This window comes from Azospirillum fermentarium, from assembly GCF_025961205.1.
In the GTDB taxonomy this organism is placed as follows: domain Bacteria; phylum Pseudomonadota; class Alphaproteobacteria; order Azospirillales; family Azospirillaceae; genus Azospirillum; species Azospirillum fermentarium.
Map to the genome: position 1 here is coordinate 1,088,552 of NZ_JAOQNH010000001.1, position 111,742 is coordinate 1,200,293.

110 protein-coding genes and 2 tRNA genes (2 of these 112 cut by a window edge) are annotated in these 111,742 nt (G+C 69.2%); 43 read left to right on the forward strand and 69 right to left on the reverse strand.

What is annotated here, in order from left to right; genetic code table 11:
• From M2352_RS05085 to M2352_RS05120, 8 genes are all read right to left on the reverse strand, one after another.
• On the reverse strand, positions 1–459 hold the beginning of the coding sequence (locus M2352_RS05085) for an ISAs1 family transposase (RefSeq protein WP_264663417.1). The gene continues 669 nt to the left of window position 1, outside the view; the window shows 459 of its 1,128 coding nt (coding positions 1–459); it begins with the start codon at positions 457–459; its stop codon lies beyond the left edge, outside the window.
• A 118-nt stretch (positions 460–577) separates the two neighbouring features.
• The gene (locus M2352_RS05090) at positions 578–1,603 is read right to left on the reverse strand and encodes an ABC transporter substrate-binding protein (RefSeq protein WP_264663418.1); all 1,026 of its coding nucleotides are present in this window, start codon (positions 1,601–1,603) and stop codon (positions 578–580) included.
• 35 nt (positions 1,604–1,638) lie between these two features.
• Positions 1,639–2,490: an ABC transporter permease gene (locus M2352_RS05095; RefSeq protein WP_264663419.1), complete on the reverse strand. Its 852-nt coding sequence runs from the start codon at positions 2,488–2,490 to the stop codon at positions 1,639–1,641.
• Complete coding sequence (locus M2352_RS05100; protein WP_264663420.1) at positions 2,471–3,265, reverse strand: ABC transporter ATP-binding protein; 795 nt, start codon at positions 3,263–3,265, stop codon at positions 2,471–2,473. The genes M2352_RS05095 and M2352_RS05100 overlap by 20 nt, the downstream gene beginning before the upstream one ends.
• 486 nt (positions 3,266–3,751) lie before the next feature.
• On the reverse strand, positions 3,752–5,197 hold the full coding sequence (gene pyk, locus M2352_RS05105; RefSeq protein WP_264663421.1) for a pyruvate kinase: 1,446 nt from the start codon (positions 5,195–5,197) through the stop codon (positions 3,752–3,754).
• 139 nt (positions 5,198–5,336) lie between these two features.
• On the reverse strand, positions 5,337–5,609 hold the full coding sequence (locus M2352_RS05110) for a hypothetical protein (RefSeq protein ID WP_264663422.1): 273 nt from the start codon (positions 5,607–5,609) through the stop codon (positions 5,337–5,339).
• 97 nt (positions 5,610–5,706) lie between these two features.
• The gene (locus tag M2352_RS05115) at positions 5,707–7,065 is read right to left on the reverse strand and encodes a sigma-54-dependent transcriptional regulator (RefSeq protein ID WP_264663423.1); all 1,359 of its coding nucleotides are present in this window, start codon (positions 7,063–7,065) and stop codon (positions 5,707–5,709) included.
• Positions 7,062–8,855 carry an ATP-binding protein gene (locus tag M2352_RS05120; RefSeq protein WP_264663424.1) on the reverse strand — a complete coding sequence of 598 codons (1,794 nt, stop codon included), beginning with the start codon at positions 8,853–8,855 and terminating at the stop codon, positions 7,062–7,064. The genes M2352_RS05115 and M2352_RS05120 overlap by 4 nt, the downstream gene beginning before the upstream one ends.
• Before the next feature lie 245 nt (positions 8,856–9,100).
• On the opposite strand from M2352_RS05120, the gene M2352_RS05125 reads away from it, so the two are divergent.
• Positions 9,101–10,405 (forward strand): dicarboxylate/amino acid:cation symporter, encoded by a 1,305-nt coding sequence (locus tag M2352_RS05125; RefSeq protein WP_319802018.1) that lies wholly within the window; start codon positions 9,101–9,103, stop codon positions 10,403–10,405.
• A gap of 327 nt (positions 10,406–10,732) precedes the next feature.
• Positions 10,733–13,045: an NADP-dependent malic enzyme gene (locus tag M2352_RS05130; RefSeq protein WP_264663425.1), complete on the forward strand. Its 2,313-nt coding sequence runs from the start codon at positions 10,733–10,735 to the stop codon at positions 13,043–13,045.
• 77 nt (positions 13,046–13,122) lie between these two features.
• On the opposite strand, the gene M2352_RS05135 is transcribed toward M2352_RS05130, so the two are convergent.
• Both M2352_RS05135 and M2352_RS05140 read right to left on the reverse strand, forming a co-directional pair.
• Positions 13,123–14,004, reverse strand: a complete 882-nt coding sequence (locus M2352_RS05135) for a hypothetical protein (RefSeq protein WP_264663426.1) — start codon at positions 14,002–14,004, stop codon at positions 13,123–13,125.
• A gap of 266 nt (positions 14,005–14,270) precedes the next feature.
• The gene (locus tag M2352_RS05140; RefSeq protein ID WP_319802019.1) at positions 14,271–14,675 is read right to left on the reverse strand and encodes a MarR family winged helix-turn-helix transcriptional regulator; all 405 of its coding nucleotides are present in this window, start codon (positions 14,673–14,675) and stop codon (positions 14,271–14,273) included.
• A gap of 150 nt (positions 14,676–14,825) precedes the next feature.
• On the opposite strand from M2352_RS05140, the gene M2352_RS05145 reads away from it, so the two are divergent.
• Together M2352_RS05145 and M2352_RS05150 are read left to right on the forward strand one after the other, a co-directional pair.
• The gene (locus tag M2352_RS05145) at positions 14,826–15,305 is read left to right on the forward strand and encodes a DUF1579 domain-containing protein (protein WP_264663428.1); all 480 of its coding nucleotides are present in this window, start codon (positions 14,826–14,828) and stop codon (positions 15,303–15,305) included.
• A 29-nt stretch (positions 15,306–15,334) separates the two neighbouring features.
• The gene (locus tag M2352_RS05150; RefSeq protein WP_264663429.1) at positions 15,335–16,120 is read left to right on the forward strand and encodes a VOC family protein; all 786 of its coding nucleotides are present in this window, start codon (positions 15,335–15,337) and stop codon (positions 16,118–16,120) included.
• A 7-nt stretch (positions 16,121–16,127) separates the two neighbouring features.
• Here the strand turns inward: M2352_RS05150 and M2352_RS05155 are convergent, their stop codons facing one another.
• The 5 genes from M2352_RS05155 to M2352_RS05175 all read right to left on the reverse strand — a co-directional run bounded on the left by M2352_RS05155 (position 16,128) and on the right by M2352_RS05175 (position 19,101).
• A complete protein-coding gene (locus M2352_RS05155; RefSeq protein ID WP_264663430.1) occupies positions 16,128–16,529 on the reverse strand; it encodes a DUF971 domain-containing protein in 402 nt (133 codons plus the stop codon).
• The gene (locus M2352_RS05160; protein WP_264663431.1) at positions 16,526–16,780 is read right to left on the reverse strand and encodes a Trm112 family protein; all 255 of its coding nucleotides are present in this window, start codon (positions 16,778–16,780) and stop codon (positions 16,526–16,528) included. The genes M2352_RS05155 and M2352_RS05160 overlap by 4 nt, the downstream gene beginning before the upstream one ends.
• Before the next feature lie 37 nt (positions 16,781–16,817).
• Positions 16,818–17,498 carry an LON peptidase substrate-binding domain-containing protein gene (locus M2352_RS05165; protein ID WP_264663432.1) on the reverse strand — a complete coding sequence of 227 codons (681 nt, stop codon included), beginning with the start codon at positions 17,496–17,498 and terminating at the stop codon, positions 16,818–16,820.
• Between the two features lie 25 nt (positions 17,499–17,523).
• Positions 17,524–18,465, reverse strand: a complete 942-nt coding sequence (locus tag M2352_RS05170; protein WP_264663433.1) for a thioredoxin family protein — start codon at positions 18,463–18,465, stop codon at positions 17,524–17,526.
• A 93-nt stretch (positions 18,466–18,558) separates the two neighbouring features.
• The gene (locus tag M2352_RS05175; RefSeq protein ID WP_264663434.1) at positions 18,559–19,101 is read right to left on the reverse strand and encodes a prolyl-tRNA synthetase associated domain-containing protein; all 543 of its coding nucleotides are present in this window, start codon (positions 19,099–19,101) and stop codon (positions 18,559–18,561) included.
• 204 nt (positions 19,102–19,305) lie between these two features.
• On the opposite strand from M2352_RS05175, the gene M2352_RS05180 reads away from it, so the two are divergent.
• From M2352_RS05180 to M2352_RS05195, 4 genes are all read left to right on the forward strand, one after another.
• A tRNA-Gly gene (locus M2352_RS05180) sits at positions 19,306–19,380 on the forward strand.
• A gap of 60 nt (positions 19,381–19,440) precedes the next feature.
• Positions 19,441–19,515: transfer RNA gene (locus M2352_RS05185), tRNA-Gly, on the forward strand.
• Between the two features lie 157 nt (positions 19,516–19,672).
• The gene (locus M2352_RS05190) at positions 19,673–20,326 is read left to right on the forward strand and encodes a DUF433 domain-containing protein (RefSeq protein WP_264663435.1); all 654 of its coding nucleotides are present in this window, start codon (positions 19,673–19,675) and stop codon (positions 20,324–20,326) included.
• Positions 20,323–20,739 (forward strand): DUF5615 family PIN-like protein, encoded by a 417-nt coding sequence (locus M2352_RS05195; RefSeq protein ID WP_264663436.1) that lies wholly within the window; start codon positions 20,323–20,325, stop codon positions 20,737–20,739. Before M2352_RS05190 ends, M2352_RS05195 begins: the two co-directional genes overlap by 4 nt.
• Here M2352_RS05195 and phhA read toward each other — a convergent pair.
• On the reverse strand, positions 20,715–21,608 hold the full coding sequence (gene phhA / locus M2352_RS05200; protein WP_264663437.1) for a phenylalanine 4-monooxygenase: 894 nt from the start codon (positions 21,606–21,608) through the stop codon (positions 20,715–20,717). The two genes, M2352_RS05195 and phhA, sit on opposite strands and share 25 nt — an antisense overlap.
• A gap of 114 nt (positions 21,609–21,722) precedes the next feature.
• Here phhA and bluB point away from each other — a divergent pair, with 114 nt between their 5' ends.
• Positions 21,723–22,400: a 5,6-dimethylbenzimidazole synthase gene (gene bluB / locus M2352_RS05205; protein ID WP_264663438.1), complete on the forward strand. Its 678-nt coding sequence runs from the start codon at positions 21,723–21,725 to the stop codon at positions 22,398–22,400.
• A 12-nt stretch (positions 22,401–22,412) separates the two neighbouring features.
• On the opposite strand, the gene M2352_RS05210 is transcribed toward bluB, so the two are convergent.
• The 4 genes from M2352_RS05210 to M2352_RS05225 form a co-directional block, all read right to left on the reverse strand.
• On the reverse strand, positions 22,413–23,075 hold the full coding sequence (locus M2352_RS05210; RefSeq protein ID WP_264663439.1) for a class II aldolase/adducin family protein: 663 nt from the start codon (positions 23,073–23,075) through the stop codon (positions 22,413–22,415).
• A 97-nt stretch (positions 23,076–23,172) separates the two neighbouring features.
• Positions 23,173–24,186, reverse strand: a complete 1,014-nt coding sequence (locus tag M2352_RS05215) for a hypothetical protein (RefSeq protein ID WP_264663440.1) — start codon at positions 24,184–24,186, stop codon at positions 23,173–23,175.
• 250 nt (positions 24,187–24,436) lie between these two features.
• A complete protein-coding gene (locus tag M2352_RS05220) occupies positions 24,437–25,324 on the reverse strand; it encodes a DUF1848 domain-containing protein (protein ID WP_264663441.1) in 888 nt (295 codons plus the stop codon).
• Positions 25,321–26,247: a LysR family transcriptional regulator gene (locus tag M2352_RS05225; RefSeq protein WP_264663442.1), complete on the reverse strand. Its 927-nt coding sequence runs from the start codon at positions 26,245–26,247 to the stop codon at positions 25,321–25,323. The genes M2352_RS05220 and M2352_RS05225 overlap by 4 nt, the downstream gene beginning before the upstream one ends.
• A 128-nt stretch (positions 26,248–26,375) precedes the next feature.
• Between M2352_RS05225 and M2352_RS05230 the strand changes: the two genes are divergently transcribed.
• From M2352_RS05230 to M2352_RS05265, 8 genes are all read left to right on the forward strand, one after another.
• The gene (locus M2352_RS05230) at positions 26,376–27,545 is read left to right on the forward strand and encodes an acyl-CoA dehydrogenase (protein WP_406567266.1); all 1,170 of its coding nucleotides are present in this window, start codon (positions 26,376–26,378) and stop codon (positions 27,543–27,545) included.
• Positions 27,546–27,867: 322 nt separating this feature from the next.
• The gene (locus M2352_RS05235) at positions 27,868–29,037 is read left to right on the forward strand and encodes a CaiB/BaiF CoA transferase family protein (RefSeq protein WP_264663444.1); all 1,170 of its coding nucleotides are present in this window, start codon (positions 27,868–27,870) and stop codon (positions 29,035–29,037) included.
• Positions 29,038–29,331: 294 nt separating this feature from the next.
• Positions 29,332–31,365 carry a hydrogenase 4 subunit B gene (gene hyfB / locus M2352_RS05240; protein WP_264663445.1) on the forward strand — a complete coding sequence of 678 codons (2,034 nt, stop codon included), beginning with the start codon at positions 29,332–29,334 and terminating at the stop codon, positions 31,363–31,365.
• 166 nt (positions 31,366–31,531) lie between these two features.
• Entirely contained in the window at positions 31,532–32,491 is a 960-nt protein-coding gene (locus M2352_RS05245) for a respiratory chain complex I subunit 1 family protein (protein ID WP_264663446.1), read from the forward strand.
• Positions 32,492–32,493: 2 nt separating this feature from the next.
• Entirely contained in the window at positions 32,494–33,156 is a 663-nt protein-coding gene (locus M2352_RS05250; protein WP_264663447.1) for a hydrogenase-4 component E, read from the forward strand.
• Positions 33,153–34,586 carry a hydrogenase 4 subunit F gene (locus M2352_RS05255; protein WP_264663448.1) on the forward strand — a complete coding sequence of 478 codons (1,434 nt, stop codon included), beginning with the start codon at positions 33,153–33,155 and terminating at the stop codon, positions 34,584–34,586. The genes M2352_RS05250 and M2352_RS05255 overlap by 4 nt, the downstream gene beginning before the upstream one ends.
• Before the next feature lie 58 nt (positions 34,587–34,644).
• Positions 34,645–36,198: a hydrogenase large subunit gene (locus tag M2352_RS05260; RefSeq protein ID WP_264663449.1), complete on the forward strand. Its 1,554-nt coding sequence runs from the start codon at positions 34,645–34,647 to the stop codon at positions 36,196–36,198.
• A 13-nt stretch (positions 36,199–36,211) separates the two neighbouring features.
• Entirely contained in the window at positions 36,212–36,796 is a 585-nt protein-coding gene (locus M2352_RS05265) for an NADH-quinone oxidoreductase subunit B family protein (RefSeq protein WP_264663450.1), read from the forward strand.
• Here M2352_RS05265 and M2352_RS05270 read toward each other — a convergent pair.
• On the reverse strand, positions 36,775–38,364 hold the full coding sequence (locus tag M2352_RS05270) for a hypothetical protein (protein ID WP_264663451.1): 1,590 nt from the start codon (positions 38,362–38,364) through the stop codon (positions 36,775–36,777). The genes M2352_RS05265 and M2352_RS05270 overlap by 22 nt on opposite strands.
• Positions 38,365–38,589: 225 nt before the next feature.
• Here M2352_RS05270 and M2352_RS05275 point away from each other — a divergent pair, with 225 nt between their 5' ends.
• Positions 38,590–39,510: an ROK family protein gene (locus M2352_RS05275; RefSeq protein ID WP_264663452.1), complete on the forward strand. Its 921-nt coding sequence runs from the start codon at positions 38,590–38,592 to the stop codon at positions 39,508–39,510.
• A gap of 72 nt (positions 39,511–39,582) precedes the next feature.
• Here M2352_RS05275 and hemW read toward each other — a convergent pair whose 3' ends face one another.
• Complete coding sequence (gene hemW / locus M2352_RS05280) at positions 39,583–40,731, reverse strand: radical SAM family heme chaperone HemW (protein ID WP_264663453.1); 1,149 nt, start codon at positions 40,729–40,731, stop codon at positions 39,583–39,585.
• 117 nt (positions 40,732–40,848) lie between these two features.
• On the opposite strand from hemW, the gene M2352_RS05285 reads away from it, so the two are divergent.
• On the forward strand, positions 40,849–41,217 hold the full coding sequence (locus M2352_RS05285) for a hypothetical protein (RefSeq protein ID WP_264663454.1): 369 nt from the start codon (positions 40,849–40,851) through the stop codon (positions 41,215–41,217).
• 83 nt (positions 41,218–41,300) lie between these two features.
• On the opposite strand, the gene rdgB is transcribed toward M2352_RS05285, so the two are convergent.
• Both rdgB and rph read right to left on the reverse strand, forming a co-directional pair.
• Positions 41,301–41,903 carry an RdgB/HAM1 family non-canonical purine NTP pyrophosphatase gene (gene rdgB / locus M2352_RS05290; protein WP_264663455.1) on the reverse strand — a complete coding sequence of 201 codons (603 nt, stop codon included), beginning with the start codon at positions 41,901–41,903 and terminating at the stop codon, positions 41,301–41,303.
• Between the two features lie 12 nt (positions 41,904–41,915).
• Positions 41,916–42,632, reverse strand: coding sequence for a ribonuclease PH (gene rph, locus M2352_RS05295; protein ID WP_264663456.1), 717 nt, complete (start codon positions 42,630–42,632; stop codon positions 41,916–41,918).
• 167 nt (positions 42,633–42,799) lie between these two features.
• Here rph and M2352_RS05300 point away from each other — a divergent pair, with 167 nt between their 5' ends.
• From M2352_RS05300 to M2352_RS05310, 3 genes are all read left to right on the forward strand, one after another.
• Positions 42,800–43,483 carry a PAS domain-containing transcriptional regulator gene (locus M2352_RS05300; protein WP_264663457.1) on the forward strand — a complete coding sequence of 228 codons (684 nt, stop codon included), beginning with the start codon at positions 42,800–42,802 and terminating at the stop codon, positions 43,481–43,483.
• A 145-nt stretch (positions 43,484–43,628) separates the two neighbouring features.
• A complete protein-coding gene (cowN, locus tag M2352_RS05305) occupies positions 43,629–43,934 on the forward strand; it encodes a N(2)-fixation sustaining protein CowN (protein ID WP_264663458.1) in 306 nt (101 codons plus the stop codon).
• Between the two features lie 114 nt (positions 43,935–44,048).
• Positions 44,049–45,170, forward strand: coding sequence for a Tim44 domain-containing protein (locus M2352_RS05310; protein WP_264663459.1), 1,122 nt, complete (start codon positions 44,049–44,051; stop codon positions 45,168–45,170).
• 18 nt (positions 45,171–45,188) lie between these two features.
• Here the strand turns inward: M2352_RS05310 and M2352_RS05315 are convergent, their stop codons facing one another.
• Positions 45,189–45,485, reverse strand: coding sequence for a hypothetical protein (locus M2352_RS05315; RefSeq protein WP_264663460.1), 297 nt, complete (start codon positions 45,483–45,485; stop codon positions 45,189–45,191).
• Between the two features lie 227 nt (positions 45,486–45,712).
• Here M2352_RS05315 and M2352_RS05320 point away from each other — a divergent pair, with 227 nt between their 5' ends.
• A complete protein-coding gene (locus M2352_RS05320) occupies positions 45,713–46,609 on the forward strand; it encodes a ribose-phosphate diphosphokinase (RefSeq protein ID WP_264663461.1) in 897 nt (298 codons plus the stop codon).
• 54 nt (positions 46,610–46,663) lie between these two features.
• Here M2352_RS05320 and M2352_RS05325 read toward each other — a convergent pair whose 3' ends face one another.
• Positions 46,664–47,269, reverse strand: a complete 606-nt coding sequence (locus M2352_RS05325; RefSeq protein ID WP_264665307.1) for a chemotaxis protein — start codon at positions 47,267–47,269, stop codon at positions 46,664–46,666.
• Positions 47,270–47,274: 5 nt separating this feature from the next.
• Positions 47,275–47,640, reverse strand: a complete 366-nt coding sequence (locus M2352_RS05330; RefSeq protein WP_264663462.1) for a response regulator — start codon at positions 47,638–47,640, stop codon at positions 47,275–47,277.
• Between the two features lie 184 nt (positions 47,641–47,824).
• On the opposite strand from M2352_RS05330, the gene M2352_RS05335 reads away from it, so the two are divergent.
• Positions 47,825–48,307, forward strand: a complete 483-nt coding sequence (locus M2352_RS05335) for a putative toxin-antitoxin system toxin component, PIN family (protein WP_264663463.1) — start codon at positions 47,825–47,827, stop codon at positions 48,305–48,307.
• 144 nt (positions 48,308–48,451) lie between these two features.
• On the opposite strand, the gene M2352_RS05340 is transcribed toward M2352_RS05335, so the two are convergent.
• The 3 genes from M2352_RS05340 to M2352_RS05350 form a co-directional block, all read right to left on the reverse strand.
• Positions 48,452–48,952: a CarD family transcriptional regulator gene (locus tag M2352_RS05340; protein ID WP_264663464.1), complete on the reverse strand. Its 501-nt coding sequence runs from the start codon at positions 48,950–48,952 to the stop codon at positions 48,452–48,454.
• A gap of 428 nt (positions 48,953–49,380) precedes the next feature.
• Positions 49,381–49,719: a ferredoxin FdxA gene (gene fdxA, locus M2352_RS05345; RefSeq protein ID WP_264663465.1), complete on the reverse strand. Its 339-nt coding sequence runs from the start codon at positions 49,717–49,719 to the stop codon at positions 49,381–49,383.
• A gap of 139 nt (positions 49,720–49,858) precedes the next feature.
• Complete coding sequence (locus tag M2352_RS05350) at positions 49,859–50,830, reverse strand: LysR family transcriptional regulator (RefSeq protein WP_264663466.1); 972 nt, start codon at positions 50,828–50,830, stop codon at positions 49,859–49,861.
• A 127-nt stretch (positions 50,831–50,957) separates the two neighbouring features.
• Between M2352_RS05350 and M2352_RS05355 the strand changes: the two genes are divergently transcribed.
• Positions 50,958–52,154, forward strand: coding sequence for a YbfB/YjiJ family MFS transporter (locus M2352_RS05355; protein ID WP_264663467.1), 1,197 nt, complete (start codon positions 50,958–50,960; stop codon positions 52,152–52,154).
• The gene (locus M2352_RS05360) at positions 52,142–52,363 is read left to right on the forward strand and encodes a tautomerase family protein (protein WP_264663468.1); all 222 of its coding nucleotides are present in this window, start codon (positions 52,142–52,144) and stop codon (positions 52,361–52,363) included. Before M2352_RS05355 ends, M2352_RS05360 begins: the two co-directional genes overlap by 13 nt.
• A gap of 26 nt (positions 52,364–52,389) precedes the next feature.
• Here M2352_RS05360 and M2352_RS05365 read toward each other — a convergent pair whose 3' ends face one another.
• Positions 52,390–53,124: a TerC family protein gene (locus M2352_RS05365; protein ID WP_264663469.1), complete on the reverse strand. Its 735-nt coding sequence runs from the start codon at positions 53,122–53,124 to the stop codon at positions 52,390–52,392.
• Positions 53,125–53,215: 91 nt separating this feature from the next.
• On the reverse strand, positions 53,216–53,674 hold the full coding sequence (locus tag M2352_RS05370; protein WP_264663470.1) for an RNA-binding S4 domain-containing protein: 459 nt from the start codon (positions 53,672–53,674) through the stop codon (positions 53,216–53,218).
• 349 nt (positions 53,675–54,023) lie between these two features.
• On the opposite strand from M2352_RS05370, the gene M2352_RS05375 reads away from it, so the two are divergent.
• Positions 54,024–56,714: a sensor domain-containing diguanylate cyclase gene (locus M2352_RS05375; RefSeq protein ID WP_264663471.1), complete on the forward strand. Its 2,691-nt coding sequence runs from the start codon at positions 54,024–54,026 to the stop codon at positions 56,712–56,714.
• A 32-nt stretch (positions 56,715–56,746) separates the two neighbouring features.
• Here M2352_RS05375 and M2352_RS05380 read toward each other — a convergent pair whose 3' ends face one another.
• From M2352_RS05380 to M2352_RS05395, 4 genes are all read right to left on the reverse strand, one after another.
• Positions 56,747–57,376 carry an HAD family hydrolase gene (locus M2352_RS05380; protein WP_264663472.1) on the reverse strand — a complete coding sequence of 210 codons (630 nt, stop codon included), beginning with the start codon at positions 57,374–57,376 and terminating at the stop codon, positions 56,747–56,749.
• A gap of 84 nt (positions 57,377–57,460) precedes the next feature.
• Positions 57,461–58,696 carry an argininosuccinate synthase gene (locus M2352_RS05385; protein WP_264663473.1) on the reverse strand — a complete coding sequence of 412 codons (1,236 nt, stop codon included), beginning with the start codon at positions 58,694–58,696 and terminating at the stop codon, positions 57,461–57,463.
• Between the two features lie 61 nt (positions 58,697–58,757).
• Entirely contained in the window at positions 58,758–59,030 is a 273-nt protein-coding gene (locus M2352_RS05390) for a hypothetical protein (RefSeq protein WP_264663474.1), read from the reverse strand.
• A gap of 26 nt (positions 59,031–59,056) precedes the next feature.
• On the reverse strand, positions 59,057–59,287 hold the full coding sequence (locus M2352_RS05395) for a hypothetical protein (RefSeq protein WP_264663475.1): 231 nt from the start codon (positions 59,285–59,287) through the stop codon (positions 59,057–59,059).
• A gap of 166 nt (positions 59,288–59,453) precedes the next feature.
• Here M2352_RS05395 and M2352_RS05400 point away from each other — a divergent pair, with 166 nt between their 5' ends.
• Complete coding sequence (locus M2352_RS05400; RefSeq protein WP_264663476.1) at positions 59,454–62,009, forward strand: PAS domain S-box protein; 2,556 nt, start codon at positions 59,454–59,456, stop codon at positions 62,007–62,009.
• Here M2352_RS05400 and M2352_RS05405 read toward each other — a convergent pair.
• The 20 genes from M2352_RS05405 to M2352_RS05500 all read right to left on the reverse strand — a co-directional run bounded on the left by M2352_RS05405 (position 61,993) and on the right by M2352_RS05500 (position 85,432).
• Entirely contained in the window at positions 61,993–63,183 is a 1,191-nt protein-coding gene (locus M2352_RS05405) for a PP2C family protein-serine/threonine phosphatase (RefSeq protein ID WP_264663477.1), read from the reverse strand. The genes M2352_RS05400 and M2352_RS05405 overlap by 17 nt on opposite strands.
• Positions 63,180–64,400 (reverse strand): response regulator, encoded by a 1,221-nt coding sequence (locus M2352_RS05410; RefSeq protein WP_264663478.1) that lies wholly within the window; start codon positions 64,398–64,400, stop codon positions 63,180–63,182. The genes M2352_RS05405 and M2352_RS05410 overlap by 4 nt, the downstream gene beginning before the upstream one ends.
• Before the next feature lie 2 nt (positions 64,401–64,402).
• Positions 64,403–65,188, reverse strand: a complete 786-nt coding sequence (locus M2352_RS05415) for an ATP-binding protein (RefSeq protein ID WP_264663479.1) — start codon at positions 65,186–65,188, stop codon at positions 64,403–64,405.
• A 4-nt stretch (positions 65,189–65,192) separates the two neighbouring features.
• Positions 65,193–65,498 (reverse strand): STAS domain-containing protein, encoded by a 306-nt coding sequence (locus tag M2352_RS05420; RefSeq protein WP_264663480.1) that lies wholly within the window; start codon positions 65,496–65,498, stop codon positions 65,193–65,195.
• A gap of 88 nt (positions 65,499–65,586) precedes the next feature.
• Positions 65,587–66,768 (reverse strand): methyl-accepting chemotaxis protein, encoded by a 1,182-nt coding sequence (locus M2352_RS05425; protein ID WP_264663481.1) that lies wholly within the window; start codon positions 66,766–66,768, stop codon positions 65,587–65,589.
• A 76-nt stretch (positions 66,769–66,844) separates the two neighbouring features.
• Complete coding sequence (locus M2352_RS05430; protein ID WP_264663482.1) at positions 66,845–67,906, reverse strand: protein-glutamate methylesterase/protein-glutamine glutaminase; 1,062 nt, start codon at positions 67,904–67,906, stop codon at positions 66,845–66,847.
• Positions 67,907–67,909: 3 nt separating this feature from the next.
• The gene (locus tag M2352_RS05435) at positions 67,910–68,563 is read right to left on the reverse strand and encodes a chemotaxis protein (protein ID WP_264663483.1); all 654 of its coding nucleotides are present in this window, start codon (positions 68,561–68,563) and stop codon (positions 67,910–67,912) included.
• 3 nt (positions 68,564–68,566) lie between these two features.
• Positions 68,567–69,484 (reverse strand): CheR family methyltransferase, encoded by a 918-nt coding sequence (locus M2352_RS05440; protein ID WP_264663484.1) that lies wholly within the window; start codon positions 69,482–69,484, stop codon positions 68,567–68,569.
• 4 nt (positions 69,485–69,488) lie between these two features.
• A complete protein-coding gene (locus M2352_RS05445; protein ID WP_264663485.1) occupies positions 69,489–72,401 on the reverse strand; it encodes a methyl-accepting chemotaxis protein in 2,913 nt (970 codons plus the stop codon).
• 124 nt (positions 72,402–72,525) lie between these two features.
• Positions 72,526–73,050 carry a chemotaxis protein CheW gene (locus M2352_RS05450; RefSeq protein WP_264663486.1) on the reverse strand — a complete coding sequence of 175 codons (525 nt, stop codon included), beginning with the start codon at positions 73,048–73,050 and terminating at the stop codon, positions 72,526–72,528.
• 45 nt (positions 73,051–73,095) lie between these two features.
• A complete protein-coding gene (locus M2352_RS05455) occupies positions 73,096–75,351 on the reverse strand; it encodes a chemotaxis protein CheA (RefSeq protein ID WP_264663487.1) in 2,256 nt (751 codons plus the stop codon).
• Between the two features lie 59 nt (positions 75,352–75,410).
• Positions 75,411–75,788, reverse strand: coding sequence for a response regulator (locus M2352_RS05460; protein WP_319802020.1), 378 nt, complete (start codon positions 75,786–75,788; stop codon positions 75,411–75,413).
• Positions 75,773–76,084, reverse strand: coding sequence for an STAS domain-containing protein (locus M2352_RS05465; RefSeq protein ID WP_264663489.1), 312 nt, complete (start codon positions 76,082–76,084; stop codon positions 75,773–75,775). The genes M2352_RS05460 and M2352_RS05465 overlap by 16 nt, the downstream gene beginning before the upstream one ends.
• Positions 76,085–76,155: 71 nt before the next feature.
• Positions 76,156–78,951, reverse strand: coding sequence for a sensor histidine kinase (locus tag M2352_RS05470; protein ID WP_264663490.1), 2,796 nt, complete (start codon positions 78,949–78,951; stop codon positions 76,156–76,158).
• Positions 78,952–79,027: 76 nt separating this feature from the next.
• Positions 79,028–79,234, reverse strand: coding sequence for a hypothetical protein (locus M2352_RS05475; RefSeq protein WP_264663491.1), 207 nt, complete (start codon positions 79,232–79,234; stop codon positions 79,028–79,030).
• Positions 79,234–81,459: a 3'-5' exonuclease gene (locus tag M2352_RS05480; protein ID WP_264663492.1), complete on the reverse strand. Its 2,226-nt coding sequence runs from the start codon at positions 81,457–81,459 to the stop codon at positions 79,234–79,236. Before M2352_RS05480 ends, M2352_RS05475 begins: the two co-directional genes overlap by 1 nt.
• Positions 81,456–81,839 (reverse strand): response regulator transcription factor, encoded by a 384-nt coding sequence (locus tag M2352_RS05485; RefSeq protein ID WP_264663493.1) that lies wholly within the window; start codon positions 81,837–81,839, stop codon positions 81,456–81,458. Before M2352_RS05485 ends, M2352_RS05480 begins: the two co-directional genes overlap by 4 nt.
• A 216-nt stretch (positions 81,840–82,055) precedes the next feature.
• A complete protein-coding gene (locus M2352_RS05490) occupies positions 82,056–83,072 on the reverse strand; it encodes an SPOR domain-containing protein (protein WP_264663494.1) in 1,017 nt (338 codons plus the stop codon).
• Positions 83,073–83,285: 213 nt separating this feature from the next.
• A complete protein-coding gene (locus M2352_RS05495) occupies positions 83,286–84,371 on the reverse strand; it encodes a transporter substrate-binding domain-containing protein (protein ID WP_264663495.1) in 1,086 nt (361 codons plus the stop codon).
• A 17-nt stretch (positions 84,372–84,388) separates the two neighbouring features.
• Positions 84,389–85,432 carry an amino acid ABC transporter substrate-binding protein gene (locus M2352_RS05500; protein WP_264663496.1) on the reverse strand — a complete coding sequence of 348 codons (1,044 nt, stop codon included), beginning with the start codon at positions 85,430–85,432 and terminating at the stop codon, positions 84,389–84,391.
• Between the two features lie 191 nt (positions 85,433–85,623).
• On the opposite strand from M2352_RS05500, the gene upp reads away from it, so the two are divergent.
• The 3 genes from upp to M2352_RS05515 all read left to right on the forward strand — a co-directional run bounded on the left by upp (position 85,624) and on the right by M2352_RS05515 (position 87,983).
• Positions 85,624–86,274: a uracil phosphoribosyltransferase gene (gene upp, locus M2352_RS05505; protein ID WP_264663497.1), complete on the forward strand. Its 651-nt coding sequence runs from the start codon at positions 85,624–85,626 to the stop codon at positions 86,272–86,274.
• 87 nt (positions 86,275–86,361) lie between these two features.
• Entirely contained in the window at positions 86,362–87,399 is a 1,038-nt protein-coding gene (locus M2352_RS05510; protein WP_264663498.1) for an aldo/keto reductase, read from the forward strand.
• Positions 87,400–87,401: 2 nt separating this feature from the next.
• Positions 87,402–87,983, forward strand: a complete 582-nt coding sequence (locus M2352_RS05515) for a TetR family transcriptional regulator (RefSeq protein WP_264663499.1) — start codon at positions 87,402–87,404, stop codon at positions 87,981–87,983.
• Positions 87,984–88,067: 84 nt separating this feature from the next.
• Here the strand turns inward: M2352_RS05515 and cobT are convergent, their stop codons facing one another.
• From cobT to M2352_RS26480, 3 genes are all read right to left on the reverse strand, one after another.
• The gene (gene cobT, locus M2352_RS05520; protein ID WP_264663500.1) at positions 88,068–89,921 is read right to left on the reverse strand and encodes a cobaltochelatase subunit CobT; all 1,854 of its coding nucleotides are present in this window, start codon (positions 89,919–89,921) and stop codon (positions 88,068–88,070) included.
• Positions 89,922–90,075: 154 nt separating this feature from the next.
• The gene (gene cobS, locus M2352_RS05525) at positions 90,076–91,080 is read right to left on the reverse strand and encodes a cobaltochelatase subunit CobS (RefSeq protein ID WP_264663501.1); all 1,005 of its coding nucleotides are present in this window, start codon (positions 91,078–91,080) and stop codon (positions 90,076–90,078) included.
• 37 nt (positions 91,081–91,117) lie between these two features.
• Positions 91,118–91,702, reverse strand: coding sequence for a J domain-containing protein (locus tag M2352_RS26480; protein ID WP_319802021.1), 585 nt, complete (start codon positions 91,700–91,702; stop codon positions 91,118–91,120).
• 140 nt (positions 91,703–91,842) lie between these two features.
• Between M2352_RS26480 and M2352_RS05535 the strand changes: the two genes are divergently transcribed.
• Both M2352_RS05535 and M2352_RS05540 read left to right on the forward strand, forming a co-directional pair.
• Positions 91,843–92,121: a BolA family protein gene (locus M2352_RS05535; protein ID WP_264663502.1), complete on the forward strand. Its 279-nt coding sequence runs from the start codon at positions 91,843–91,845 to the stop codon at positions 92,119–92,121.
• A gap of 248 nt (positions 92,122–92,369) precedes the next feature.
• Entirely contained in the window at positions 92,370–92,831 is a 462-nt protein-coding gene (locus M2352_RS05540; RefSeq protein WP_264663503.1) for a ribbon-helix-helix domain-containing protein, read from the forward strand.
• Positions 92,832–92,959: 128 nt separating this feature from the next.
• On the opposite strand, the gene M2352_RS05545 is transcribed toward M2352_RS05540, so the two are convergent.
• From M2352_RS05545 to M2352_RS05570, 6 genes are all read right to left on the reverse strand, one after another.
• Entirely contained in the window at positions 92,960–94,639 is a 1,680-nt protein-coding gene (locus M2352_RS05545) for a methyl-accepting chemotaxis protein (protein WP_264663504.1), read from the reverse strand.
• Between the two features lie 359 nt (positions 94,640–94,998).
• Positions 94,999–96,678: a methyl-accepting chemotaxis protein gene (locus M2352_RS05550; RefSeq protein ID WP_264663505.1), complete on the reverse strand. Its 1,680-nt coding sequence runs from the start codon at positions 96,676–96,678 to the stop codon at positions 94,999–95,001.
• A 367-nt stretch (positions 96,679–97,045) separates the two neighbouring features.
• The gene (locus M2352_RS05555) at positions 97,046–97,672 is read right to left on the reverse strand and encodes a DUF2889 domain-containing protein (RefSeq protein ID WP_264663506.1); all 627 of its coding nucleotides are present in this window, start codon (positions 97,670–97,672) and stop codon (positions 97,046–97,048) included.
• Between the two features lie 127 nt (positions 97,673–97,799).
• On the reverse strand, positions 97,800–98,264 hold the full coding sequence (locus tag M2352_RS05560) for a CBS domain-containing protein (protein ID WP_264663507.1): 465 nt from the start codon (positions 98,262–98,264) through the stop codon (positions 97,800–97,802).
• A gap of 127 nt (positions 98,265–98,391) precedes the next feature.
• Positions 98,392–99,504, reverse strand: a complete 1,113-nt coding sequence (gene aroB / locus M2352_RS05565; RefSeq protein WP_264663508.1) for a 3-dehydroquinate synthase — start codon at positions 99,502–99,504, stop codon at positions 98,392–98,394.
• Positions 99,505–99,518: 14 nt separating this feature from the next.
• Positions 99,519–100,103: a shikimate kinase gene (locus M2352_RS05570; RefSeq protein WP_264663509.1), complete on the reverse strand. Its 585-nt coding sequence runs from the start codon at positions 100,101–100,103 to the stop codon at positions 99,519–99,521.
• Between the two features lie 264 nt (positions 100,104–100,367).
• Between M2352_RS05570 and M2352_RS05575 the strand changes: the two genes are divergently transcribed.
• Genes M2352_RS05575 through xerD form a run of 3 tightly spaced genes read left to right on the forward strand, consistent with a single transcriptional unit; the run spans position 100,368 to position 103,626 of the window.
• Positions 100,368–100,508, forward strand: a complete 141-nt coding sequence (locus M2352_RS05575) for a hypothetical protein (RefSeq protein ID WP_264663510.1) — start codon at positions 100,368–100,370, stop codon at positions 100,506–100,508.
• Positions 100,489–102,591, forward strand: coding sequence for a hypothetical protein (locus M2352_RS05580; protein ID WP_264663511.1), 2,103 nt, complete (start codon positions 100,489–100,491; stop codon positions 102,589–102,591). Before M2352_RS05575 ends, M2352_RS05580 begins: the two co-directional genes overlap by 20 nt.
• A 3-nt stretch (positions 102,592–102,594) precedes the next feature.
• Positions 102,595–103,626, forward strand: coding sequence for a site-specific tyrosine recombinase XerD (gene xerD / locus M2352_RS05585; protein ID WP_264663512.1), 1,032 nt, complete (start codon positions 102,595–102,597; stop codon positions 103,624–103,626).
• Between the two features lie 24 nt (positions 103,627–103,650).
• On the opposite strand, the gene M2352_RS05590 is transcribed toward xerD, so the two are convergent.
• Both M2352_RS05590 and M2352_RS05595 read right to left on the reverse strand, forming a co-directional pair.
• Positions 103,651–104,085, reverse strand: a complete 435-nt coding sequence (locus M2352_RS05590) for a type II toxin-antitoxin system VapC family toxin (protein WP_264663513.1) — start codon at positions 104,083–104,085, stop codon at positions 103,651–103,653.
• Complete coding sequence (locus M2352_RS05595) at positions 104,078–104,338, reverse strand: hypothetical protein (RefSeq protein WP_264663514.1); 261 nt, start codon at positions 104,336–104,338, stop codon at positions 104,078–104,080. The genes M2352_RS05590 and M2352_RS05595 overlap by 8 nt, the downstream gene beginning before the upstream one ends.
• 208 nt (positions 104,339–104,546) lie before the next feature.
• On the opposite strand from M2352_RS05595, the gene aceB reads away from it, so the two are divergent.
• Together aceB and M2352_RS05605 are read left to right on the forward strand one after the other, a co-directional pair.
• On the forward strand, positions 104,547–106,151 hold the full coding sequence (gene aceB, locus M2352_RS05600) for a malate synthase A (RefSeq protein ID WP_264663515.1): 1,605 nt from the start codon (positions 104,547–104,549) through the stop codon (positions 106,149–106,151).
• Positions 106,123–107,136, forward strand: a complete 1,014-nt coding sequence (locus tag M2352_RS05605; protein ID WP_264663516.1) for a L,D-transpeptidase family protein — start codon at positions 106,123–106,125, stop codon at positions 107,134–107,136. Before aceB ends, M2352_RS05605 begins: the two co-directional genes overlap by 29 nt.
• Before the next feature lie 82 nt (positions 107,137–107,218).
• On the opposite strand, the gene M2352_RS05610 is transcribed toward M2352_RS05605, so the two are convergent.
• Positions 107,219–107,464, reverse strand: a complete 246-nt coding sequence (locus tag M2352_RS05610; RefSeq protein ID WP_264663517.1) for an alanine-zipper protein — start codon at positions 107,462–107,464, stop codon at positions 107,219–107,221.
• A 285-nt stretch (positions 107,465–107,749) separates the two neighbouring features.
• Between M2352_RS05610 and panB the strand changes: the two genes are divergently transcribed.
• Genes panB through M2352_RS05635 form a run of 5 tightly spaced genes read left to right on the forward strand, consistent with a single transcriptional unit; the run spans position 107,750 to position 111,416 of the window.
• Positions 107,750–108,589 (forward strand): 3-methyl-2-oxobutanoate hydroxymethyltransferase, encoded by an 840-nt coding sequence (panB, locus tag M2352_RS05615; RefSeq protein ID WP_264663518.1) that lies wholly within the window; start codon positions 107,750–107,752, stop codon positions 108,587–108,589.
• Between the two features lie 5 nt (positions 108,590–108,594).
• Entirely contained in the window at positions 108,595–109,074 is a 480-nt protein-coding gene (gene panD / locus M2352_RS05620) for an aspartate 1-decarboxylase (RefSeq protein ID WP_319802022.1), read from the forward strand.
• A 6-nt stretch (positions 109,075–109,080) separates the two neighbouring features.
• Positions 109,081–110,118, forward strand: coding sequence for a zinc-dependent alcohol dehydrogenase family protein (locus M2352_RS05625; protein WP_264663519.1), 1,038 nt, complete (start codon positions 109,081–109,083; stop codon positions 110,116–110,118).
• 4 nt (positions 110,119–110,122) lie between these two features.
• Positions 110,123–110,797, forward strand: coding sequence for an energy-coupling factor ABC transporter ATP-binding protein (locus M2352_RS05630; RefSeq protein WP_264663520.1), 675 nt, complete (start codon positions 110,123–110,125; stop codon positions 110,795–110,797).
• A 1-nt stretch (position 110,798) separates the two neighbouring features.
• Complete coding sequence (locus tag M2352_RS05635; RefSeq protein WP_264663521.1) at positions 110,799–111,416, forward strand: energy-coupling factor transporter transmembrane component T family protein; 618 nt, start codon at positions 110,799–110,801, stop codon at positions 111,414–111,416.
• Positions 111,417–111,444: 28 nt separating this feature from the next.
• Here the strand turns inward: M2352_RS05635 and M2352_RS05640 are convergent, their stop codons facing one another.
• A protein-coding gene (locus M2352_RS05640) for a class I SAM-dependent methyltransferase (protein WP_264663522.1) crosses the window boundary here: on the reverse strand, positions 111,445–111,742 show its 3' portion. 533 nt of this gene lie beyond the right edge of the window; 298 of the gene's 831 nt are visible here — the last part of the coding sequence; its start codon lies beyond the right edge, outside the window; its stop codon occupies positions 111,445–111,447.

The following is a 111,742-nucleotide window of genomic DNA, read 5'->3' on the forward strand; positions in this document are numbered from 1 at the left end:
CGCCACGATCTCGCTGTCGCCCTCGGCCACCCGGAAGCTCTGCTGGCCCACCACCACGCGCGTGGCCGAGGCGAACGCCGTGACCACCGCCAGCGGGTTGGCGCGCGCCGCGTCGTCGAAGGAGCGGCGTAGCGTCTTGCCGTCGATGGCGAGCACGCCCGCGCCTGCCGCCCCCAGTTCGTCCAGAAACCGCCCGAAGCACGCCGCAAAGGCGGCCGGATCGAGAAGCCGGAAGATCCGCGAGAATGTATCGTGGCTCGGAATCCCGTTCTCCAGCCGCAAGAAGTCCCGGAACAAAGCCTCCCGATCCACCGCAAAATCGGCATAGTCCGAACAGCTCTCAGCCCCGCAGATCGACGCCGTCAGCGCGATCGCGAGAACCTCAAGGAGGTCGTGCCGCTTGGCGTTCCCAGTGCGAGGGTCTGGTAATGCGGCAAACACTTTGGCGTACCACGACATCGGGGGCTCCTCCTCTGACAGTCAGAGCTTCCCTACAGAATCCTTTTCAGAGCGCCGCGCTACCGTCTTTTCTCAAATGCGATTCCCCTGTTGGGGGGACACCAGCGTCCCGGCGGCGTTACGGGTGCTGTTTGGCCGCCTCTTCCGCAAAGCGGTTGGTGTAGGTTCGGGACAGGTCGATGGGGGCCTTGCCGATCTTCTCGTCGTACATGGACAGGACCGCCAGCGGTGTCTTCAAGGTTTCCGGGTCGAACAGCCCGGTTTGCGAGAACATCGGTTTCGAGGCCGTCACGATGTCGAGGTTGAGGGTGTGGTCGTCCACCTTGGAGGCGGCCGGCAAGGCAGCGACGATGCGTTCCGGCGGTTCCACGGCAAGCCAGCGCAGCGTGCGCAGGAAGGCGTTGGCCAGGCGCTGCACGGTCTCCGGGTTCTTCTCCAGAAAGGCCTTGGTCACATAAAGGCAGGCCGTGGGGTAGGCGCCGCCGAACGCAACCCTGGACCCGTCTTCGTTGCGGGTGTCGAACAGCGGCTTGCCGGTGCCCTTGCGGTCGAGCACGGTGGCGATGGGATCGAAGGTGATGAGCGCGTCCACGGTCTTCCCCTCCAGCGCCACCATGCCCGGCGCGCCGGTGCCGACCGCCAGGATGCTGACGTCGCGCGGCGTCAGGCCGTTGCGGCGCAGGTAGTAGCGCAGCACCATGTCGCTGGACGAACCCGGCGTCGTGATGCCGATCCTCATCCCTTTCAGATCCTTGCCGTCCTTGATTGTGCCGGCAAGGTCGGCGCGCACGTCGAAGACGATGCCCGGCGTGTCGGTCAGCAGGAATACGCCGACGATTTCCTTGCCCTGCGCCTGCATCTGGATCGTGTGGTCGTAGAAGCCGACCACTGCGTCCACCGAGCCGCCGATCAGCGCCTGCAGGGCCTTGCTGCCGCCGGCCTGGAAGTTCTCCACGGTGACGGTCAGCCCCTCCTGCTTGAAATGGCCCAGGTTCTGGGCCAGCGGCAGCGGCGCGTAGTTGAGGATCGACGAACCGACGCCGATGGACACGGCGGCCTTTTCCGGTTCGGCCGCAAGGGCCGGTACCACCACGAGCAGCACGGCCAGGGCGGCGGCCAAACGGTTGCCCAAGGTTCCGAGCATGGGCCTCTCCTTCAGAAAGGGGGATGCGGCGCGACTCACGCGTCCGGTTCGCCGGACGGCACGGGGCGCCAGACCAGCAGACGGGATTCCAGGCTGTCCACGAGCCGGTCCAGGGTGACCACGAAGGTTGACAGCAGAACCAGCCCGGCAAAGACGCCGGTGGCGTCCATCACGCCTTCGGCCTGGGCGATGATGTGCCCCAGGCCGGCGGACGAGCCGAGGTATTCGGCCACCACAGCGCCCATCACCGCCATGCCCACCGAGACGCGCAGGCTCGACACGATCCAGCTCGCCGCCGACGGCAGGTAGACGTGGCGCAGCAGGGCCATCCGGCTGGCCTTGAGCAGCCGGGCGTTGGCGAGCACCACCGGGTTCACCTCGCGCACACCCTGCAGCGTGTTGAAGAAAGCGATGAACAGCACGATGGTCACGCCCAGCGCCACCTTCGACGCCAGCCCCAGGCCGAACCACAGAACGAAGATCGGTCCCAGCAGAATGCGCGGGATGGCATTGAAGACCTTGACGAAGGGCTGGAGAACATCGGCGGCGAACGCGGACAGGCCGAGCCAGATGCCCAGTGCCGTGCCGGCGGCGATGCCGATGGTGAAGGACAGCACCGTCTCCAGCAGCGTGATGCCGACGTCGCCCCAGATCTCGCTGGTCGAGAACCACTCCGCCAGGCGCCCGGCGATGGCCGTGGGCAAGGGGAAGAAGAACGGGTCGATCCACGCCAGCCGTCCGGCCATTTCCCACGCGACCAGGAAGACCGCGACGATGCCGATCTGAGTCGCGCGGACCTTTCCCTTCCGGCTCCACGGCGCCCGCGGGGCGTCGGCCGGAACCTCGGAAGCGATCGTAACCGTCGGGCTAGTGTCGGGCTGCGGCATAACTCTTCTCCACCTCGGCACCGAGCAGCCCCCACACTTCGCGGTACAGGTGCAGGAATTCGTCGGTGGTCGCCAGCGCGCTCACGTTCCGTGGTCGCGGCAGGGGGATCGGCACCTCGCCGATGATCCGGCTGCCCGGACCGGCGGACATCACCAGCACGCGGTCGGCCAGCGTGATCGCCTCCTCCAGATCGTGGGTGATGAAGATCAGCGAACGCCGCTCCTCCTGCCACAGATCCAGCAGGATCCGGTGCATGAGGCGGCGGGTGTGCACGTCGAGCGCCGAGAAGGGCTCGTCCATCAGCACGATCTTCGGTCCCATGATCAGGGTCTGGGCCATGGCGACGCGCTTGCGCTGGCCGCCGGAAAGCTGGTGCGGATAGCGGGATTCGAAGCCGTCCAGCCCGACCTTCCTGAGCCAGGGAAGGGCGCGTTCGCGCGCCTGTGCGACCGGCATTCCCTGGAAGATCAGCCCCAGGCCGATGTTGTCGAGTGCCGTCTTCCAGGGCAGCAGCGCGTCCTGCTGGAGCATGTAGCCGGAATCGCCGTTCAGTCCGGTCAGCGGTTTGCCGAAGATCGCCACCGTGCCGGCGGCCGGGCGCAGCAGGCCGGTGATGATGTTGAGGAGCGTCGATTTCCCGCAGCCCGTCGGACCGACGACCGCCAGGAACTCGCCCGATTTGACGTGCAGGTCGGCGTCGGACACAGCCGTGAAGCGGCCGAACCGGACCGCCACGCCACTCAGCGTGACCGATGGAACGGACGGATCATCCATCGCCGCTCTCCTCTTCGAAATCATATACTACTATAGCGATAAGAGCACATTAGTTTTCGTTCTGTCAATTGGGTGAAGTCATTGGATTTTCGAAATAAAGTTTATATTATCGTCAAATTCCAAACGTTTTGGGCGAGTGCCGATGGACGGTTCCCGGCCATCGGTGCCCGGCACGGCGGCCGGGGCCCCGAACCTGGGTTCTCAGGGTTGAAATCTGTGGAGAAGCCCGGAATTTTCGGCATCGCCCCACCTGCCGCGCCGGCGACCGGATGCACGTGATGGGCGGGAATACAGACGTGAGCCGCGACCGGCGGCGGTATGAAGCCCTTGCGGCCTTGGAAACACCGTCTGGATCCCAGCCTTGGCTGGGATGACGATGAAAAGGAACCGGAATGCCGCAGGCCGCGCCGGGGCGGACGGAGGGCTGCCGGCACGCCACGGATGAGGCGTGCCGGAGACGTTCAAGCCAAGTGCCGTGGGCCGGTCTTACGCGTTCCCCTCGACCCAGGCGATGCGCAGGATGTTGGTGTTGCCGGGGGTGCCGAAGGGCACGCCGGCGGTGATGACCAGCCGCTGGCCCTCCGCCGCCAGGCGGTGGGCGAAGGCGGTGCGGGTGGCGGTCTGGACCATTTCGGAGAAGTTGGTGACGTCGGCGATCACCACCCCGTGGACCGCGAACACCATGGCCAGCCGCCGCGCCGTCTCCTGGCTGGAGGTCAGGCACAGGATCGGCACCTCGGGCCGTTCGCGCGCCGCCCGCAGCGTGGTCGAGCCGCTGGTGGTGTAGGTGACGATGGCCGCCGCCTGGATGGTGTGCGACACCTGATGCGCGGCACTGGTGATGGCATCGGCGGCGGTGTGCTCCGGCTCCGGCTGCTGGGCGTCCATGATGGCGCGGTAGAGCGGGTCACGCTCGATCTTGCCGGTGATGCGGTCCATGAACGACACCGCCTCCACGGGATAGGAGCCCGAGGCGGTTTCCGCCGACAGCATCACCGCATCCGCCCCGTCGAACACGGCGGTGGCCACGTCGGACGCCTCCGCCCGGGTGGGGGCGGGGGCGGAGACCATGGATTCCAGCATCTGGGTCGCCACGATCACCGGCTTGCCGGCGCGCCGCGCCTCCTGCACGATGCGCTTCTGGATGCTGGGCACGTCCTCGGGCGGCAGTTCCACGCCCAGGTCGCCGCGGGCCACCATCACCCCGTCGGACAGTTCGATGATGCTGTCCAGATGCTGGATGGCCTGGGGCTTTTCCAGCTTGGACAGCAGCGCCGCGCGCCCGGCGATCAGCCGGCGGGCCTCCGCCACGTCCTCGGGCCGCTGGACGAAGGACAGGGCGACCCAATCCACCCCCTGGTCCAGCGCAAAGACCAGATCCTCGCGGTCCTTCGCCGTCAGGGGCGACAAGGGCAGCATCACGCCCGGCACGTTCACGCCCTTGCGGTCCGACAGCCGGGTGCCGCTGACCACCACGGTGTCGGCGAACTCCGGCCCGCAATCCACCACGCGCAGCCGCACCCGCCCGTCGTCCAGCAGCAGGTCGGCGCCCGGCGCCATGGCCGCGAAGATTTCGGGATGGGGCAGGCCGACACGGGTGAGATCCCCCGGTTCCCGCGACAGGTCGAGCCGCAGCCGGTGGCCCGGCGTCAGCGTGATGGGGCCGTCGGCAAAGGTGGCGATGCGCAGCTTCGGCCCCTGGAGGTCCGCCATCACGCCGATGGGGCGGCCCAGCTCGGCTTCCACCGCGCGGATGGCGGCCAGCCGCTCGCCGTGGTCGGCGTGGGTTCCGTGAGAGAAATTCAGGCGGAACACGTCCACGCCGGCTTCGAACAGCGTGCGGATCATGGCCGGGGTGGACGAAGCCGGACCCAGCGTGGCGACGATCTTCGTCAGCCGGTTGCGCCGGATGGGGGTGGTCGGCGGTGTCATCGGAACCTGATCCTTCCCTGTCGTCACGTCAAAACCCTGTCGTCACGTCAAAAGCAGAACGGTGTGTGCGCCACCGTGCCCCGAATCGGAACCGTCGGTCCGACTCGGGGAATGGAGGGAGGGGCGCCGCGCCGTCCCGTCACTCCATATCGTCGCCGGCTTCCTCGCCCGCCAGCTCCTCGGCCAGATCGTCGGCCAGTTCGGCGAACAGATCGGCGTCGGCGGGGATGCCCTGCTCCTCGCAGATGCGCACGAAGATGCGGTAGGCATGCAGAATCGCCACGTCCAGGACCGCTTCGTCACCGTCCTCGCTGTTGCGGTCGGTGATCTCGCGCTCCTCCAGCGTTCCCACGATGTCCAGCTCCGCCGCCTGCAGAACCGCTTCCATGGCTTTCTTGTGAATGTTCGACATCGTGCCTTATCCTTGTCTGGCCGCCCGCGGACGGGGCGGTTCCCTGTCGTTCGGTTTCTAGCCTACAGATTCCCATCCGGGTGCCAAGGGCCGAAACTCATTCGATAAAATCATCCCGGCTCAGCCCGTGGCGCTTCAGCTTGTCGTAGAAGGTCTTCCGGGGGATGTTCAACGCCTCGATGGTGGCCTTCACGCTGCCCTTGTGGCGGGCCAGTTCGTCTTCGATCACCGATTTTTCGAACAGGTCCACCCGTTCGGCCAGCGACAGGCCGGGACCGGGCGGCTGGGGCGGGGCGGGAGCCAGGGGCGTTTCCGCGCCGTCGGCCAGTCCCAGCACGAAACGGTCGGCGGCGTTGCGCAGTTCGCGCACGTTGCCGGGCCAGCCGTGGGCCATCAGCCGGTGGGCGCGTTCGGGTGTCAGCGGCGGCGGCTCGCGGCCATAGCGCTGGGCGGCCTGGGCCATGAAATGCTGGAACAGCAGCGGGATGTCGTCGCGCCGCGCCCGCAACGGCGGGATCGCCACCACCACCACGTTCAGCCGGTAATAGAGATCCTCGCGGAAGGTGCCGCGGCTGGCCGCCTCGCGCAGGTCCACCTTGGTCGCCGCCACCACCCGCAGGTCCACCGCCACCTGATCGTTGGAGCCCAGCGGCTCCACCAGCCGCTCCTGAAGCACGCGCAGCATCTTGACCTGCAGCGCCAGGGGCATGCTCTCGATCTCGTCCAGGAACAGGGTGCCGCGGCTGGCGTGCTCGATGCGGCCCACCCGGCGCTTGGCCGCCCCGGTGAAGGCCCCGGCCTCGTGCCCGAACAGTTCGGATTCGAAGATGCTCTCCGGCATGGCGCCGCAGTTGAGCGCCACGAAGGGGTTGGTGCGCCGCCGGCTTTCGGCGTGCAGCGCGCGGGCCACCATCTCCTTGCCGCTGCCGGTCTCGCCCAGGATCAGCACGTCGGCGGCGGTGTCGGCCACGGCGGTGATGGTGGCGCGCAGCCGTTCGATGGCCGGCGTGCGCCCGATGATCGAGGCCACGCCCCCGGCCCCCGGCTTGCCCGCCAGCTGCCGGCGCAGGTGGCGGTTGTCCAGCACCAGCCGCCGCTTTTCCGCCGCGCGCCGCACCACCTCCACCAGCCGGTCGGAGGGGAAGGGCTTTTCCAGAAAATCATAGGCGCCGTCGCGGATGGCCTGCACCGCCATGGGCACGTCGCCGTGGCCGGTGATCAGAATCACCGGCAGGTCGGGGTCGAGCGCGCGCACCGCCGCCAGCAGCGCCAGCCCGTCCATGCCCGGCATCCGCACGTCGCTGACCACGCAGCCGGCGAAATCGCGGGTCAGCCCCTTCAGCGCCTTGTCCGCCGATTCCGCCGCCGTCACGTCGAACCCGGCCAGTTCCAGCGCCTGGGTTCCGGCCATGCGGATGGGCCGCTCGTCATCGACGAAAAGGACAGGCGCGCTCATGACAGCAGCTCCGACGCGGGGGGATCGGCGGGTTTCAGGCGGACGGTGAACAGCGCACCGCCGTCCGGGTGGTTGCCGGCGGTGACGGTGCCGCCGAAATCGGTGACGATGCCGTGGCTGATGGACAGCCCCAGCCCCAGCCCCTCGCCCGCCTCCTTGGTGGTGAAGAAGGGGACGAACATGCGGGGCAGGGCATCGGCGGCGATGCCGGCGCCGTTGTCGCGCACGGTCAGCACCACAGCCGCCGCCTCCTCTCCCGTCCCTGGGGCGGTCATCTGGATCTCCAGGGCCGGGGCGGGGCGGTCCTTGGCGGCGTCGGCGGCGTTGGCGAACAGGTTGACCAGGACCTGCTGCAGCCGCACATCCTCCCCCACCACCCACACCGGGGCGGCGGGCAGGTCCAGGGCCACCGTCACCCGGTGCCGGCGCAGCTTGGTTTCCAGCAGGGCCAGCGACTGGCGCACCGCGCGCCCCGCCTCCACCGGCCCCAGCGTGCCGCCGGCCCGGCGGGCGAAGCCCTTCAACTGGCGGGTGATGCTGGCCATGCGGTCGGTCAGGTCGGCGATTTCCGCCAGATTGTCGGCCACCGAGGCCGTCTTCCCCCGCTCCAGCAGCACGCGCGCGTTGTCGGCGAAGGTGCGCAGGGCGGCCAGCGGCTGGTTGATCTCGTGCGCGATGCCCGCCGACATCTGGCCCAGGGCCGCCAGCTTGGCCGCCTGCACCAGATCGTTTTCGCGGGCGCGCAGTTCGGCGGTGGCCTCCGCCACCCGCTGCTCGGCGGTGCGGCGGGCGTTCTCCTGCCACGCCATGCGCTCGCGCAGGCTGCGGCGGCGCTGGGCCAGCACCATGCCGGCCAGCCCGGCCAGCCCCACCGCCCCGCCCGCCAGCAGGGCCGCGGTGCGCGCCCGGTCCCGCACCGGGGCCAGCGGCGTCAGCACATGCAGCGACCAGTCGCCCCCCGGCACCGCCGCGGTCTGGAACAGATACCGGCGCCAGCGCCCATCCTCGCGCACCGACACGGTGCCGTCGTCGGCGGGCACCCAGGGCAGGGCCTCGTACCCCTCTTCCGGCGGGCGCTGGATGCCGGGCAGCAGGCGGTAACGCCAGGATTCCACCGTGGTGATGAACACCACCCCGTCGCGCCCCGACACCGCCACCCGCTCCGCCCCGGCGCGCCAACCGCTTTCCAGCCCGCCGAACCCCACCTTCAGCACCACCGCTCCCAGGGCCGCTCCCAGGGCCGCATCCGGAGGGGGCGCCGGTGTGCGGTTTTCCGCACGCACCCGGTGGGCGGTGTAGAAACCCGGCACCAGCGACGTGGTGCCCAGCGCGAAATGATGCCCCTCCCCCCGGTCCATGGCGTCGCGGAAATAGGGGCGGAAGGCGAAATTGCGTCCGATGAAGCTGTCCGCCGCGTCCCAGTTGGACGCCGCCACCGTCACCCCTTGCGCGTTCATCACATACAGGGCCGACGCCGACAGGGCGGTGGCGATGCCCTGAAGCTTGGCGTTCATGGCCGCCACCGCGCCCGCCGGGGCCGGGGCGGGGGCGGCCAGCAGCGCCGCCACATCGTCCGCCTGGGCCAGCGCCAGCGGCACGGCGGCGTGTTTTTCCAATTCCGTCCGTAGGTTCGCCTGATACAGCGCCACCCGCGCCCAGCCGGCATCGGTCAGGTCGGTCCGGGCCCGCGCATCCCCCCATGCCCAGCCCGCCGCACCGGCCAGCCCCGCGGCCAGCACAAGGCACAGCACCGCCGCCCGCCGCGGGTGGCGGCGAAGTGGTCCTACCACTTGGAATGAAAATGGCGTGGGTTGCCCCGTTTTCCTAATCAAACCACCGTCCCGGCGTTTTGCATCGCAACATAGAAACGCTCTGTGCGGATTTTCGCACATCTGAAAGCGAGGGGAAGTGCGGATTTCCACACACCAGCACCGCGGCGGCGGCGGAACCGCAGGGCTTTTTCCGTTGGCACGGCGTTTGCTTTCATTCGCAACAAAACGCCGCTTGGCCCACAATCATGCTTGAGGAGACGGCCGTGACCATCGACGGACAGCAGACCAAGAAGAAACCCATCTATACCAACCTGACGTTTCAGGTTCTGACGGCGATCACCATCGGCATTCTCCTGGGTCATTTCTATCCGTCCCTGGCGGTGGAGATGAAGCCGCTGGGTGACGTCTTCATCAAGATGATCAAGATGGTCATCGGCCCCATCGTGTTCCTGACCGTGGTCACCGGCATCTCGTCAATCGGCGACATGAAGAAGGTGGGCAAGGTCGGCGGCAAGGCCATCCTGTATTTCGAGGTGGTCACCACCTTCGCGCTCGCCATCGGGCTGATCGTGGTCAATCTGGTGAAGCCGGGCGCTGGCATGAACATCCACGCCGGGCAGCTCAAGTCCGACGCGGTGGCCAAGTACGCCAACGAGGCGCACGCCCAGAGCACGCTGGATTTCTTCATGAACATCGTGCCCGACAACGTGATCGGCGCGTTCGTGAAGGGCGACATGCTCCAGATCCTGTTCTTCGCCGTGGTGTTCGGCGTGGCCCTGTCGGCCATGGGCCAGAAGGGCAAGCCGGTGGAGGACATGTTCGAGAAGGTGGCGCACGCCCTGTTCGGCGTGATCGGCATCCTGATGCGGGTTGCCCCGCTGGGTGCGTTCGGCGCCATGTCGTTCACCATCGGCAAGTACGGCGTCGCCTCGCTGCTGTCGCTGGGCCAGCTGATGGCCGCGGTGTACCTCACCATGATCATCTTCATCTTCGGTGTGCTGGGCACCATCGCGCGGGCCTATGGCTTCAGCCTGTGGAACTTCATCCGCTACATCCGCCAGGAACTGCTGATCGTGCTCGGCACCTCCTCGTCGGAATCGGTGCTGCCGCGGATGATGGAAAAGATGCAGCGCTTCGGCTGCTCCAAGCATGTGGTCGGTCTGGTCATCCCGACGGGCTATTCCTTCAACCTGGACGGCACGTCGATCTACCTGTCCATGGCCGCCATCTTCATCGCCCAGGCGTTCAACATCGAGCTGAGCATCTGGCAGCAGCTCACCATCCTGGGCCTGCTGATGGTCACGTCCAAGGGGGCGGCGGCGGTGACCGGCGGCGGCTTCGTCACCCTGGCGGCCACCCTGTCGGCCACCGGCACCCTGCCGGTCGAAGGTCTGGCGCTGCTGCTGGGCGTTGACCGCTTCATGTCCGAGGCCCGCGCGCTGACCAACCTGATCGGCAACGGTGTCGCCACCGTGGTCGTCGCCAAGATGGAAAAGGAATTCGACGAGTCGAAGGCCGTCGAAGAGTACCAGGACCATTTCAAGGAACCGGCCATCGCCCGCATCTGACGGGACACTTGGTCAGGCGGCAATCCCTGTCCCCATCGGCACGCAGGGCCGGTGGGGCGGGCCGCCTCCGGCCTCTGCCGCCCTCTCCCTGAGAGGGCTTTTTGTTTGGTATTACCAATTTCGGCCTTGTCTGCCGTGTGGTCTTACCAATATTGCGGCGACACTTCGTTTTTGCCGATTTCCAACCGCCGTCATTGCACAAACACATCGCTCCCGTGCCGGGGTGCGGCTTTGCGGGGCGGGCCGATTGCGGTATAAGCCTTGTGCGAACAGCGGCGGGCAAACGCCTCAATTAACCCGATTCACGCTACTCTGGGAGGAGCCACCATGTCCGGGGATCTCGACGCACTGGCGCTCGAATACCACCGTCAACCGAAACCCGGTAAATTGGCCATCGTGGCCACCAAGCCCATGGCGAACCAGCGCGATCTGGCGCTGGCCTATTCGCCGGGCGTGGCCGCTCCCTGCAACGCCATCGTTGCCGACCCGTCCCAGGCCGCCGAGCTGACCGCGCGCGCCAATCTGGTGGCCGTCGTCACCAACGGCACCGCCGTGCTCGGTCTCGGCAACATCGGCCCGCTGGCCGCCAAGCCGGTGATGGAGGGCAAGGCGGTCCTGTTCAAGAAGTTCGCCGGCATCGACGTGTTCGACCTGGAACTGGCGGAAAACGACGTGGATGCGCTGGTGGACACCATCGTCCGCCTGGAGCCCACCTTCGGCGCCATCAACCTGGAAGACATCGCCGCCCCCGCCTGCTTCGAGGTGGAGCGCCGCTGCCGCGAGCGCATGAACATCCCCGTCTTCCACGACGACCAGCACGGCACCGCCATCGTGGTGGGTGCCGCCGTGCTCAACGGGCTGAAGCTGGTGGGCAAGAAGCCGGAAGACATCAAGGTGGTCTCCACCGGCGGCGGCGCCGCCGGGCTGGCCTGCCTCGACCTGCTGGTCAGCATCGGCATCCGCCGCGAAAACGTGTGGCTGGTGGACCATGTGGGCGTGGTCTACAAGGACCGCAACGAGGCGATGAACGACTACAAGGCGGCTTACGCCCAGGCGACATCGGCCCGCACGCTGGACGAGGTGATCGACGGCGCCGACCTGTTCCTCGGCCTGTCGGGGCCGAAGGTGCTGAAGCCCGAACTGCTGCCGCGCATGGCCGACCGCCCGCTGATCCTGGCGCTCGCCAACCCCGAGCCGGAGATCATGCCCGACCTGGCCCGGGCTGCCCGGCCCGACGCCATCATCGCCACCGGGCGCTCGGACTATCCCAATCAGGTCAACAACGTCCTGTGCTTCCCCTTCATCTTCCGCGGCGCGCTGGATGTGGGGGCGACCACCGTCAACGAGGCGATGAAGATCGCCGCCACCCACGCGGTGGCCAATCTGGCCCAGGCCGAACCGTCCGACGTGGCCGCCGCCGCGTATATGGGCGAAGACCTGCGCTTCGGCCCCAGCTACATCCTGCCCAAACCCTTCGACCCCCGCCTGATCATCGAGGTGTCGTCGGCGGTGGCCAGGGCCGCCATGGAATCGGGGGTCGCCACCCGCCCCATCACCGATTTCCACGCCTACCGCGAGCAATTGGCCCAGTACGTCTTCCGCTCCGGCCTTGCCATGAAGCCGGTGATGCAGCGCGCGAAGAAGGCGCCCAAGCGCGTGGTCTATGCCGAGGGCGAGGACGAGCGCATCCTGCGCGCCGCACAGATCGCGGTGGATGAAAAGATCGCCTTCCCCATCCTCATCGGACGGCGCGAAATCATCGAGCGCAACATCGCATCCCTGGGCCTGCGCCTGCGCCCCGACGTGGACGCGGAGGTGATCGAGGTCATCCGCGACCTGCGCACCCACAATTATTCCGAAATCTACCGTTCCATGCTGGCCCGCCGCGGCGTGTCGCCCAAGCATGCCCAGAACGTGGTGCGCACCCAGCCCGTCGTGTTCGGCGCCCTGATGGTCCGCCGGGGCGAGGCGGACGCCATGATCTGCGGCACCTCGGGCCGCTACAGCGAATACTACAACCACATCCTCGACATCATCGGCCTGAAGCCCGGCGTCAACAACGCCGCGGCCATGAACATGCTGATCCTGCCCAAGGGCAGCTTCTTCCTCTGCGACACCTATGTGAACCCCGATCCCACCGCCGAGCAGGTGGTGGAGATCACCCGCATGGCCGCCGAGGAGGTCCGCGGGTTCGGCATCGAACCCAAGGTGGCGCTGCTGTCCCACTCCAACTTCGGCAGCGCCGACACCCCCAGCGCCCGCAAGATGCGCCGGGCCTACCAACTGGCTTCCGAACAGCTTCCCGACCTGGAACTGGACGGCGAAATGCACGCCGACGCCGCCCTGTCGGAAGCCATCCGCAACCGCACCCTCCCCGATTCGCGCCTGAAGGGGGAGGCCAACATGCTGGTCATGCCCACGCTGGACGCCGCCAACATCGCCTTCAACATGCTGAAGGTGCTGGGCGATGCCCAGAACGTCGGTCCGATGCTGCTGGGCGTGGCCCGCCCCGCCCACATCGTCACGCCGTCGATCACCGTGCGCGGGCTGGTCAACATGACCGCCATCGCGGTGGTGGATGCGCAGAACGCCGCCCCCGTCAACGCCGCCCCGCGGCCCCCGGTGGTGGCGGCGGAGTAAGGGGAGGGGGGAGGGAAAGCGGGCTGCCGCCCGCACCCGCCCGGAGGGCCGGAAGGCCCTCCGGACCTCCCGTGGGGTTAGGCGACCGCCCCGGCGATGGCCTTGCCGTAGTCGGTCAGGGTATGGCCGTGATAGGGCAGGTTCGCCGTCGCCCACAGCGAACCACCCGCCGATTTCCAGCCCTGCAAGGCGGTGGCCGTCTGGGACGGCGTGCTGTCCGGCAGGGCGGTCGTGTCGCAGGATACGATCGGCCAGATGAACGATGCCGGGTCCGCGACGCCGGTGTCCGCCGCGTTGGTCAGGTCCGTCGTCCAGGCCGACGGGTCGTTGTACCGCCCGCCGGCATAGGTCTGCAGATTGATCCCGGCGACGGGCTGGACACCAAGCGCGGCGTAGACCGCCTGAAGCGCCGCGATCCATGGTCCATCCGCCTGATATGGGCAGAAGGTGAGCGGGCATTGGAACTGGGTGTAAAGCGTGACCGCCGTCATCGTCACCAGTGCGGTCAGATTTCCGCTCTGCTGTTCGTAATCCAGGTCGAACCCGACCGACTCGACCCCGTCGATGGCGGTGATCTGGTTGAAGATGGCGGAGAAATTCGCCATCAGGACCGTTGCCAGATCGCCGTTCTGACTGCCGTCCGCGGTCAAGATGGCCTCGATGTTCGAGAAGGCGTCGGATCCCCACCCGCCCAGGGAAAGCCACACCCGCTTGCAGGCGCCGGACGAGACGCCCTCCGCCACCACCTTGACCAGAAGGTCGGTGGTGGCCTGGGTGGCCGCCGAGTCCGAGGCCAGGACGGGGCCGGTCAGCCCGAAGTTGATGTCGGCGCTGGTGCCGCTCGCCACGTTCAGGCTGAACAGGATGTAGTCGGTGGTCTTGCTTCCCGGAATCTGGGCCAGCGCCGTTTTCAGGCCCTTCTGGTCCAGGTTGTTGAAATAGGCGCCGTTCATCGTCATCGCTGGCTCTCCCCGGTTCAGGACGGGGGCAGTGCGTCACCGCTTCCCCCCGGCGGTCCATTCTGATGAAGATAATTGCGGCGAGGAACGCTCGGATAAAGATGAATTGTGACGGGTGTCAAAGGAAAATTTGATTAATTCTTGCCGTACCCTAGGAAATGGGCGTAAAAATTCACTGAATTATTCTCTCGGATAATCATATGGGCAGATGGTTTCCTTGGTGTGCTCCGGGGGACTGGGCATTGCCGGCTGGGCAAAACATCCCATTACACGGCCCCCAAGGCCAGAAGCCCCGCCCGCAAACCATCAGCATCGCCGGCCATGGCCTCGATCTCCCCATGAACCCGGCGCCAGATGGGCACCGCGTCGGCCAGCACCTCTCGGCCTGCGTCGGTCAGGGACAGGAGCCGGTTGCGCCGGTCCTCGGGATCGTGGGCCACCCGCACCAGCCCCCGCCGTTGCAGCGGCTTCAGCGCCGCCGTCAGGGTGGTGCGGTCCAGGCCCAGCAGTTCCGCCACCGGGCGCATCCGCGCCGGCTCCGGGCGGTTCAGCGCCATCAGCAGCGAAAACTGGCTGTTGGTCAGCCCCACCGGGCGCAGCGCCTCGTCGAAACGCCGCGCCAGCGCGCGCGCCGCCCGCTGAACGGACAGGCACAGGCACGAGTCCCGCACCTCATGCGTTACCTCGAACGGAACAAGAACAGTGTTTGACTCCATGGCAAAGAGTTGATATCAACTCAACTGGAAACTGTCAACAAGGCCCGGTTTTATCAACCGAAGGCCTTGGCATTCAAAAAAACACCGACAGCTTGGGAGAGCACGATGAAGACCGAACCGACACCGGAACACGGCTGGCTGATGCGGCTGGTGGGCGATTGGACCTACACCTCCGACTGCCCCGGCTTCGAAGGGAAGAACACGCCGCCCTGGACCGAAACCGTCCGTCCCATGGGCAGCCTGTGGGTGGTGGCGCAGGGGCGCGGCGAAATGCCCGACGGCGCGGTCGCGGACACCCAGATGACCCTGGGCTACGATCCCGCCAAGGGGCGTTTCGTCGGCACCTGGGCCGGCTCCATGGCCGCGTACCTGTGGGTGTACGTGGGCACGCTGGACGAGAGCGGCACCACCCTGACGCTCGACACCGAAGGGCCGAACTTCATGGCCAACGACGGCACCATGACCCGGTTCCAGGACATCATCACCCTGACGCCCGAGGGGCAGCGGTCGTTCACCGCCCGCATGCTGGGGGCCGACGGCGCCTGGATCACCATCATGACCGCCGATTACCGCCGCACCGCCTGACCCGCTTCCTTCCGACCGGAGATCATCCCATGACCGCACTTCAGGGCCGTTTCGTCTGGTACGAGCTGATGACCACCGACACCGCCGCCGCCGCGCGCTTCTACGGCGACGTGGTGGGGTGGGGCGCGCAGGACGCCGGCCATCCCGGCTTCTCGTACACCCTGCTGACCGCTGGCGGCGTGCCCCAGGCGGGGCTGATGGCGCTGGCCGACACCGGCAACCCGGACCGGACCCAGCCGGCCTGGATCGGGTCCGTCGCCGTGGACGACGTGGACGCCATGACCGCCCGCGTGGCGGCGGCCGGCGGCACCGTCCACCGCGATCCGGCGGACATTCCCACCGTGGGCCGCTTCTCGGTGGTGGCCGACCCGCAGGGGGCCGCCGTCGTGCTCTACCGTCCGGCGCCCGAATGTGCCGGCGCCCCGCCGGAGGGGGAAGCGGCCATGGCCCCCGGCCACATCGGCTGGCACGAACTGCACGCCGCCGACGGCGCGGCCGCCTTCGCCTTCTACGCCGACCTGTTCGGCTGGACGGTGGTGGAGGACATGGACATGGGGCCGATGGGCGTCTACCGCATCTTCGCGCCCGCGGGCGGGACCATGTGCGGCGGCATCCTGACCAAGACGCCGGAGGTGCCGGCCCCGGTGTGGCTCTATTATTTCAGCGTGGACGACATCGACGCCGCCAAGGGGCGGGTGGAGGCCGGCGGCGGCACGGTGGCCCACGGCCCCCATCAGGTGCCGGGCGGCATCTGGATTCTCCAGTGCCAGGATCCGCAGGGCGGATGGTTCGCCCTGGTCGGTCCCAGACAGTAAGACGGTGTTACCGGGGCAGGCGCGGTTCCCGCGTCAGCCCCTTCTCCGCGATCTCGGCGAGGTAGGCGGCCCACAGCTCGTCCTGCCGCTCGCCCAGTTCGTAGAGGTAGTTCCAGGTGTAGATGCCGCTGTCGTGCAGGTCGTCGAACACCAGCTTGACGGCATAGTTGCCCACCGGCTCCACGCCGATGATGCCCACGTGGATCTTGCCGTGCTGGGTCACGCGCTGGGCGGGGCTGTGGCCCTGCACCTCCGCCGACGGGCTGAGCACCCGCAGGTATTCCGCCGGCAGCGCGAAGCGCGCGCCGTCGTCGAACGCGATCTCCAGCCGCTTTTCCGCCGATTTCAGGCGGATTTCCGTCGGCCAGTGGCGGGTGCCGGCGTTCTCGCTCGTCCCTCCGGTGCTCACCGCTTGGTCCCCCCCTGGCCGTCCAGGGTGCGGGCCTCGTCGATCAGCATGATCGGGATGCCGTCGCGGATGGGATAGGCCAGCCCGGCGCGGTCGCTGATCAGCTCGCCACGCTCGGCGTCATAGCGCAGCGGCCCCTTGGTCAGCGGACAGACCAGGATTTCCAGCAGCTTGGGATCGACGCGCTGGGTGGGTTTCACCTCGGCGGGGCGAGTCTCGGCGGAACGGTCCTCGGGGGAATGGGCGCTCATGGCAAACGGCCTCGCGGGGGGCGGCAGGGAAGGGGTGTCAGTGACGCCGGGGGGCGCAGTCGGCCCCCACGGCACCGGTGTGGCCGTCGAGAATGGCCATCTCGATCAGCGTGATCAAGAGCTTACCACGCTCGGCGGCGTCGGGAGCCTCCAGCAGCGCCTGTTTCTCGCACGGCTCGAACGGGCAGATCATCGCCAGCGAGGTGATGAGCAGATCCTCCGGCGCGCACGCCAGGGATTCCCAGCTCGCCGACATGCCGTGCAGGGGAAAGAAGGACTTCAGCCCGTCCAGCAGCCGCTTGCGGTCCAGCCCCGGCGGGGCCGGCGGCTGCACGTCGCCGTCGAACCGGGTCCAGTCGGCCTCCACCCGGCGATAGCCGCGCGGCCCGTCCACCTCGCGGTGGATGGTGAAGCGGCTGACGCCGGTCAGCACGATCAGGAACCGTCCGTCGTCCGTCCGTTCGAACTGGCTGATGCGCCCGGCGCACCCGGTGGGGTACAGCGCCGGCGCGCGGCTGCGGCACTGCGGGTCGGCGGGCTGGATCATGCCGATCAGGCGGTCGCCGGCCATGGCATCCTCCACCATCGCCAGATAGCGCGGTTCGAAGATGTTGAGCGGCAATCGCCCGCGCGGCAGCAGGAGAACCCCCGCCAGGGGGAACACCGGCAGCACGCGCGGCAGACGGACGGTGGACGGGTCGGGTGGGCTTCGGCTCATGCCCATCGAATATAGAACCGATCCATCAACGGAACAGGAGCGACGACAGCCGGCGGCGCGTCTGCACCGTCAGCGGGTCGGTCGGCCCGAACACCTCGAAGAACTTGACGAGCTGCTTGCGCGCGCCGTCGTCGTTCCACGTGCGGTCGCGGCGCACCAGCTCCAGCAGCTCGTCCACCGCCGCTTCCCGGCGGTTGTTGGCGAACAGCGCCATGGCCAGATCGAAGCGGGCCTGATGGTCGTCCTTGTCGTGGGCCAGCTTTTCCATCAGCTCGGGGATCGGGCCGGCGGCCTTGGCCTGTTCGGCCACCTCCAGCGACGCCTTGACGGCGGCGATCTCGGCGCTCTTGGCGATGGCGGCGGGGGCGGATTTCAGCATCTGCTCCGCCTGGTCCGTCTCGCCCATGGCCAGGAAGCAGCGGATCATGCCGGCATAGGCCGCGGCGTTCTCCGGCTCGGCTTCCAGGATGGCGCTGTAGGTGTCGGCGGCGGCGGCGGTGTCACCGGCGGCCAGCGCCTCGCCGGCCTGGGCCAGCGCCTCGGCCACCACGGCGCCGGGATCGACCGGGCCGGCCAGCTTGATCAGCCGCTCGACAAAGGTCTTCACCTGCGATTCCGGCAGCGCCCCCTGGAACGCGTCCACCGGGCGGCCCTGGAAGAAGGCGTAGACGGCGGGGATCGACTGCACGCGGAGCTGCTGGGCGATCATGGGGTGCTTGTCGGTGTCGATCTTGACCAGCCGCACCGCGCCCTTGGCGGCTTTGACCGCCTTTTCCAGAACGGGGCCGAGCTGCTTGCACGGGCCGCACCACGGCGCCCAGAAATCGACGATGACCGGCACCTCGGACGAGGCCTGGATCACGTCGGCCATGAACGTGCGGTCGGAACCGTCCTTGATGATGTCCGCACCGGCACCGGCGGGGGCGCCGGGGGCCATGGACGGCGTGTTGGGAGACGTGGGGAACATGGCGTCAGCTTTCCGTTTCAGACGGTTGTTAGAAATGAGGCGCCGCCGGAGCGGGACAAGAGGCGGGGGCGGCCACTTTCTGCCGCACCCCCGTCATTTCCCCTCTCCCGGCCGCCCGAAATCGACGATGCGCGGCTCGTGTCCGCACGCACGGATGAAGCGCAGCAGCCCGTCGGGCGTCACCGCGGTGGTGCGGTCGTTGACCAGCGGGTGATAGTGCAGCGGGTCGAATTCCATCATCGCCTGCTGCAGCACCACATTGACCCGCCGCCCGGTGTCGTTGACGAGCGCGAACGGCGTCACCGATCCGGGCCGGACCCCCAGATGCTCCCACAGCCGGTCGGGCGAGGCGAAGGACAGCCGGGCCGATCCGATGATCCGGTCCAGGCTGTTCAGCGCGACCGGCGCCTCCTCCAGCGCCACCACCAGCCAGAACTGCCCCTTCTTGTCCTTCAGGAACAGGTTCTTGCAATGGCCGCCGGGCAGGTCGCCGCGGTGGGCCCGGCTTTCCTCCACCGTGAAGGCGGGGGCGTGATGGTGGGTGACGTGGCCGATCCCCAGCGCCGTCAGCCGCGCCAGCAGCGCGTCGGGGGATGTGGGCGGAGGCCCGCAATCGGTGAGTGGCGGTGTGTCCATACCCGCCGTTTTACCGTGCCGCGGGAGGGCCGTCCAGCCGCTCAAAAAAAAACGAAAAATGTGCTTGCATCGTTTTTCGCGATGAGTATAGTCCGCCCCACGCCGCCGGACGGAACGGGGCGCTGAACGAAACGACGGACAAAACTGAAGAAACTCAGTGAGTTCGCCAGGTTCGGCACCGGGAAGGATGGTTCGCAGCGGAGCGCGGGCGTAGCTCAGGGGTAGAGCACAACCTTGCCAAGGTTGGGGTCGAGGGTTCGAATCCCTTCGCCCGCTCCAGTCTCTCGAAAGAGAGGCGACTGCGAAAAGACGGTGTGACACGATGGACGCGTGATGAACGCGGGCGTAGCTCAGGGGTAGAGCACAACCTTGCCAAGGTTGGGGTCGAGGGTTCGAATCCCTTCGCCCGCTCCATCGTCCCAAAATTCGACTGCCAACGGGCCGCTTGAGATCGTCAAGCGGCCCGTGGCCGTTTCGGCGTTTGCCGAACCCGGTGCTGCGCCCCGTCTTGAAGTCCAGCCCGTCGCGGCATATCTTCCGATCTGTCGGAAGATTTATGCTGGGGACTGTCATGGGGTTGACTGCGGAATTGCTGAGACCGGCTGAGGCCGCCGTCGTTGCCCGCGTGCCGGTGCGGGATGTCAACCGGGCCATCGATGAACACATTCTGCCGGATGATTTCTTCTCGCTCGACGATGGCCGCCATGTCGCCGCCATGGCCTGTCCGCTCATCGCCTTTTATGTGGACAGCGCCCGGCGCCTGACCGCCGAGGAGCGTTTGTTCACCATCCGGGAGGCTGGCGGGCGCCTGCGCGGGTTCCAGGCCCGTGCCCTTGCGTCTCTTCGGGATGAGGATTGGACCGTGCGGGACGGTTTCCTGACGATCGATCTGGCACCCTTCATCGAGCGCACGACCGAACGCCTGGACCGGCTGGCCGCCGCCCGTGCCCTGGCCGTGTCCGATCCGGGCATTCTGGGCGGCACGCCCGTCATCCGGGGCACGCGCGTTCCCGTTCACGATGTGGCAGCGTCGGTTGCCGCGGGGCTTTCCATGGACCAGATCCTGGCGGCATACCCCTCGTTGGATACCGCCACGGTCGAGCTTGCCATGTTCTACGCCGAAGCGAACCCCGTGCGGGGGCGGCCCAGAGCCGCCGAGGGGCTGCCCGCCGGGGCCGTCATCGTCACCGACCGCCGGGTGGCGCGCCGCAGGAAAGCCGGATGAAGTTCCTGATCGACGAATGCCTCAGCCCGGCCCTGGCGAAGCTGGCCCAAGCCGAGGGGTATGGCGGGGCCTCTCATGTGGTCTGGCTGGGATGTGCCGGATGGAAGGATTGGGAACTCAAGCCCTTCATTCTTGATGGCGATTGGACCTTCGTCACCAAGAACGCGGTGGATTTCCGCGGCCCGGCGGACAGGCCGGGGGCAAAGGGCCAATATGCCGACGTTGCCATCCATGCCGGGCTGATCTGCCTCAACGGGCCGCCCGGCATGAATTTGGATATGCAGATCGAGCTGTTCGAGCAGGCATTGGAAGAGTTGGCCGATGGCAGCGATCTTGTGAATCAGGTCTTGGAAATCACGCTGCATGAGGAGGTTTTGCATGTCCGGCGCTATTCCCTTCCTGACGATACTTGAGTGTTGCGAAGCAGGGCTTTCCCCCGCCTGGCCCGGTGGTAATCCCCGGTGCCGCGGTGGAACACCCGGTCGGTGGGCAGGACCGTTCCGGCGGGCAGGGGGGCGTGCGTCTTCAGCGTTTCGAACAGCGGCGTCAGATCTCCGGCGATGCTGCCGAAAAGCTGGTCGAAACTGTCGATGACCATATAGGTCTCCTGATAATCGTCGATGCGGTAATCGGTCCCCATCACCCGCCCGGCGTCGAAGCCGATGCGGTTGGGGGAGGCATCGTCCAGGCACCACACCGATTCCCCCGCCGACGACACGATGCCGGCGCCGAAGATGCGCAGCCCCGCCGGTGTCGCCATCAGCCCGAATTCCACCGTGTACCAATAAAGCCGCCCGATGAAATCCAGCGCCCCCCGCCGCGCGGCCCGCTGCGCCACCTGTCCATAGCGTTGCAGGTAATCGGCGAACACCGGGTTCAGCAGCAGCGGCACATGGCCGAACAGGTCGTGGAACAGGTCCGGCTCCTCCAGATAATCCATCTGTTCGGGCCGCCTGATCCACACCGTCACGGGAAAACGGCGGCTGGCCAGATGCTCGAAGAACACATCCCCCGGCACCAGCCCCGGCACCGCCACGATGCGCCAGCCGGTGGCCGGTTCCAGCACCGCCGTCAGCCGGGCGAAATCGGGGATGGAGTCGGGGGAGATCGCCAGCGCGTGCAGCGCGTCGAGGAATTCCGGCACCACCCGCCCCGGCAGCAGCGCGTCCTGGCGGCGGTACAGCGTTTGCCACACCCGGTGGTCGGCGGCGGTGTAGCCGGCCCAGTCCTGATCGACGGTCCAGTCGGGGCGGGTGCCCGGCGGGGGGGCGGTGGCGGCCATGGCGTCCTCCTGTACCCTTTTCCATAAGGATGGGAACACGGCACGGGGTTTGACAGGCAGGGGGCCGGCGGGGAAATCTCGGGCGCCGATCATCTCACCGGAAGGGGTACCGCCATGGACGATGTTGCAGACGTGGGGGCCGGCGCGGATACGGGCGGGCCGCCCCGTTTCGATGGGGATTTCCGCGCGCGTTTCGCCAGCCTGCTGCGCTGGCGCCGCGACGTGCGGCGGTTCCGCACCGATCCGCTGCCGCCCGGCACCGCCGAACGGCTGGTGGAGGCGGCGGCCCTGGCCCCGTCGGTGGGGTTCTGCCAGCCGTGGCGGTTCGTGCGGGTGGACCACCCCGACCGGCGGGCGGCGGTGCGGGACAGCTTCCTGGCCTGCAACCGCGCGGCGCTGGAAAGCTACGACGACGAGCGCCGCCGCCTCTATGCCCAACTGAAGCTGGAGGGGATGGACCGCGCACCCTTGCAGATCGCCGTCTTCGCCGACGAGGTGACGGGCGTGGGCCGCGGCCTGGGGCGGCGGACCATGCCCGAGACCCTGCGCTATTCCGCCGTGCTGGCGGTCCACACCCTGTGGCTGGCCGCAAGGGTGGAGGGGATCGGCGTCGGCTGGGTGTCGATCCTCGATCCCGAGGCCGTCACCCATGCCCTGGACGTGCCGGCGGGGTGGTCGCTGATCGCCTATCTGTGCATCGGCTATCCCGAGGTGGAATCCGACCGGCCCGAGCTTCAGCGCGCCGGGTGGGAGCAGCCGGACGGGGCCGCGCGCACCATTTTGCAGCGGTAGCCGTGAGGGGGGTCACGCCTCGTCGGGGTTCTGGCCGTACTTCATGCGGCGCATCTTCTCCTGCACCCGCGCGATCTCCTCGTCGGGCAGGATGACCGGCTGGCCCAGCGTCAGGGCGTGGACGTACTGGCGGGCCAGGGTTTCCACCTCCACCGCCAGGGCCAGCGCGGCTTTCAGCGACCCGCCCAGCGCCAGCAGACCGTGGTTGGCCAGCAGGCAGGCGGTGCGGTCCTCCAATGCTGCCAGCGCGTTGTCGGACAGCGCTTGCGTACCGAAGGTGGCGTAACCGCCGCAGCGGATGTCCGGCCCGCCGGCCAGCGCCACCATATAATGGAAGGGCGGGATCGGTTTGCGGTGGACCGCCAGCACGGTGCAGAAGGTGGGGTGGGCGTGGACCACCGCCTCCACATCCCGGCGGGCGGCCAGGATGTCGCGGTGGAACCGCCATTCCGACGAGGGCCGGCGGTCCCCGCTCCACGACCCGTCAAAGGCCATTTCCACCACGTCTTCCACCTGCATCTCGTCATAGGGCAGGCTGGACGGGGTGATGAGGAACCCGTCCCCCGCCCGCACCGACAGATTGCCCGAGGCCCCCTGGTTGATGCCCAGCCGGTTCATGGCCTGCCCCGTCTCGATGATGGCGCGGCGCAGGGGCAGGTGGGCGATGGCGGTCATGGGGCGGCCTCCGGGATGGGGATGATCGGGGTTTGGAGTCCGCCCGCCGGGCCGCCGTTTGTCAACGGGGGGCGGCGTCCGCCCCCCCGCTTCGGCATCATTGCTGGAAGATGGGCTCGAAGATGGCGTTCAGCGCGCCTTGCTGCGTTTGCGTCAGGTTGCCCCAGTTCTGGGTGGTGGGGCAGCGCCCGCGGTCCACGGCGGTCACCCGTTTCTTGAAGCTGAGCCAGGTGACGGTGGCCCGCGCTTCGAACTGGATGCCGTACGCGCTGGTGGCGCCGTTGTTGGCGCCCCACCCGCCGGTCATCATCGCCGCCTGTGCCCCGCCCCAGGCCAGCGGGTGCAGGCCGTTTTGGGTGGCCGCGGTGTTTTGGCAGGTGCCGGCGGGAGTGTTGGCCGGGCAGCGCCCGCCGATCACGCGCACCGGGTCCGTGCTCTGTTCGATCAGCATGTAGTTCTGCGGGTAGACCAGCCAGTCGCGCATGGATTCGGCGATCTGGATCGCGGCCATGGCGTTGCCCAGCGCATAGTCGGACTGGCTCGCCATGGACGGGGTGGTGCCGCTGTAGGTGGCGGCCATCCGCGCCACGGTCACCGCCGGGCTGTTGGCGATGGCGAACATTTCAGGATAGGTGGACCCGAAGCAGGTGCTGCTGTTGCCGGTCTCCAGCCCCCAGAAATAGATATAGCCCACCTGGGCGCCAGCGTTGCAGTTGCGGTAATAGATGGCGTTGCCAATCGAGAAATACTTATCGGTGGGGGCGGTGCCGTCACACCGCATGGCCGCCATCCGCAGGTATTTCAGTTTGGTGTTGACCTGCCCGTAATAATTGGCGCTGGTCGGCGCGGCGGTGGGCAGGCCGGCAACGGTGCCGGTGCAGCGCTTGGGCGTTCCGCCCGGCGCCACCGGGGTCACGGCCCCCGCCTCCCCCCATTTCCTCTGTGTCAGGTTCAGAAGGCCCTGGCGGAACACGTCGCCCAGGGCGACGAATTTGGTGCCGCTGATCGGTGTGACCTCAAAGCATTGGTTGGTGACGTCCTGGGCCAGAGCCGGGGTGCCGGACAGGGCGGTCAGCCCCAGCACCGCCGAGGCAAGGGTAAGGGAAGGCATCTTCCGCATGGTGCCGCGTCTTTCCATGATGGGAATGGATGAAAATCAGAACAACGAGCAGCACATCACGCCCGTGAGAGGCGTAATGAATACATACTTCATCAAATGGCCTGTATTTTCCGTGCGATTGCTTATTATTTTTGAGAAAATGCTAAGAACGCTCTCGTGCGGAGTCAAGAAAGTTTTTAAAGTACGGATGTATTTATAAAGATAATTGCTGCGTTTGTTATTGCATGGCGTTTTCTTTTCTTCACGAGCCCGGCCCCGCCAGGAATTCCCCCGCCGGGTCGTGCCCCTGATACCGGCGGAGAGCCGCATCCCGCCCGCGCACCGCGTAGCAATAGACGCAGCCGTGGGGGCAGGTGTCATAGGCACCGATGTCGCGGCTTTCGGCGCACAGGCACCCCGGGCGGTTGCCCTTGGTCCGGGCGGCGATGGGGCGTCCGGCCACGTCGGACAGGCGGGCGGCGTCCACGCAGCGGGCGGGTGCGGTGCCCGCCACCCCGTCCAGCGCCGGCTGGGTGCACAGCGTCAGCGCCATGCCGTGATCCGCGGCGGTGGCGGCCAGATCGCCCAGCAGCGCCCGCTTGTCGTCCTCCCCCGCGGTGGTCCAGGTGAAACCGGCGCTGGCCGCCGCGCGGTCCAGGTTGCGGGTGGTCTTGCGGTAGGGTTCCAGGAACGACACCGTCACCTCGTCGGTCACGCCGCGCAGCGCCGCGGCCAGCCGGGCAAAGGTGTGGCGGTGCCAGTCCGGCGGGGTCAGGCCGGTCAGCACGATGGGGTCGCAGCGCCACACCACCGCCCGCGGGCCGCGGCGGCGGGCCACGTCCCGCATCTGCGCCACCGCCGTCTCCCACCCGATGACCGAGCGTTCCAGGGGCCGGGGCAGGGCGGTGGCGGTGAATTGCACCGTATACGGGATGCCCAGAGCCTCCACCGCCGCCAGCCCGGCGGCGAAGGGGCCGAGGTTGCGGGTCCAGAACACGAACCCGTCCACCGCCGCCGGGGTCAGGTCCACCCGCCCATGTGGCCCGCCGTACGGGTTGACCGTGCGGGCGTAGCCGGCGCGCAGCCGGTTGACGAACCAGTCCCCGTAAAAGGCCGGGATGTCGGTGCGGTAGCTGGCCGAGACGATCATGCGGCCCACCGCCCGTCGCGGATCATGCCGTCCAGCAGGTCCAGCGCCAGCGTGCGCACCGCGCGGGCGGCGGCGGACAGCGGGCGCCCGGCGGCGTGGGCCATCAGGATGGTGCGCTCGATGGCCGGTTCGCCGATGGGGCGGAAGGCCAGCCGTGCCGCCGCCGCCCCGCCGCGCGCCACCCGTTCCGACAGGACGGTGTAGCCGGCACCCTCGGCCACCAGCGCCTTGATCTGGTCCAGCGCGTCGATCTCCATCACCACGTCCGGCGTGCGGTCCAGCAGCAGGGCGGCGCGCTCCACCTCCTCCCGCACGCCGTGGGGACGGCCCGGCAGGATCAGCGGCAGGCCCAGCACGGTGCCGAAGGGAATGGGCGTGCGCTCCGCCATCAGCGGGTCGCCCTGGGGGGCGGTCAGGGTCAGCCCCTCCCGCGCCACCGCCACCGTCTCCAGCCCCTCCATGCGGTCGGCGCCGAAGATCAGCGCCATGTCCACGTCACCCGACCGCACCCATTCCAGCATGTGGCCCGACAGCCCCTCCACCACCCGCAGCCGCACGCCGGGGTGACGGCGGCGCACGGCCAGGGCCAGCGGCACCGTCAGCACGCTGCCCAGCGAGGTGGGGATGCCGATCACCGCCGGGCCGCTGGGGGCCGCCTCGATCCCCCGCACCTCGTCGCGCAGGGAGTCGAGTGACGCCACCACCCCCGCCGCCCGTTCGGCCAGCCGCCGCCCGCTGTCGGTGGGCACCACCCCGCGGGCGGTGCGCAGCACCAGGGCGCAGCCCAATTCCTCCTCCAGCCGTTTCAGATGCAGGCTGAGTGCGGGCTGCGCCACCCGCAGCGTGGCCGCGGCGCGCGACAGCGACCCGCATTCGATGATGCCCAGGAAATAGCGGAGCTGGCGGATGTCCATGGACGCCATCCTATAACGGATCGTTATGGCTGCGATAGAAAAGATCGCTTTGTCATCATGGGCGGCTTTCGGCACTCTGCCCGCCGGATAGACGCCAAGAAACCGCCCGATTTTTGAGGAGACGCGCCGTGCAGCCGATGACCTGGGACGATCCCTTCCTGCTCGACAGCCAGCTCACCGACGATGAAAAGCTGATCCGCGACAGCGCCCGGTCCTACTGCCAGGACAAGCTGCAGACCCGCGTCGTCGCCGCCTTCCGCGAGGAGTATTTCGACCGCGCCATCATGGCGGAAATGGGCGAGCTGGGCCTGCTGGGCGCCACCCTGCCCGAGGAATACGGCGGGTCGGGCGTCAGCCACGTCTCGTACGGTCTGGTGGCGCGCGAGGTGGAGCGGGTGGATTCCGGCTACCGCTCGGCCATGTCGGTGCAGTCGTCGCTGGTGATGCACCCCATCTACGCCTATGGCACCGAGGAGCAGCGCAAGAAGTACCTGCCCCGGCTGGCGCGCGGCGAATGGGTCGGCTGCTTCGGCCTGACCGAGCCGGATTCGGGCTCCGACCCCGGCAGCCTGCGCACCCGTGCGGTCAAGGTGGACGGCGGCTACCGCCTGACGGGTCAGAAGATGTGGATCACCAACAGCCCCATCGCCGATCTGGCCGTGGTGTGGGCCAAGTCCGACGCCCACGACGGCAAGATCAAGGGCTTCGTGGTCGAGCGCGGCACCAAGGGTTTCTCCACGCCCAAGATCGAGGGCAAGATCAGCCTGCGCGCCTCGGTCACGGGTGAAATCGTGCTGGACGACGCCTTCGTCCCCGACGACGCGCTGCTGCCCAATGTGTCGGGCCTGGGCGGGCCGTTCGGCTGCCTGAACAAGGCGCGCTACGGCATCGCCTGGGGTGCCCTGGGGGCGGCGGAGTTCTGCTGGCACGCCGCGCGCCAGTACACGCTGGACCGCAAGCAGTTCGGCCGCCCGCTGGCCGCCACCCAGCTCGTCCAGAAGAAGCTGGCCGACATGCAGACCGAAATCGCGCTGGGGCTTCAGGCGGCCTTGCGCGTGGGCCGCATGATCGACGACGGCTCGTGGTCGCCGGAAGCCATCTCGCTCATCAAGCGCAACAATGTCGGCAAGGCGCTGGACATCGCCCGCGTCGCCCGCGACATGCACGGCGGCAACGGCATCTCCGAGGAATTCCAGGTCATCCGCCACATGGTGAACCTGGAGACCGTCAACACCTATGAAGGCACCCACGACGTCCACGCCCTGATCCTGGGCCGCGCCCAGACCGGCATTCAGGCGTTTTCGTAAGGGGTAGGAGCCGGACAATCCCCCCTCTCCCCGGAGGTTTACTCACTGCGCAGATCTCTAAGCAATTGATATAAAACATCTTATTTCATCGTCATTCCCGCGGAAGCGGGAATCCAGGCGTAAGCCGCGATCAGCGGCGATATGAATCGCCTGAGGTGTTGGCCATGGAAACACCTTCTGGATCCCAGCCTTCGCTGGGATGACGATGAAAAGTTATTTTTATATCAGTATGTTGTGCGATGTGTGCCGTGCGTACCCCCGCCGGGGAGAGGGGGATTGTCCGGCTGGTTGAAAGCCGCTTGAGGACAGGAAAGGAAAAATCATGGCCGGGCCGCTGTCGCACGTGCGGGTTCTGGATCTGTCGCGGGTGCTGGCGGGGCCGTGGGCCACCCAGACGCTCGCCGACATGGGGGCGGAGGTGGTGAAGATCGAACGCCCCGGCCTGGGCGACGACACCCGCGGCTGGGGGCCGCCCTTCGTCCAGGCGCCCGATCCCGACTCGGGGCGGGCGGGGATGGCGGCCTATTTCACCTGCGCCAACCGCGGCAAGCGGTCGGTGGCCATCGACTTCACCACGCCCGAGGGGGCCCGGCTCGTCCGCGAGATGGCGGCCTCGGCGGACGTGGTGGTGGAGAACTTCAAGCGCGGCGGTCTGGTCAAGTACGGGCTGGATTACGAGTCGCTGAAGGCGGTCAAGCCCGATCTGGTCTATTGCTCCATCACCGGATTCGGCCAGACCGGGCCGTACGCCGACCGCGCCGGCTATGACGCCATGATCCAGGCCATGGGCGGGCTGATGAGCATCACCGGCCAGCCCGACGGCGAACCGGGGGCCGAGCCGATGAAGGTCGGCGTGGCGGTGGTGGACCTGTTCACCGGCATGTACGCCGCCACCGGCATCCTGGCGGCCTTGGCCCACCGCGACCGCACGGGTGAGGGGCAGTGGATCGACCTCGCCCTGCTCGACGTGCAGGTGGCGATGCTGGCGAATCAGGCGGCCAACTTTCTGGTGTCGGGCACCGCACCGGGGCGTATGGGCAACGCGCACCCCAACATCTGCCCCTATCAGGCGTTCCCGGCTGCGGATGGTCACCTGATGCTGGCGGTGGGCAACGACCAGCAGTTCCGCCGCTTCTGCGCCGTGGCGGGGCGGGAGGATCTGGCCGACGACCCGCGCTTCGCCACCAACAAGAAGCGGGTGGAAAACCGCGCGGTGCTGGTGCCGCTGGTCCGCGCCCTGCTGGCCGCCCGCCCGCGGGACGAATGGATCGCCGGGCTGGAAGCCGCGGGCGTGCCCTGCGGCCCCATCAACACCATCGACCAGGTGTTCGCCCACCCCCAGGTGAAGGCGCGCGGGATGGTGGTGGAGTCCCGGCTTCCCGACGGCACCATCGTGCCCATGGTCGCCAACCCGCTGAAATTCTCCGCCACGCCGCTGGGGCCGTGGGCCGCCCCGCCGGTGATGCCCCCAGAGCATGACGGCCATGACTGACGCCTGAGCATGTCCGGCATGATCGTCAATCCTGTCGAATCTTTGTGCGCTGCGGCGCTTTTGCGGGCATAAAGATCGAAGAAACGCAACATCCGTTGCCGTTTCCTCCCTGAACCACCTTGTTACGGCCCCGCCACCCTTGGCAGGGCCGTTTTCTTTTGCCCGCACCGTCCCGCCGCCTCCCATCCGCGGGGCCGGAAAAAGCGCCGCAGCGGGAGCGTTGCGGTTTTCGCTTGCATCCGTGCGCGGAACGTTCCTTACTTATTCCACCTTCATTTTTTGCGGTTTGGGGCCATGGCTTTCGCTGGCGTGGCAATCCTGTGTCTCCTGCTCCTGTCGGTGTCGGGCATCGTGCTCGCACGCCGGCGCGGCGGGGACGGGTTGGTCTATGGTGGCACCGGGATGGTGTGCGCCGTGCTCACGGTTTGGGCAGCGCTGCGGCTGGCCGGTGGCGGCGTGGACGAGGTGGTGCTGCCGCTGGGGCTGCCCTGGCTGCCGGCGCATCTGCGGGCCGATGCCCTGTCCGCCTTCTTCCTGATGGTGGTGAACTTCACCGGTGCCACCGCCAGCCTGTACGGCTGGGGCTATGGCCGGGCGCATCACGCGGGCCACGGGCCGGAACCGGGGCCGGTGCTGCCGCTTTATCCGCTGTTCCTGGCGGGGATGAATCTGGTGCTGCTGGCCAACGACGCCTTCGTCTTCCTGGTGTCGTGGGAATTCATGTCGCTGGCGTCCTGGCTGCTGGTGCTCGCCAACCACCGGGAGGAGGGGACGGGGCGGGCCGCGCGCATCTATCTCATCATGGCCGGGTTCGGCACCGCCTGCCTGCTGCTGGCCTTCGGGCTGCTGGCGGGGGGAAGCGGGGATTACAGCTTCGCCGGCATCCGCGCCCACGTGCCCACCGCCCTGGCCGGTGCGCTGGGGGTGGGGCTGGTGCTGCTGGGGGCGGGGTCCAAGGCCGGGCTGGTGCCGCTGCACATCTGGCTGCCGCTGGCCCACCCGGCGGCTCCCAGCCACGTGTCGGCGCTGATGTCGGGGGTGATGACCAAGGTGGCGGTCTACGCCATCATCCGCGTCACCTTTGACCTGATCGGCGAGCCGGTGTGGTGGTGGGGCGGGGCCATGCTGGTCACCGGGGCCGTCACCGCGGTGATGGGCATCCTCTACGCCCTGATGCAGGATGACCTGAAGCGGCTGCTGGCTTATTCCACGGTCGAGAACATCGGCGTCATCGTCATCGCGCTGGGCATGGCGCTGGTGTTCAAGGCGGCGCACGTGCCGGTGATCGCCGCACTCGCCCTGTCGGCGGCACTGCTGCACATCGTCAACCACAGCCTGTTCAAGAGCCTGCTGTTCTTCGGCGCCGGTGCCGTGCTGTCGGCCACCGGCAGCCGCGACCTGGGGCGCATGGGCGGGCTGATCCACACCATGCCGGTCACGGCGTTCCTGATGCTGGTGGGGGCGGCGGCCATTTCCTCGCTGCCGCCGCTGAACGGGTTCGTCGGCGAATGGCTGCTGTTCCAGGCCATCCTGAACGGCCCGACCCTGCCGCAGTGGATCCTGAAGATCCTGATCGCGGTGGTGGGGGCGGCGGTGGCGCTGGCGGCGGCGCTGGCCGGGGCGTGCTTCGTGCGCGCCTATGGCACCGCGTTCCTGGGCCGGGCGCGCTCGCCGGCCATGGAGACGGCGCGTGAGGTCAATTGGGCCATGCGCTGGGCCATGGCGGTGCCGGCGCTGCTGTGCGTGGTCCTGGGCGTGATGCCCACGCCGCTTCTGCGGCTGGTGGAGCCGGCGGCCCGCCTGCTGGTGGAGGCCGGGCCGTTCGACGGGCGGGCCTACCAGCCGTGGTTCTGGCTGGCGCCGACCTCTGCCGTGGGCAATTCCTACAACGGGCTGGTGTTCCTGGTGGCGATTGCCGCGGTGTCGGCGGTGCTGGGGCTGGGCATTCACCGCTGGGCGTCGGACCGGGTGCGCCGCTCCATCCCCTGGGGCTGCGGCTTCACCGAGCCGGACCCGGCGGGTGTCACCCAATACACGCCCTCCAGCTTCGGCCAGCCGATCCGCCGCGCCTTCGGCGCCACGGTGTTCCGGGCGCGCGACACGGTGGAGATGCCGGAACCGGGCGACGTGCGCCCGGCGCGGCTGACCGTGCGCATGATCGACCCGGCGTGGGCATGGCTGGCCGACCCGCTGGTGCGGCTGGTCAACCGGGCGGCGGACGCCATCGACGAGATCCAGTTCCTGACCATCCGGCAGTACCTGTCCTTGATGTTCTTCGCGCTGGTGGCGTTGCTGGTGCTCGTCGCCGCGATCCAGCAATGGCATTGAGGGGAGAGGCGATGCATAGACCGAACGCCGCGGGCCTCTCCTCTCCCGCAGCCCTCCCAAATCTGATGCTTGGAGAGCCTGGCGGCTCGGTTTTCGGGCTGGCGCGCGAAAACCGGCCCTCACCCCGGCCCTCTCCCCGAGGGGGAGAGGGGGATAAGGTGGCGCGATGACATCCCTTCTTCTTGCCGTCCTGTGGCAGGTGGTGCAACTGGCGCTGGTGCTGGCGCTGGCGCCGCTGCTGACCGGCTGGGTCCGCTGGGTGAAAAGCCGGCTGCTGGCCCGCCGCGGCGCCTCGCCGTTCCAGCCCTACCGCGACATCCTGCGGCTGCTGCGCAAGGATGTGGTGCTGGCCCACAACGCATCGTGGCTGTTCCGCGCCTCGCCCTACATGATCTTCACCGCCATCTGGGTGGCGGCGGGGCTGGTGCCGGCCTTCACCTCCCATCTGGCGCTGGCGCCGTCGGCGGACCTGATAGCATTGGTGGCGCTCTTGGGCAGCGCGCGGTTCTTCCTGGCGCTGGCGGGGATGGACGTGGGCACCAGCTTCGGCGGCATCGGCTCGTCGCGGGAGATGATGATCGCCGCCTTTGCCGAGCCGGCCATGCTGATGATCGTGTTCTCGGTCGCCATCCTGGTGGGCACCACCTCGCTGGCCGAGATCGCCGACTTCATGGTGTCGGGCACCGTGGGGCTGCGGGTGTCGCTGGCGCTGGCGCTGATCGCGCTGATCATGGTGGCGATTGCCGAGAACGCCCGCATCCCCATCGACAACCCCGCCACGCATCTGGAGCTGACCATGGTGCACGAGGCGATGGTGCTGGAATATTCCGGCCGCCATCTGGCGCTGGTGGAGGGGGCGGCGATGCTCAAGCTGCTGCTCTACATGGCGCTGATCGCCTGCATCTTCCTGCCCTGGGGCATGGCCCATCCCGGCGACGGCGTCGGCTGGGCGCTGTGGGGGCTGGTGACCTTTACCGCCAAGATGGCGGTGGGCGGGGCGGCCCTGGCGGTGTTCGAGACGTCGATTGCCAAGATGCGCGTGTTCCGCGTCGGCGATTTCCTCGGCGGCGCGCTGCTGCTGGGCATCCTGGGGGCGATTTTCCTGTTCGTGTCGCGGGGGGTTTAGGGGTGAGCAACCTTGGCTATGACGCCGCCCACCTGCTGGGCGCGCTGGTTTTGATGATGAGCTTCGCGCTGCTGTACCAGCGGCGGCTGTCGGCGCTGCTCAACGCCTTCACGCTCCAGGCGCTGGCGCTGGCGGCGGCGGCGGCGTGGCAGGGGTATGCCCAGCATTCCCACCACCTGTTCATCACCGCCGCCCTGACGCTGGTGCTGAAGGCGGTGGTGATGCCGGTGGCGCTGCGGCGCATCGTGGCCAGGCTGAACATCGAGCGCACCATCGAACCGGCCCTGTCCATCGGGCTGACCATGGTGGCGGGGGTGTCGCTGGTCACGCTGTCGATCCTGCTGGTGATGCCGGTGACCGAGGACGCCACGGCGCTGACGCGCGAGGATCTGGCGCTGTCGCTGTCGGTGGTGCTGCTGGGCCTGCTGATGATGATCTCCCGCCGCAACGCGGTCAGCCAGGTGGTGGGCTTCATGTCCATCGAGAACGGGCTGATCCTGGCGGCCATCGGCGTGGCCGGGATGCCCATGATCGTCGAGATGTCCATCGCCTTTTCGGTGATGGTCGCCTTCATCGTCTTCGGGATCTTCCTGTTCCACATCCGCGAGCGGTTCGACACGCTGGATGTGCACAAGATCGAAACCTTCCGCGGGGAAAGCCAGTGAACCTGATCGCCGTCATCGTGGCTTTGCCGGCCCTGTCCGCCGGGGTGCTGGCGCTGATCCCGTCGTGGCGGGTGGCGGCGTGGGCCAACGTGGCGGCGGCGGCGGTGACGTTTCTGGTGTCGCTGGGGCTGTTCGCCGGCGACACCGGGGCGGGGTGGCTGTTCATGGTGGATGCCTTCAACATCTACCTCGTGGTGCTGACCTGCTTCGTGTCGCTGACCACGGCGCTGTTCTCCGCCACCTACATCCGGCACGAGGTGGAGACGGGGCGGCTGAAGGCGCTGAACCTGCGCTTCTACCACGCCATGTATCAGGCGTTCGTCTTCACCATGCTGCTGGCGCTGTCGGCCAACAACCTGGGCGTCATGTGGGTGGCGGTCGAGGGTGCCACGCTCACCACCGTGCTGATGGTCAGCCTGTACCGCACCGCCCCGGCCATCGAGGCGGCGTGGAAATACTTCATCCTGTGCGGTGTCGGCATCGCGCTGGCCCTGTTCGGCACCATCCTGATGTACATGGCGGCGCAGCCGGTGATGGGGCCGGGGCTGCCGGCCATGACCTGGACCGACCTGATGGGCAACATCATCCGGGTCAACCCCGACATCCTGAACCTGGCCTTCGTCTTCCTGCTGGTGGGGTACGGGACCAAGGTGGGGCTGGCGCCGCTGCACGCGTGGCTGCCCGATGCCCACGCGGAGGGGCCGACACCCATTTCCGCGGTGCTGTCGGGGCTGCTGCTGAACGTGGCGATCTATGCCGTGCTGCGGTTCAAGATGCTGCTGGCCGCCAACGGGGCGGCCATGGCGCCGGGGCCGCTGATGGCGGCCATGGGGCTGGCGTCGCTGCTGCTGGCGGCGTTCATGCTGTACCGGCGGCGCGACATCAAGCGCTTCTTCGCCTACAGCTCCATCGAGCACATGGGCCTCATCACCTTCGCCTTCGGGATGGGCGGGCCGCTGGCGAACTTCGCCGGGCTGCTGCACATGGCGATGCACAGCCTGACCAAATCGGCCATCTTCTACGCCGTCGGCCACGTGGCCCAGGCCAAGGGCACCCAGCGCATCGACAAGATCTCCGGCCTGACGGTCAGCCACCCGGCGCTGGGCTGGGGTCTGGTGCTGGGGGTGGTGGCCATTGCCGGGATGCCGCCGTTCGGCGTGTTCATGAGCGAGTTTCTGCTGGTGACCTCCACCTTTGCCCGGCATCCCTGGCTGGCGCTGCTGCTGGTGGCGGGCATTCTGGTGGCGGTGGGCGCCCTGGTGATGCGGGTGCAGCAGATGGCGTTCGGCGCGCCCGACGGGGCGCCGGTGCCGCTGCACGGGTCGCTGGTGCCGCTGTACGCCCATCTGGCGCTGGTGCTGGTGGCGGGGGTGTGGCTGCCGGAACCCCTGGTGGCGTGGTTCCGCACCGTCGCCGCCCTGTTGGGCTGAAGGGCCGCGACCCCGCCGGCACGTGCCGGCGATTGAGGATCGAGAAAAAGGGTGTTGCATGTATGTCGGTGAAGATCCCCTGTTCGGCCTGATGAACCGCATCGGCAAGCCGGTGGACGGGCACCGCCCGTTCCCCCGCTACCGCACCACGCCGGGCGGCTGGCGCACCCTGTCGGAGGCGCTGGGCGGCAACACCCTTTCGGTGGTCGGATTCTGGGGCGAACCCGCGGCGGTCCATGTGGCCCTGCGCGAGGAACTGTCGGGCGATGTCGCGGTGGTGTCGCTGGCGTGCCCGGACGGCCATTTCGCGTCGCTCAGCGCCGTGCGCCCGTCGGTGATCCGGCTGGAGCGCACCGCCTGCGACCTGTTCGGGCTGGTGGCCGACGGGGCGGTGGACCCGCGGCCCTGGCTGGACCATGGGCAATGGGGCGTGACCCGCCCGCTGGCCGCCGCACCGGGGCCGGCGGCGGCCGAACCCCAGCGCTATCCCTTCCTGGCCACCGAGGGGGAGGGGCTGCACCAGATCCCCGTCGGCCCGGTGCACGCCGGCATCATCGAGCCCGGCCATTTCCGCTTCACCGCCAACGGCGAGACGGTGGGACGGCTGGAACAGCGGCTGGGCTATGTGCACAAGGGCATCGAGGGGCTGATGGCCGGGCGCACGCCCGATGACGCGGCGCGCATCGCCGCCCGCATCTCCGGTGACGCCACGGTGGCCCATTCCCTGGCCTTCGCCCGCGCGGTGGAAGCGGCGCTGGGCGTGGCCCCGCCGCCGCGGGCGGTGTGGCTGCGGGCCGTGATGGCGGAGCTGGAGCGCATCGCCAACCACCTGGGCGACATCGGCGCCATCTGCAACGACGCCGCCTTCGCCTTCATGCTGGCGGAGATGAGCCGGCTGCGCGAGGCGGTGCTGCAGGTCAACGACGCCGTGTTCGGCCACCGGCTGCTGATGGACCGGGTGGTCCCCGGCGGGGTGGCGGTGGACCTGCCCGACGGCGGCGGCAAACGCATCCTGGATCTGGTGGCCGAGGTGCGCCGCCGCTTCCCGCCGCTGGTGGCGGTGTATGAATCCTCGGCCTCGCTGCAGGACCGCACGGTGGGCACCGGCACCGTGTCCATCGGGCTGGTCAACCGCTTCGGGGCCGGCGGCCACGTGGGGCGGGCGGCGGGCCGGGGGCAGGACGCGCGGCGCTCGCCGGGCTATGCGCCCTATGACGATCTCGATTTCGAAATCCCGGTGCTGACCGCCGGCGACGTCAACGCGCGGGTGTGGGTGCGCATCCGCGAGGTGGAACAGAGCCTGTCGCTGGTGGAACAGATGATCCGCCGCATGCCCGGCGTGCCGCGCGACAGCCACGGCGCCACGCCGCTGCCCCGGCTGGACCTGCCGGCCCAGGGCGGCGAAGGGATGGCGCTGGTGGAATCCTTCCGCGGTGAGATCATGACCTGGGTGCGGCTGGCGGACGATGGCACGGTGGCCCGCTGCCACCCGCGCGACCCGTCGTGGTTCCAATGGCCGCTGCTGGAGGCGGCCATCGAGGGGAACATCGTTGCCGATTTCCCCTTGTGCAACAAATCCTTCAACGGCTCCTATTCCGGCCACGATCTCTGACGGGGGACGGGACATGCTCAAGCACATCTGGACGGCGCTGACCGGCGGCCCGGTGACCGCCGCCCCGCCCCCGCTGGACACCGGCGCGCTGGCGCAACTGTGCGACGCGGAACTGGCCGGGCGGCTGGACGCGGCGGCCCACCGACGGCTGGGCCGCAGCCTGTCGATCCGTGCGGTGGACGCCGGCTCGTGCAACGGGTGCGAGCTGGAAATCCACGCGCTGAACAACCCCGTCTATGATCTGGAGCGCTACGGCATCCGCTTCGTGGCATCCCCCCGTCATGCCGACGTGCTGCTGGTCACCGGCCCGGTGACGAAGAACATGGCCGAGGCGCTGCGCCGCACGTGGGACGCCACACCCGATCCCAAATGGGTGGTGGCGTGCGGTGATTGCGCCTGCACGGGCGGGGTGTTCGCCGGCTCCTATGCCTGTGCCGGGCCGGTGGAAAGCGTCATTCCGGTGGACCTGAAACTGCCCGGCTGTCCGCCGCCGCCGCGGCTGCTGCTGGCCGGGCTGCTGGCGCTCCTGGAATCCAGCGCCGAGCCGCTGTCCGCCATCGCCCCGTCCGTGGCCGCTCAGGGCCAGAGCCGCCCGTAATCGCTGCCGTTCACCCGGTGGGCCGGCGGGGCGGCGGTCATCAGCGCCGCGGCGTCGCTGCGCTGATCGGCGGACGCGGCGGCGGGGCGGGCGCCCCGCTCCTCCACCGAGCGCAGCAGACCGGTCAGGGTGGGTTCGCCCGGCAGCACCCGCAGGCCCCGTTCGTAGAAACGGCGGGCATCCTCCGCATTGCCGGTGCGCTCGGCCAGCAGGCCCCAGCGGCGGTAGGTGTCGGCCATGGCCTCCAGCAATTCCCGCACCGCCGGGGCGTCGGGGACTTCCGCCTGCATCTGATGCACGGTTTCCAGCGCGTTGTCGCCCGGCGGGGTGGTCAGCCGCTTGGCCGCCATCTGCTGCCGCGCCACCTCCTCCAGCGCCTGGAGCCGCTGAAGCCGGGCCGGGTCGGCCGTCGGCACCGGGGGCGGCGGGTCTGGCAGCACCGTGGGGGCGGCGGTGGCCGCGGGTGGCACGGCGTGCGGCAGGGCAGCGGGCGGGGCCGCCGCCGTCGGGGGCAGCGCGGGCGGCGGGCCGGCCGGCACGGTGGGGTGAACGGGTGCGGCCATAGGCGTCGGGGGAAGGGGCGCCGGGGAAAGGGGCGCCGGGGCAACGGCGGGCGGGGCCGGGGTCTCGGGGACGGCCAGCGCCACCATGCGGTTTTCGTCCACCACGGGTTCCCACAGGGCCGACACGCGGGCCTGGGCCTCTTGCATCCAGGCTCCGGCGGTGGCCGTTGCGGTTGCGGCGGCAGCGCTCACCCGGTCCTTCCACGGCCCATCGGGCAGGGACAGGGCAAGGCCGGTGCCGGCGGCGGCCAGCAGGACGAAGCCGGTGATCCACGCCCCCACGGGCGAGCGGCCGCCGCGTTCCAGCGGTGTGACGGTGGGAAACACCATCGGTTCGGAAACCGCCGTCTGGGGAACCGGCGGCCCGGCGCCATCGTCCTCATCCCGCAGAGGGGCCGGGGGCCGGGCCGTGGCGGTGGGGCGGGGGGCCGGGGCGGGGCCGTCCAGCCGGTAGACCACGCCCAGGTCGCGCACGGCGCGGTCGAGGCCGGGGCGGGACAGGGTGCGCTCAAGCTCCCCATCGCCGCTCAGCAGGATTTGCAGGAACCGGCCATGGGCGGTTTCCTCCCGGCTCAGGTCCATCAGGTCGGCCAGGGTGGCGGGGGACAGGTGGTGCGCCGCCTCCACGGCCAGCACGCCGCTCCCGGCGAAATCCAGCCGCTCGTCGAGGGTTGCCACCAGCGTTTCGAAATCCTCCGGTGCGGCACCGGGGGCGAAGGCGGCGGCCCCGCCCTGGCGGATCAGATCCTCCACATCCGCGCCGGGGCGGGCGACGGCGGCCAGGACCAGCGCGCCGTCGGCGGCGGCGCGGGCGGCGGCGGCCCCGGCGACACCGGGGCGCACGCCGGCCCCGCCGGTCAGCACCAAGAGCCGGCGGCGTCCCAGCAGAGCCAGCAGCAGCCCGTCGAGCACCGCCTGTTCCGGCGGCGCCAGGCTGCGGGCCGGCGGGGGAAAGGCGGGGCCGGGGGCGGTGGTGCTGCGGGCGCGGCGGGCGTTGCGTTCCATCGGCGTCGAATCCTCTTTCATCCCGGTGGGGAACGGGGACCGCACCGATCCTATCCCGCCCGCGCAACCGCCGTGGCGGCGCAGAAGGTGGGGCCGCACGCCTCTTACGGACGGGAAGAAGGGGTGGGATAGGGCAGGGGGACTAGCCTCCGCCCCCGCCCGCGGTATAGCGTGCGGCGAGGCGGGATGGCCCGCCCCTTGCTTTCGTGATCCCCGATCAGTCCCATGCGCATTGGAATCGACCTGGGCGGTACCAAGATCGCCGCCATCGCCCTCGACGCCCCGCCGGACGGCGGCTCCGGCGGCCCGTCCGCGGACGGGGCGGAACGGGCCCGCGCCCGCACCTTCACCCCCACCGGCTACGCCGGCACCCTGTCGGCCCTGGCCCATGTGGTGGCCGAGGTGGAGCAGGCCGCCGGGAAACGCGCCGAACGGGTCGGGCTGTGCCTGCCCGGCGTGGTGGACGGGGCGGCGGGCCGGGTGCGGGCGGTCAACCTGCCCTGGCTGGACGGGCATCCGCTGGCCGCCGATCTGGCCGTGGTGCTGGGCCGCCCGGTGGCCATGGCCAACGACGGCGATTGCTTCACCCTGTCGGAATCGGTGGACGGGGCGGCGGCGGGGGCTGCGGTGGTCTATGGCGTCATCCTGGGCACCGGGGTCGGCGGCGGTCTGGTGGTGGACGGGCGCATCCGCGCCGGGGCCAACGCGCTGGCCGGCGAATGGGGCCATCTGCCCTTGCCGTGGCGGGGGGAGGCCGACGGTCCCCCCCTGCGCTGCGGCTGCGGGCGGATGGGCTGCATCGAAACCGTGCTGAGCGGCGCCGGCCTGTCGGCCCTGCACGCCCACCACACCGGCCAGGATCTGGAACCGCCGGCCATCGCCGCGCGGGCCGTGTCCGGCGACGCGGCGGCGGCCCTGACCCTGGAGCGTCACGCCGACGCGCTGGCCCGCGCGCTGGTGACGCTGGTGCAGGTGCTGGACCCCGATGTCATCGTGGCCGGCGGGGGCCTGAGCGGGCTGCCCGGCCTGGAAGAGGCCGTCATGGGGGGATGGGGGCGGTATGCCCTGTCCGGTTCCTTGCGCACCCGTTTCGTCCGGGCCCGGCACGGGGCGGAAAGCGGGATGCGCGGGGCGGCGTGGCTGTGAAAGACAGGGCTGGGGCGGCTGCCCCAGGCCCCGCCCGGAAAGCACGGCTTCCCGGACCCATCAGGTTTTTTCTTACGGCAAAAGGCTCGCCAGGACGGCGTTGAGGCGGACGCGGCCTTCGGGGGTGGCGGTTACCCGTTCACCGTCGTCGGTCAGGAAGCCGCCGGATATCAGACGGGCCAGGGCCGCGGCGTCCACCGCGCTCCGCCCGCCCAGACGCGCCCACGGCACCCCTTCGGTCAGGCGCAGGCCCATCATCAGCGCTTCCGTCGTCCGGGCATCGGGGGGAATGGAGTCGGGGGCGTGGCCGCCGTGGCCGTCCCGCTCCACCCGGTCCAGCCACACCTCGGGCGCGCGGTGGCCGCGGGTGGCCCATTTCTCCCCGTCCAGGGTCAGCCGCCCATGGGCGCCGGGGCCGATGCCCACGTAATCGCCATAGCGCCAATAGGTCAGGTTGTGGCGCGACTCCTCCCCCGGACGGGCGTGGTTCGACACCTCATAGGCCGGCAGGCCGGCATCGGCCAGAACCTCCTGCGTCACGTCGTAGAGGGCGCCGGCCAGATCCTCGTCGGGCAGGGTGAAATCGCCGCGGGCGTGGGCGGGATGGAACGCCGTCCCCTCCTCGATGGTCAACTGATAGACCGACAGGTGCCCCACCGCGAACGCCAGCGCCCGCGCCATTTCCGCCCGCCACGCCGCCACCGTCTGGCCGGGACGGGCATAGATCAGATCGAAGGAAAAACGGGGGAAGGTGGATGCGGCCAGCCGCACCGCCGCCAGCGCCTCATCTGAGTCGTGCTGGCGCCCGAGGAACCGCAGGTCCGAGTCGTTCAAAGCCTGGATGCCCAGCGAGACCCGGTTTACGCCCGCGGCACGAAAATTACGAAAACGTCCGGCTTCCACCGATGTCGGATTAGCTTCCAGGGTAATTTCCGCACCTTCCGCCAAGGTCCAGCGTGCCGCGATGCGGTCGATGACGGCAGCAGCCGTTTCCGGCTCCATCAGTGACGGTGTGCCACCGCCGAAGAACACCGAAGTCACCGTTCGGCCCGGTGTGCTGGCCGCGTAATAATCCAGTTCCCGCAGCAGACCGCGGCGCCACCGCTCCTGGTCGATGTTGGCGCGGACGTGGCTGTTGAAATCGCAATACGGGCATTTCGACCGGCAGAACGGCCAATGGACGTAGATGGCGAAACCGGCGTCACCGGCTTTGTTGCTCATGGCGAAGTTTTCCACAGACCGGCCCAGATCGTTCACTCTCTAAAGAGATTAACCCATTCTTGACAGCAAAAAGTTACCGCGGCGTAGATGAGCGACCACCATTTCTGGAGAGACTCCATGCGTTCGGCCTTCCTGTCGCTCGCCGCTGCCGCGTTCGCCCTGACCCTGACTTCGACCGGCGCCATGGCCGGCCAGCAGGACTTCAGCATCGTCAACAAGACCGGCTATCCGATCAAGCACATCTATGTGTCGGAGGCCAACAACAACAGCTGGGATGAAGACGTCCTGGGCCGCGATGTGCTGAACGACAGCGAATCCTTCGACCTGCAGTTCGGCAAGGCTGAAAAGACCTGTAAGTGGGACATGAAGGTCACCTACGACGACGGTGAAAGCGCCATCTGGGAAGACCTGAACCTCTGCCAGATCAGCAAGCTGACCCTGAAGTGGAATCAGAAGACCGGCGTGACCTCGGCCACCGCCGAGTAAACGGCATCGGCCTGTTCCACGTGTGACGGAAACGCCCCCGGCTCCATCCACCGGGGGCGTTTTCGTGTCGGCGCCCACCGATTTTAGCGGAAGCAGCGTTCCACAAGCTGGCGGAACGCCTCGGCCCGGTGGCTCATGCCGTGCTTGGCCGCCGGCTCCATCTCCGCAAAAGTCTGGGTGTAGCCGTCGGGCACGAACACGGGGTCGTAACCGAACCCCTTCCCGCCCCGCGGCGGCCACACCAGCGTGCCGGGGCAGCGCCCCTCCACCACCTCCACATGGCCGTCGGGCCAGGCCAGCGCCAGGGCGCAGACGAATTCCGCCGTGCGGTCCTCCTGCCCGGCCAGCCCGTCCTCCACCTTGCGCATGGCCATGGCGAAGTCCTTTTCCGGTCCGGCCCAGCGGGCGGAATAGATGCCGGGGGCACCGTTCAGCGCGGTCACCGCCAGCCCGCTGTCGTCGGCCAGCGCCACATGCCCGGCCTGGGCCGCGGCCCTGGCCTTCAAGATCGCGTTGGCGATGAAGGTATCACCCGTCTCCTCCGGTTCCGGCAGGCCGAGGGCACCGGCGGAGGTGAAGGTGGCGGCGTACGGCCCCAGCAGGTCGGCGATCTCGCGCACCTTGCCGGCGTTGTGGCTGGCGATGACCAGCGTGTCGCCGGTGAAGCGGCGGGGGGTGTCGGTCATGGGGCGTATCCTTTACAGGCCGAGCGCTGCTTTCTGGAGCGCCACCAGCTCGCCGATGCCCTTGCGGGCCAGCGCCAGCAGTTCCAGGAACTGGGCCTCGGCAAAGGGCTTGTCCTCCGCCGTGGCCTGGATCTCCACCAGCCCGCCATTGCCCGTCAGCACGAAATTGGCGTCGGCCTGGGCCGCCGAATCCTCGGCATAGTCCAGATCCAGCACCGCGGTGCCCTGATGGATGCCGCAGGACACGGCGGCCACATGGTCCTCCAGCGGCATGGTCTTCAGCGCGCCGATCTCCTTCAGGTGCTGGAAGGCCAGGTGCAGGGCGACGAAGCTGCCGGTGATGGCGGCGGTGCGGGTGCCGCCGTCGGCCTGGATCACGTCACAGTCCACCTTCACCTGCATCTCGCCCATGGCGGCGCGGTTGGTGACGGCGCGCAGGCTGCGCCCGATCAGGCGCTGGATTTCCTGGGTGCGCCCGGTCTGCTTGCCCTTGGCCGCCTCACGGTCGGTGCGGCTGTGGGTGGAGCGGGGCAGCATGCCGTATTCCGCCGTCACCCACCCCAGCCCGGTGTTCTTCAGGAACCGCGGGACCGAGGTATCGACGCTGGCGGTGCACAGCACATGGGTGTCGCCGAACTTCACCAGGCACGAGCCTTCGGCGTACTTGCTGACGTTGGGTTCCAGGGAAACGGTGCGAAGCTGGTCGAACGCTCGGCCGGAGGGGCGCATCAGACGGAATCCGGTTTTTGGGGAAAGGGGAAAATCACGAGCGGCCAAGCTACCCGCTCACCGTGTCCCCGTCCAGTGCGTCACGGGCGCGGGGGGGATGATGTGGGACGGGGCATACCGGGCCCGGGAAATCATGTATAGATGGGGGCCTCAGCCGCCGGGGTCTTATGGACAGCTTCGCCTACCGCCTGCAACGCCTGGAAGCCGGGGTCGTCCTGCTGGACGATGCCGGGCGCATCCGCTCGCTCAACCACACGGCGGAACAGTTGCTGGGCTATTCCGCGCCCAAGCTGGTGGGGCAGGACATCGCCGCCGTCCATCCCCCGGCCTCGCGGGGGAAGCTGGCGTGGATCCTCCAGGCGGCGCGGGAACAGCAGGGAGCGTCCATGGCCGTGACCCTGCCGGGCCGCGTGCTGCTGCTGAAGGCCACGGCACTCGCCATGGGGGAGGGGATCTGCCTGACCCTCTATCCGGTCGATGAGGAACCCATCACCGCCGCCACCGCCAGCGCGCCCGCCCCGCTGCTGAAGCTGCCGGTGTCGCGCGGGGCCGGGGTGGGGCTGCTGCCCCTGGACGAGGTGGTCTACCTGCGCGCCGAGGGCCATTACACCATCGCCGCCACCAAGGCCGAGGACGGGTTCTGTCCCCTGGCCCTGTCGGAGCTGGAGGAACGGCTGGACCGCGCCAGCTTCCTGCGCGTCCACCGCAGCTACATCGTCAACCTGCACCACACCAGCGGCGTCCAGCGCGAGGACGGGCGGACCATGCTGGTCACCACCGCCGCCGCCACCCCGCTGGTGCCGGTCAGCCGGTCGCGGCTGGACACCATCCGCCGCCTGTTCGCGGTGTAGACGGATCGTTTGTCACCGATGCAATTCGTGCGGCGGAAACGCCGTTCATGAAACGGTGGTGCCGTCCGTTGACCGGCCGTTGCGGCGGCGGTCCGGCTTTCGCGACAAAGGGTTCATTCCCCCGTCACACACGCCGGACGATCCCATGAACGACACCGCCGACACCGAATCCCCCGACCGCTACGTCAGCTTCCGCGGCATCAACTGCGAGGACAACAGCACCCGCCTGCTGGCCGTCATCATGAAGCACATCGATGACCCGGCCAAGACCAACCCCTTCTGGGAACGGTTCAAGGAACGCATCGCCAAGGCCGAGGACGTGCACGCCCGCACCGCCGACGGCCTGTGCCTTCTGTGCTCCCATGTCTATTACATCGAAGAACTGTTCGACGATTACGACGATACCGAAGGTCTGGCGCTGCTGCGCAAGCTGGAAGACGAGTGCTGCTGATTCTGCGGGTGCCCTGCCAAGAAACTGCAGGGCACCCCCTAACAAAATGCGTAGGTGATCCCACATAGGCGGGTGAACGCCGTCCCCTTCGATCAACAAGACGACGCAAAGCCCATGAACGCCCTTCGCCCCTCCCGCCGTTTCCGCACCGTGGCCGCCCTGTCCGCCGCCCTGGTGATCGCACTGTCTGCCGGCCTGGCCGACGCGCGGGCCGGCAAGACCTCCTCCAGCGGCAGCCGCGGCAGCCGCACCGGCGATACGCCCGCCGCGACATCCACCGCGCCCAACACCGCCCAGCCCATGGAACGCAGCATGACGCCGCCGTCCTCGGCGGCGCAGCCGGGCATGAACCAGCCCGGCATGGCCAACGCCGGCATGCAGCGCCCGGCCTCGGGCGGGTTCTTCTCCCGCGGGGGCTTCATGGGTGCCGTGATGGGCGGCCTGCTGGGTGCGGGCATCGCCGGGCTGCTGTTCGGCGGCGGCTTCTTCAGCGGGCTGGAAGGCTTCGCCGGCATTCTGGGCTTCGCGCTGCAGGCGCTGCTGGTGGTGGTTCTGGTCAAGCTGGCGATCAATTTCTTCCGCCGCCGCAGCCAGCAGCAGCAGGGCGGGGCCCAGCCGGCCTATGCCGGCGGCATGGCTAACAATGCCGGCGGCATGGCCAACAATGCCGGCGGCATGCCCAACACCAACGCCGCTCCCGACACCGCACACAGCCCGCGTCAGGGTCTGGGCGGTCTGGGTGGCCTTGGCGGTGGCATGGCCGGCGGTCTGGGCGGCCTGATGGGCGGTGCCTCGGCGGCGCCGGCCCAGCGGCGCACGGCCCATGACGACATCGGCATCGGGCCCGAGGATTACGCCGCCTTCGAACGGCTGCTGATTGCGGTGCAGGACGCCTATTCCCGCGAGGACAATGCCGCCCTGCGGACCCTGGCGACCCTGGAAATGGCGACCTATTTCGCCGGCGATCTGGCCGCCAACACCGAGCGCGGCGTGGTCAACCGCGTCAGCGACGTCAAGCTGCTCCAGGGCGATCTGTCCGAAGCCTGGGCCGAAGGCACGGCCGAATACGCCACCGTCGCCCTGCGCTTCTCGTGCATCGACGTCACCGTCGAACGCGCCGGTGGCCGGGTGGTGGACGGCAATGCCAACCAGCCCACCGAAGCCACCGAACTGTGGACCTTCACCCGTCCGCGCGGCGGTGCGTGGGTGCTGTCGGCGATCCAGCAGGCGCATTGATCCAGAAACGGCGGGGCGTCAGGCGCGGCCTGGAACCCCGCCGCCGGCCCGTTCGATGGCCACCAGACGGGAGCGGATGAGACCCATGATGCGGTCCATCCGCTCTTCCGCTTCTGCCGTCCCGATTCCCCGCCGGGTCATCAGCGCCACCGTCACCCCGCGGTAGGCCATCAAGGCCGAGTCGCGCACATCCGCCGGCATTCCCGACAGATAGACGGCCAGCCGTTCCGCCACCTCCTCCGTCGGCAGGCCGCAGGGGGCGGGGGTGGCGGTGCGCAGGGTCTGTGCCGAAGGGCGGTCGGTCGTCAGGGGCACGGGTCGGTCGCTCCGGTTCGATGGGCCTGGGAGTGATATTGGCCTTCGGGGCGCCCGTGTCTCCTGCCCGTGGGAATCACCGCCGTTCGGCAAGACGCCCCTACCGCCTTCTTGCCATCCTCCCCAACAGGGGCGCCGCCGATGCAGGGTTTGCCAAACCGGGGCACCACGGGCCACAGTCAGGGGAACGGGGCCACCCCCGGCAGCATCCACAGACAGGTGAACTGATGAGCCGTTACACGGCGGTCTATGGTTTCCCGGAATCGGCGGAAGGGGCGGCCCGTCTGGCCGCGGCCCTGGACGTCCCGTGCCACATCGCCGAACTGCACCGCTTTCCCGACGGCGAAAGCCTGGTGCGCCTGCCCCAGGCGGTGGAGCGGGCGGTGGTGTACCGCTCCCTCGACCGGCCCAACGACAAGCTGGTGGAACTGCTGCTGGCCGCATCCGTGCTGCGGCGCCAGGGCGCGCAGAGCCTGTGTCTGGTCGCCCCCTACATGGCCTATATGCGCCAGGACGCCATCTTCCGCCCCGGCGAGCCGGTCAGCCAGACCGTTATCGGCGCGCTGCTGGCCCAGCATTTCGACCGCTTCGTCTGTGTCGAGCCGCACCTTCACCGCACCCACCAGCTTGACGCGGTGTTCCCCGGCCGTCCCGCCACCGCCCTGTCGGGGGCCGGCGTCATTGCCGCCCATCTGGCCGCGGCGGGCGTGGGGGACGATACCGTCATCGCCGGCCCGGACGAGGAATCCGAACCGCTGGTGCGCGGCATCGCCGAGCCGCTGGGGCTGCGCTGGGCCGTGGGGCGCAAGGTGCGCCGCGGCGACCGCGACGTGTCGGTGGAACTGCCGCCCGACATTCGGGCCGCCGGGCTGGCCGGGCGGCGGGTGATGATCGTCGATGACGTCATCAGCTCCGGGGAGACCATTATTTCCTGCGCCGCGGCGGTGCGGGCGGCGGGGGGAACCGTGGCGGGGGTCTACGCCGTCCACGCCCTGTTCGGGGATGCGGCCCAGCGGCGCTTCGCCGAAACCGGGGTGCCCGCGGTGGTGTCGGCGGACGGGGTGCCGCACGCCAGCAACGGCATGGGGCTGGCGGGGGCGATTGCGGGGGTGTTGCACGGCTGAACGGGCCGGCGGCGCTGCTCCCGGCAAGGGCAAGAGCCCCGTGCATCCCGCCCGTCAGGCGCCGCCCGCACCTTCCAGCAGGCGGCGGACGGCCAGGCGGAAAGCATCGCGGGAGGCGATGTCCAACAGGAACATCACCCGGCCCGAGGCGTCCCCCGCCGCCAGGGCCACGTCGATGCTGACCGTCAGCACCGGATCGTCGGCGTGCCCGATCACCTCTTCCGCCGTGCCGGCGCGGTAGCCGGGCACGCTGCCCTCCACCTCGCCGGCGATCAGGTTGGAGAAGCTGGCAAGGCAGCCGTTCAGGATGATGTTGCCGATCTCGGTCAGCGCGTCCTGCTCGTCCGCTCCCGGCGTGGTGGCGTCGCCGGGAATCAGCCGGCGCACCAGGGCCAGCCCCTCCGCCTCGGTGAACAGCAGCATGGCGTCACCGGAGAACGGGCCGCTGAACCGCTCCTCCACCGCGCACATGCGCCCGGCGGTGCCGGCGGGGATGCCGTGGATGATGTCGGTCCGGCGCTGCACCCGCAGGGACGGCACCGCCATCAACACCTCTTCCCCCACCATGCCGCTCAGCGCGGCGGCGGACTCGCCCATCCCGATGTTGAAGAGTTCGGCGATGGCGTCCGCTTCGTCGGCGTCCAGCTCCAGACCCTGCATGATGCTCACACCCCGGAATCGCTGAGAAAACCGCGGATCTTGTCCGTGGTGATCGGCTTGGGCAGGAAGCGGCAGCCCAGCGCCTCCGCCTTCTTGCGCAGGGCGTCCTGCACATTGGCGGTCAGAATGCCGATGGGCATGCCGGGATAGCGTTCGCGCAGGTGGTTGGCCAGCGTCAGCCCGTCCATGCCCGGCATGTTGTAATCCACCACCGCGGCGACCGGCGCTTCCGCCGCCGTCCCCAGCTTTGCCAGGGCGTCGTCGCCGCTGACGGCGGTCAGAATGGTCCAGCCGGGCTGCAACGACGCGATGGCGCTGCTCACCATGTCACGGGCCAGACGGCTATCATCAACGACGAGGATGGTGGTCATGCCGAAAAATCCTGTTTCCAACCGGCAACGGGCGCTTTCTTCTACCCCATAGGGTGTAGGGTCACAAGAATGTTACGATGTTTATATCAAATAATTCGCCGTAATTTTGTTTCTAAGTTTAATAAAAACACAATTCCGCATAGGGGTATTCCCACCCCATCCTTACAACAGCGCCGGACCGCTTATGGCACGCCCCCGCTATGTCCTTGACACCAATGTTCTTATGGCTGCGGCTCTGCCGCCTGTGGCCCGCCCGCACCGGCGTGGCGTGGTGGTGGCCGCGGTGGTGGCGGCAGCCCGTGCCCGCGGGGTGCTGCTGCTGTCCCCCGAGACCTGGGCCGAGCTGGAAGAGGTGGCGGCCCGCCCGGTGTTCGACCGCTACATCCCGGCCGGCGCCCGCCGCGCCTTCGTGGCCGCCATCCGGGATGAGGCGCTGATGATCGAGCCGCCGTGCGTGGAACGCCTGTGCCGTGACGCCACCGACGACAAATTCCTGGCCCTGGCGCTGGCCGGTCAGGCCGACGCCCTGGTCACCCAGGACAAGGCGGTCCTGTCGGTGGAGCGCGTGGGATCCACCCGCATCCTGCATCCCAACCGATTCGCCCTTCATCTGGGGCTGGACGGCGCTGACGGGCTTCGCGCACCGATGCTTTCGGAGCGTGCTTGACCCCATCGCACAGGGCGGCGCCGGGGGATTGTGCCGCGGCGGCCGTGCGCGCCGTTCCCCGTGCCGTGCTCCCAAACGGCAAAGGCCCCGCAAGGGGCTGAACGCCTTGCGGGGCCTTTCCGGCATGCGTGCCCGGCCGGGAAATCAGGCGGCCTTTTTCAAAACCTGTTCCAGCCGTTCGGTGGCCTTCATCTCGTCGATCTTCTCGACGGCGGCCAGTTCACGGGCCAGACGTTCCAGCGCCGACTGATAGATCTGGCGTTCGCTGTAGGACTGGTCGGACTGGTCGGTGCCGCGGTACAGGTCGCGCACCACCTCGGCGATGGCGACGGGATCGCCGGAATTGATCTTGGCCTCGTATTCCTGCGCCCGGCGGCTCCACATGGTGCGGCGGATGCGCGAACGCCCTTCCAGGGTTTCCAGGGCGGTCTTGATGCGGTCCTTGCTGGACAGGCGGCGCAGGCCGGCGGTCTTGGCCTTCGCCACCGGCACCTTGAGCGTCATGCGCTCTTTTTCAAAAGTGATCGCGTAAAGCTGGACTTCCATACCGGCGATGGAATGGGTTTCGATGCCATCAACTCGCCCGACGCCATGCGCCGGATAGACAACGAAGTCGCCTGCTTCGAACTCAAGCTTGTTCGACATTTTGTGTGGCTCTCACGTCTCGCGATCACGCCATTTTGACCGCCCCGGTGGAACGGGACGAAGACAATTGACAGTAACGGCCCGACCGAAGGGCTGGAGTCCGCTTCGGCAGGAACCAACAGTCATAAAGGTGTAACACGACGAAGGGGCCGGCAATGGCGCAGAGGCCGTCCCCGCGCTCGCATTATAGCGATGTTACGCCCGAGTTACAAATGGAAGGCAGCCGGCGGCGGACAGATTCACGCCCCGGCAGAGGATAGCCGCCCCGCCGGAATCGCATAGCATGGGGCAGCGGTATGACCAAGGCGCGTGCCACCGCCCGATCGTGCACCACCGCCCCCGGCACGTCATCAAAAAAGAGGGGCGGGCAAACTGGGTATGCGCCGGACTGGGGGTGCGCCGGATGATCCGGCGCACCCCGCTTGGCGTCACTCGTTGCCGGGACCGGAGGTGGGATCCAGGTCGGCCAGCTTGCCGGGCACGCCCTTGAAGCTGTCGGCGTCGGGCAGGGCCGGCTTCTTCCGGGTCAGGTTGGCCCACTTGCCCGAGTATTCGCGGTTCAGCTCAAGCCACTGTTCGGCTTCGGGCTGGGTGTCGGGGATGATCGCCTCGGCGGGGCATTCCGGTTCGCACACACCGCAGTCGATGCATTCGTCGGGGTTGATGACCAGCATGTTGGCGCCCTCGTAGAAGCAATCCACGGGGCACACCTCGACGCAATCGGTGTACTTGCACTTGATGCAGCCGTCGGTCACGACGTAAGGCATCGCTCGTTCTCCGCTGTTCTGGCCGGGGCCGGTGGGGGGCCGCCGTTCGGGGTGCCGGTCACTGCCGCGCTGGCCGAAGCCTGGACACGATGGGTCCAGGCCCCAGCGGACAGAACCGCGGCAACCGCTCGGCGCCTGCCTAGCATGTTGCCTCCACCGGCTGCAACCCTGCCGGTTTTGTGGGCGCTCTTGCCTCATCATCGGGGGTGCGCTTGCCTCGCATGAGCGCCAGAAACGCGCTCAGCGCCCCTGTCGCCGGCACGTCCGCCCGCCGCACGAACAAGGTGGGCATGGCCGCCAGATCGGCGGGCAGGGGCCGCACCGACAGCAACCCGCGCCACGGCTGCCGTTCCAGCACCGCCCGCGGCATCACCGTCACCCCCATGCCGGCGGCGGTGCAGCCGAGAATGGCGTCCAGCGTGCCGAACTCCATCACCCGGAACGGCACCATGCCGGCGCGGCGCAGCGCCGCCTCGGCCCGCGCCCGGTAGAAGCAGCCGCGCCCGAACGCCAGAAGCACCCGCGGCGACTCGGGCGTGTCCGTGCCGCCGGGCCACCCGTCCCCGTCGCCCCAGCTCGCCGGCCCGGCCAGGACCATTTCCTCCTCGAAGATCGGTTCGGCGATCAGGTCGGGATGCACCACCGGGCTGCCGACGAACGCCCCGTCCAGGCGATAGGACAGCACGTCGGACAGCAGGTTTTCCGAATGGCCGGGCACGATGGTCAGCTCCACCAGCGGGTGGGCCCGGTGGAACCGCGCCAGCAGCGGCGGCAGCCGCACCGCCGCGGTGGATTCCATCGACCCCACCGCCAGCCGCCCGCCGCGGCCCGCCGCCTCGTCCACCGCGTGGCGGGCCTGCTCGACCATGCGCAGGATGCGGTCGGCGTAATCGGCCAGAACCCGCCCGGCGGCGGTGGGAACCATCCCCCGCGCGCCTCCGCGGCCCGCCCCCTGGTTGGGGCGGTGGAACAGCGCGGTCCCCAGATCCTCCTCCAGCTTCTTCAGCCGGGCGGTGACGTTGGACTGCACGCAGTTCAGCGTGCCCGCCGCCCGGCTGACGCTGCCCGTGTCCGCCACCGCCCGCACCACCCGCAGCCCCGCCAGATCCATGATCTTCCCTCCGCCATCACTTTGAGTGAAGGATATCATCGAAACAATTCATTGGAAATGGCGGCAGGGCCGCGCCATCCTCTGGCTGCCGAAGGGTCGTGTGATGCAGAAAGAAAAGGAGCGGGCGATGGTCCCGGTGTTGGCGGGGGGTGTTGCGATGCTGGCGCTGGCGATGGGGGTGGGGCGGTTCGCCTACACCCCCCTGCTGCCGGCGATGCAGGCGGCCACCGGCCTGGGCGGTGACGGGGCGGGTGTTCTGGCCTCGCTCAACTACCTGGGCTATTTCCTGGGCGCGGTGGCGGTGACACGGGTGCCCCACGGGGCGGTGCGGGGGCGGGTGTTCCGGCTGTCGCTGGCGGCCAGCGTGCTCAGCACCGCGGCCATGGGGCTCAGCGATGACCGCACGGTCTGGGCGGTGCTGCGGCTGATCTCGGGGCTGGCCAGCGCCGGGGTGTTCATCCTGGGCATCGCCATGGTGCTCGACGCCCTGACCCGTGCGGGCCGGGAATCGCTGGCGGCGTGGATCTACACCGGCATCGGCGCCGGCATCGCCGGATCGGGGCTGTTCGTCGGGCTGGCCGAACCGGCGCTGGGCTGGAACGGCTGCTGGCTGGCGCTGGGCGCCATCGCCGGGGGGCTGGCGATCCTGCCCTGGCGGGCGGTGCGCGACCACACGGCCGACGCGGCCCCGGTGCCGGCCCCGGCCGCCGCGGTTCCTGCCGCCGGGGCGGCGTTCTCCCTGCCGCTGATCCTGCTGACCGCGGCCTATTTCCTGGAAGGCGGCGGCTACATCGTCACCGGCACCTTTCTGGTGGCGCTGCTGAAGCAGGCGCCGGACACCGCGGGCGTCGGGGCGGTGGCCTGGATGGTGGCCGGTCTGGCCGGCATGGGATCGGGGCTGTTCTGGGGCTGGCTGGGCCGGCGCATCGGCCCGTGGCCGGCGCTGCTGGCCGCCCATGTGGCGCAGGCCGCGGGCATCGTGCTGCCGCTGCTGGGCGGGCCGGCGGCGGGGGTGTTGTCGGCGGCGCTGTTCGGCGGCACCTTCATCGGCATCGTGTCGCTGTCCTTCACCCTGGGCCGGCAGTTGTCCGCCGGATCGGCGGGGCGCGTGGTCGGCACGCTGACCGCGGTCTATGGGCTGGGCCAGATCATCGGGCCGCTGCCCGCGGGCATGGCGGTGGCGCACACGGGTTCCTACACCGCCGCACTGACGGGGGCCGCGGTGGCGGTCCTGGCCGCGGCGGTTCTTCTGGCGGCGGGGTGGGTGCTGTCCCGCCGCCGCACCTTATCCCCAGCGACGGAGACGGTCCCATGCCGTACGTGAACATCAAGATCACCCGCGAAGGCGCCACGCCCGAGCAAAAGGCCGCCCTGATCCGCGGCGCCACCCAGCTTCTGGTCGATGTGCTGGGCAAGAACCCCAAGACCACCGTGGTGGTCATCGACGAGGTGGACACCGACAACTGGGGCATCGGCGGCGAAACCGTCACCGTGCTGCGCAAGGAGGCATCATCGGCGCCGCTTGGAGGCTGACGCCCCCAAGCGAATCGCTTCCGGCATCAATGGCCCGCGTTCGCGCGGGCCTTTTTGCGCCGGGCCGCCGCCATCAGGTTCAGCGCCTCCACCAGCGTGGAGAAGGCGATGGCGAAATACAGATAGCCCTTGGGGATGTGGAACCCCATGCCGTCGGCGGTCAGCGCCACGCCCACCAGCAGCAGGAACGACAGGGCCAGCATCTTGACCGTCGGGTGGCGGTTGACGAAATCCCCCACCGGGCCGGACGCGAACAGCATCACGCCCACGGCGATGACCACCGCCGCCACCATGATTTCCAGATGCTGCGACATGCCCACCGCGGTGATGACGCTGTCCAGCGAGAACACGATGTCCAGCACCATGATCTGCGCCACCACCCCGGCGAAGGTCGCGGCCTTGGCCGCCGGGCCGCCGTCGTCGTGGCCTTCCACCGAATGGTGGATTTCCATGGTGCCCTTGGCCAGCAGGAACAGCCCGCCGCCGATCAGGATCAGGTCGCGGCCCGAGAAGGCCAGATCGCCCAGGCTGATCAGGGGCCGGGTCAGCGTGGCCACCCACGCGATGGAGGCCAGCAGCGCCAGCCGCGAGATCAGCGCCAGCGCCAGCCCCACCTGCCGCGCGGTCTTCTGCTGATGCTCCGGCAGCTTGGCCGCCATGATCGAGATGAAGATGATGTTGTCGATGCCGAGGACGATTTCCAGCGCCGTCAGGGTGAGCAGGCTGGCCCAGGCGTTGGGGTCGAGAAGGATGTCGAACATGAACGGGCTTTCCCAAAGCGCAGCCACCGCTGCCGGACTGCCGGGAAGATGATCGTGTCTTCATAAGTGCGCAAGCGGTCCCGGACGGAGATCACCCATCCTCGCCGGCACCGTCGCGCCCCGTCAGCCGGTCAAGCGCCCGGCGGTCCCGCTTGACCGGGCGGGGGCCGGACGCGGCGGGGTGGTGGCCGGGCACCCGGTGGGGGGTGTCCATGGCGGTTTCCGGGGCCGGCGGGGCCAGATCCTCGTACAGCGTGCGCGCCTCGTCCGCCGGGCCGCGGCGGGTGCCCAGCGCCGTGACCCGCACCACCCGGATGTGCCGCCCCTGGGGAAAGGTCAGCACGTCGGCCGGCTTCACCGCGTAATGGGCCTTGGCGATGGGGGTGCCCGACACCCGCACCACGCCGCTGGCGCACACCTTGGCCGCCAGGCTGCGGGTTTTGAAGAAACGGGCGTACCACAGCCATTTATCGATGCGCAGCCGGCCCCCGCCCTCGCCCTGCCCGGAATCGGGGCCGGTGCCGTCCGCATCGCTGTCGTCGTGAACCATGCTGTCTCGGGCCATCGTGTGGGGAAGGAAGGGGTGCCGGTCATGATACCGCCATCCGGTGCACGAAGTGGCACCTTTATGAACAATATTTTTTCCGACAAAAACAGAAGAAGCACAGGGCCACCGGGTTTGTTGGCTGTCGAAAGTATTTTTATGCCGCAGCTTGACAATTTGAACGGTGATGAATGAAGAGGTAGAATATTTGTGAGGGGAAAGATTAAAAACTTTCCTGTCGTGCTGCGTTACGCCATCGGAGGTTGTCGTGTCGGAACGCCGTAAGAGCCCCCTTTCCCGCCGTCTGGGGCGTTTGCGCGATGCCATTCCCTGGGCTGCTCTGGCCGTATGCCTGGTGATCACTGTGATTGCCTGGCACCGGGAAGCGGCGGAGGAGACGGCGCGCAACCAAGCCGTCTTCGACCAGCAGGCGGTGGTTCTCGGCAACGCGCTGCAGGAGCGTCTCAGCCGGTACGAAGGGCTGGTGTCGGCGGCCCGCGCCGCCCTGCCCGCCGCCGGCCCGGCGGGAGAGGAGGTGCTGCGCCGTTTCGTGCCGGCCGAAGACATCCTCAACCGTTACCCCGGCATCGCCGGTTTTGGCCTGGCGGTCATGGTCCCGCCGGCGGACCTGGCCCGGTTCACCGCGGCGCGCATCGCGGTCCAGCCTGATTTCCGCATCACGCCCAAGGCGGGCGCGGAGCCGCCGGCCCCCGGCGTGCCCGTTTCCTCCGGTTTGCCTGCGTATGTGGTGGTCCAGGCCATGCCCCCCGCGGTGGGCGGCATGGTCGGCTATGACCTTGCCACCGACGATGTCCGGCGCCAGACGGCGGATCAGGCGCGCGACAGCGGCCGGGTCGCGCTCAGCCGCCGCCTGACCCTGCTCAGCCCCGGCGCCAGCGGCAGCGACGTGCTGATGATGGCCGCCGTCTACCGCGGCGGCACCGTGCCGGCCACGGTGGAGGAGCGGCGGGCGGCCCTGAGCGGGTGGGTGGTGGCGGCCCTGCGCATGGGGCCCTTGGCCGATTCGCTGCTGACCGGCCAGCCGGGCATCGACATGACCCTGACCGACATCACCGAGGCCCAGCCGGGCATCCCGATGTACGAGCGCCGCGGGCTGGTGATGGCGGATCAGGACGCCGTCACCGTATCCCGCGCCATGGCCCTGCACATCGGCGAACGGGTGTGGGAGGTGCGCTTCACCGCCCTGGCCGGCGGGCTGACCGGGGCGCACCCCGCGTCCACCCTCATCCTGTGGGGTGGGGTGGGAATGAGCGTTCTGCTGTGGGGCGGTCTCGGCCTGCTGTCCGCCGGGCGGCGCATGGCGGAGGCCAGGGCCCGCCGCTCCGCCGACGCCCTGTCCCTGACCGAGGCGACTTACCGCCGGTTCATCGCCGCCACCGCCGAAGGCTATCTGGAGGTGGACGCCGACGGCTGCATCATCGATGTGAACGACGCCCTGTGCCGCATTCTGGAGCGCCCGCGGACCGAACTGGTGGGCACCCCGCTGCTGGATCTGTCCACCAACTCCAGCCGTGCGGTCATCGCCCATCACCTGACCCGCCGCACCATCGGCGACCAGCGCTGCTACGAGGTCACCTTGCGCGGCGGCAACGGCCGGCGGGTCAACCTGCGCGTCAACGCCACCACCACCGCCGGCCCGCCGGACGGGCGGCTGCATTCCTCCGCCCTCATGACCGACATCACGGCCCAGACCCGGCTGCAGGAACAGATGCACGCGGCCCAGATGCGGCTGGAACAGATCTTCGCCGCCGCCCCCGTCGCCATGGCCGTGGTGCGGCTGGAGGACGGCGTGGTGGTGCAGGCCAACCGCAGCGCCTCCGCCCTGTTCGGTGCCGGCGCCGGGGCCGGGCCGGCGCATGGCGGCGAGGGGGGGGAGGCGGTTGTCCCCACCCTGTCGGGCCACAACTTCTTCCCCTATATCGCCAACCCCGAGGATGTCCGGTCGCTGATGGCCGCGGTGCGCGCCAACGGCAGCGTGCGCGGGTTCGAGGTGCGCATGATGCGCCCCGACGGCACCTTGTGGTGGGCCATGCTCTCGGCCGCCCGCTTCCTTCACGGCGGCGATCTGGCCATGCTGGTGGGCTGCCAGAACATCGACGCCGTGAAGAAGGGGCAGGAGGCGCAGAAGCTGGCCGCCGCCATCCTGGAATCGGTGCGCGACGGGGTGATGGTGCTGTCCCTGGACCACCGCATCGAACAGGTGAACCCCGCCTTCACCTGGATCACCGGCTACCCCGCCGACGAAGCCGTGGGGCAGCCCCCGAGTCTGCTGGAATCCGGCCGTCAGGCCGAATCCCTCTACGATGCCGTGTGGGCCGGGGTGGAGCGCGCCGGTTTCTGGTCCGGCGACCTGTGGCTGCGGCGGCGGTCGGGGGAGGCGTTCGTATCCTCCACCTCCGTCGCCCCCATCCGCCCCGGCGGCGGCGCCCCCACCCACTATGTCGCGGTCATGCACGACATCACCTCCCGCAAGGAGGATGAGGACCGCACGTGGAAGCTGGCGAATTATGATGCCCTGACCGGCCTGCCCAACCGGCTGCTGTTCGCCGACCGGCTGTCCCAGGCCGTCGGGCGTGCCCAGCGTGCCGGCGGACGCTTCGCGCTGCTCTATCTCGACCTCGACGGCTTCAAGCCCATCAACGACCGCTGGGGCCACGGGGCGGGGGATCAGGTGCTTCAGGAAACCGCCACACGGCTTCTGGCCTGCGTCCGCGGCTCCGACACCGTGGCGCGGGTGGGCGGCGACGAATTCATCATCATCCTGGCCGACGCCCAGGACCGCGCCACCGCCCGCGCCGTCGCGCAGAAGATCGTGGACACCCTGTGCCGCCCCATCGCCCTGACCGTTCAGGACGCACAGGTGGACGGCGCCGTCACCGCCAGCGTCGGCATGGCCGTCTACGCCGTCGATGGCGCCACCCCCGACGCCCTGGTCGCCGCCGCCGACGCCGCCATGTACCACGCCAAGGCCAAGGGCAAGAACCGCTGCACCTTCCCGCCCGATGTGGAAGCGCTGATGGGGTGAGGGGGGACGAAGGGGACGCCGTCCCCTTCGCCTCACAGCAGCCCCAGCGCTTCCATCTCGGTGCGGAGCGCGCCGGCACCGGCGAAGTGGTGGGTGGTCATGCCGAGGCTGCGGGCGGTTTCCACGTTGGGCAGCGAGTCGTCGATGAAGTACAGGTCCGCCGGGTTCAGGCCGTAGGTGTCGAACAGGCGATGATAGATGGCCGGGTCCGGCTTCACCAGACCGGCTTCGCCCGACACGACGATGCCGTCGAAGCGGGTAAGGAAGCCGAAGCGCTTCCGGGTCCGTTCGAACTTGGCGGCGGAGAAGTTGGTGATGCTGTAGACCGGCGTGCCGCGGGCCTTCAACTCGTCGAGAATCTCCGGTGTGCCGTCGATGGGGCCGGGGACCATCATGTCCCAGCAGTCGTCATAGGCGCGGATCAGCTCGGTGCAGTCGGGGTGCTGGGCGGCCAGCAGCCGCACCGCCTCGTCCCATGGGCGCCCGCGGTCCTGTTCCAGGTTCCAGTCGGGGGTGCAGACGGTGCCGAGGAAATGCTCCATCAGGTCTTCGTCGCCGCCGAACAGCTCGCGGTACAGGTGGCGGGGATCCCATTCGATGAGAACCTTGCCGATGTCGAACACCACGGCTGTGGGCCGGCGGGAGGGGGCGGTTTCCGTCATGGGGCGGTCATCCTGGCAGAAGACATGAAAACGCCCCCGGCACCGGGGTGAACCGGGGCCGGGGGCGCGGCAGACGGGGCGTTCTTACTTCAGATTGCCCTTGGCCATGGCGCCGAGGCGCAGGCGCAGCGCGTTGAGCTTGATGAAGCCTTCCGCGTCCTTCTGGTTGTAGACGCTGTCCTCCTCGAACGTCACGTAATCGAGACGGTAGAGGGAGTTCGGCGACTTGCGGCCCACGACGCTGACGTTGCCCTTGAACAGCTTCAGCCGGACGGTGCCGTTGACCACCGCTTGAGTCTGGTCGATCAGGGCCTGGAGCGCCAGACGCTCCGGCGACCACCAGTAGCCGCAGTAGATCAGCTCGGCGTAGCGCGGCATCAGCTCATCCTTCAGATGGCCGGCACCGCGGTCGAGCGTGATGCTTTCCATGGCGCGGTGGGCGGCCAGCAGGATGGTGCCGCCGGGCGTCTCGTACACGCCGCGCGACTTCATGCCGACATAGCGGTTTTCCACCAGATCCAGACGGCCGATGCCGTTGTCGCCGCCCAGCGTGTTGAGCGCGGTCAGGATCTGGGCCGGGGACATCGCCTTGCCGTCGATGGCCACGGCGTCGCCGTTCTTGAACTCCACCTCGACGTAGGTCGGGGTGTCGGGCGCCTTTTCCGGGGCGACCGAGCGGGTGAACATGTCTTCGAACGGCTCGACCCACGGATCTTCCAGCGCCTTCCCCTCGTAGGAGATGTGCAGCAGGTTGGCGTCGGTGGAATAGGGCGCCTCGCCGCGCTTGTCCTTGGCGATGGGAATCTGGTTCTTTTCGGCGTAGTCGATCAGCTTGGTGCGGCTGTTCAGATCCCATTCGCGCCACGGCGCGATGATCTTGATGTCGGGGCGCAGCGCGTAATAGCCCAGCTCGAAGCGCACCTGATCGTTGCCCTTGCCGGTGGCGCCGTGGGCCACGGCGTCGGCGCCGACCTGATTGGCGATCTCGATCTGGCGCTTGGCGATCAGCGGCCGGGCGATGGAGGTGCCCAGCAGGTAGGTGCCCTCGTACAGGGTGTTGGCGCGGAACATCGGGAAGACGAAATCGCGCACGAACTCTTCGCGCAGATCGTCGATGAAGATGTTTTCCGGCTTGATCCCCAGCATCTCGGCCTTGGCGCGGGCCGGTTCCAGCTCCTCGCCCTGACCGAGGTCGGCGGTGAAGGTCACCACCTCGCACCGGTAGGTTTCCTGGAGCCACTTGAGGATGACCGAGGTGTCGAGGCCGCCGGAATAGGCCAGCACCACCTTCTTGATCTCTTTACCGGACGCGCCGCTCATGGAAGGACACTTCACCGAGGTTGAAACGGATCTGCGACACTACGGCGGACCGGCCCGGCCTTCAAGGGGGGGATTGTGCGGCGGAGTCGTCAGCGCCGCCGCCCGGCATCGACGGCCAGCGGCTGTAGGCGAAGAACCACAGCACCGGCACCTCCGCCCACGGCAGCAGCAGGACCAGAATCCACAAGGGGCTGCGCCCGGCCTTGGCCAGAACCCAGCCGCCCAGCGACAGCTTGGCGGTCAGGATCAGCGACACGATCAGCATCGACAGCCACGGCTCCTGCCGCGTCAGCCACGTCCACGGGGCGCCGTACACGGCCAGAAGGGTTTCCATCGGTCCCATCCTTCCTTGTTGCGGGGTCAGGCTTCGCGGCGGGCCTTGGGCGCCCGGCGGACGGCGGCGGGACGGTTGGGCCAGCGGCGGAAGGTCAGCACGCCGAACACCACCGTCATGCCCACCAGCGGCACCAGGGTCACCAGCGACCACCGCCAATCCAGCCCCGCCCGCGTCAGCACGCGGGCCAGCGGCCACACGCTGAGCAGGTTGGCCATCAGCATGATGAAGGCCGAATCGTGAAACAGATCCTGCACCGGACGATCTCCCCGATCATGAGGCCGTCTTGATGCCCCGTCCGCCGGGGAAATGTCGAGCGGGTTTTTTTCCGGCGTTTCCGTCCGACGATTTTCATATGAGAATACCCAAACGCCCATCAGCACCTTACATGATTTCTCCATCACCATCGGATCCCGCCGCCCTGTGACACCGCCTTCCCCGAAAACCGGCCCCGGCGTTCCCCCGGCCCCCGCAGGGCCGGCGGGGCGGCGGGGGGCTATCGCCCTGATGCTGCGGCTGCGGCTGGTGCTGCTGGGCACGCTGGTGCTGGTGCTGGGCGGGATGGCCGTGGAAATCACCCTGAACGCGGTGCGCGGCCGCGACCGCATGACCGCCGACGCCGTGCGCCAGTCGCAGAATCTGGCCAGCGCGCTGGAGGTGCACGCCGGTGCCGCCTTCCGCTCCGCCGAGGTGGCCCTGATTTCCATCGCCGACGCCCTGGCGGTGCAGACCGGCTCCAAGGGCGCCGACATGCGGCTGACGGGGGCGCTGCTGCGCACATGGCTCAACCCCCGCGCCGCCTACCGCAACCTTGTGATCACCGACGCCGAGGGCAACGTGATCCAGGATGGGCTGGGGCTGGGCGGGGTGGTGTCGGCGGCGGACCGGCCCTTCTTCACCATCCACCGGGATCACGACGATCTGGGGACGTTCATTTCCGAACCGCTGCAAAGCCGGATCGGGCGGGGGTGGTTCGTGGCGGTCAGCCGCCGGCTGAACGATTCCCAGGGCCGCTTTGCCGGGGTGGTGTGGGCGGTGGTGGACGTGGAGCATTTCCGCCGCTTCTACGCCAGCCTGGACATCGGGCCGCACGGCATCATCACCCTGTGGAACCGGCAGGGCGCGGTCATCGTGCGCCATCCGGGCCGGGCCGCGGTGCCCGGGGGGGAGCGCCCCGGCCTGGGCCTGCCGGCGGTGGCGTCGGGGGTGCGCAGCATCACGCTGCACGGCCCGTCCAGCGTGGACGAGGTGCCGCGGGTGGTGTCCGTCCGGTCGGTGGAGGGCTTTCCCCTGTCGGTCGCCGTGCGGCTGGCGGAAGAGGATTATCTGGCCTCCTGGCGCGCGGGCGTGGTGCAGAATGTCATGGAGATGCTGGGGCTGGGGCTGTTGACCACCACGCTGATGGTGCTGCTGCTGCGCTATCTGGCCCGGCTGGAGGCGACGGCCGGCGCTCTGGACGACAGCGAGCAGCGGGCGCGGGCGATCTTCGACAGCTCGTTCCAGGCCATGGTCATGCTGTCCCCCGCCGGGCGGGTGCTGGACATCAACCGGGCGGGGCTGGAACTGGCGGGCCTGCCGGCCGACGCGCTGGTGGGCCGGCCGGCGTGGGAGGTGCCGCCGTGGAGCGGGCGGTCCCTGTGGAGCCTGCGCCTGCGCGATGCGGTGGAGCGGGCGGCAGCGGGCGAATCGGTGCGGGTGGAGACCAGCCTGGAGGTCGGCGGCGCCCGCCGGACCCTGGACCTGTCGGTCAAGCCGGTGGCCGGCAAGGACGGCGCCGTCGTCCAGTTGGTGGCCGAGGCCCGCGACATCACCCAGCGCAAGGCGATCGAAGACGGTCTGCGCCGCAGCGAGGCGCGCCTGCGCTCCTATCTCGATGCCGCGCTGGAAGGAATTCTGGTGGCCGACGGCGACGGCGGCTTCGTGGACGTGAACCCGGCGGCGTCGCAGGTGCTGGGCTTTTCCCGCGATGCGCTGCTGCGCATGACCCTCTACGCCCTGGTGCCCGAGGGGCACGGCAAGGCCGAGGAGACGCGCGCCGCCATGGCCACCATGCTGGACTCCCTGGGCTGGCGCGGGGAGCTGGCGCTGCGCCACCAGGACGGGCGGGTCATGCTGTGCGAGGCCAGCGGCGTGCGGCTGGACGACGGGCGTTGCCTGATCGTGGTGCGCGACATCACCGAACGGCTGCTGGCCGCCGAGCGGCTGGCCCGCGCCAAGGAAATGGCCGAGAGCGCCAGCCGGACCAAGAGCGCGTTCCTGGCGACCATGAGCCACGAGCTGCGCACGCCGCTCAACGCCATCATCGGCTTTTCCGAGCTGATGCTGCACGAGGTGTTCGGGCCCATGGGCACGCCGCGCTATGTGGAATACGCCCGCCACATCCAGAACAGCGGCACCCATCTCCTGGAACTGATCAACGACGTGCTGGACATGTCCAAGCTGGAAGCCGGGCGCTATGTGCTGGATGAACGGCCCATCGACGTGGCCGAGCTGCTGGGCGGGTGCCTGACGGTGGCGTCGGTGGCGGCGGACCAGGGGCGGGTGACGCTGGACAGCGTGGTGCCGCCTGCCCTGCCGTTCCTGTGCGGCGACGAGCGGGCGGTGCGGCAGGTGGTGCTGAACCTGCTGTCCAACGCCGTGAAGTTCACGCCCGAGGGCGGGCGCGTCACCCTGTCCGCGGGACTGACGGCGGACGGCGACCTGATCATCGCCGTGGAAGACACCGGCATCGGCATCGAGGCGGACGCGCTGGCCCGCATCACCGAACCGTTCCAGCAGGCCGACACCTCCATCGCCCGGCGGTTCGGCGGCACCGGGCTGGGGCTGGCCATCAGCAGCAGCCTGATGGAGCTGCACGGCGGAGCGCTGACCTTCGCCAGCACCGTGGGGCAGGGGACCACCGTCACCATGCGTTTCCCCGGCGTGCGGGTGATGGCCGCCGTGGCCGACGGCGCCGCCGCCCTTACGCCGTCCGGGTGAACAGCAGCGCGGTCAGATCGTCGTCGATGGGGCCGGTGGCGTGCAGCCCGTCGGTCAGCACCGACAGGAACCGCGCCCCGTCCGGTTCGTGCAGATGGGGGGTGATGAGGGTGGCAAGGCCGGTGTCGTCCAGCACGTCGCGGCCCACCGGAATCTCGATGGCGGCGTCGGAATAGAGGAACAGCCGCCCGCCGGGGGGCAGCGGCAGTTCGCGGGTGTCGTAGACCGCTTGCCCGGCCAGCCCCAGGGGCAGGCCGGCGCTGTCCCCCATCATCGGTGCCGCATCCCCCGGCGCCCACACCATCGGCTTGGTGGACCCCGCGGAGGCATAACGCAGGCACCCGGCCTGCGGGTCGATCTCCCCCACCAGCATGGTGGCGAACTGTCCCCGCGGCAGCAGGGTGCACAGGCGGCGGTTGATGGCGGCCAGCACGTCGGCGGGGCCGTCGCTGCCACCGAACGGGGTCTGCTGCAAGATGGCGTGCAGGCGGAAGGTGTTGAGCGCCGCCCCCACCCCGTGGCCGGAAAAATCCACCAGATACAGGTGCAGCCGTCCCGGATGCCGCGGGTCGGGCCGCATGCCCCAGAAATCGCCCCCCAGTTCCGACGACGGGGCGAAATGGGCGTTCACCGTGATGCCGGTGGCGCTGTGGACGGCGGCGCACCGCTCCGGTCCCGGCATCAGCCGTTCCTGCATCCGGCGGGCAAAGGCCAGTTCGGCTTCGGTCCGCTGGCGGAACTGGGTCAGGTCGCGCAGCAACGCCCGTTTTTGCAGGTGGATGCGCACCCGCGCCAGCAGTTCCAGCGCGTTCAGCGGCTTGGTGACGTAATCGGTGGCCCCGGCGGCGAACGCCTTGGCGCGGTCCTCCGCCCGGTTGAGGGAGGACTGCACCAGCACCGGCAGATCCTGCCAGTCCGGGTCGGCGCGCAGGCGGCGGCACATTTCGAACCCGTCCATGCGCGGCATCATCAGGTCCAGCAGGATCAGGTCGGGGCGGAAGGCGGCCATGCGCTCCAGCGCGTCCACCCCATCCTCGGCGATCTCCACGCTGCGGAAGCCGTCCCGTTCCAGCAGGGCCAGCAGCAGGTGCCGGTTCACCCGGTTGTCGTCCACCACCATGATGCGGCACGCCTGCAGGTCGGGCAGGCCGGCGGTGTGGGCGGCGTCGGTCATGGAGACACCCCGTCGCCGCCGCTGCGGTCGATCCAGATGAAGGTGTGGTCGTCGCCCGGCGCCGCCCCCAGGGCCGCTTCCAGCGCCGCGGTCATGGCGGCGAAGCCGGCGCGCCGGTCCGCCGGCGTCAGAATCCCCGCCGCCACCGCGGCCAGCCCGCCGTCACCGGCACCGCTGCCGTCCAGCGCGTCGTGAATGGCGTTGGAGCACAGCATCAGAACCCCGTCGGCGGGAAAGGGCAGGGTGCGGGATTCATAGCGCGTGCCCGGCGCCACCCCCAGCGGCAGGCCGGCGGCATCCCCCTGGACGATCTGCCCGCCGCTCAGCACCAGCGGCGGCATGGACGCCGCGGCGGCATAGGTGAAGCTGTGCGCGCCGGTATCCACCACCCCGTACAGCAGGGCGGCGTGGTCGCCCAGTTCCAGCAGCGTGGCCGCCCGGCGGTTGAGGTCGCCCAGAAAGGCGGCGGGGTCGTCCAGCGGCGTTCCCGGCTCGTGAATCAGCGTGTGCATGCGGAACGCGTTCAGCGCCGCCGTCACCCCCCGCCCGGCCATGTCCAGCAGATAGACGCCGAACCGCAGGCCCTCCAGCGGCACGACGCCCCAGATGTCGGCCCCCATGTCGTGGGCCGGCAGGCTGTGAACGCGGATGGCCGCCCCGGTGCGCGCGCTCACCGCATCCAGTGCCGCGCGGGCGGGGAGCAGGTGGTCCTGCATCGAGCGGGCGACCGCCAGTTCCCCTTCCACCCGCGTGCGGTAATGGCTGAGGTCGCGGATCAGCACCCGGTTTTCCAGGTGGATGGCCACCCGTGCCAGCAGTTCGGTGCGTTCGATGGGCTTGGTGATCAGGTCGGTGGTGCCGGCGGCGAACGCCTGGTTGCGGTCGTCGCTGGACGACAGGGCGGTCTGCACCAGCACCGGCACATCGGCCAGGACCGGATCGGCGCGCAGGCGGCGGCACACCTCGTACCCGTCCATGCCGGGCATCATGATGTCCAGGATCACCAGATCCGGCACCTGCCGGGCCATGGCCTCCAGCGCTTCCACCCCGTCCTTGGCATAGGCGACGTTGTGATAGCCGCCATCCTCCAGCAGGGTTCCGATCAGCAGGCGGTTGAAATCGGTGTCGTCCACAACCAGGATGTGGCAGCCGGTAATGCCGGGCCGCGCCGCGGCGGTTGCCGATTCCGTTTCCGGTTCCCGTGCTTCCGCCGCCATGGTCACAGAGTGAACCTCATACGGATGCGCCGGCCATGGTCCAGCAGTTCCACCGATTGGGCCAGCAGGGTGATCAGGTCCAGCCCGCGCCCGCTGGCGTCGGGGCCGGCATCGTTCCTGGGGGCGGGGTCGAACCCGCTGCCTTCGTCCGTCACGTCCACGGTCAGGGTGTCGGGTGCCAGCCAGCAGCTCACCTCCACCCGCCGCCCGGCAAAGGCGGGGTCGGCCATGCGTTCGGCCAGATCGTGGGAGAAACGGTCCAGCGCGTCCACGTTCAGCCCCTTCATCCCCGCCACCTGCAGGTTGCCGTGGACGACGGCGTTGGAGATCGCCTCGTGCAGGGCAAGCTCCACATCGTCGCGCTGGGTGTCGGTCAGGGTGGGGCAGCGGGCGGACACCGCCGCCATCACCCGCCCGGCCAGATGCACGGCGTTGGCCGTGGCGGTGCTGAGGGAGGCGAACAGGTGCGCCTGTCCCGCGCGGTTCACCGCCGCGGTGACCGCCGGCAGGATGGCGGCGGGCGATGCGCCCGCTTCGGGGTGATGGCCGGGGGTGGCGGGGGATGTCGCCTCCACCCATGCGGCATAGGGCGGTGCCCACAAGGCGGCGTCGGCGGCGTCCTCCTCGCTTCCCAGCAGCACCAGCACCCGCCCGCCGATGATGCCGGCGGCGGGGGCGGGTGGGGCGGCGGCCCGAATCCGGCAGCCGTCCGCCAGGACGCTCACCCAGTCGGCGGGGAGGCCCGCGCCGTGGAGAGCGTCGAAGGGTTGGGGGGCCGCCGTCGCCACCGGATCAATCCTCGACGGTGACGATCTTGCTGAGCTGGGCGACGCTCAGCACCCGTTTCACCTGCCCGGCCGCACCGCGAAGCACCAGCTTCTTGTCGGCGTTGTTCATTTCCTCGTGCGCGATCAGCAGCATGCCGATTCCGGCGGAATCGACGAATTCCAGCTTGCCCAGGTCAAGGATATGCCGCTTGCCCTTGCTGCCCTGCATTTCGGTGATCAGCGTGCGAAGCTTGCCGTGATCGTTGAAAGTCAGGCGTCCGGTCAGCCGGATGATCGATTCCTGATCCTTCGCTTCGATAGCGTAATCCATGGTCCCTTAACCCCCGCTGCCCCATGCTGTCGCCGCCGCCGGCTCCCCGCCGCGGCACCCGGACGGGATGGCGGGGTTCATTTCCGTTTTAGAACAACTCGATATCGTCCGATGGACTTTCATCCGTCGGCACGCCCACGTCAAGCACGCCGTGCGCGTCCAGCGCGCTGCCCTCAAGCAGGAGTTTACGGACGAAGCGCTGCCGCATCTCGGAAAGTTTGAAGCGTCCCAGCAGGTTGTCGAGCCATTCCTGCGGCACCGGGGCTTCCAGATGGTGGGCGGGCATTCCGTCGCGGGTGCGGCTTTCCAGATCCTCCAGCCCGGCGGCGATGATCGACAGGCTGTCGTTCACCGCCTCCAGCCGCTGCTTGGTCAGATCCTGGAACTGCATGCGCGTGACCATGTGGCCGATGGTCTGCGACATGTCCGACGACGACGTGGCCGCGGTTTCCAGCACCGCCTGGAAGTGCGCGGTCTGCTGCACCAGGCTTTCCATGGTCTTGTCCACCCGTTCCTTGGCCAGCATCTGGGGGGACATGTCGGTGTTGGCGATGTCGCGCAGGATGTCGTGGCCGTGGCGCACGCCCTTGACCACCGCCGTCACCTTGGTGCGCATGCGGTCGGCCAGTTCGGCGGTGGTGCGGGACAGGTGCCGCACCTCCTGTGCCACCACGGCGAAGGTCCGGCCGGCATCGCCCGCGCGGCTGGCCTCGATGGTGGCGTTGAGCGCCAGGAAATTGGTCTGGCGGTTGATGGCGTCGATGTCGCCGATGGATTTCTCCAGCTCCCCCACATCCTTCTGCACGTCGTCGAGCAGATAGACCATGCTCATGGCGCGCATGGAAAGCTGGACGATGTTCGCGATCATCTCGGCGATCATGTCCTGCATGTGGGTGACCAGCTCGTCCAGCGGCACCCGCTCGCCGTCGATGGCGACCGAGCCGGCCATGGCGACGATCTCTTCCACCCGGCGCGACTGGTCCAGCGCCGATTCCGCCAGCTCGCGGAAGCGGGCGGACAGGTCGAGGGTGGCGTCCTCCACATGGTCCGACGTGCGGCTCAGCTCGCCCTGGATGGCTTCCAGCGTGCGGCGCTGCACGTCGGCGAAGCCCATCCAGGTGGCCAGCAGGCTGTAATCCATGGCCACGCGGGCGGGGTCGGCGTCGCCGCCGGCCGTACCGGTGCTGGCATCGCCCCGGTCCGCCGTGCCCGCGCCATCGCCGGACCGCGGCAGCGCCGAATCCTTGTGGGTGCGCCAGTCGAAAGCCATGTCACCAACTCCTCAGAGACAACAGTACCCGGCTGAACACGGGCGCCCGGCTGGCCGGACCCCGCATCCCCCTCCCTCACGCCTTCGGCCGTTCACCGATGGCGTCGAAGGCCCGCAGCATCTCCGCCGGGATCTGCCCCAGCGGCAATTCTATGGCAACGCCGCCCAACTCCTTGGCGGCACGGGGCATTCCATACACCACACAGCTTGCCTCCGTCTCCCCGATCGTGAAGGCGCCGGCATCGCGCATGGCCTTCATGCCCTGGGCCCCGTCGCGGCCCATGCCGCTCAGGATCACGCCGACGGCATGGTTGCCCGCCACCCTGGCCACCGACTGGAACAGCACGTCCACCGACGGGCGATGGCCGCTGACCTGCGGGCCGTCCTGAATCTGGCAGGCGAAGCCCGTCCCGTCCTTCACCACCGCCAGGTGCCGGTCGCCGGGGGCGATGTAGACCGTGCCCTGCACCAGCCGGGCGCCGTTGGCGGCGACCATCACGCGGGGCGGGGTCTGCTTGTCCAGCCGGGTGGCGAAGCTGGGAACATAGCTTGGCCCCATGTGCTGGGTGATGACAATGGGGGGGCAATCGGCGGGCATCATGGCCAGCACGTCGCGGATGCGCTCCACACCGCCGGTCGAGGCGCCGATGGCGATGAAGCGGTTGCCGGCCCCGGCCTTGCGCGGGGTGGCCAGCGGCTTCGGCGCGCCGGGGTTGACCCGGCGCATGCCCAGCCGCGCGGTGGCGGCGATGCGGATCTTGCCGGCCAGTTCCGCCGCCATGGTCTCGAACCGGTGGCCGTCGGACCCGTCGGGCTTGGCGACGCAATCCACCGCCCCCAGTTCCAGCGCGCGGATGGTGGCGTCCGATCCTTCCTGCGTCAGGGAGGACACCATCACGACGGGGGTGGGGCGCAGGGTCATGATCTTGTCCAGGAAGGCCAGCCCGTCCATCCGCGGCATCTCCACGTCCAGCGTGATGACGTCGGGGTTGGTGGCCTTGATGACCTCGCGGGCTTCGAAGGGATCGCGGGCGACGCCCACCACCTCCATCCCGGCCTCGTTGCCCAGGATATCCTTCAGCATCTCCCGCATCAGGGAGCTGTCATCGACGATGACGACGCGGATGGGGCGCGGCATGGCTCAGTCTCCGAACAGTTCCACATCGCCCTCGATGGGGCGCTGGCGCAGGGTGGAGCGGAACTGCATTTCCTGCGTCACGGTTTCGTTCAGCGCTTCGGCGCGCAGCAGCTTGCGCATGGCGCGTCCGGTATGGGGGAAGAAATGGACCCGCCGGGCCGAGGTTCCCCCCAGGTCCTGGCCGGTCACCGACAGCCCTTCGCGCTGCAGGTAATCCAGGACGAAGGCGCCGTTCCTGCGGCCCACGTCGAAACTGCTGTCGATCACGCGGGCACCGCCGAACACCTTGGCTTCCAGCCGGTTGCGCTTGCCGCCGCGCGACAGGATGTCGTTGATCAGCCATTCCATCGCCACGCTGCCGTAGCGGGCGGCGGCATCGGCCCCGCCGGTTTCCGAATCCGGCACCTCGGGCAGCAGAAAGTGGTTCATCCCCCCCACCGCCGCCGCCGGATCCCAGATGCACGCCGCCACGCACGACCCCAGCGTGGTGACCATCATCACGTCGGGACGGTCGCTGACCTGATGGTGGCCCAGAAAGACCTTCAGCGTGTGGGCCTGGAACTGGGGATTGAAATAGCCGCCGGCCTTGCGCCCGCCGGCCTTCGGCCCGGTTCCCGCCGCCCTGTCGCCCAATCGCCGGCTTCCGATGCCCGTCATGGCCTACAGCCTCCGGTAAATGGTGGGGCCGGCCTGCTGGAAGCTGTTGGACACTCCGTACAGGCTTTCCGAATGACCGAGAAAAAGGTACCCGTCCTGGCTGAGCAACCGGGCGAAGTTTTCTATGACATGCGTCCGCCCGGCGCGGTCAAAGTAAATCAGCACGTTGCGGCAAAAAATCGCGTCGAACGGTCCCTTCATCGGCCACGGTTCCAGCAGGTTCAGCGGCTTGAAGGTGATGAGGCGCTTCAGCTCGTCGTCCATCACGATGGCCGGGTCGCCGCCCGGCCCCCGCTGGCGGTGGGCGTAGCGGTCGCGCAAGGGGCCGGGGATGCCGGTGGCGTGGTCGGCGGCATAGACTCCGCGTCTGGCCGTTTCCACCATGTTGGTGTCGATGTCGGTGGCCAGGATGCGGGCGTCCCACCGGCGGATGTCGGCGCCCAGCGTGCTGGCGACCACCATGGCGATGGTGTACGGCTCCTGCCCCGACGAGCAGCCCGCCGACCAGATGCGCAGGCGCGGGCGGGATTGCCCCGTCTGCCGCTGGCGCACGCCGGGCAGCACCACCTGGGCCAGGTGCTCGAAATGGTGGCTTTCGCGGAAGAAGCTGGTGAGGTTGGTGGTCAGCGCGTTGACCAGGAAGTTCACCTCGCGCGCCGCCGCGTCGCTTTCCAGCAGCGCGCAATAGGCGTCGAAATCCTTGAGGTTCAGGTCGCGCAGCCGGCGGGCCAGCCGGGAATAGACCATCTCCACCTTGTGGGCGGCCAGATGGATGCCGGCAAGCTGGTAGATCATGCCGGCGATGAAGTCGAAATGACGCCGCTCGAACGGGAATTCCCGCTGCCCCGAGGTGGCGGGGGGAACGGCGTCCCCCGCTTTGCCGTCCCCCGCTGATCCGGTCCGGTTGATGGTGCGCTGCATGGGCTCAGGCCGCCTGACGGCGCATGCGCGCCCGCACGTCCGCCGCCAGCTCGTCCAGATGGGTCAGCACGGTGCGCGACAGCGCCTCCAGCTCGCCCAGCAGCCGCTTGGCCTCGTCCGCCTCGCCCGCCTCGTGGGCGGTCAGCGCCCGGCGGCCCAGATCGTGGAAGCTGGCGTGGGGGTCCAGAAGTGCGGTGAAATGGGGGCTGGAGCGCACGGTGGCGTCGGTCACCGTGTCGTACCACTTGCCCAGCCGGCAATGGTGATGGTCCGACAGCCCCGCCGCCGTGGCGTCCCCATGGCCGGCGATGGCGTTGGTGACGTTTTCCAGGAACGTCACATGGTCGATCTTGGTGTTTTCGATCAACTGGACGTGGCGGGACAGGTCGCTGCTCCCGCGGCCCTGGGCGGCGGCGGCGTCGAGCGCGAAGAAGGTCATCTGTTCGCGCAGATTGTGGGCCTGCTCCTCCAGCGACCGGGCGGCGGCGGTGCTTTCCTCCACCAGGGCCGCGTTCTTCTGGGTCATCTCGTCCATTTGCGCCACGGCGTTGTTGATCTCGTCCAGGCCGCCGGCCTGTTCGGTGGTGGCGCGGGCGATTTCCGCCACCAGATCGGCCACCCGCGTGATGCCGTCCACGATGCCGGTCAGGGTGTCGCCGGCGCTGGTCACCAGATCCACGCCGTCGCGCACCTGGGCGCCCGAATCGAGGATCAGTGCCTTGATCTCCTTGGATGCCTGGGCCGAGCGCTGGGCGAGGTTGCGCACCTCCTGCGCCACCACGGCGAAGCCGCGTCCGGCATCGCCGGCCCGCGCCGCCTCCACCGCGGCGTTGAGCGCCAGCAGGTTGGTCTGGAACGCGATTTCGTCGATGACGCCGATGATGTCGCTGATCTTCTGCGACGAGCGTTCGATGCGGCGCATGGCCTCCACGGCGGATGCGGCCACGTCGCCCCCGCGCCGGGCGGCCTTGCGGGCGTCGGCGGCGAAGACGTTGACCTGCTGGGCGTTGTCGGCGTTGGAGCGCACGGTGGCGGCCATCTGCTCCATGCTGGCCGCGGTCTCCTCCAGCGAGGATGCCTGCTGCTCGGTGCGTTCCGACAGATCCAGGCTGCCGTCGGCCACCTCGCGGCTGGCCTGCCCGATGGCGTCGGACGCCTGGTTGATCCGCCGCACGATCACCGACAGCTTGTCCACGGTGGCGTTGAAGTCCTCCTTCAGCCGGTTGAACACGCCCTCGTACCGCTTGTCGATGCGGCGCGACAGGTCGCCCTGGGACAGGGATTCCAGCAGGGAGGCCAGTTCCTCGGCCACCTCCGACACGTTCTGGGCCAACTGGTTGATGCCGTCGCTGACGGTGCGGGCGAAGCCGGCCTTGCCGGCCAGATTGATCCGGCGGGAGAAGTCGCCCTGCACCGCGGCCCCCACCATGTCGCTGATTTCGCGCTCGATGGCCAGTTCGGCGGTCAGATCCTTCCATTCCACCACCGTGCCCAGCCGGTCGCCGTGGCGCCCGATCACCGGGCTCAGGGTGATGGCCAGCGTGCGCCCGCCGATGACGATCCGCGCCGCGTGGCTGCCGGACAGGCTGTCCACCATGCGGTGGATGCGGGCGGCGTCCTTGTGGAAGGCGTCGAAGTTCATGCCCGTCAGCGCCTGGGCATCGAAGCTTCGGATCTCCTTGCGGATGTCGGCCTGCGCCTCGGTGAACATGGCGGTGATGGCGCGGTTGGCGTAGCGGACGGTGCCGTCGGTGTCGGCCATCATGATGTTGGCCGACACCGCGTCCAGCGCGATGCGCGAGCGCAGCGCCTCCACCGATTCGTCCTTGAAGGCGGCGACGGCGCGGGCCATGGCCCCCACCTCGTCGCGGTCGCCGGTGTGGGGCACGGTGACGGTCAGGTGGCCGTCGGTCAGCGCCTCCATCGATTGCTTGACGGCATCCAGGGGCCGCACGATGGACCGGGCGATGGCCGCCGCCGCCCACAGCCCGGCCACCAGCGACACCAGGGCGATCACCGCGGTCAGGATGACCGAGAAGCGGGCATCGTCCGCCGCCGCCGTGCCCAGCGCGTCCTGGTCGGTGTCGGCGGCGGCGACGATGGCGCGGGCGGCCTCGGCGGCCTTGGCGCCGACGGCCACCATCACCTCGTCGCGGTAACGGTTGATCTCCTTCATCTGGCCGGCGGCGAAGCGGAACCCGTCGCGGTAGGTGGGGATGGCCGCGGTGACCGCCGTGATCCGGTCCTGCAGGCCGGCCCCCGCCGGCAGGGCGGCGGTCTGGCGCAGGAAGGTTTCCATGGCGGCGATGTTGCGGTCGATGGCCGGTTCCAGGTCGATTTCGGCCAGACCGATGTAGCGGCTGACGTACAGGCGGGCCAGAACCCAGGATTTCACCGCCTGCTCGCTCTGGTGGATCACGTCGGGGTCGCGGGTGGCGACGGCGGCATCGACCAGCGCGTCGAACAGGCCGTTGATCCGCTCGCCCGCCGGGGCGAGCTGTTCGCGCCGGTGGGTGTCGGCATCGTTGCGGAGCTGGCGGGCGCGGTCGAAGTCCCGCTGATAGGCGTCGTTGGCCGCGGCGAAGGCGCTGAACAGGGTTTCATGGGGCGTGGCACGGATCAGGGCGGCGGAGTCCGTCAGCTTCTGCTCGATGGCGCGGCGCTGCTGCTGCACCCCCTCCACATAGCGGGGGTCGCCGGAATAGAGGTAGTTGCGCGCCTCGATCCGCAGGCTGGCCATGCGGCTTTGCAGGTCGCCGGCCAGCGACGCCTCGTCCGATGACAGCATCAGCGTGCGGACGTTGGCCCCGCTGCGGCCGACGTTGAGCAGCCCCAGCGCCGCCTGGGCGGCCAGCAGCACCAGCAACAGCCCGAACGCCAGCCACAGGCGCCGCGTGATCGTCAGATTCGCCATCATGCCCACTTCCCCCCTGTCGCGCGCCGTTTCCCCGGCGCGTGAACCGTCGCTTATTCTGCTCTGCGTGCCTTATCGGGCGGCGCCGGTTGCCTGAACTGACCGTTGGTAGGCGTGCGGCCCCGCCCTAGACCGGGATCTTAGCGGGATCGACGTCGCCGGTTTCCGTGGCGAAAAGCCGCTCGACGCTGAGCAGGGTCACCATACGGCTGTCGGCGGTGTAGAGGCCCGACAGGTATTCGGCGTCGATCATGCCCGCCTCCACGTCGGGGGGCGGCTTGATGTCGTCCCGGCGGATGGTCAGGATGTCGGAAATGGCGTCCACCAGGATGCCGCGGGTGCGTTCGCCCACCTGGATCACCACCACCACGTGACGCTTGGTCACGTCGGTCGCACCGCCGCCGAAGCGGGCGCGCAGGTCGAAGATGGGGATGATGATGCCGCGCAGGTTGATCACCCCGCGGACATAGGGGGGCAGGTTGGGCAGGCGGCTTTCCGGCGTCCACCCGCGGATTTCACGCACCGACAGAATGTTGACGCCGTACTCCTCGGTTCCCACCGTGAAGGTGACGTACTGTTCTTCCGCCGACGTGACCATGGCCACGTCGGTGCGGACGGCTCCGACGGTGGCAAGGGCGGTCGAGTTGCTCATCTCCAAGTGGCCTCCAGCCGTTGGCGAGGGTCAAGTCAAAGGGGTTCAGGCCGACGGGGCCGGCAAGGCCGCGGGCGGTGCGGCCAGTTGGGCGGCCATGGTGGCGGCACGGGTGCCGGCGTGGTCGGCGTGCCGGCTCATCTCGCGCAGGCCGGCCACGTCCAGGATCAGCGCCACGCGCCCGTCGCCCAGGATGGTGGCGGCGGCCACCCCGTCCAGGCGGCGGAAATTGGCCTCCAGGCTCTTGATGACCACCTGCTGCTGGCCCAGAACCTCGTCCACCACCAGCCCCAGCCGCGATCCGTCCTCGGTCTCCACCAGCACCACCAGCCCGCGGGTGGCATCGCCCTGGGCATGCGGGATGCCGAACAGCTTGTGCAGATAGACCAGCCGCACGTATTCGCCGCGCGCCATCATCACGTCGCACTGGCCGACCAGCCCGTGCAGATCCTCGGGCTTGGGCCGCAGGCTTTCCACGATGTTGGTGAGCGGCAGCACGAAGCGCTCCTCGCCCACCGAAATCACCATGCCGTCCAGCACCGCCAGCGTCAGCGGCAGCGACAGCACGAAGCGCGACCCTTCGCCCGGCGTGGAATAGACGCCGATGCGCCCGCCAAGGGAGGAGATGTTCCGCCGCACCACGTCCATCCCCACCCCGCGGCCCGAGATGTTGGACACCTTGTCGGCGGTGGAGAAGCCCGGCAGGAAGATCAGGTTGTCGATCTCTTCGTCGGTCAGGTTGCTGCCCGGCGCCACCAGCCCCTTTTCGATGGCCTTGGCCAGCACGCGGGGGCGGTTGATGCCGCGGCCGTCGTCGGCCACCTCGATCACGATGCGGCCCGAGCGGTGCTGCGCCGACAGGTGCACGGTGCCGGCCCGCGGCTTGCCCACCCGTTCGCGCTCGTCCGGCCCCTCCAGCCCGTGGTCGATGGAGTTGCGGATCATGTGGGTCAGCGGATCGACGAGGTTTTCCACCACCGTCTTGTCCACCTCCGTCGTCTCGCCCGAGGTGACGAGCATCACCTCCTTGCCCGTTTCCCCCCCCAGCTCGCGCACCAGACGCGGCATGCGGGAGAAGACGCTGGACACCGGCTGGGCGCGGATGGACATCACGCTTTCCCGCAGCTCGCGGGTGTGCTGGGCCAGTTGCTCCAGCCCCTCCAGCAGTTCCTGGAACTCGCCCTGGGGCAGTTCGCGCACGTGTTCGGCGATCATGGCCTGGGTGATGACCATCTCGCCGACCATGTTGACCAGCCGGTCGATCTTGTCCAGGTCCACGCGGATGGTGTGGCTGGTCAGCCCGGCGTGTTCGCCGCCCGCCGGGCGCCGCGGGGCGTCGGCCTTGGGTGCGGCGGCCGCTGCCGGGGCCGCCGAGGCGGAGGCCGGGGCGGCGGCCACCGGGACCGGATCGGGGATGGCGGGGGCCGCCGGTTCCGCCCGGGGGGCCGGTTCGGGGACGGGGATGGGGGGCGGGGCGTTGGCGGTGATGCGGATGTCGCATTCGTCGGCGACGAATTCGAAGACGTCGTTGATGTCCTCGATCTCCACGTCGCCGGATGCCACCAGCTCCACCGTCCACCACAGGTAAAGCTGTTCGCCCTCCATGGCCTGAAGGGCGGGCAGGGCGTCGGTGTGGCAGGTGATGGTGGCCTCGCCCAGCCGGCGCAGGGCGCGCAGCATGAACGTCGGCTCGTTGCCCGAGAGCAGGAGGTCGGATTTGGGCTTGAAGACGATGGTCCAGCGGGTCAGCCCGTCCGACTCGCCGGCCTCGGCCCGGGCGGCGTCGAGGGCGGCCATGGCATCGCCGAAGATGCCGGCCTCGTCGTCCTCGTCGTCGGGATAGGCGGGAACGTCCGCGGCGGGGGCGGCCGCCGGGGCGGCGGGGGCCGCGTTGCCGGCGTGCGCATCGCCGCTGCCGCCGGCCAGGAAATGGCGCAGCTTGTCCACCACGCCGCCGGTCACGCCGTCGGGCGTCTCGCCGCCCTCGCGGGCATAGGCCAGCAACTGGCCCAGCACGTCGTTGGCGCGGATCAGCGTATCGACGAGCGCGTTGCTGACGGGGATCGTCTCGTTGCGCACGCCGTCCATGACGGTTTCGAATTCATGGGCGAAGGCCACCAGATCGGTGAAGCCGAAGGCGCCGCCGCCGCCCTTGATGGAATGGACGGCGCGGAAGATGGCGTTGACCTCGTCCAGGTCCACCGCCCCCGGCGTCAGGTTCAGCAGCCCGGTTTCCGCCACCGCCAGCAGCTCGGCGCTTTCGTCGAAATAGGTCTGTTTGAAGCGGCTGAGATCTTCCACCGACGTGCCCTCCTGACGGGATTGGGGCGGACGCTGCCGCCGGCCCGTTCGTTACGGCCTCAGCCGCACACCTTCTTGACCACCGAAATCAGCTTTTCCGGGTTGAACGGCTTGACGATCCAGCCGGTGGCACCGGCGGTGCGCCCCTCGGTCTTCTTCCGTTCGTCCGATTCCGTGGTCAGCATCAGGATCGGCAGCGTGCGGTGGGCGGGGGACGAGCGCACCCGGCGGATCAGGGTCAGCCCGTCCATCACCGGCATGTTCAGGTCGGTGATGATGAGGTCCACCTTGTTGGCGGCCAGGACCGACAGCGCCTGCTGGCCGTCGCCGGCCTCCACCACCTCGTACCCCGCACCCTTCAGGGTGAAGGACACCATGTCGCGCATGGTGCGGGAATCATCGACGGACAGAACCTTCTTCTTCACGACTGGCTCCATTGCTTCAGCCACGGGCCGAGGCCCAGATCGTCACAGGTGTCGCGCAACGCCTCCGACGGGGTGGCGATGACGAAGCCGCGGCCGGTTTCGGTGGCGTGGGCGGCGGCAACCAGCATGGCCTGCACGCACGCCGTGGACACCCGTTCCACCGCGTCCGCCGCCAGCGTCACGCTTTCGCCGGTCTGGAAGCCGTGGCGCAGGCTGTCCACCAGCGGTTGAGCCATGGGCAGATCCAGGTCGCTGGGCAGGCCCAGGCGCACGCGCCCGCCCTCCTCGCTCCATTTGATCAGGGTCACCGCCGTTCCTCCTCTGCCGCCAACCCATCCGGCACCGTCCGTGACCCTGCCAGACTAGGGATAAGGATTCGTTAAGGACGCTGGCGGGCCGCTGCCGCATCGGTAACCCCCGCCGGGGGGATGGGGCAAGAGGACGCAAAGGGCATGGTGAAGGAAAAGGTGGCCCCCCGTCCCGGCGCGCTGTCCACCCACAGCCGCCCGTGCAGGTGCTCCACGATGCGCTTGCAGATGGCAAGGCCGAGCCCCGTGCCCTGGGGCTTGTCGGTCATGGTGTCGCCCACCTGCCGGAAGCGGTCGAACACGGCGGCGTGGTGTTCGGGGGCGATGCCGGGGCCGTCGTCGGCGACGCGGACCAGAACCTCCCCGTCCCCGGCTTCGGCGGTGACGGTCACGTGGCCGTTCTCGGGCGTGAACTTGGCGGCGTTGGACAGCAGGTTGACCACCACCTGGACCAGCCGGTCATGATCGCCCAGCACCGGGGGCAGGGCAGGGGCCAGGGTGACGGCGAGCGCGATGCCCTTGTCCTGGAAAAGCTGGGCGGTGGCGGTGGCGGCCTCGTCCACCATCCGGGCAGGGTCGAGCGGGGCGATGGTCCAGTCCATTTCCCCCGCCTCGATCTTGGCCATGTCCAGCACCTGATTGATCAGGCGGGTCAGCCGCTCGCTCTCGCGGATGATGATGGACAGGAACTGCTGCCGCTGCTCCACCTCGGCGCCGGGATCGTCGAAGAGGATTTCGCTGAGCGCCCGGATGGAGGTCAGCGGCGTGCGCAGCTCGTGGGTGACGGTGGACAGGAACTCGTCCTTCAGCCGGTCCAGCTCCTGAAGGCGCTCGTTGGCGGCGCGCAAGGCGGCGGAGGCGCGTTCAAGTTCGGCGGTCTTGTCTTCCAACTGGCGGCTGTATTCGATGACGTGGCTGGTCTCGTCCAGCATGCGCATCAGCTCGGCCCGGCTGACCTCGGCCCCCGTGGCCGCCGATGCCAGCGCCACGCGGGCCGAGGCCGAGCCGATGGCCCCCGACAGCAGCCGCTCGGCATGCCGCACCAGCCCGGCGGGGGCCGGGCGGCCGGGCGCCGGCACCGCCTTTCCCCGCTCGGCGAAATAGGCGGCGAAGGCCGCCTCCGCGCGCTGGGGGCCGAGGAAGCGTGCGACGATCCGTTGCAAGCCCTCCACCTCCACCCGTCCGCGCCACGGGCGCTCCCCGCCATCCCCGCCGCCGCCGGGGGGAACCGTTTCCGTGAACGCCTGGGTGAAGGCGGTGGCCTGGGCGCGTTCGCCCAGGTCGGGATCGTCCAGCAGCGACACCGCCACGTACAGGCCGATGTTGACCAGCATGCTCCAGAACAGGGCATGGCTCAGCGGGTCCAGCCCGGTCAGGCCGAACAGGGCATAGGGCTTCAGCACCGCCACCCCCCACGGCCCCGCCTCGATGAACGAGGCCGGCAGCCAGCCCGACCGCGCGAACGACGGCAGCAGCAGGGTATAGGCCCAGACGGCGATGCCACCGCTGAGACCGGCCAGCGCGCCGCGCCGCGTGGCCCCGGCCCACATCACCGCCCCCACCAGCGCCGGGGCGAACTGCGCCACCGCGGCGAAGGAGATCAGGCCGATGGCCACCAGCGCGTACGCCTGGCCTGTGAAGCGGTAATAGGCGTAGCCCAGCAGCAGGATCATCACGATGGCCGCCCGCCGCACCCGCAGCAGCATGGGCGACAGGTCGGGCGTGCGCTCCATCTCCTGCCGGCGGAAATGCAGCAGCAGCGGCATCACCAGATCGTTGCACACCATGGTGGACAGCGCGATGGCCTCGACGATGATCATGCCGGTGGCCGCCGACAGCCCGCCGATGAAGGCCAGCAGCGCCAGCCACGGCGCATCCCCGGCCAGCGGCAGCGACACCACGAACACGTCGGGGTCCACCGCACCCCGGTGATGCAGCAGCCCCGCCACCGCCACCGGCAGCACGAACAGGTTGATGAGCAGCATATAGAGGGGGAACAGCCACAGGGCGCGGGTCAGGTGGCGCTCGTCGGTGTTCTCGATCACCATCACCTGGAACTGGCGGGGCAGGCACAGCACCGCGGCCAGGGCCAGCAGCGTGGTGGTCACCCACACCCCGTCCCCCATGGCCGGGCCGTCGGTCAGCAGCCGGGAAATCTCCGGGTGGGCGGCGGCGCGGGCGAACAGGTCCGCCCCGCCGCCGTTCATGCCCCACACCACGAACCCCCCCACCGCCAGAAAGGCCAGCAGCTTCACCAGCGATTCGAACGCCACCGCCGCCACCATGCCCTGGTGGTGCTCGGCGGCGTCGATGTGGCGGGTGCCGAAGATGATGGCGAAGGCCGCCATCCCCATCGCCACGTAAAAGGCGTTGTCCAGCACCACCGGCAGCACCAGCCCGCCGCCGCGGCCCGTGGGGTCGGTGCCGGTCAGCACGTCGAAGCTGACGGCCACCGCCTTCAACTGCAACGCGATGTAGGGGGTGACTCCCACCACGGCGATCAGCGCCACCAGACCGCCCAGCCCCTGGCTGCGGCCATAGCGGGACGCCAGGAAATCGGCGATGGAGGTCACGCGCTGGGCCTTGGCCACCCGCAGGATCTTGCGCAGCAGGAACGGCCCGGCCAGCATCAGCAGGGTCGGGCCGAGGTAGATGGGCAGGAACCCGATGCCCAGCGCCGCCGCCCGCCCCACCGACCCGTAAAAGGTCCAGGTGGTGCAGAACACCCCCAGCGACAGCGCGTAGACGTACGGGGAGGCGATGACGCTGCGCCCGGCCTCCGCCCGCCGGTCGGCCCAATGGGCCACCGCGAACAGCACCGCCAGATAGGCCGCCGACACCGCCACCACCGTGGTCCAGGGCATCATGGGCGCGCGCTCCCCGCCGATCTCCCCCTCCCCCCCTCCCCGGGGGGGAGAGGGGGATATGGGGGGGCGTGGCCTGTCATGGCCGTTCCACCAGCCAGGCGAACACCGCGATCACCGCCGCCCACACCCCCAGGACATACACGTACAGGAGCGGCCAGCCGAACACCGCCGCCTCCGCCCCGAACACCCGCAGCAGCGGCGGGTTGAAGGCGACGGCGGCGAACAGCAGCAGGGCGATGATCCGCTCCCGCCGCCGCCCGCCCTTCCGCCCCGGACCCGGCATCAGAACACCCGCTCGCGCGCCGCCAGTTCCACCAGGATGTTCGCCTTGCGGATGGCGTCGTCCAGCGTGCGCACCTCGCGTTCCCGCAGCATGTCGATCATGCGCAGGAAGATGGCGGCGGTGACCAGACTGTCACCAAGGGCCGTGTGGCGGTCCACCACCTCGATCCCCAGCCGCTGGGCGATGCCGTCCAGCGTGTGGTCGCCGTCCGCCCCCTGGAGCATCCGCGACAGCAGCATGGTGTCCAGCACCGGGGTGTCGAAACGCACCCCGGTCTTGGCTTCCTTCATCTTCAGGAACTTGAGGTCGAAGGCGGCGTTGTGCGCCACCAGCACCGCCCCGGAGACGAAGGCGCGGAACTGCGGCAGCACCGTGCCGATGGCCGGCTGCCCCGCCACCATGGCGTCGGTGATGCCGTGGAACGGCACCGATTCCGGCGGGATCGGGCGGCCCGGATTGACCAGGGCGTTGAACGTCTCCCCCGTCAAGATGCGGCCGTTGACGATGCGCACGGCGGCGATCTGGATGATCTCGTCGCCGCCCGACGGGGACAGCCCCGTCGTTTCGGTGTCGAACACCACGTAATGCAGCCGTTCCAGCGGCGTCTGGCCCAATTCGCTGGTCACCAGCGGCTGGTGCAGCAGGTTGAAGTCGAAGAACTCGGGCCGGGTGCTGGCCGGAACCGCGGTGATGTGGGCCGAGGGCGGCGATTGCGCCGGCGGCAGCGGCACCCGCAGGCGGGCCATGCCGGGGGCGCCGTTCTCGCCGCTGTGATGGGCGGCGTCGCACCACAGGGTGCTGCGGTGGTGCTGAAGCACGTCGCCGACGGTCAGCCCCCCCAGCGCGTCGGTCAGGGGATCGTCCAGCCAGGAATCCACCACCCCGCTGGGCAGCGGCGTGCCGGCCCAGGTGATGTCGGCATAGACCCACTGCCCCTCCGCTTCCGCCGACAGGTCGAAGGCGGTGGCCCCGGTGCGCGCGTGGATGCGGCGCAGCAGGTGGTCCAGCAGGATCACCAGGCTGTAGCTGTCCACATGCACCCACTGCGGCAGGCCGGTGGGGGTGACGGTGAAGGGCGGCTCCGGCCTGTCCTTTTCCCCCGCGGCCCCGCCGCCGGTTGCCCGGTGGCAGACAAGGTTGATGAGGTTGGAGGAATGGATGTCGCTCATGGGCCACGACCCGGCCATGACCGAGCGGTACGCGGCGGTGACCGTTTCCAGCCGGTCGGACAGGGTGGTGGAGGACTCGGCCATGGCCTGCTGGAACGCCGCCAGATCGTCCGCGCCCAGGTCGGGGTTGTCGATCAGGGTTTCCAGGGCCGCGCGCAGGTTGGCGATGGGGCCGCAGAACCCCTCCGTCGCCTCGCGCAGCAGGGCGTCGCGCTGGCCCAGCGCCTTCAACTCGCCCGTCGCGTCGGACAGGGTGACCACATAGCCGGTGATGGCCGGCGGCTCGCCGTCCACGCCGCTGTCCTGCAGCAGCACGCTCATGCGCCCGTTCAGCAGGATGCGCCCGTCGGTGGTGCCGGCCACGAACTGGGCGGTGTTGCCGTGGGCGTGGGTGCGGTGCCGCCCCTCGCGCACGCGCAGGGTCAGCCGCTCCAGCGTGTGCTCCACCGGTTCGGCCAGGACGAAGTGCAAGAGGTTGCGGCCCAGTCCCAACTGCCCGGTCAGGCGCAGGACGTCCACGGCCTTTTGATTGTACAGCAGGATCTGGTGGCGGGTGTTGCACACCAGAACCCCGTCGTGCAGGTCGTGCAGGATGGCGGCCAGCCGCTGCTTCTGCTCCTCGGCCTGAGCGGTGGATTCGCCCACGGCGCGGTCGATGTCGCGGCGGGCCGCCACCAGCTTGTCGGACAGATCGTTGATGGCGCGGGCCATGTCGGCCAGATCACCGTAGCGTTCCAGCGGGATGCGCGCCCCGGCGGTGCCGTGGCCGATCACGCGCGCCTCCGCCGCCAGGGCGGAGCCGGCGCGCAGGATCTGGCGCTCCACCACCCACCACAGCCCGCCGACCGCGGCTGCGGCGGCCCCGGTCATCAGCACGGCGTAGGCGGTCAGCGGATCGGCCACCGCGTCGCGCAGGACGAACCCGGCCCCGGCGGCCACCGCCATCAGGCTGGCCCCCGCCAGCCGGAAGGCCAGCGGCACCAGGGCGCGCGGCGGCTTGGACGGCTTTGCCGCGGGGGCGGGGTGGGCCGTGCCCTCGGCCATCGGCAGGCTCATGACGCCACCCCGTCTTGCGGCAGGTGCCGGCGGACCAGCGCCACCAGATCGCGGGTGGAGAACGGCTTGGTGATATAGTCGGTCGCCCCCAGCGCCATCCCCTTCTGCCGTTCCACGTCGCGGCTCTTGGCCGTCAGCATGATGATGGGCAGGGATTTCAGCGCCGGATCGGCGCGCAGCGTCTGGCACACGTCGAAGCCGTCGCGCTTGGGCATCATGGCGTCCAGCAGGATCAGGTCGGGGGCGGCGTCGGCCACGGACGCCAGCGCCTCTTCCCCGTTGCGGGCGATACGCACGGCGTATCCCGCCTTTTGCAGCAGAACCTGCAGCGACAGGACGATGCTCGGTTCGTCGTCCGCCACCAGAATCGTCGGCTTCATGGCGGGGCGTCCTCCTATGGGGCTGTCTTTTTTATCGTTTGTGCGCCGGCTCTCCGTCCGGCGGCCCCATGGTAGCGGCAAGGATAATTTCTAATCAAGGACGGCGCCGACGCAAAAGGGGCGGAATGCCCCTCTGCGGCGAAAGATCCGCTCCGCTCTGGTCTTACCAATGTCGGTTTGTAATGCGTGTGCGGCGACAGTGCGGGCCGGCACCCTTTATTTGGCCGAGACGATGTAGCCGTTGATGCCCAGCTTGCTCTTCAGTTCCGACGCCAGATGCTTGGCCTCGTTCTGGCTGTCGGTGCCACCCACGCGCACGGCGCGCCACGACTGGGCGTTCTGGTCGGTCCAATCGACGGTGTAGGCGCGGAAGCCGTGGCTGTTCAGCCTGTGCAGCAGGCTGTCGGCGTTGGCGGCATCGCGGAACGTGCCCACCTGCACCGAATAGCGCCCGTCGGGGATGCTGCGGGCGGGGGTGGCCGGCTCCTCCGGCTGGGTACGGGTGGGCTTGACCAGCACGGGCGGGCGCTGGGGCCCCTGGGGAACCTTGGGCGCCAGGGCGGCCTGCAGCGCCGCGGTGTCGGCGGGGGGGATGGCGGCGACGGCGTTGCGCGGCGCCTCGCTGGGCGGGCTGGCCGGCGGGGGGGCCACGGCCACCGCCATGGGCGGGGCCACCGGCATCCCGCTGGAGGGCGGGGCGACCGAGGGGATGGGAACCGTCTGGGTCTGGAGCTGCTGTGCCGGCAGGGACGGGGAGGCGCCGGCAACGCCGCCGGGACGGGCGATCAGCCCCTCCGGTGCCGCACCGGAACGGGACACCAGCCCCTGGGGCTGGGCATAGCCCGGCGCTTGGGCATAGACGGGATTTTGGGGATAGGCGGGGCTTTGGCCGGACGGGGCCATGCCCTGTCCGGCCATGCCGGTTCCGCCGCCCGCGGCGGCGGGCGGGGCGGTCAATGTCTCGGCGTTCTGGGACGGGATCAGGGCGCCCGGCGCCGGCGCCGGCGGTGCCGCCGAGCGGGAACCGTCCAGCACCACCACGGCCAGCCCGATGCCCGCCGCGGTCAGCAGCGCCAGCGCGATCTTGCCATAGGGCATCTGCCGGGGGGGCTCGTCCTCCCCCTCGTCATCGGCGTCGTCGGCGTAGCCGTCCGCCGCGGGTGCCTTCGCGTCGGGCCGGATGTCGTCGTTCAACGCGCGCAGCAGCTTTGCGATGTCATCGTTGTCGGACATCGGGTCTCCTGCCATCGATCCGGCGGCCTTCTTGCTATCCTTCACAGGTCTCGGCCTTCACGGGGTGGGGCGCCACCAGCACCCCCATGTTGTCCGACGATGCCCGCATCCCTTAGCGGATGCGAACGGAACCGGATTTTTCTAGCGCATTTTGCCGGTGGGTGGAACGCCGATGCGGGGGCCGTTTGTGAAAAAGAACGGTTGACCCGTGGTTCAGCCGCCCAGCGGCGGGGCGAACAGCAGCCCCCCGTCGGTCCACAGGGCGTTCAGCCCGCGCTCCAGTTTCAAAAGGGAGTTGCGGCCCAGATTCCGCTCGAAGATCTCGCGGTAATTGCCGGCCTCGGCGATGGCGCGGCGCAGCCATTGGTCGTCCAGCCCCAATTCCGCCCCCATGGCGCCGCCGAAACCGGGCATCATCCCCAGAAGCCGTGCCGTCTCGTAATCGGTTCCCGGCTTGGGGAACGCGGCGTCGTCGGAGGTGATGTTGTGCTCTTCCGCCAGCAGGGCGGCGAAGAAGACCCAGCGCACCACCCGTTCCCACGCCGGATCGCCGGCGGCGATGGCCGCGCTCAACGGTTCCTTGGCCAGGATGCCGGGCAGGATGGTGTAGTCGGACGGCACCGGCGCGTGCAGCGCCCGGCGGGCGAACAGCGCCGTGCGGTCGGCGGCCAGCAGGTCGCAATGATGGTTGAAGAAGGCGGTCGCCGCCGCGTCCACCGTGGGGCTGCGCCGCACCATCAGCCGCACGCCGCGGATCCGGGCCCAATCCTCCAGATTGCGCACGGTGGTGGTGCCGTCGGCCACGCACACGGTGGAATCCTGCACCTTGTCCAGCGCGGCGATGCCGGCGGATTTGTGCACCATCAGCCCCAGCCCGTCGTACAGGGCGACATAGGGGAAGACCAGCCCCGGTTCCCCCTCCCGCCTCAGGGTCCAGGTGGTGGAGGCCATCAGAACATCCACCCCGCCCGACGCCACCACCGCCAGCCGGCTGCGGGTGTTGAGCTCGACGAAATCCACGTTGCGTCCGCTGCCCGTCACCGCGGCGGCCAGGGCACGGCACAGGTCGGGGAAGAAACCGATCCACCGCCCCTGTTCATCCAGGGTGGACAACCCCTGTCCGCTGGGAATCACCCCGCAGCGCAGCATGCCGTTGGCGCGCACGCGCGCCAGGGTGCCGGCGGTTCCCGTGCCGGTGGGCGTGCCGTCGGCACGGGCGGGGGCGGGCGTCAGGGCGGCCAGTACCACCGTCACCGCCAGCAGGGCCGCGATGCGCCCCACGATGGTCCGTCCGGTCATGCGCATTCCCCTTTCCATCAGCCGCCCAGCGGCGGAGCGAACATCAGCCCGCCGCGCGTCCACAGGTCGTTCATCCCCCGGTCGATCCCCAGCGGCGAGCCGTGGCCCAGGTGGCGTTCGAACAGCTCGCCGTAATTGCCCACGGCTGCCAGCACCCGCAGCACCCAGCCGTCGTCCAGCCCCAGCGCCGCCCCCACCCCGGGATCGGTGCCCAGCATGCGGCGGGTTTCCGGCAGCACGTCGGTGCGCCCCTTCAGCGCCGGGGCGTTGGCCGCGGTGATGCCCAGCTCCTCGGCGGCGACCAGCGACAGCACCACCCAGCGGACGATGCGTTCCCACCGCTGGTCCCCCGCCGCCACGGCGGGCGAGATGGGTTCCTTGGAAATCACGTCGGGCAGGATGATGTAGTCCGAGGGCACCGGCGCTTTCAGCAGGCGCTGGGCGAACAGGCTGACGCGGTCGTTGGTCAGCATGTCGCAATGGTGGTTGAAGAACGCCGTCAGCGCCCCGTCGGTGGACTGCACCGTGCGGATGGTCAGCCGGGCGCCGGGGTTGGCGGCGGCCCAGCGTTCCAGATTGCGCTGGGTGGTGGTCTCGGCGATGACGCACACGCTGGCCCCGCGCACGTCGGCCAGCCGCGCCACCCCCAGCGAGCGGTGGGCCATGAAGCCTTGTCCGTCGTACATCTGCACCACGGGAAAGGATACGCCCAGCCGCCCCTCGCGCTCCTGGGTCCAGGTGGCGCCGGCCACCGTCATGTCGGCGGTGCCGTCGGTGACCGCGGTGAAGCGGTTGCCCGACGCGGTTTCCAGGATCTCCAGATTGTCGGCGCTGCCGGTGACGGCGGCGGCCACGGCACGGCACAGATCCACGTAGAACCCCTGCCACCGCCCCTGTTCGTCCAGCACCGCCAGCCCGGTGCCGCTGAGCGACACGCCGCAGCGCAGGAAGCCGTTGCGCTGGACCCGCTCCAGCACCCCGTCGCCGGCCCGGGCCCCGGCGGTCCCCAGGCCGGACACCAGCATCAGGGCCGCAACGAACCATCCCAAACGCATGGGCATGTCTCTCCGTATCCGGGGGGGGGCGGGCCGGGCGCGTGCCGGCGGGGAAAACAGGGGGCCGCCAACAATCGGCGTTGAAACGGGCCGTGGTCAAGAGCGGCGATGCGCGGCCCGCTTCACCCGGCGTGCCGGGCAGGGTAGAGTGGTCCGTCCACTTCATCCATACCCCTTGACCAAGCGGCGGGAGACTGATGCGCGCCCATCCCGATCACCCTTCTCTGTTCATTCTCGATCACCCGCTGATCCAGCACAAACTGACGCTGATGCGGGACAAGACCCGCTCCACCGGCGGTTTCCGCACGCTGCTGCGGGAAATCTCGCTGCTGATGGGGTACGAGCTGACGCGCGACCTGCCGCTGACCACCGAGCGGATCGAAACCCCGCTGGAACCCATGGACGCACCCGTGATCGCCGGCAAGAAGCTGGCCATCGTGCCGGTGCTGCGCGCCGGGCTGGGCATGGCCCAGGGGCTGCACGAGCTGGTGCCCTCGGCGCGCGAGGGGCACATCGGCCTGTACCGCGACCACGACACCAAGCAGCCGGTGGAATATCTGGTCAAGCTGCCGGAAGCCGAAGGCCGGCTGTTCATCATGGTCGATCCCATGCTGGCGACGGGCAATTCCGCCGTCTACGCCTGCGACGTGCTGAACCGGCACGGGGTGGACGACGAGAACATCCGCTTCATGGCCCTGGTGGCCGCCCCCGAAGGCGTGCAGGTCTTAGCCAAGGCCCACCCGCGGGTCAAGATCTTCACCGCCGCCCTGGATTCGCACCTGAACGAGGACGCCTACATCGTGCCCGGCCTGGGCGATGCCGGCGACCGCATGTTCGGGACCAAGTGACGTTTGAAGAAATCTGACTGACAGATATTGAAATTTGTTACTTCATGGTTCATATAGGTGCCATCGTCCTTTGCAGCGAGGCACCCCATGAACACGCGCACGCTCGGCACCCGGACCCTGGGCACCCCCGGTTCCTTCGCTTCCGCTCCCGTCACCTCGGCCCTCGGGCTGGGGTGCATGGGGATGTCGGATCTCTATGGTCCGGCGGACGAGGCGGAGAGCATCGCCACCCTTCACGCGGCGGTGGAGGCGGGGGTGACCCTGCTGGACACCGGCGATTTCTACGGCATGGGCCACAACGAGATGCTGATCGGCCGCGCCATCCGCGGGCTGGACCGGGACCGGCTGACCATCAGCGTCAAGTTCGGCGCCCAGCGCGGGCCGGACGGGGCGTGGCTGGGCTATGACGCCCGCCCGGCGGCGGTGAAGTCTTTCGTCGCCTACAGCCTGAAGCGGCTGGGGGTGGATCACATCGACATCTACCGCCCGGCCCGGCTGGACCCGAACGTGCCCATCGAGGACACGGTGGGCGCCATCGCCGATCTGGTGAAGGCCGGCTATGTCCGCCACATCGGCCTGTCCGAGGTGGGGGCGGACACCATCCGCCGGGCCGCCGCGGTCCACCCCATCAGCGACCTGCAGATCGAATATTCCCTGTTCTCTCGCGGGATCGAGGCCACGATCCTGCCCACCCTGCGGGAGCTGGGCATCGGCGTCACGGCGTACGGCGTGCTGTCGCGCGGCCTGCTGAGCGGGCATTGGAGCCGGGAGCGGACGGGGGCGGGCAGCGATTTCCGCAGCCACAGCCCGCGCTTCAGCGGTGCCAACCTGGACGCCAACCTGGCGCTGGTGGAACGGCTGCGGGCGCTGGCGCAGGAGAAGGGGGCGACGGTGGCCCAGCTTGCCATCGCCTGGGTGGCGGCGCAGGGCGCCGACATCGTGCCGCTGGTGGGCGCGCGGCGCCGCGACCGGCTGGCCGAGGCGCTGGGGGCGGTGGATCTGTCCTTGACGCCCGACGATCTTCGGCGGATGACCGATGCGGTTCCGGCGGACGCGGTGGCGGGGGCGCGCTATGCTCCGTCCCAGATGGCGATGCTGGATTCGGAAGCGAAACGAACGGGCTGAGGATGAGCGAACAGGTTCTGACGGCGGACCGGATTCTCGACACGGCGGAGGAGGTGATCCGCCGTTTCGGCCCGGCCAAGGCCACGGTGGTGGACGTGGCCCGCGCGCTGGGCGTCAGCCACGGCAGCGTCTACCGCCATTTTGCCAGCAAGGCGGCGCTGCGCGATGCGGTGACCCGCCGCTGGCTGGACCGGCTGTGCGCGCCGCTGGCCGAGGTGGCGGCCGATGCCGGCCCGGCGGACGGGCGGCTGCACCGCTGGCTGACCACGCTGATGGCGGCCAAGCACGGGCGGGCGCTGGACGACCCGGAACTGTTCGCAACCTACATGACCCTGGTGATGGACGCCCGGCAGGTGGTGGACGAACACGTCGCCCATCTGGTGGACCAGATCGCCCGCATCATCGGCGACGGGGTGGAGCAGGGGGTGTTCCGGGTGGACGATGTGCCGTCGGCGGCCCGCGCCGTGCTGGACGCCACCGCCCGTTTCCACAACCCCGCCCACGCCGCCGACTGGTCCGACCCGTCCATCGGGCGGGCGTTCGAGGCGGTGTGGGGTCTGCTGGTGCGGGGCTTGCGCGCCTGAAAAGCCGGGTTCCAAGGGCCGACCGGCCCTTGACCGGGATGTGCGAAGGGCGGGGCGCCCTTCGCGGGCGTCAGCCCGGTCCCGTCACCGCCGCCAGCCGCGGCGGTCGTCCTCGTCGAACAGCTCGGCCAGCTTGTTCATGACGGTGCCGCCCAACTGCTCCGCATCCACGATGGTGACCGCGCGGCGGTAATAGCGGGTGACGTCGTGGCCGATGCCGATGGCGACCAGTTCCACGGGCGACCGGGTTTCGATCTCGTCGATCACCTGGCGCAGGTGGCGTTCCAGATAGCTGCCGGAATTGACCGACAGGGTGGAATCGTCCACCGGCGCGCCGTCGGAGACCACCATCAGGATGCGGCGCTGTTCGGGGCGGGCCAGCAGGCGGCTGTGCGCCCACATCAGCGCCTCGCCGTCGATGTTCTCCTTCAGGATGCCTTCGCGCAGCATCAGGCCCAGATTCTTGCGCGCCCGGCGCCACGGCTGGTCGGCGGCCTTGTAGATGATGTGGCGCAGGTCGTTGAGCCGGCCCGGATTGGGCTGCTTGCCGTCGGCCAGCCAGCGTTCGCGGGCCTGCCCGCCCTTCCACGCACGGGTGGTGAAGCCCAGGATCTCCACCTTCACGGCACAGCGCTCCAGGGTGCGGGCCAGGATGTCGGCGCTCATGGCGGCGATGGAGATGGGGCGCCCGCGCATGGAGCCGGAGTTGTCGATCAGCAGCGTCACCACCGTGTCGCGGAAATTGGTTTCCTTCTCCCGCTTGAACGACAGGGGCACGACGGGATTGATGACCACCCGCGACAGGCGGGCGGCGTCCAGCAGCCCTTCCTCCAGGTCGAATTCCCAGGTGCGCTGCTGCTTGGCCATCAGCCGGCGCTGGAGCCGGTTGGCCAGCTTGGAGATCACGCCTTGGAGGTGCTGGAGCTGCTGGTCCAGCATGTGGCGCAGCCGGTCCAGTTCCTGGGCGTCGCACAGCTCGGCGGCGTCCACCACCTCGTCGAACTGGGTGGTGTAGACGCGGTAGGCGTGGGGGTCGGGTTCGTTGCGGCGCGGGTCGGGGCGGGCGGGCTTGCCGGGGCCGGCGGGTTCCTCCGCCCCTTCGCCCTCGCCCATTTCGCCGTCGCCCTCGTCGGTGCCGTCGTCACCACCCTCGCCGCTGTCGCCGGAGTCCGACTCCTGCGTCATCTGGCTGTCGGCCTGGCTGTCGGGGGTGCTGTCGCTTTGCGACTGGCCGTCGGTCTGCTGCGGCTGGTTCTCGTTGGTGGGGCCGCTGTCGTCCTCTTCCTTCTCCGGCTCGGTGGGCGGTTCCTCCGCCTCCATCTCCAGATCGGCCAGCAGGCGGCGGACGGCGCGGGCATAGGCGTCCTGGTCGCGCATGGTCGAGGCCAGGGCATCCATCCCATGGCCCAGCTTGGCCTCGATCCACGGGCGCCACAGGTCCACGGCGGACGCGGCGGCGGGCGGCGGCTCGGCCCCGGTCATGGCCTGACGCGCCAGCACCCGCAGCGCTTCGGCCAGGGGCACGGCGTCGCGGTCGGTGATGGTTTCCCAGCCCAGCCGGTGGTAGCGCTCGTTGAGGGTGGTGGCGAGGTTGGCGGCGACGCCGCTCATGGCCTGCGCCCCCAGCGCCTCGCACCGGGCCTGTTCCAGCGCGTCATAGGCGGCGCGCGCGGTGTCGCCCAGCGGCAGGCGCTGGGCATGGACGGCGGCGCTGTGGAACCGCACCCGCAGGGCCACGGCGTCCGCCGCCCCGCGCATCAGCGCCACGTCGTGGGGGTTCATGTCCCGCGGCGGGGTGGGCACGCGGGCGCGCAGCCCGGTCAGCCCCGGCGGCTCGTTGGAGAACACCACCTGCACGTCCTCCCGCCCCGCCAGCGCCCGGATGGTGGCGGTGGTGGAACGCTTGAAGGTCTCGGTGGGGGAGTCGCGGTCGGACATGATGGGTTTCAGGCTCGGTGGTCGGTGGCGATGCCCTTTTCCCCTCTCCCGGTGCGGGTGAGAAGGCGGAGGGCAAAGGACTTTGAGAAACGGGGCGCGCTGCGGGCGGCCCTCAACCGTCTCCCCATGCCGGGAGAGGTTGAGGGCAGGGGCCTCAGACCAGGTTGACCCGGACGCCGGTTTCGGGCAGTTCCTTGCCGAAGCAGCGCTGGTAGTATTCGGCCACGGTCGCCCGCTCCACCTCGTCGCACTTGTTGAGGAAGGTGATGCGGAAGGCGAAGGCCAGATCGTTGAAGATCCGCGCGTTCTCGGCCCAGGTCAGCACCGTGCGCGGGCTCATCACCGTGGACACGTCGCCGTTGATGAAACCCTGGCGGGTCAGGTCGGCCAGACGCACCATGTTGGCGACCGTCTGCTTGCCCTCGGCCGACTCATACCCCGGCATCTTGGCCAGAACGATCGCAACCTCGGCGTCGTGGGGCAGGTAGTTCAGGGTCGCCACGATGTTCCAGCGGTCCATCTGGCCCTGGTTGATCTGCTGGGTGCCGTGGTACAGGCCGGTGGTGTCGCCCAGCCCCACCGTGTTGGCGGTGGCGAACAGGCGGAACGCCGGGTGCGGGCGGATCACGCGGTTCTGGTCCAGCAGCGTCAGCTTGCCTTCCACCTCCAGCACGCGCTGGATGACGAACATCACGTCGGGGCGGCCCGCGTCGTATTCGTCGAACACCAGGGCGCAGGCATGCTGCAAAGCCCAGGGCAGGATGCCCTCGCGGTATTCGGTCACCTGCATGCCGTCGCGCAGCACGATGGCGTCCTTGCCCATCAGGTCGATGCGGCTGATGTGGCTGTCCAGGTTGACGCGGATGCAGGGCCAGTTGAGACGGGCGGCCACCTGTTCGATGTGGGTGGATTTGCCGGTGCCGTGATAGCCCTGGACCATGACGCGCCGGTTGTGGGCGAAGCCGGCCAGGATGGCCAGCGTGGTGTCATGGTCGAAGCGGTACGCCTCGTCCACGTCGGGCACATGCTCGGTGCGCTGGCTGAAGGCCGGGACCATCAGGTCCGAGTCGATGCCGAAGGTCTGGCGCACGGAAACGGTGGTGTCCGGCACGTGATCGAACAGGGCCGAGGTGGCCGTCGAGGTTCCTTGGGGGGGCATGAGGGGGTCGTTTCGTTTCAGCGATTTGTCCGAATGCTCAGACACCATAGCAGGCTTTGAGCGTGTTGTAGGCGTGATTGATTTCTTTCAGCTTCTCTTCCGCCTCGCGGGTGCCGCCGTTGATGTCGGGGTGGTGCTGCTTGGCAAGCTCGCGGTAGCGGGCCTTGATGCGGGCGAAATCCACCGGCGGCGTCAGGTTCAGCACCGCCAGCGCCTCCATCTCCGGGGTGGGGGCGGCGCGGCGGCGGGTCTCCGCCTCGCCGTCGGCGGCACCGGCGCTCTCGCGCCCGAATTCGAAGCCGAAGCCCTTGACCACCCGGTCGCGCAGGAAACGGTCCTGGGTGGCCCATTTGCCCAGCGGCCAGGACGGGCGCTGCCACGTGGTGTCCTGGCGCATTTCCCGCTCGATCTCGGCGGTGCTCATGCCGGCGTAATAGTCCCAGGATTTGTTGTAATCGCGCACATGGTTCAGGCAGAACCAGTAATAGTCGTTGAGCTGGGACCGGGATTTGGGCGCGCGGTATTCCCCCGCCTGTTCGCAGCCCGGATGGTCGCAGCACCGGGTGTGGGCGCGCGGCGGCTCGTCGTACAGGGGGCGGGATGTGCGGCGGTGGCTGTGCATCGGGCAAGTATGGGGGGGCGCCTTGCCGCTGGCAAGCGGGTGCTGGCATGCGCACTCCCCCCATCCGCCGGCTTGACAGCGGCGTGCCGCATCGTTCTGCTTTCCACCACGCCTCTCCGCGCGACCACAGGATGATTGCCATGACCTACGCCGAGCGAATCCGCAGCAAGCTGATCCAGGGCCTGTCGCCCGAGCGGATCGATCTGGTGGACGAATCCCACCGCCACGCCGGCCACGGCGGCGCGCATCCCGAGGGGGAAACCCATTTCACCCTGACCGTGGTCGCCGCGGCCTTTGCCGGCCGGACGCGGGTGGAGCGCCAGCGGATGGTTTACGATCTGCTGCACGCGGAAATGGCCGAGCGGGTCCATGCCCTGGCGCTCACCACCCGCACGCCGGAGGAAGCGGCGCGCATCTGATCATCCCGCCATGCGGGTGTGCCCCCGCACCCAAAAAGTTCTGGGCAAGAATAAGGCGGGGGCATCGGAAATGCATACGTTTGCATTCAACCAAATCAAGAAATATTGCCCCAATATCATCCGCCGATGTGCGGGGTGGGTTGCTTTTCGTGCGTTATTTAGTAGAGTATCTTTTATGCAACCAAGGTAAGGGTGCCGGGGCGCGTCAAAGCGTTTTCGGCCCATGGCGTAGGGGGAAAGGGCAGCGCATGGCGAAGCGTGGGCCAAAGAAGAAGGCTTCCGAACCCGTTCTGGGGGTGGCCGGGCTGAAAAGCCAGAACATCATGATCGGCAGCCACCGGACCAGCATGCGTCTGGAGCCGTCCATGTGGGACGCGCTGGAGGATATCGCGCGCCGCGAACGGCTGACGATCCACGATCTGTGCGGCCTGATCAAGGAGCGGCTGAACCGTCAGCAGGAAATCCGCGGCGCGGCCGATTCGGAAGTGACGCTGACGTCGGCGGTGCGGGTGTTCATCGCCGCCTATTACCGCCGGGCCTGCACCGACGAAGGGCACCAGCGTGCCGGTCATGGTCTGGGCGATCCGTTCGCGGGAACGCCGTTCGACCTGCCCCCGGCCAACCGTGACGACCATGACCCCGATGGCGAGGGGGAACCGCGCCTGTCGGCGTCGTCGGCGGGCGGGGCCACGCCGGTCGATTTCTCCTGACCCCGCTTTCGGCTGCGGGGGCTGTTTCCCTCCGCATCATCTACGCCGCCTGTATCGCCTGCGTCCGATGGACGTAAAACGAAGGGGAGCCTTTCCGGCTCCCCTTTTGCGTTGCACCCCGCTCGCGCTTAACCGGCGCGGACGGTCTGGATGAAGCGCTCGACCTCGTCCTGCAGGCGGCGTGACTGGTCCGACAGGGTGCCGGAGGCGGAGAGCACGTGGCCGGCGGACGATCCTGTGCTCTGGGCGGCCTGCTGGACGCCGAGGATGTTGCTGGAAATCTCCTGCGTGCCGATGGCGGCCTGCTGGACGTTGCGGGCGATCTCGCGGGTGGCGGCGTCCTGTTCCTCCACCGCGGCGGCGATGGCGGTGGAAATCTCGTTGATCTCGCCGATGGTGCGGGTGATCTCCAGGGTGGCGTCCACGGCGCCGCCGGTGGCCTGCTGGATGGCGGCGATGCGCTGGGAGATGTCCTCGGTGGCCTTGGCGGTCTGGTTGGCGAGGCTCTTGACCTCCGAGGCGACGACGGCGAAGCCCTTGCCGGCCTCGCCCGCGCGGGCGGCCTCGATGGTGGCGTTCAGCGCCAGCAGGTTGGTCTGGCTGGCGATGTTGTTGATGAGCTGGACCACGTCGCCGATGGCCTTGGCCTCGTCGGCCAGGGTCTGGATGCTGGCGTTGGTGGCCCGCGCGGTGTCGGCGGCGCGGCGGGCGATGTCGGCGGACTGGTTGACCTGGCGGGTGATCTCGCCGATGGAGGAGGTCATCTCTTCCGCCGAGGAGGCGACGGTCTGGACGTTGACGGCGGTCTCCTCGGTGGAGGCGGCGACGGCGGTGGCCTGGGTCTGGCTCTGCTGGGCGATGGCCGACAGGTTCTGGGCGTTGGACTGCATCTCGCCGGCGGCGGTGGCCACCTGGGTCACCACGCCCTTGACGCTGGCCTCGAACCGGTCGGCCAGGGCGTGGAGGGAGCGGCGGCGCTCTTCGGTGGCCCGCTTTTCCTGTTCGGCCATGTCGGCCTGGAGGCGGCGGTTTTCCTGGGCGTTGGCCTTGAAGGTGCTGAGGGTGTCGGCCAGCAGGCCCACCTCGTCCCGGCGGCCCAGGCCGGGGACATCGGTGTCCAGCCGCCCGCCGGCCACGGCGCGCATGGCCTCGGTGATGCCGGCGATGGGACGGGTGACGCCGCTGACGATCATCCACAGGGCGAGGCCGCCGATCACCAGGATGCCGCCCAGCGATGCCACCAGCGTCGCGGTGTAGGCCGACGCATAAGTGGCCGTGGCCTCGTCCGCCCCCTTGTCCATTCCCGCCTTGATGCGCTCCACCAGATTGGTCATGTCGTCGCGCACCTGATCGAGCTGGGGATCGAAGCGGGCGTTGAGGATGGCGATCGCGGCGGCGTTCTGGTTTTTCAGCGCCAGCGGCTTGATCTCTTCATAGACGGCCATCAGGGCGGTGAACTGCTGTGCGAAGCGGTTCATCTCGCCGCTCCAGCGGGGGGATGCCTGACGGGCGGCCTGAAGCTGCTGGGGGAAAATGCCGATGTTCTTCTCGATCGCCTGCACGGCCTGCTGCATCCGCGCTTCCTCGTCCTGGGCGATCAGCTTGTAGGTCTGGCGCCCGATGCCGGTGACCGTGCGGATCGCCGCTGCCGCGTGGACCACTGCCTCGGCGTCCTGCTCGATGAGGGTGGCGTATTCCGTGTTGATGTGCCCCATCTGGCCCAGGGCGAACAGGTTGGTCAGCAGCGTCAGGCCGGCCATCACGGCCAGCACGAGCGCAATTTTTGCGATCAGCTTCAGGTTCGACATGGTTTGCCCCCTCTTTATTCTGGGGGGCAATCATAACCATACTTACGTATCAATCAAGAATATAACCCAGCATAAAGTTATATGAGGCGCGGAATTTTCAAAGGAAGCACCGGAATCATTCAATGAAAATATGTGCACGAATATTTTGATGGGCGTGCTTGTCAATCGTTATTGTGCAGTGTCTATACAATGTGGCGCGGCGGGATCCTGTTGTTAATGAAAATCATTTGTGATTCGTGAAGGTGTTTTATTGTTTGGTTTTTCTTCTCTTGCGTTCACAGGCATCCCCCCGGGTGGGGCGCCGTTGCCGGGCCGCCATCGGGAAGGGGGGGGCCTCCCGATGGCGGCAGTTTCCTGGGTTAACCGGCGCGGACGGTCTGGATAAAGCGCTCGACCTCGTCCTGCAGGCGGCGTGACTGGTCCGACAGGGTGCCGGAGGCGGAGAGCACGTGGCCGGCGGACGATCCTGTGCTCTGGGCGGCCTGCTGGACGCCGAGGATGTTGCTGGAAATCTCCTGCGTGCCGATGGCGGCCTGCTGGACGTTGCGGGCGATCTCGCGGGTGGCGGCGTCCTGTTCCTCCACCGCGGCGGCGATGGCGGTGGAAATCTCGTTGATCTCGCCGATGGTGCGGGTGATCTCCAGGGTGGCGTCCACGGCGCCGCCGGTGGCCTGCTGGATGGCGGCGATGCGCTGGGAGATGTCCTCGGTGGCCTTGGCGGTCTGGTTGGCGAGGCTCTTGACCTCCGAGGCGACGACGGCGAAGCCCTTGCCGGCCTCGCCCGCGCGGGCGGCCTCGATGGTGGCGTTCAGCGCCAGCAGGTTGGTCTGGCTGGCGATGTTGTTGATGAGCTGGACCACGTCGCCGATGGCCTTGGCCTCGTCGGCCAGGGTCTGGATGCTGGCGTTGGTGGCCCGCGCGGTGTCGGCGGCGCGGCGGGCGATGTCGGCGGACTGGTTGACCTGGCGGGTGATCTCGCCGATGGAGGAGGTCATCTCTTCCGCCGAGGAGGCGACGGTCTGGACGTTGACGGCGGTCTCCTCGGTGGAGGCGGCGACGGCGGTGGCCTGGGTCTGGCTCTGCTGGGCGATGGCCGACAGGTTCTGGGCGTTGGACTGCATCTCGCCGGCGGCGGTGGCCACCTGGGTCACCACGCCCTTGACGCTGGCCTCGAACCGGTCGGCCAGGGCGTGCAGGGAGCGGCGCCGCTCTTCGGTGGCCCGTTTTTCCTGTTCGGCCATGTCGGCCTGGAGGCGGCGGTTTTCCTGGGCGTTGGCCTTGAAGGTGCTGAGGGTGTCGGCCAGCAGGCCCACCTCGTCCCGGCGGCCCAGGCCGGGGACATCGGTGTCCAGTTGCCCGCCGGCCACGGCGCGCATGGCCTCGGTGATGCCGGCGATGGGACGGGTGACGCCGCTGACGATCATCCACAAGGCGAAGCCGCCGATCAGCAGGATGCCCCCCAGCGACGCCGCCAGCGTCGCGGTGTAGGCCGAACCATAGGTGGCCGTGGCCTCGTCCGCCCCCTTGTCCATTCCCGCCTTGATGCGGGTGACCAGATCGGTCATGTCGTCGCGCATCTGGTCGATCTGGGGATCGAAGCGGGCGTTGAGGATGGCGATCGCGGCGGCGTTCTGGTTCTTCAGCGCCAGCGGCTTGATCTCGGAATAGGCGGCCATCAGGTCGGGCAGCCGGCGTTCGATGCGGGAAAGATCCTCCCCCCACCGCGGTGATGCCTGACGGGCGGCCTGGAACTGTTCCAGGATGGCCCGATGGTTCTTTTCAATCGCTTCCACCGCCTGCTGCATCCGCACATCGTCCTCTTGGACGATCAGCTTGTAGGTCTGGCGCCCGATGGCGACCAGATTGCGGTTTGCCCGCGACGCCTGGACCACCGCCTCGGCATCGTTGTCGATGAGCGTGGTGTATTCCGTGTTGATGTGCCCCATCTGCCCCAGGGCAAACAGGTTGGTGGCCAGAGTCAGCACCGACATCATAGCCAGCACGATCGAGATTTTCGTAATCAGCTTCAGGTTCGACATAAACTGCCCCTTTCCCAGCACCCGGGGCAATGATAGCGGTACAAAGGTACCGATCAAGGGTGCGGGCTGCTACAAAATGGCTCCGCGCCAAAAAAGACAAAAAAGAAACGCGAGGCTGAAAAAGAAATATAGAGGCTTTGATTGTTTCAATCATAGGACAGCACACTTTATGTGATATAGAGTCTTGATTGTTTGCAGCCGTTCCGATTTTTTTGTGAAAATAAGAATTCATCGTACGCGTAAGGGCCAAAGACGCCGTTCCGGCTGTGCATGCGTGTCAGGCGCCCCGTGGCGATCCAAAAGGAAAGGGGGCGTTTCCGCCCCCTTTTCGGTTCCCTGAACGTGGCCGCCCGCTGGTCCGCCGCGGTCATTCCGCCGCGGCCTGGCGGGCATCCCGGTCGTTGCTGGGGGGATCGGCCTGCACCCCGCCGGTGTAATGGTCGGGCCAATGGCGGCGCACCAGATCGCCGTCGCTGCGGAACATGTGGCACATGTCCAACAGCGGCGGGCGGCCCTTGTAGCGCACGGGGCGCCCTTCGGCCTTGGCGCGTTCGGCCTTTTCACGGGCCAGCAGAGGATAAATGGTCTGGAAGGCGGTGGTCGCCACCGGCCCCATGATCTCGGCCAGATGGGTGCATCCCTCGGTGCCGCCCACCCGTTCCTTGACCGCGCGGGTCCAGCCGCGTCCGATGGTCAGCCCGACCAGCCGCTGGAAATTGGGCAGGATGCCGCCGCAGGTGGTAAAGGGTGCCTTGACCGTCGCCGCGTCCACCGCGTGGATGGTGAAATGGTCGTCGATGGTGACCCGGATCCACAGATCGTGGATGGGGTCGCCCGGCTCGATGTGTCCCCGCTGCTCGGTGTCGAAGCCATAGGACTTCACGTCGGTCAGGTGGCCCTCGATGTCCCACAGCCCATCGGCGCGGCGGTAGCCGTCCAGGCGGACGGTGCGGGCGTGGATGTGGGTGCGCGGTGCGGGGGACGGCAGCGGCATGGGTGACCCTTCGCAAATGCGAGATGCGGAGCCGTATAATAGGTCGGGAACGGAGCCGGTCAACCCGGCCCCGCCGCACGGTTGGTATGCCGTCCCGATGGTTGGGCCGTTCAGCGGCCGGGAGCGGTCAGGCGGTGGGGGAATCCACCGAATAATGGCTGCCGAACATGAACGCCTCGCGGTCCTTGATCTCGTCCTCCAGATGGGCGCGGACGATGGCGAACAGGTCGCGGATCGACACGATGCCGGCCACGGTCCCATCCGCCGCCACCACCGGCAGGTGGCGGTAACGCCGGCTTTCCATCAGGTCCAGCGCGTCCTGCGCCGAGGCGTCGGGGGGCAGGGTGTCGGGGCCGGCGGTCATCACCGCCGACAGCGGCGTGGTGCCGGCGTCCAGCCCGGCGGCCACCACCTTCACCGCCAGATCGCGTTCGGTGAAGATGCCGGACAACCGTTCGTCTTCGGTGACCAGCACGGCGGAAATGCGCCGCTCGGCCATGACCAGCACGGCGTCGCGGACGGTTGCGGTGGGCGGCAGGCAGGTCAGGTGCTGACCGGAAATCACGTCGGGAATCAGTGTGCGCGCGGGCATCGTCATCCTCCGCAAAAGGTGTCGCCACGGGAATGGTGAGCGGACGGACCGTTCACCATTCCCGCAGTGTGCGGTGCGATGGCTGAGCGCGCAAGGCGGGAATCGCGGTTTTCTCAACCGCAGGACTTCATGCCTTGAGAGAATCCACCAGCAAGGCGCGCACCAGCTCGCCGGCCACGTTGCGCAGGGTGAAGGCGTCGCCCAGCGCGCGGGCCAGGACGAAGGTGATGCGCCCGTCCTTGACCTTCTTGTCCTTGGCCATGTGGCCCAGCAGCTCGTTCACGTCCCAGGCGACGCCGGGGATGTCGGCGGGGCTGACCGGCAGGCCCACGGCCTGGAGATGGGCCCGCGCCCGCGCCGCGTCGGTGGCCGGGCACAGCCCCAACCGCGCCGACAGGTCGAAGGCCATGACCATGCCGATGGCCACCGCCTCGCCGTGCAGCAGGGTGTCGCTGAAGCCGGTCGCCGCCTCCAGCGCGTGGCCGAAGGTGTGGCCCAGGTTGAGCAGCGCGCGGTCGCCGCTTTCCCGTTCGTCCGCGCCCACGATGTCGGCCTTGGCCTGGCAGCTCACCCGCACCGCGTGGCGGCGGGCGGCGCTGTCGCCGTCGATCACCTTGGACCCGTTCTCCTCCAGCCACGCGAAGAAGGCGGGCAGGCGGATCAGCCCGTACTTCGCCACCTCGGCGTACCCGGCCAGCACGTGGCGCTGGGGCAGGGTGCCGAGCGTGGCGGTGTCGGCGATCACCAGCTTGGGCTGGTAGAAGCTGCCCACCAGATTCTTGCCCTGGCGGGTGTTGATGCCGGTCTTGCCGCCGACCGAACTGTCCACCTGCGACAGAAGCGTGGTGGGGATCTGGATGAAATCGATGCCGCGCAGCGCGATGGACGCGGCGAATCCGGTGATGTCGCCCACCACCCCGCCGCCCAGCGCCACCAGCGTGGCCGACCGTTCGATGCCGCGCCCGAGGATGGCGTCCATCAGATCGGCCAGATGGGCGAAGTCCTTGGTCTTTTCACCCGCCGGCAGGATGATGGGGTCGGCGGACGCGATCCCGGCCTGCTCCAGCGATGCGAGCAGCGTGGGCAGGTGGCGGGGCGCCACCTCCGAATCGGTGACGATGATGGGGGCGCGGCGGCCGGTGACGGCGGCGATGCGGGCCCCGGCTTCCGCCAGCAGGCCGTCGCCCACCAGGATGTCGTAGCTGCGCGGGCCAAGCTCGACGCGCACGGTGTCGGTCATGGAACGGTGATCCTTCACAAGCTGGGGACGGCGGAATGGGGGGCGATGGCCTCCATCACCCGGTCCACCGTGTAGTCGGGGGGATGGTCGTCGCTGACCACCGTCAGGTCCGCCTCGGCATAGACGGGATAGCGCACGTCGATCAGCCGCTGGAGGATGGCGCGCGGGTCGCCGTTCCTCAGCAGGGGCCGGTGGGTGCGCCGGGCGGTGCGGGCCAGCAGGATGTCGAGATCGGCCTTCAGCCACACCGACAGCCCCTTGTCGCGGATCAGCGCGCGGGTGGCCGGGTCCATGAAGGCGCCGCCGCCGGTGGCCAGCACGTGCACCGGCTGTTCGGTCAGCAGCCGGGCGATGATCCGCCGCTCGGCGGTGCGGAACGCCGCCTCCCCGTCGCGGGCGAAGATCTCTTCGATGGTGCAGCCCGCCGCCGCCTCGATCTCGGTGTCCGCGTCGATGAAGGGCAGGCCCAGACGGTTGGCCAGCCGGCGGCCGATGGCGCTTTTGCCCGCCCCCATCAGCCCGACCAGAACCACCGTCCGTTTCGGCAGGAACGGCGGCGGGGCGGCGGCGGGGGCCAGGGATGCGGACGGGGCGGACATGGAACGCACAACTCCTGACGTAAAGACGGCCTCTCTCCCAATCCCGGCACCGTTTCCCGTTGGCCTTGCCCTCCGCTGGGCTTATTGCGTTGCGGCTCCGGCGTCAGCTAGACTGCGCGGCGCTGCCCGGACGGGCGGAGCGGCCGGGTGAACGGCTGGGACAGGGGCTGTCTTAGCATGAATTGACGCCTTGTCCCAATTCCTGCCGTAATCCTTTCGTCATCTCGCGCCCTCAATCGTTTTCAAAGAGTGATCGAGCAAGCCATGAGCCGGGTTTTTTCCGTTCTGATCGTCCTGATCCTGCTGGTGCTGGTGGGCGGCATGGCCGTGCTGGCGGCGTGGGATCTGCCGGCCCCGTCCAAGACGGTGGAAAAGGTTCTGCCGGATGACCGCTTCCCCCGCTGATCCGGTCCCGTCCCGGCGGCGGCGCGGCGATGGCCGGCTGCCGCGGCTGGGGCGTGCCGCCGTCAGCGGGGCCGTGCTGGCCGCAGCCCCCCTGTGGGGGGCCGTTTGGGCGGCCGCCGCATGGGCCGCCGATGGTCCCATCCGGCTGACCCCGCCCCCCGGTCTGGGGGCGGCACCGGGGGTGCCGACGGTGATCGTCCCGTCGCCCCTTGTTCCGCCGGAGCCGGCGCCGGCTCCTCAAGCCCCGGCGCCCCAGTCTCTCACGCCTCCTCCGTTTCCGCCCCCTCCGTCTCCGCCGCCGCCGGTGGCCGGGCCGGCGCCGCTGCTGCTGCTACGCCCGACCGCGCCCGCGCCGGCTCCGGTGCCGGGGGGGCCGGGCGCCGATCCGGCCCCGCCGCGGGTGGACGAGCCGGTGTCCGACCTCTACCCCACCGCCCCGCCGGGGGCCGCCTACATCAGGCCGGGCGCGGTCAGCGCCGCCCCCCTGGGCGCCCCCGAACCCGACGGGCTGGGCCTGATCCCGCCGGGGGAGGGGGGGCTGTCGCCGCTGCTGTGGTCCGGCCTGTCGCGGGGGGAGGCCATGGCCCAGCTCTCCCGCGTGCCGGTGGGCAGCCCGTCGCCCGCGTCCCGCGCCCTGTTCCGCCGCCTGCTGCTGGCCGAAGCCGCCCCGCCCGCCGTGCCGGAGGGGGAGGTGATGCCCGCCCGCCGGTTCGGCGCCGTGCGGGTGGAAACCCTGGCGGCCCTGGGCGACCCCGCCGCCGCCCGGGCGCTGGCCGGACGCATCCCCGGCGCCCTGGACGACGAGGCCACGGCGCGTGCGGTGGTGGACGCCGGCTTCGTCGCCGGCAGCCCCGACTGCTCCGGGGCGCTGGACTTCGACAAGGGCTTCAAGACCGTCTATTGGCGCCGGGTGGAGGTCTATTGCCGTTCCCTGGCCGGTGACCGGGCGGGGGCGGCGATGGCGCTGTCCATGCTCCAGGACAAGGGCGGCAACGATGCGCTGGGCCTGCGCCTGGCCGAGGCCATGGCGGCGGGCACGCCCGCGGCCCCCCCGCCCGACACCGGCGCCGGGGACGAGGCCGACACCACGCCCCGCATCACCGGCCCGGCCCCGGCCCTGACGGCGGCGCCCCACGACCCGGCGGTCATCACGCTGGCGATGATGGGGGCGCTGGGGGTGCCGGTGCCGCTGGAAACCCTGAAGACCTTGGGCCCGGCCCGTCTGGCGGTGGCGGCGCGCAACATCGCCACCGACCCCCTGCTGCGGGTCGCCGCGGCGGAGCGGGCGGCCCAGTCCGGCTTTCTCGACGTCAAGAGCCTGTCCGCCGCCTATGCCGCCGTGCCGGCTCAGGCCGAGGAGATGGGCCGGCTGGAGGCCGCGGCGCGCAAGGAGCGCAGCCCGCGCATGCGCGCCCTGGTGACCCAGGGGCTGATGGGGGCCATGGCCGGCAACCGCCGGGTGGCGATGATGAACCTGATGCTGAACCAGTTGGACCCGCCCATGCTGGCCGGGGCGGTGGGGACGGTGACGGCCACCATGCTCGACACCGCCAACCCCGGCGCCGACTCGGCGGCCATCGCGCCGGGGGCGGTGCGGGTGTACCTGTCCCAGGGGCGGTTGGACGCGGCGCGGCGGTGGCTGGATCTGGCCGGGCGCACGGCGGGGCCACGGATGCGCCCGCTGGCCGCCATCATGGGCGCGTCCATCGACACCCGTTCGTGGGGCGGGCCGTGGCTGGAAACGGTGATGGGCGGCGGTGCCGACGAGGCCGCCGCCGAGCGGGCCGCCGGGACGGTGGCCCTGCTGGCCGCCACCGGGGCCGATGTGGCGCCGGAGGTGCGCGACCGCCTGCCGCCCCCTCCGCCCCCGGCGGGGGAGGCGTTCGAGCGGCTGGACGCGGCGGCGGCGGATGGACGGCAGGGGGCGGTGGTGCTGGCGGCGTTGCAGATCATGGGGCGGAACGGCCCGGCGGCGACACCGCTGCCGGCCATGGCGCGGGTGGTGTCGGCCCTGAACGCGGTGGGGCTGTCCGCCGACGCCCTGGCCCTGGCCCGCGAAGCGGCGGCGGCACAGGTGCGCTGACCCATGACCAACGCCGCCCCCGTCAAGGCCCGCCGCGGACGCCCGCGCAAGGCCGCCCCGGCCCCGCTGCCGGCCCATGTGGACGCCTTTCTCGACATGCTGGTGGCCGAACGGGGGGCGGCGGACAACACCCGCGATGCCTATGCCCGCGACCTGATCGACGCCGGCCAGTGGCTGACGGGCCGCGGCGTCACGCTGGACACCGCCGGCACCGAGGATATCCGCGGCTATCTCGCCCATCTGGCCGTCCATGGCGGCGGGGGGGAGGACGGGCCGTCGCCGGCAGCCCCCCGCACCCTGGCCCGCCGGTTGTCGGCACTGCGCCAGTTCTACCGCTTCCTGGTGGCGGAGGGGCGGCGGCTGGACGACCCCTCCTCCGCCCTCGACAGCCCGCGCCAGGGCCGCCCGCTGCCCAAGGTGCTGAGCGAGGGGGAGGTGGAGCGGCTGATCGACACCGCCCGGCGCCGCGGCGGCCCCGACGGGCTGCGGCTGGTGGCGCTGCTGGAGGTGCTCTACGCCTCGGGCCTGCGCGTGTCGGAACTGGTGGGGCTGCCGCTGACCGCCATTCTGCGCGACGGGCGCGGACTGCTGGTGCGCGGCAAGGGGGGGAAGGAACGGCTGGTGCCGCTGTCCGATCCGGCGCGCGATGCGCTGGCGGCGTATCTGCCCCTGCGCGGGGCGTTTCTGGTGCCGGGGCGGATGGCGAAGCAGGAACCGTTCCTGTTCCCCTCGCGCAGTTCCGACGCCGGGCACCTGACCCGCCAGCGCTTCGCCCAGTTGCTGAAGGAACTGGCGACCGAGGCCGGCATCGACCATGAAAAGGTCAGCCCCCACGTGCTGCGCCACGCCTTCGCCACCCATCTCTTGGACCACGGCGCCGATCTGCGGGCGGTGCAGAAGATGCTGGGCCACGCCGACATCGCCACCACCCAGATCTACACCCACGTCGCCAACGAACGGCTGCGGCAGGTGGTGGAGGAACATCACCCCCTGGCGCGGGCGGAGCCGGCCCCGCGGCGCAAGCGGGCCGAATAGGCTGCCGTCAGCCGTGTTGCGCCATCACACGTCGGGGAGTTGAACCACCCGCAACGCTTCGGTCGGTTTGATGCCGCGGTCGTTGGTCACGAGAGCATCGCATTCGGCACCGATGGCGGATGCCACATGGATCGCGTCAATGAGCTTCATTCCACAAGCCGCCCCAAGCCGTGCGGCCTGTTTCACGGTTTCCGTCTCGATTGGTATCAGGCGGAAAAGGGCGACGTCCTCGAAAAGGGTCTCGAATCGTGCGACGGAATCGTGCCGGCCCCGCTTGTGTGCCCCGTACAGGCATTCGCCGATGGCGATTTCACTCGTCACGAGTTCGATGCCTGCCATCTCGGCCTGTTCGAACAGTTTTTCGGCGAGCCGCTGGCTTTCCTGATCGCCTTCGATGAAACAGATGATGACGTTCGAATCGACGTAGAGCTTACGCGCCGCCGTGATGACGCTATTCATCCCCGCGAAACTCATGGATGTCCGCGTCGATCTGGTCCTGGCTGAGCGGCCCGTAACGCCGCGCTCCAGCCCCTTTGAGCGCGCGAAGCTTTTCCAGCCGGCTCGGCTTCCGCGGATCGGGTTTGGCATCCGTGGGGGTGGTCACGCGGCGGTGCACGATCACGGTGACACGCTCACCCGGCTGGACACCGGCCCCGATCAACTGCGCCTCGGCGTTTTCAGGCGTCATGTCCAGCAAAACGGCACCCGCCATGTCCTTCGCCCTTCATCGGTCGATCCGGCTGATGGAAATTATAGGGTGGCCGGGTGGGAAATCAAAGCGTGTGCCTTGCCGGCCCGCCCCGCGCATCCCCGTGATCGTCCGGTGCCCGGCTCCCCCATGCGGCAAGGTGGTCTTTGCCGCGGTGCGGAGCGGTGTGGTACACCGGGCGTAAACCAATGAAGCACAAGGGGAACGCGCGATGGCACTCAGCATCTCCGGTCTGGATATCCTGGGACCGGTCAATCCGGGCTACGACGCCATCCTGACGCCGGAAGCGCTGGCCTTTCTTGCCGAGCTTGAGGGGCGTTTCGGGGGTGAGCGGGAACGGCTGCTGGCCGTGCGGCAGAAGCGCCAGGCCCTGATCGACGCCGGGGAAAAGCCCGGCTTTCTGGAGACCACCCGGCCGATCCGCGATGCCGACTGGACCATCGCCCCGCTGCCCGCCGACCTGCAGGACCGCCGGGTGGAAATCACCGGGCCGGTGGACCGCAAGATGATCATCAACGCGCTGAATTCCGGCGCCAAGGTGTTCATGGCCGATTTCGAGGACGCGACCACCCCGTCGTGGACCAACCAGATGGACGGGCAGGTCAACCTGTTCGACGCCGTGCGTCGCACCATCGCCCATGACGATCCCGCCACCGGCAAATCCTATCGCCTGAACGGGCAGACGGCGGTGCTGACGGTGCGCCCGCGCGGCTGGCATCTGGTGGAAAGGCACGTGACCATGGACGGGCAGCCCATTTCGGGTGCCCTGTTCGATTTCGGGCTGTTCGTGTTCCACAACGCCAAGGAACTGCTGGCCCGCGGCTCCGGCCCCTATTTCTACCTGCCGAAGCTGGAAAGCCATTTCGAGGCCCGGCTGTGGCGGGAGGTGTTCACGGTGGCCGAGGAATACCTCGGCCTGCGCCACGGCACCATCAAGGCCACGGTGCTGATCGAGACCATCCTGGCCGCGTTCGAGATGGACGAGATCCTCTATGAACTGCGCGACCATTCGGCGGGCCTGAACTGCGGACGCTGGGACTACATCTTCAGCTTCATCAAGAAATTCCGCGCCGATCCGTCCGCCGTCCTGCCCGACCGGGGGGAGGTGACCATGGCCGCCCCCTTCCTGACCGCCTACAGCACGCTGGCGGTCAAGACCTGCCACCGCCGCGGCGCGCCGGCCATCGGCGGCATGGCCGCCTTCATCCCCGTCAAGGACGACCCGGCGGCCAACGAGGCGGCCTTCGCCAAGGTCCGCGCCGACAAGGAGCGGGAGGCGAAGAACGGCCACGACGGCACCTGGGTCGCCCATCCGGGGCTGGTGCCGGTGGCCAAGGCGGTGTTCGACGAACGGATGCCCACCCCCAACCAGATCCACCGCAAGCGCGCCGACGTGTCGGTCGCCGCCGCCGATCTGCTGGCCGTGCCGCCGGGGCCGAAGACCGAGGCGGGGCTGCGCCAGAACGTGGCCGTGGGCATCGGCTATATCGAGGCGTGGCTGCGCGGCCAGGGCTGCGTGCCGCTGTTCAACCTGATGGAGGACGCCGCCACCGCCGAGATCAGCCGCACCCAGGTGTGGCAGTGGCTGCACCACGGGGCGGCCCTGGACGACGGGCGCACCGTCACCACCGCCCTGGTGGATTCGGTGATTGCGGAAGAATTGGCGGCGTGGAAGACTCGGGCCGGAGCCGAGCGCTTCGCGGCGGGCCAGTTCACCGCGGCGGCGGATCTGTTCCGTGATCTGGTGGTCCGTGATGACTTCGTGGAATTCCTCACCCTGCCGGCCTATGACCGGATCGTCGCCGAAGGGGCGTGAGTTTTGCCGTCCTGCCCCCGCCCGCCGCTGGGCGGGGGCGGTTCTGCTGGTGCTGGGGGTTCTGTCCGGCGGCGGCGCGCGGGCCGATGACGATGTGATCGGCACCCCGCCGTTCGACGTGATGTTCACCCAGCCCGAGGACACGCTGCCCGACATCGCGGTGTCCCGCCGCATCGGCTACAGCGAACTGGTGCTGGCCAACCCCACGGTCGATCCGTGGCTGCCGGCGCCCAACAGCCTGGTGCTGCTGCCCACCGCCCATGTGCTGCCGGCGGGGCTGCGGCGGGGGATTCTCATCAATCTGGCCGACCAGCGGCTCTATTTCTTCCCGCCCAAGGATAAGCCGCCCCAGAGCTTCCCGCTCGGCATCGGGACCGAGGGGGCGGACGTGCGCGTCGGGCGCACGGTGGTGAAGGGCAAGCGCACCAACCCCACCTGGACCCCGACCGCCGGTATGCGGGCGGAAAACCCCGACCTGCCGGCCAGCATCCCGCCGGGCGACGACAACCCGCTGGGGCCGCTGGCCCTGGATCTGGGATGGACGGCTATCGCCATCCACGGCACCGTCAAGCCCTATGGCGTCGGGCGCCGGGTCAGCCACGGCTGTTTCCGCCTGTTCAACGAGGACATCACCACCCTGTTCGCCCAGGTGCCGCCGGGCACCCCGGTGGAGGTGGTGGACCAGCCGGTCAAGCTGGGCTGGCACCAGGGGGGCCTGTATCTGGAAGTCCATCCCACCATCGCCCAGGCCGAGGAGATGGAGGAGCACGGGCGCTTCACCCCCATCGACGATGCTGCCGAGGTCAAGGCCACGGTGGCCCGCACGGCGGGTGACCGGGTGGATTGGGTGGACTGGGACGCGGTGGACAAGGCGATCCAGTCGCGCAACGGCCTGCCCGTGCGCATCCTGGCCCCGGTGGAGGTGCCAACGGCGCCGGTGCCGGTGCCGGTGGACGACGAGGGGAATGCGGCGGTGCTGCGCTGATCCGCGGGGCGGCATCCCCGGCCCCGCTTGGAGGCTGAGCCCCCAAACGGGTTTGGGCGGTAGCCCAACGGTCCTGCTTACATCACATCGACGTCTTGCGCTGGGCGCGGGAGAACATGCGCTCGGCCTTTTCATTGGCGGCCCTGGCGTCGGCGGCAGCGGCCTGAGCGGCGGCTGCGGCCTTGCCGGCCTCGACCTGGGCGGCCTTGGCGTCCGACTGGGCCTGCACCAGCAGGGCGCGGTCTTCGGCGTTCAACTGCTGGGAGCAGCCGGTGGCCAGAAACGCGGGCAGGGCCAGCACGGCCATAAGAACAGGAATGCGTCGCATGGATCGGCTCCTCATTCATTCTGTGCTGTCTGATGCACCTGTGCTGTCTGATGCACGGTGACGTTTGAGGTTACGCCCCGCCTCCGTCCCCCGCAACGCGGGGCAGGGCGGCAAATCGTCATGGCTGGGGCGCCGGCAGCGGTGGAAACAGGATGTCGTAAAACCGTGTGCACTGCGCAATGACTTGCATCCGCGCCCCGTGTCAGGCATCTATCCGCGAACCGCGGCACCCGGAAACCTTGTCCGCCGCGGCTCGGGTTTCATCGAACATGGGGGGACGCCCGCGTGAGCGCCACCGCCTTGACCAAACGGATCACCGCCCCCGACATCGCCGGGCGCAAGGGCTCTGTCCCCGTGGTCTGCCTCACCGCCTACACCGCACCGATGGCCAAGCTGCTCGATCCCCATGTGGATCTGCTGTTGGTGGGCGACAGCCTGGGCATGGTGCTCTACGGCTTCGACAGCACGCTTCCCGTCACGCTGGACATGATGATCGCCCACGGTGCCGCCGTGGTCCGCGGGTCGTCGCGGGCCATCGTGGTGGTGGACATGCCGTTCGGCTCGTACCAGGAATCGCCGCAGCAGGCGTTCCGCAACGCCGCCCGCGTGATGGCCGAGACCGGCTGCGGGGCGGTGAAGCTGGAAGGCGGGGCGGAAATGGCCGAAACCGTGGATTATCTGGTGCGCCGCGGCGTGCCGGTGATGGGCCACGTGGGGCTGACGCCGCAGTCGGTCAACACGCTGGGCGGGTTCCGCGCCCGTGGCCGCGGCGATGCCGAGGGTGACGCCATCGTGGACGACGCCCGCGCCATCGCCGATGCCGGCGCCTTCTCCATCGTGGTGGAAGGCGTGGTGGAGCCGCTGGCCGACCGGGTGATCGCCGCCGTGCGGGTGCCGGTGATCGGCATCGGCGCCTCGGCCCGCTGCGACGGGCAGGTGCTGGTCAGCGACGACCTGCTGGGCCTGTTCTCCGACTTCAAGCCGCGCTTCGTCAAACGCTACGCCGAGCTGGGGCCGCAGGTTGCGGCGGCGGCGTCGGCCTATGCCGGCGATGTGCGCGACCGCCGCTTCCCCGGTCCCGAGCATGTGTTCGCGGCCAAGAAACCCGCCCCCGTTCAGGAGTGACCGCCGTGATCCAGTTCGTCCGCGCCAAGCTGCATGGCATCCGCGTCACCGACGCCAATCTGAACTATCATGGTTCCATCACCCTCGATCCCGAACATTGCGAGGCGGTGGGGATCATGCCGCTGGAATTCGTGGATATCTGGAACCGCAATTCCGGGGCGCGCATCAGCACCTACGTCATCTATGGCGAGCGCGGCTCCAACTGCTGCGTGCTGAACGGTGCCGCCGCCCGCACCTGCCAGCCGGGCGATGCCATCATCATCGCCGCGTCGTGGTTCGGCCAGCCCGCCGACGTCACCCAGATCAACCCGCGGGTGGCCACATACAAGCCCGACAACAGCATCGACGAGGTGCTGTATTACGACGTGACCGCGCTGGGCGACGGGCGCCACGACTTCCGCATCGCCCCCTGGCCCCCCGGCATCGACCACCCCGCCAACAGCGAGGAGCCGGAGGACGAGACCGCCGCCGCCACCCCGGCCTGATCCGCGGTGCGCGCGGTTCTGTGCGAACGCTTCGGCGAACCGGCGGAGGTCCTGGCCGCCGCCACCGTCCCCGATCCCCAGCCGGGGCCGGGTGAGCTTCTGGTGCGGGTGACCGCCCGCACCATCAACCCGTCCGACCTGCTGACCGTGCGCGGGGTCTATTCCCGCCACACCGTCCTGCCACTGATCCCCGGTTTCGAGGCCGTGGGCGTGGTGACCGCCGTGGGGCCGGGCACCGATCCGGCGTGGATCGGGCGGCGGGTGTTGCCGCTGAAGGGATCGGGCACCTGGGCCGAACAGGTCACATCCCCCGCCGCCTGGGCCGTGCCGGTGCCCGATGGGGTGGACGACGGTGCGGCGGTACAGAGCTACATCAACCCCATCTCCGTTGACCGCATGCTGTCGGTGGACTCGGGCCTGGAACCGTCCATTCCCCCTCACCCAACCCTCTCCCCGGGGGGGAGAGGGCCTGTTGACCAGTTTGGCCCTGTGGTGGTGGCGAACGCCGCCGCCTCGGCTTGCGGCCGCATCGCCGCCCAGACCTGCCGCGACCGCGGCTACCGGCTGGTGGCCCTGGTCCGCCGGCCCGAGCCGGTGGCCGACCTGCTGGCGCTGGGCGCTGCCGCCGTGGTCAACGTGGCCGTGGACGATCCCGGCCCGGTGGTGATGGGCCTGACCGGCGGGGCCGGGGCGGCGCTGGGGCTGGACGCCATCGGCGGGACCACGGGTGCCGATCTGGTGCGGCTGCTGGCGCCGGGGGCGCGGGTGCTGTCCTATGGGTTGCTGTCGGGCACACTATTGCGCCCCGACATCGGGGAAGCGCAGGTGCGGGGGGTGGCGGTGCGCGGCTTCTGGCTGCGTCCCTGGACCGACAGCGTCACGCCCGCCGATTGGCAGGCGGCGTTCGCCGCGGTGTTCGGGCGGATCATGGCGGGGGCGCTGGTGCTGCCGGTGGCGGCCCGCTTCCCCCTGGACGACGTCGCCGCGGCGGTGCGCGCGGCGGAGGCGCCGGGGCGCACGGGCAAGGTTCTGTTGGCGGGATAGAGGCATGATCGAACTGGACGGCGTGGAGTATGGCTACGATGAACGCCCGGTGCTCCGCGGCATCACCGCCAGCTTGAGCGAACGGCGCATCGGCATCGTCGGCAGCAACGGATCGGGCAAGAGCACGCTGGCCCGCATGCTCAACGGCCTCATCGTGCCCACGCGGGGTGCGGTGCGGGTGGACGGGCTGGACACCGACCGCGACGGGCGGGCGGTGCGGCGGCGGGTGGGCTTCGTGTTCCAGAACCCCGACGTGCAGATCGTCTACCCCACGGTGGCCGAGGATCTCGCCTTCGGCCTCAAGCCCTTCAGGCTGCCCAAGGCCGAGGTGGCGGCGCGGGTGGACGCGGTGCTGGCCCGCTATGGGCTGGAGCGCTACCGCAACCACCCGGCCCACCTGCTGAGCGGGGGGGAAAAGCAGCTTCTGGCCATCGCCGCGGTGCTGGTGACCGATCCGGCCCATGTGGTGTTCGACGAACCGACCACGCTGCTCGACCGCCGCAACCGCCGCCATGTGCGCAGCGTCATCGACGGGCTGGCCCAGAGCGCCATCGTCATCACCCACGACCTGGATCTGCTGGACGGCTTCGACCGGGTGCTGGTGGTGGAGGAGGGGCGCATCGTCGCCGACGACACCCCCGCCGCCGCCATCGCCGCCTATATCGCGCGGATCGGCTGAGATGCTGGGGCTGTACCTGCACCGGGAATCCCCGGTTCACACCGCACCCGCGGCGGTGAAGATGGGCGGGCTGCTGCTGCTGGCGGCCCTCGTGCTGGTGCTGCCGGGGCCGGGACCGCTGGCGGTGGCGGCGGCGCTGGGGGCGGGGCTGATGCGGGCCGCCCGGCTGCCGGCAAGGCCGGTGGCCCGCCAGATGCGCCCGGTGCTGGTGATCCTGCTGCTGTTCTTTTCGGCCCAGGCGCTGCTGGGCGGGGTGGACTGGTACCAGGGGCTGCTGCTGGCCGGGCGCTTCGGGGTGCTGGTGTGGCTGGCCACCCTGGTCACCCTGACCACCCGCGTGTCGGACATGGTGGATCTGTTCGAGCGGCTGTTCGAACGGCTGCGCCCCATCGGCGTCAACCCGGAGAAAGCGGCCCTGCTGGTGGCGCTGACCATCCGGCTGATCCCCATGGTGGGGGAACAGATGGCCGAGATCCGCATGGCCCAGCGCGCCCGCGGGGTGGAGCGCCACATCCTGTCGCTGTTCGTGCCGCTGCTGGTCAAGGTGCTGACCATGGCCGACGACCTGACCGCGGCGCTGGAGGCGCGGGGATACGACGATGGCGGGCGGGACCGCTGAGGGAATGGCCCCGCCCGCGTCTTGATCCTTACTCGGGCCGGTAGATCACCTTGTGCAGGTTGGGCTGCCGGCTGGCGCTGATGAACACGTGATCCCAGGGGCATCCCTTGTAGTTGGGATGCTCTTCGACGTGCTGGGCGATGTCGGGGAACTCGACGAAGGTGAAGCCCACGTCGGCGAAGAACGCCCGGAAATCCTGCAGCGCATCGGGAAGCGCGTCGGGCGTCAGGAACACGTCGGCGCACGAGCTGGTCAGGGTCGAGACCTGATAATCGGTCCAGTAGGCATGCCCGCGCGGAATGGTTTCCCGCCGGGTGGTGGGGTAA

Coding starts and splice junctions, on each gene's coding strand:
- M2352_RS05340 (WP_264663464.1), bottom strand. CDS start 48,952: ATGTCGAACAAGCTTGAGTTCGAAGCAGGCGACTTCGTTGTCTATCCG.
- M2352_RS05360 (WP_264663468.1), top strand. CDS start 52,142: ATGCCGTACGTGAACATCAAGATCACCCGCGAAGGCGCCACGCCCGAG.
- M2352_RS05535 (WP_264663502.1), top strand. CDS start 91,843: ATGACCTACGCCGAGCGAATCCGCAGCAAGCTGATCCAGGGCCTGTCG.
- M2352_RS05425 (WP_264663481.1), bottom strand. CDS start 66,768: ATGGCTTTCGACTGGCGCACCCACAAGGATTCGGCGCTGCCGCGGTCC.
- M2352_RS05610 (WP_264663517.1), bottom strand. CDS start 107,464: ATGCGACGCATTCCTGTTCTTATGGCCGTGCTGGCCCTGCCCGCGTTT.
- M2352_RS05445 (WP_264663485.1), bottom strand. CDS start 72,401: ATGATGGCGAATCTGACGATCACGCGGCGCCTGTGGCTGGCGTTCGGG.
- aceB (WP_264663515.1), top strand. CDS start 104,547: ATGGCACTCAGCATCTCCGGTCTGGATATCCTGGGACCGGTCAATCCG.
- M2352_RS05550 (WP_264663505.1), bottom strand. CDS start 96,678: ATGTCGAACCTGAAGCTGATTACGAAAATCTCGATCGTGCTGGCTATG.
- M2352_RS05330 (WP_264663462.1), bottom strand. CDS start 47,640: ATGACCACCATCCTCGTCGTTGATGATAGCCGTCTGGCCCGTGACATG.
- M2352_RS05285 (WP_264663454.1), top strand. CDS start 40,849: ATGCGTTCGGCCTTCCTGTCGCTCGCCGCTGCCGCGTTCGCCCTGACC.
- hemW (WP_264663453.1), bottom strand. CDS start 40,731: ATGAGCAACAAAGCCGGTGACGCCGGTTTCGCCATCTACGTCCATTGG.
- M2352_RS05570 (WP_264663509.1), bottom strand. CDS start 100,103: ATGTCCGCCCCGTCCGCATCCCTGGCCCCCGCCGCCGCCCCGCCGCCG.
- M2352_RS26480 (WP_319802021.1), bottom strand. CDS start 91,702: ATGCACAGCCACCGCCGCACATCCCGCCCCCTGTACGACGAGCCGCCG.
- M2352_RS05460 (WP_319802020.1), bottom strand. CDS start 75,788: ATGGAGCCAGTCGTGAAGAAGAAGGTTCTGTCCGTCGATGATTCCCGC.
- M2352_RS05560 (WP_264663507.1), bottom strand. CDS start 98,264: ATGCCCGCGCGCACACTGATTCCCGACGTGATTTCCGGTCAGCACCTG.
- M2352_RS05095 (WP_264663419.1), bottom strand. CDS start 2,490: ATGCCGCAGCCCGACACTAGCCCGACGGTTACGATCGCTTCCGAGGTT.
- M2352_RS05490 (WP_264663494.1), bottom strand. CDS start 83,072: ATGTCCGACAACGATGACATCGCAAAGCTGCTGCGCGCGTTGAACGAC.
- M2352_RS05265 (WP_264663450.1), top strand. CDS start 36,212: ATGCTCAAGCACATCTGGACGGCGCTGACCGGCGGCCCGGTGACCGCC.
- rdgB (WP_264663455.1), bottom strand. CDS start 41,903: ATGACCGACACCCCCCGCCGCTTCACCGGCGACACGCTGGTCATCGCC.
- M2352_RS05310 (WP_264663459.1), top strand. CDS start 44,049: ATGAACGCCCTTCGCCCCTCCCGCCGTTTCCGCACCGTGGCCGCCCTG.
- phhA (WP_264663437.1), bottom strand. CDS start 21,608: ATGGCCGCCACCGCCCCCCCGCCGGGCACCCGCCCCGACTGGACCGTC.
- M2352_RS05485 (WP_264663493.1), bottom strand. CDS start 81,839: ATGAAGCCGACGATTCTGGTGGCGGACGACGAACCGAGCATCGTCCTG.
- pyk (WP_264663421.1), bottom strand. CDS start 5,197: ATGACACCGCCGACCACCCCCATCCGGCGCAACCGGCTGACGAAGATC.
- M2352_RS05495 (WP_264663495.1), bottom strand. CDS start 84,371: ATGACCGGACGGACCATCGTGGGGCGCATCGCGGCCCTGCTGGCGGTG.
- M2352_RS05385 (WP_264663473.1), bottom strand. CDS start 58,696: ATGAGCGGCGCGTCCGGTAAAGAGATCAAGAAGGTGGTGCTGGCCTAT.
- M2352_RS05630 (WP_264663520.1), top strand. CDS start 110,123: ATGATCGAACTGGACGGCGTGGAGTATGGCTACGATGAACGCCCGGTG.
- M2352_RS05350 (WP_264663466.1), bottom strand. CDS start 50,830: ATGGATCTGGCGGGGCTGCGGGTGGTGCGGGCGGTGGCGGACACGGGC.
- cowN (WP_264663458.1), top strand. CDS start 43,629: ATGAACGACACCGCCGACACCGAATCCCCCGACCGCTACGTCAGCTTC.
- fdxA (WP_264663465.1), bottom strand. CDS start 49,719: ATGCCTTACGTCGTGACCGACGGCTGCATCAAGTGCAAGTACACCGAT.
- M2352_RS05150 (WP_264663429.1), top strand. CDS start 15,335: ATGACCGCACTTCAGGGCCGTTTCGTCTGGTACGAGCTGATGACCACC.
- M2352_RS05100 (WP_264663420.1), bottom strand. CDS start 3,265: ATGGATGATCCGTCCGTTCCATCGGTCACGCTGAGTGGCGTGGCGGTC.
- hyfB (WP_264663445.1), top strand. CDS start 29,332: ATGGCTTTCGCTGGCGTGGCAATCCTGTGTCTCCTGCTCCTGTCGGTG.
- M2352_RS05475 (WP_264663491.1), bottom strand. CDS start 79,234: ATGCCGGGTCCGGGGCGGAAGGGCGGGCGGCGGCGGGAGCGGATCATC.
- M2352_RS05365 (WP_264663469.1), bottom strand. CDS start 53,124: ATGTTCGACATCCTTCTCGACCCCAACGCCTGGGCCAGCCTGCTCACC.
- M2352_RS05380 (WP_264663472.1), bottom strand. CDS start 57,376: ATGACGGAAACCGCCCCCTCCCGCCGGCCCACAGCCGTGGTGTTCGAC.
- M2352_RS05190 (WP_264663435.1), top strand. CDS start 19,673: ATGGGGTTGACTGCGGAATTGCTGAGACCGGCTGAGGCCGCCGTCGTT.
- M2352_RS05275 (WP_264663452.1), top strand. CDS start 38,590: ATGCGCATTGGAATCGACCTGGGCGGTACCAAGATCGCCGCCATCGCC.
- M2352_RS05420 (WP_264663480.1), bottom strand. CDS start 65,498: ATGGATTACGCTATCGAAGCGAAGGATCAGGAATCGATCATCCGGCTG.
- M2352_RS05300 (WP_264663457.1), top strand. CDS start 42,800: ATGGACAGCTTCGCCTACCGCCTGCAACGCCTGGAAGCCGGGGTCGTC.
- M2352_RS05390 (WP_264663474.1), bottom strand. CDS start 59,030: ATGGAAACCCTTCTGGCCGTGTACGGCGCCCCGTGGACGTGGCTGACG.
- M2352_RS05210 (WP_264663439.1), bottom strand. CDS start 23,075: ATGACCGCCATCGCCCACCTGCCCCTGCGCCGCGCCATCATCGAGACG.
- M2352_RS05110 (WP_264663422.1), bottom strand. CDS start 5,609: ATGTCGAACATTCACAAGAAAGCCATGGAAGCGGTTCTGCAGGCGGCG.
- rph (WP_264663456.1), bottom strand. CDS start 42,632: ATGCGCCCCTCCGGCCGAGCGTTCGACCAGCTTCGCACCGTTTCCCTG.
- M2352_RS05235 (WP_264663444.1), top strand. CDS start 27,868: ATGGCCGGGCCGCTGTCGCACGTGCGGGTTCTGGATCTGTCGCGGGTG.
- cobS (WP_264663501.1), bottom strand. CDS start 91,080: ATGCCCCCCCAAGGAACCTCGACGGCCACCTCGGCCCTGTTCGATCAC.
- M2352_RS05575 (WP_264663510.1), top strand. CDS start 100,368: ATGAGCCGGGTTTTTTCCGTTCTGATCGTCCTGATCCTGCTGGTGCTG.
- M2352_RS05270 (WP_264663451.1), bottom strand. CDS start 38,364: ATGGAACGCAACGCCCGCCGCGCCCGCAGCACCACCGCCCCCGGCCCC.
- M2352_RS05145 (WP_264663428.1), top strand. CDS start 14,826: ATGAAGACCGAACCGACACCGGAACACGGCTGGCTGATGCGGCTGGTG.
- M2352_RS05555 (WP_264663506.1), bottom strand. CDS start 97,672: ATGCCGCTGCCGTCCCCCGCACCGCGCACCCACATCCACGCCCGCACC.
- M2352_RS05430 (WP_264663482.1), bottom strand. CDS start 67,906: ATGCCGCGCCCCATCCGCGTCGTCATCGTCGATGACAGCTCCCTGATG.
- M2352_RS05335 (WP_264663463.1), top strand. CDS start 47,825: ATGGCACGCCCCCGCTATGTCCTTGACACCAATGTTCTTATGGCTGCG.
- M2352_RS05170 (WP_264663433.1), bottom strand. CDS start 18,465: ATGTTCCCCACGTCTCCCAACACGCCGTCCATGGCCCCCGGCGCCCCC.
- M2352_RS05230 (WP_406567266.1), top strand. CDS start 26,376: ATGACCTGGGACGATCCCTTCCTGCTCGACAGCCAGCTCACCGACGAT.
- M2352_RS05510 (WP_264663498.1), top strand. CDS start 86,362: ATGAACACGCGCACGCTCGGCACCCGGACCCTGGGCACCCCCGGTTCC.
- M2352_RS05500 (WP_264663496.1), bottom strand. CDS start 85,432: ATGCCCATGCGTTTGGGATGGTTCGTTGCGGCCCTGATGCTGGTGTCC.
- aroB (WP_264663508.1), bottom strand. CDS start 99,504: ATGACCGACACCGTGCGCGTCGAGCTTGGCCCGCGCAGCTACGACATC.
- M2352_RS05635 (WP_264663521.1), top strand. CDS start 110,799: ATGCTGGGGCTGTACCTGCACCGGGAATCCCCGGTTCACACCGCACCC.
- M2352_RS05405 (WP_264663477.1), bottom strand. CDS start 63,183: ATGACCGACGCCGCCCACACCGCCGGCCTGCCCGACCTGCAGGCGTGC.
- M2352_RS05480 (WP_264663492.1), bottom strand. CDS start 81,459: ATGAGCCTGCCGATGGCCGAGGGCACGGCCCACCCCGCCCCCGCGGCA.
- M2352_RS05370 (WP_264663470.1), bottom strand. CDS start 53,674: ATGGTTCACGACGACAGCGATGCGGACGGCACCGGCCCCGATTCCGGG.
- bluB (WP_264663438.1), top strand. CDS start 21,723: ATGGACGATGTTGCAGACGTGGGGGCCGGCGCGGATACGGGCGGGCCG.
- M2352_RS05115 (WP_264663423.1), bottom strand. CDS start 7,065: ATGAGCGCGCCTGTCCTTTTCGTCGATGACGAGCGGCCCATCCGCATG.
- M2352_RS05595 (WP_264663514.1), bottom strand. CDS start 104,338: ATGGCGGGTGCCGTTTTGCTGGACATGACGCCTGAAAACGCCGAGGCG.
- M2352_RS05355 (WP_264663467.1), top strand. CDS start 50,958: ATGGTCCCGGTGTTGGCGGGGGGTGTTGCGATGCTGGCGCTGGCGATG.
- M2352_RS05260 (WP_264663449.1), top strand. CDS start 34,645: ATGTATGTCGGTGAAGATCCCCTGTTCGGCCTGATGAACCGCATCGGC.
- M2352_RS05470 (WP_264663490.1), bottom strand. CDS start 78,951: ATGATGCCCTGGACCACGGTGGTGGCGGTGTCGGCGGCCTATCTGGCG.
- M2352_RS05245 (WP_264663446.1), top strand. CDS start 31,532: ATGACATCCCTTCTTCTTGCCGTCCTGTGGCAGGTGGTGCAACTGGCG.
- M2352_RS05605 (WP_264663516.1), top strand. CDS start 106,123: ATGACCGGATCGTCGCCGAAGGGGCGTGAGTTTTGCCGTCCTGCCCCC.
- M2352_RS05580 (WP_264663511.1), top strand. CDS start 100,489: ATGACCGCTTCCCCCGCTGATCCGGTCCCGTCCCGGCGGCGGCGCGGC.
- M2352_RS05195 (WP_264663436.1), top strand. CDS start 20,323: ATGAAGTTCCTGATCGACGAATGCCTCAGCCCGGCCCTGGCGAAGCTG.
- M2352_RS05130 (WP_264663425.1), top strand. CDS start 10,733: ATGTCCGGGGATCTCGACGCACTGGCGCTCGAATACCACCGTCAACCG.
- M2352_RS05165 (WP_264663432.1), bottom strand. CDS start 17,498: ATGAGCCGAAGCCCACCCGACCCGTCCACCGTCCGTCTGCCGCGCGTG.
- M2352_RS05435 (WP_264663483.1), bottom strand. CDS start 68,563: ATGACGGGCATCGGAAGCCGGCGATTGGGCGACAGGGCGGCGGGAACC.
- M2352_RS05410 (WP_264663478.1), bottom strand. CDS start 64,400: ATGGCGGCGGAAGCACGGGAACCGGAAACGGAATCGGCAACCGCCGCG.
- M2352_RS05135 (WP_264663426.1), bottom strand. CDS start 14,004: ATGACGATGAACGGCGCCTATTTCAACAACCTGGACCAGAAGGGCCTG.
- M2352_RS05540 (WP_264663503.1), top strand. CDS start 92,370: ATGGCGAAGCGTGGGCCAAAGAAGAAGGCTTCCGAACCCGTTCTGGGG.
- M2352_RS05160 (WP_264663431.1), bottom strand. CDS start 16,780: ATGAGCGCCCATTCCCCCGAGGACCGTTCCGCCGAGACTCGCCCCGCC.
- M2352_RS05590 (WP_264663513.1), bottom strand. CDS start 104,085: ATGAATAGCGTCATCACGGCGGCGCGTAAGCTCTACGTCGATTCGAAC.
- M2352_RS05450 (WP_264663486.1), bottom strand. CDS start 73,050: ATGAGCAACTCGACCGCCCTTGCCACCGTCGGAGCCGTCCGCACCGAC.
- M2352_RS05545 (WP_264663504.1), bottom strand. CDS start 94,639: ATGTCGAACCTGAAGCTGATCGCAAAAATTGCGCTCGTGCTGGCCGTG.
- xerD (WP_264663512.1), top strand. CDS start 102,595: ATGACCAACGCCGCCCCCGTCAAGGCCCGCCGCGGACGCCCGCGCAAG.
- M2352_RS05320 (WP_264663461.1), top strand. CDS start 45,713: ATGAGCCGTTACACGGCGGTCTATGGTTTCCCGGAATCGGCGGAAGGG.
- M2352_RS05215 (WP_264663440.1), bottom strand. CDS start 24,186: ATGCCTTCCCTTACCCTTGCCTCGGCGGTGCTGGGGCTGACCGCCCTG.
- cobT (WP_264663500.1), bottom strand. CDS start 89,921: ATGTCCGACCGCGACTCCCCCACCGAGACCTTCAAGCGTTCCACCACC.
- M2352_RS05515 (WP_264663499.1), top strand. CDS start 87,402: ATGAGCGAACAGGTTCTGACGGCGGACCGGATTCTCGACACGGCGGAG.
- M2352_RS05225 (WP_264663442.1), bottom strand. CDS start 26,247: ATGGCGTCCATGGACATCCGCCAGCTCCGCTATTTCCTGGGCATCATC.
- M2352_RS05325 (WP_264665307.1), bottom strand. CDS start 47,269: ATGCAGGGTCTGGAGCTGGACGCCGACGAAGCGGACGCCATCGCCGAA.
- M2352_RS05440 (WP_264663484.1), bottom strand. CDS start 69,484: ATGCAGCGCACCATCAACCGGACCGGATCAGCGGGGGACGGCAAAGCG.
- M2352_RS05220 (WP_264663441.1), bottom strand. CDS start 25,324: ATGATCGTCTCGGCCAGCTACCGCACCGACATCCCGGCCTTTTACGGG.
- M2352_RS05175 (WP_264663434.1), bottom strand. CDS start 19,101: ATGGACACACCGCCACTCACCGATTGCGGGCCTCCGCCCACATCCCCC.
- upp (WP_264663497.1), top strand. CDS start 85,624: ATGCGCGCCCATCCCGATCACCCTTCTCTGTTCATTCTCGATCACCCG.
- M2352_RS05090 (WP_264663418.1), bottom strand. CDS start 1,603: ATGCTCGGAACCTTGGGCAACCGTTTGGCCGCCGCCCTGGCCGTGCTG.